The organism is Silanimonas sp. (assembly GCF_027531545.1).
Lineage (GTDB): Bacteria > Pseudomonadota > Gammaproteobacteria > Xanthomonadales > Xanthomonadaceae > Silanimonas.
In genome coordinates this window covers 228,933-341,278 of the sequence record NZ_JAPZSC010000001.1, presented here as the reverse complement: position 1 = coordinate 341,278, position 112,346 = coordinate 228,933, and the positions used below count along the sequence as shown (strand labels likewise).

Annotated in this window: 109 protein-coding genes, 1 tRNA gene and 2 other RNA genes (2 of these 112 cut by a window edge); 83 read left to right on the top strand and 29 right to left on the bottom strand. The window is 70.0% G+C overall.

The features are described from left to right. The 5 genes from O9280_RS01525 to O9280_RS01505 form a co-directional block, all read left to right on the top strand. Positions 1–446 carry the 3' end of a DUF1302 domain-containing protein gene (locus tag O9280_RS01525; protein WP_298337945.1) on the top strand. It extends 1,582 nt beyond the left edge of the window, so 446 of the gene's 2,028 nt are visible here — the last part of the coding sequence; its start codon lies beyond the left edge, outside the window; the stop codon is at positions 444–446. Positions 447–466: 20 nt separating this feature from the next. Continuing rightward, positions 467–1,834 (top strand): DUF1329 domain-containing protein, encoded by a 1,368-nt coding sequence (locus O9280_RS01520; protein ID WP_298337943.1) that lies wholly within the window; start codon positions 467–469, stop codon positions 1,832–1,834. Between the two features lie 80 nt (positions 1,835–1,914). Further along, positions 1,915–3,036 carry a YCF48-related protein gene (locus O9280_RS01515; protein WP_298337941.1) on the top strand — a complete coding sequence of 374 codons (1,122 nt, stop codon included), beginning with the start codon at positions 1,915–1,917 and terminating at the stop codon, positions 3,034–3,036. After that, positions 3,023–5,587 (top strand): MMPL family transporter, encoded by a 2,565-nt coding sequence (locus tag O9280_RS01510; RefSeq protein ID WP_298337939.1) that lies wholly within the window; start codon positions 3,023–3,025, stop codon positions 5,585–5,587. Before O9280_RS01515 ends, O9280_RS01510 begins: the two co-directional genes overlap by 14 nt. 127 nt (positions 5,588–5,714) lie before the next feature. Further along, a complete protein-coding gene (locus O9280_RS01505) occupies positions 5,715–6,011 on the top strand; it encodes a calcium-binding protein (RefSeq protein WP_298337936.1) in 297 nt (98 codons plus the stop codon). Here the strand turns inward: O9280_RS01505 and O9280_RS01500 are convergent. From O9280_RS01500 to O9280_RS01480, 5 genes are all read right to left on the bottom strand, one after another. Continuing rightward, a complete protein-coding gene (locus O9280_RS01500) occupies positions 5,993–7,783 on the bottom strand; it encodes an AbgT family transporter (protein WP_298337934.1) in 1,791 nt (596 codons plus the stop codon). The genes O9280_RS01505 and O9280_RS01500 overlap by 19 nt on opposite strands. Before the next feature lie 64 nt (positions 7,784–7,847). Next, positions 7,848–8,897 carry a TerC family protein gene (locus O9280_RS01495; protein WP_298337932.1) on the bottom strand — a complete coding sequence of 350 codons (1,050 nt, stop codon included), beginning with the start codon at positions 8,895–8,897 and terminating at the stop codon, positions 7,848–7,850. A gap of 210 nt (positions 8,898–9,107) precedes the next feature. Next, positions 9,108–9,998 carry a DMT family transporter gene (locus O9280_RS01490; RefSeq protein ID WP_298337930.1) on the bottom strand — a complete coding sequence of 297 codons (891 nt, stop codon included), beginning with the start codon at positions 9,996–9,998 and terminating at the stop codon, positions 9,108–9,110. After that, complete coding sequence (locus O9280_RS01485) at positions 9,995–10,459, bottom strand: Mpo1-like protein (RefSeq protein ID WP_298337928.1); 465 nt, start codon at positions 10,457–10,459, stop codon at positions 9,995–9,997. Before O9280_RS01485 ends, O9280_RS01490 begins: the two co-directional genes overlap by 4 nt. Positions 10,460–10,482: 23 nt before the next feature. Further along, positions 10,483–11,391 (bottom strand): phosphoribosylaminoimidazolesuccinocarboxamide synthase, encoded by a 909-nt coding sequence (locus O9280_RS01480; RefSeq protein WP_298337926.1) that lies wholly within the window; start codon positions 11,389–11,391, stop codon positions 10,483–10,485. Positions 11,392–11,472: 81 nt separating this feature from the next. Here O9280_RS01480 and O9280_RS01475 point away from each other — a divergent pair, with 81 nt between their 5' ends. The 3 genes from O9280_RS01475 to rpe are packed head-to-tail and all read left to right on the top strand — an operon-like array spanning position 11,473 to position 12,899. Next, a complete protein-coding gene (locus tag O9280_RS01475; RefSeq protein ID WP_298337924.1) occupies positions 11,473–11,847 on the top strand; it encodes a c-type cytochrome in 375 nt (124 codons plus the stop codon). A 1-nt stretch (position 11,848) separates the two neighbouring features. Further along, positions 11,849–12,175, top strand: a complete 327-nt coding sequence (locus tag O9280_RS01470; RefSeq protein ID WP_297865144.1) for a J domain-containing protein — start codon at positions 11,849–11,851, stop codon at positions 12,173–12,175. Positions 12,176–12,224: 49 nt separating this feature from the next. Then, complete coding sequence (rpe, locus tag O9280_RS01465; protein ID WP_298337922.1) at positions 12,225–12,899, top strand: ribulose-phosphate 3-epimerase; 675 nt, start codon at positions 12,225–12,227, stop codon at positions 12,897–12,899. 165 nt (positions 12,900–13,064) lie between these two features. On the opposite strand, the gene O9280_RS01460 is transcribed toward rpe, so the two are convergent. After that, positions 13,065–13,217 (bottom strand): hypothetical protein, encoded by a 153-nt coding sequence (locus tag O9280_RS01460; protein WP_298337919.1) that lies wholly within the window; start codon positions 13,215–13,217, stop codon positions 13,065–13,067. 138 nt (positions 13,218–13,355) lie between these two features. Between O9280_RS01460 and pdsR the strand changes: the two genes are divergently transcribed. From pdsR to trpE, 3 genes are all read left to right on the top strand, one after another. Then, complete coding sequence (gene pdsR / locus O9280_RS01455) at positions 13,356–14,045, top strand: proteobacterial dedicated sortase system response regulator (protein WP_298337917.1); 690 nt, start codon at positions 13,356–13,358, stop codon at positions 14,043–14,045. 43 nt (positions 14,046–14,088) lie between these two features. Next, complete coding sequence (locus tag O9280_RS01450) at positions 14,089–16,101, top strand: ATP-binding protein (protein ID WP_298337915.1); 2,013 nt, start codon at positions 14,089–14,091, stop codon at positions 16,099–16,101. A gap of 148 nt (positions 16,102–16,249) precedes the next feature. After that, complete coding sequence (gene trpE / locus O9280_RS01445; protein ID WP_298337913.1) at positions 16,250–17,722, top strand: anthranilate synthase component I; 1,473 nt, start codon at positions 16,250–16,252, stop codon at positions 17,720–17,722. Between the two features lie 16 nt (positions 17,723–17,738). Here trpE and O9280_RS01440 read toward each other — a convergent pair whose 3' ends face one another. After that, on the bottom strand, positions 17,739–19,307 hold the full coding sequence (locus O9280_RS01440) for an alpha-amylase family protein (protein ID WP_298337911.1): 1,569 nt from the start codon (positions 19,305–19,307) through the stop codon (positions 17,739–17,741). Positions 19,308–19,453: 146 nt separating this feature from the next. On the opposite strand from O9280_RS01440, the gene O9280_RS01435 reads away from it, so the two are divergent. The 4 genes from O9280_RS01435 to trpC are packed head-to-tail and all read left to right on the top strand — an operon-like array spanning position 19,454 to position 22,243. Beyond that, positions 19,454–20,035, top strand: a complete 582-nt coding sequence (locus O9280_RS01435) for an aminodeoxychorismate/anthranilate synthase component II (protein WP_298337909.1) — start codon at positions 19,454–19,456, stop codon at positions 20,033–20,035. After that, the gene (locus O9280_RS01430) at positions 20,035–20,415 is read left to right on the top strand and encodes a hypothetical protein (RefSeq protein WP_298337907.1); all 381 of its coding nucleotides are present in this window, start codon (positions 20,035–20,037) and stop codon (positions 20,413–20,415) included. Before O9280_RS01435 ends, O9280_RS01430 begins: the two co-directional genes overlap by 1 nt. Positions 20,416–20,417: 2 nt before the next feature. Then, positions 20,418–21,458 carry an anthranilate phosphoribosyltransferase gene (trpD, locus tag O9280_RS01425; protein ID WP_298337905.1) on the top strand — a complete coding sequence of 347 codons (1,041 nt, stop codon included), beginning with the start codon at positions 20,418–20,420 and terminating at the stop codon, positions 21,456–21,458. Further along, positions 21,455–22,243 (top strand): indole-3-glycerol phosphate synthase TrpC, encoded by a 789-nt coding sequence (gene trpC, locus O9280_RS01420; protein ID WP_298337903.1) that lies wholly within the window; start codon positions 21,455–21,457, stop codon positions 22,241–22,243. Before trpD ends, trpC begins: the two co-directional genes overlap by 4 nt. A 19-nt stretch (positions 22,244–22,262) precedes the next feature. Here the strand turns inward: trpC and O9280_RS01415 are convergent, their stop codons facing one another. Continuing rightward, positions 22,263–23,012, bottom strand: a complete 750-nt coding sequence (locus O9280_RS01415) for a sulfite exporter TauE/SafE family protein (protein WP_298337901.1) — start codon at positions 23,010–23,012, stop codon at positions 22,263–22,265. Positions 23,013–23,055: 43 nt separating this feature from the next. After that, positions 23,056–23,757: a cAMP-activated global transcriptional regulator CRP gene (gene crp, locus O9280_RS01410; RefSeq protein ID WP_298337899.1), complete on the bottom strand. Its 702-nt coding sequence runs from the start codon at positions 23,755–23,757 to the stop codon at positions 23,056–23,058. Positions 23,758–23,912: 155 nt separating this feature from the next. Here crp and speD point away from each other — a divergent pair, with 155 nt between their 5' ends. Both speD and sugE read left to right on the top strand, forming a co-directional pair. Beyond that, the gene (speD, locus tag O9280_RS01405) at positions 23,913–24,737 is read left to right on the top strand and encodes an adenosylmethionine decarboxylase (protein WP_298337897.1); all 825 of its coding nucleotides are present in this window, start codon (positions 23,913–23,915) and stop codon (positions 24,735–24,737) included. 7 nt (positions 24,738–24,744) lie between these two features. After that, a complete protein-coding gene (gene sugE, locus O9280_RS01400) occupies positions 24,745–25,068 on the top strand; it encodes a quaternary ammonium compound efflux SMR transporter SugE (protein WP_298337895.1) in 324 nt (107 codons plus the stop codon). On the opposite strand, the gene coq7 is transcribed toward sugE, so the two are convergent. Beyond that, a complete protein-coding gene (coq7, locus tag O9280_RS01395) occupies positions 25,065–25,718 on the bottom strand; it encodes a 2-polyprenyl-3-methyl-6-methoxy-1,4-benzoquinone monooxygenase (RefSeq protein WP_298337894.1) in 654 nt (217 codons plus the stop codon). The genes sugE and coq7 overlap by 4 nt on opposite strands. A 191-nt stretch (positions 25,719–25,909) precedes the next feature. On the opposite strand from coq7, the gene rplM reads away from it, so the two are divergent. The 4 genes from rplM (at position 25,910) to O9280_RS01375 (ending at position 28,054) form a co-directional block, all read left to right on the top strand. Next, the gene (gene rplM / locus O9280_RS01390) at positions 25,910–26,344 is read left to right on the top strand and encodes a 50S ribosomal protein L13 (RefSeq protein ID WP_298337892.1); all 435 of its coding nucleotides are present in this window, start codon (positions 25,910–25,912) and stop codon (positions 26,342–26,344) included. Between the two features lie 12 nt (positions 26,345–26,356). Next, a complete protein-coding gene (gene rpsI, locus O9280_RS01385) occupies positions 26,357–26,749 on the top strand; it encodes a 30S ribosomal protein S9 (protein ID WP_297865680.1) in 393 nt (130 codons plus the stop codon). Between the two features lie 47 nt (positions 26,750–26,796). Next, positions 26,797–26,871, top strand: a tRNA-Gln gene (locus tag O9280_RS01380). A gap of 103 nt (positions 26,872–26,974) precedes the next feature. Continuing rightward, on the top strand, positions 26,975–28,054 hold the full coding sequence (locus O9280_RS01375; protein ID WP_298337890.1) for a cyclic nucleotide-binding domain-containing protein: 1,080 nt from the start codon (positions 26,975–26,977) through the stop codon (positions 28,052–28,054). A 3-nt stretch (positions 28,055–28,057) separates the two neighbouring features. Here O9280_RS01375 and rpiA read toward each other — a convergent pair whose 3' ends face one another. From rpiA to O9280_RS01340, 7 genes are all read right to left on the bottom strand, one after another. Continuing rightward, a complete protein-coding gene (rpiA, locus tag O9280_RS01370; protein ID WP_298337888.1) occupies positions 28,058–28,711 on the bottom strand; it encodes a ribose-5-phosphate isomerase RpiA in 654 nt (217 codons plus the stop codon). Then, positions 28,708–29,190 (bottom strand): EVE domain-containing protein, encoded by a 483-nt coding sequence (locus tag O9280_RS01365; protein ID WP_298337886.1) that lies wholly within the window; start codon positions 29,188–29,190, stop codon positions 28,708–28,710. The genes rpiA and O9280_RS01365 overlap by 4 nt, the downstream gene beginning before the upstream one ends. A gap of 1 nt (position 29,191) precedes the next feature. Continuing rightward, positions 29,192–29,779, bottom strand: a complete 588-nt coding sequence (locus O9280_RS01360) for a 5-formyltetrahydrofolate cyclo-ligase (RefSeq protein ID WP_298337884.1) — start codon at positions 29,777–29,779, stop codon at positions 29,192–29,194. A 4-nt stretch (positions 29,780–29,783) separates the two neighbouring features. Beyond that, a non-coding RNA gene (ssrS, locus tag O9280_RS01355) (6S RNA) lies at positions 29,784–29,971 on the bottom strand. Between the two features lie 67 nt (positions 29,972–30,038). Next, positions 30,039–30,338: a cell division protein ZapA gene (gene zapA / locus O9280_RS01350; protein WP_298337882.1), complete on the bottom strand. Its 300-nt coding sequence runs from the start codon at positions 30,336–30,338 to the stop codon at positions 30,039–30,041. Beyond that, positions 30,335–30,559, bottom strand: coding sequence for a TIGR02449 family protein (locus O9280_RS01345; protein WP_298337880.1), 225 nt, complete (start codon positions 30,557–30,559; stop codon positions 30,335–30,337). The genes zapA and O9280_RS01345 overlap by 4 nt, the downstream gene beginning before the upstream one ends. Positions 30,560–30,591: 32 nt before the next feature. Next, positions 30,592–32,808, bottom strand: a complete 2,217-nt coding sequence (locus tag O9280_RS01340; protein ID WP_298337878.1) for an EAL domain-containing protein — start codon at positions 32,806–32,808, stop codon at positions 30,592–30,594. A 115-nt stretch (positions 32,809–32,923) separates the two neighbouring features. On the opposite strand from O9280_RS01340, the gene O9280_RS01335 reads away from it, so the two are divergent. Both O9280_RS01335 and O9280_RS01330 read left to right on the top strand, forming a co-directional pair. Then, a complete protein-coding gene (locus O9280_RS01335) occupies positions 32,924–33,463 on the top strand; it encodes a UPF0149 family protein (protein ID WP_298337876.1) in 540 nt (179 codons plus the stop codon). Further along, positions 33,463–34,791 carry an aminopeptidase P N-terminal domain-containing protein gene (locus O9280_RS01330; protein WP_298337874.1) on the top strand — a complete coding sequence of 443 codons (1,329 nt, stop codon included), beginning with the start codon at positions 33,463–33,465 and terminating at the stop codon, positions 34,789–34,791. Before O9280_RS01335 ends, O9280_RS01330 begins: the two co-directional genes overlap by 1 nt. Positions 34,792–34,801: 10 nt before the next feature. Here O9280_RS01330 and O9280_RS01325 read toward each other — a convergent pair whose 3' ends face one another. After that, positions 34,802–35,227: a DNA polymerase III subunit chi gene (locus O9280_RS01325; protein ID WP_298337872.1), complete on the bottom strand. Its 426-nt coding sequence runs from the start codon at positions 35,225–35,227 to the stop codon at positions 34,802–34,804. Further along, on the bottom strand, positions 35,224–36,690 hold the full coding sequence (locus tag O9280_RS01320; RefSeq protein ID WP_298337869.1) for a leucyl aminopeptidase: 1,467 nt from the start codon (positions 36,688–36,690) through the stop codon (positions 35,224–35,226). The genes O9280_RS01325 and O9280_RS01320 overlap by 4 nt, the downstream gene beginning before the upstream one ends. Before the next feature lie 132 nt (positions 36,691–36,822). On the opposite strand from O9280_RS01320, the gene lptF reads away from it, so the two are divergent. Both lptF and lptG read left to right on the top strand, forming a co-directional pair. Continuing rightward, positions 36,823–37,911, top strand: a complete 1,089-nt coding sequence (gene lptF, locus O9280_RS01315) for an LPS export ABC transporter permease LptF (protein WP_298337867.1) — start codon at positions 36,823–36,825, stop codon at positions 37,909–37,911. Beyond that, positions 37,908–39,002, top strand: a complete 1,095-nt coding sequence (gene lptG, locus O9280_RS01310) for an LPS export ABC transporter permease LptG (RefSeq protein WP_298337865.1) — start codon at positions 37,908–37,910, stop codon at positions 39,000–39,002. Before lptF ends, lptG begins: the two co-directional genes overlap by 4 nt. Here the strand turns inward: lptG and O9280_RS01305 are convergent, their stop codons facing one another. Continuing rightward, positions 39,003–39,524, bottom strand: coding sequence for an RDD family protein (locus O9280_RS01305; protein ID WP_298337863.1), 522 nt, complete (start codon positions 39,522–39,524; stop codon positions 39,003–39,005). Positions 39,525–39,604: 80 nt separating this feature from the next. Between O9280_RS01305 and xerD the strand changes: the two genes are divergently transcribed. From xerD to O9280_RS01205, 20 genes are all read left to right on the top strand, one after another. Beyond that, positions 39,605–40,567: a site-specific tyrosine recombinase XerD gene (gene xerD / locus O9280_RS01300; RefSeq protein WP_298338360.1), complete on the top strand. Its 963-nt coding sequence runs from the start codon at positions 39,605–39,607 to the stop codon at positions 40,565–40,567. Positions 40,568–40,682: 115 nt separating this feature from the next. Continuing rightward, positions 40,683–41,483 carry a DsbC family protein gene (locus tag O9280_RS01295; protein ID WP_298337861.1) on the top strand — a complete coding sequence of 267 codons (801 nt, stop codon included), beginning with the start codon at positions 40,683–40,685 and terminating at the stop codon, positions 41,481–41,483. Between the two features lie 114 nt (positions 41,484–41,597). Beyond that, positions 41,598–45,449 (top strand): phosphoribosylformylglycinamidine synthase, encoded by a 3,852-nt coding sequence (purL, locus tag O9280_RS01290; protein ID WP_298337859.1) that lies wholly within the window; start codon positions 41,598–41,600, stop codon positions 45,447–45,449. 94 nt (positions 45,450–45,543) lie between these two features. After that, the gene (locus tag O9280_RS01285; RefSeq protein ID WP_298337857.1) at positions 45,544–46,221 is read left to right on the top strand and encodes a tetratricopeptide repeat protein; all 678 of its coding nucleotides are present in this window, start codon (positions 45,544–45,546) and stop codon (positions 46,219–46,221) included. A gap of 12 nt (positions 46,222–46,233) precedes the next feature. Then, positions 46,234–47,961 carry a type II secretion system ATPase GspE gene (gene gspE, locus O9280_RS01280; RefSeq protein WP_298337855.1) on the top strand — a complete coding sequence of 576 codons (1,728 nt, stop codon included), beginning with the start codon at positions 46,234–46,236 and terminating at the stop codon, positions 47,959–47,961. Between the two features lie 4 nt (positions 47,962–47,965). Next, a complete protein-coding gene (locus tag O9280_RS01275) occupies positions 47,966–49,189 on the top strand; it encodes a type II secretion system F family protein (protein ID WP_298337853.1) in 1,224 nt (407 codons plus the stop codon). Beyond that, positions 49,189–49,614 (top strand): type II secretion system major pseudopilin GspG, encoded by a 426-nt coding sequence (gene gspG / locus O9280_RS01270; RefSeq protein WP_298337851.1) that lies wholly within the window; start codon positions 49,189–49,191, stop codon positions 49,612–49,614. Before O9280_RS01275 ends, gspG begins: the two co-directional genes overlap by 1 nt. Positions 49,615–49,652: 38 nt before the next feature. Beyond that, positions 49,653–50,186: a GspH/FimT family pseudopilin gene (locus O9280_RS01265; RefSeq protein WP_298337849.1), complete on the top strand. Its 534-nt coding sequence runs from the start codon at positions 49,653–49,655 to the stop codon at positions 50,184–50,186. Then, positions 50,183–50,671: a prepilin-type N-terminal cleavage/methylation domain-containing protein gene (locus O9280_RS01260; RefSeq protein WP_298337847.1), complete on the top strand. Its 489-nt coding sequence runs from the start codon at positions 50,183–50,185 to the stop codon at positions 50,669–50,671. Before O9280_RS01265 ends, O9280_RS01260 begins: the two co-directional genes overlap by 4 nt. Continuing rightward, positions 50,668–51,336 carry a prepilin-type N-terminal cleavage/methylation domain-containing protein gene (locus tag O9280_RS01255; protein WP_298337845.1) on the top strand — a complete coding sequence of 223 codons (669 nt, stop codon included), beginning with the start codon at positions 50,668–50,670 and terminating at the stop codon, positions 51,334–51,336. Before O9280_RS01260 ends, O9280_RS01255 begins: the two co-directional genes overlap by 4 nt. Beyond that, positions 51,333–52,244 carry a type II secretion system protein GspK gene (locus O9280_RS01250; RefSeq protein ID WP_298337843.1) on the top strand — a complete coding sequence of 304 codons (912 nt, stop codon included), beginning with the start codon at positions 51,333–51,335 and terminating at the stop codon, positions 52,242–52,244. Before O9280_RS01255 ends, O9280_RS01250 begins: the two co-directional genes overlap by 4 nt. Continuing rightward, positions 52,244–53,377 carry a PilN domain-containing protein gene (locus tag O9280_RS01245; protein WP_298337841.1) on the top strand — a complete coding sequence of 378 codons (1,134 nt, stop codon included), beginning with the start codon at positions 52,244–52,246 and terminating at the stop codon, positions 53,375–53,377. Before O9280_RS01250 ends, O9280_RS01245 begins: the two co-directional genes overlap by 1 nt. Continuing rightward, positions 53,361–53,972, top strand: coding sequence for a type II secretion system protein GspM (gene gspM, locus O9280_RS01240; RefSeq protein ID WP_298337839.1), 612 nt, complete (start codon positions 53,361–53,363; stop codon positions 53,970–53,972). The genes O9280_RS01245 and gspM overlap by 17 nt, the downstream gene beginning before the upstream one ends. Further along, the gene (locus O9280_RS01235) at positions 53,965–54,714 is read left to right on the top strand and encodes a hypothetical protein (RefSeq protein ID WP_298337837.1); all 750 of its coding nucleotides are present in this window, start codon (positions 53,965–53,967) and stop codon (positions 54,712–54,714) included. Before gspM ends, O9280_RS01235 begins: the two co-directional genes overlap by 8 nt. After that, the gene (gene gspD, locus O9280_RS01230; protein WP_298337834.1) at positions 54,711–56,870 is read left to right on the top strand and encodes a type II secretion system secretin GspD; all 2,160 of its coding nucleotides are present in this window, start codon (positions 54,711–54,713) and stop codon (positions 56,868–56,870) included. The genes O9280_RS01235 and gspD overlap by 4 nt, the downstream gene beginning before the upstream one ends. Positions 56,871–56,876: 6 nt before the next feature. Beyond that, complete coding sequence (locus O9280_RS01225; RefSeq protein WP_298337831.1) at positions 56,877–57,650, top strand: ABC transporter permease; 774 nt, start codon at positions 56,877–56,879, stop codon at positions 57,648–57,650. Further along, a complete protein-coding gene (locus O9280_RS01220) occupies positions 57,647–58,846 on the top strand; it encodes an ABC transporter ATP-binding protein (protein WP_298337829.1) in 1,200 nt (399 codons plus the stop codon). Before O9280_RS01225 ends, O9280_RS01220 begins: the two co-directional genes overlap by 4 nt. Then, positions 58,843–59,709 carry a glycosyltransferase gene (locus O9280_RS01215; RefSeq protein ID WP_298337826.1) on the top strand — a complete coding sequence of 289 codons (867 nt, stop codon included), beginning with the start codon at positions 58,843–58,845 and terminating at the stop codon, positions 59,707–59,709. Before O9280_RS01220 ends, O9280_RS01215 begins: the two co-directional genes overlap by 4 nt. Next, the gene (locus O9280_RS01210) at positions 59,706–60,554 is read left to right on the top strand and encodes a class I SAM-dependent methyltransferase (RefSeq protein ID WP_298337823.1); all 849 of its coding nucleotides are present in this window, start codon (positions 59,706–59,708) and stop codon (positions 60,552–60,554) included. Before O9280_RS01215 ends, O9280_RS01210 begins: the two co-directional genes overlap by 4 nt. After that, positions 60,551–61,417, top strand: coding sequence for a glycosyltransferase family 2 protein (locus O9280_RS01205; RefSeq protein ID WP_298337820.1), 867 nt, complete (start codon positions 60,551–60,553; stop codon positions 61,415–61,417). The genes O9280_RS01210 and O9280_RS01205 overlap by 4 nt, the downstream gene beginning before the upstream one ends. Here the strand turns inward: O9280_RS01205 and pyrF are convergent. Both pyrF and ettA read right to left on the bottom strand, forming a co-directional pair. Then, positions 61,408–62,253 carry an orotidine-5'-phosphate decarboxylase gene (gene pyrF / locus O9280_RS01200; RefSeq protein WP_298337817.1) on the bottom strand — a complete coding sequence of 282 codons (846 nt, stop codon included), beginning with the start codon at positions 62,251–62,253 and terminating at the stop codon, positions 61,408–61,410. The genes O9280_RS01205 and pyrF overlap by 10 nt on opposite strands. 4 nt (positions 62,254–62,257) lie before the next feature. After that, positions 62,258–63,919, bottom strand: coding sequence for an energy-dependent translational throttle protein EttA (gene ettA, locus O9280_RS01195; RefSeq protein ID WP_298337814.1), 1,662 nt, complete (start codon positions 63,917–63,919; stop codon positions 62,258–62,260). Between the two features lie 207 nt (positions 63,920–64,126). Between ettA and O9280_RS01190 the strand changes: the two genes are divergently transcribed. The 12 genes from O9280_RS01190 to O9280_RS01135 all read left to right on the top strand — a co-directional run bounded on the left by O9280_RS01190 (position 64,127) and on the right by O9280_RS01135 (position 76,801). Then, a complete protein-coding gene (locus O9280_RS01190; protein ID WP_298337811.1) occupies positions 64,127–64,654 on the top strand; it encodes an RcnB family protein in 528 nt (175 codons plus the stop codon). Between the two features lie 172 nt (positions 64,655–64,826). After that, a complete protein-coding gene (locus O9280_RS01185) occupies positions 64,827–68,417 on the top strand; it encodes a condensation domain-containing protein (RefSeq protein WP_298337808.1) in 3,591 nt (1,196 codons plus the stop codon). 123 nt (positions 68,418–68,540) lie between these two features. Then, positions 68,541–69,878, top strand: coding sequence for a cell envelope integrity protein CreD (gene creD / locus O9280_RS01180; protein WP_298337805.1), 1,338 nt, complete (start codon positions 68,541–68,543; stop codon positions 69,876–69,878). Positions 69,879–69,999: 121 nt separating this feature from the next. Continuing rightward, complete coding sequence (gene glyA / locus O9280_RS01175; protein WP_298337801.1) at positions 70,000–71,268, top strand: serine hydroxymethyltransferase; 1,269 nt, start codon at positions 70,000–70,002, stop codon at positions 71,266–71,268. Positions 71,269–71,279: 11 nt separating this feature from the next. Beyond that, positions 71,280–71,804, top strand: coding sequence for a transcriptional regulator NrdR (gene nrdR / locus O9280_RS01170; protein WP_298337798.1), 525 nt, complete (start codon positions 71,280–71,282; stop codon positions 71,802–71,804). After that, complete coding sequence (locus O9280_RS01165; RefSeq protein WP_298337793.1) at positions 71,801–72,286, top strand: GNAT family N-acetyltransferase; 486 nt, start codon at positions 71,801–71,803, stop codon at positions 72,284–72,286. The genes nrdR and O9280_RS01165 overlap by 4 nt, the downstream gene beginning before the upstream one ends. Positions 72,287–72,295: 9 nt before the next feature. Further along, the gene (gene ribD / locus O9280_RS01160; RefSeq protein ID WP_298337790.1) at positions 72,296–73,387 is read left to right on the top strand and encodes a bifunctional diaminohydroxyphosphoribosylaminopyrimidine deaminase/5-amino-6-(5-phosphoribosylamino)uracil reductase RibD; all 1,092 of its coding nucleotides are present in this window, start codon (positions 72,296–72,298) and stop codon (positions 73,385–73,387) included. A 2-nt stretch (positions 73,388–73,389) separates the two neighbouring features. Further along, positions 73,390–74,133, top strand: coding sequence for a helix-turn-helix transcriptional regulator (locus tag O9280_RS01155; RefSeq protein ID WP_298337787.1), 744 nt, complete (start codon positions 73,390–73,392; stop codon positions 74,131–74,133). 107 nt (positions 74,134–74,240) lie between these two features. Then, on the top strand, positions 74,241–74,702 hold the full coding sequence (locus O9280_RS01150) for an Mpo1-like protein (RefSeq protein WP_298337784.1): 462 nt from the start codon (positions 74,241–74,243) through the stop codon (positions 74,700–74,702). Between the two features lie 112 nt (positions 74,703–74,814). Then, positions 74,815–75,417, top strand: coding sequence for a riboflavin synthase (locus O9280_RS01145; RefSeq protein ID WP_298337781.1), 603 nt, complete (start codon positions 74,815–74,817; stop codon positions 75,415–75,417). Positions 75,418–75,581: 164 nt separating this feature from the next. Then, on the top strand, positions 75,582–76,118 hold the full coding sequence (locus O9280_RS01140; RefSeq protein WP_298337778.1) for a cytochrome c: 537 nt from the start codon (positions 75,582–75,584) through the stop codon (positions 76,116–76,118). A 5-nt stretch (positions 76,119–76,123) separates the two neighbouring features. After that, entirely contained in the window at positions 76,124–76,801 is a 678-nt protein-coding gene (locus O9280_RS01135; protein ID WP_298337770.1) for a cytochrome b/b6 domain-containing protein, read from the top strand. A gap of 60 nt (positions 76,802–76,861) precedes the next feature. On the opposite strand, the gene O9280_RS01130 is transcribed toward O9280_RS01135, so the two are convergent. The 4 genes from O9280_RS01130 to O9280_RS01115 form a co-directional block, all read right to left on the bottom strand. Further along, positions 76,862–79,135, bottom strand: a complete 2,274-nt coding sequence (locus O9280_RS01130; RefSeq protein WP_298337767.1) for a hypothetical protein — start codon at positions 79,133–79,135, stop codon at positions 76,862–76,864. Further along, positions 79,092–80,219, bottom strand: coding sequence for a HAMP domain-containing sensor histidine kinase (locus O9280_RS01125; protein ID WP_298338359.1), 1,128 nt, complete (start codon positions 80,217–80,219; stop codon positions 79,092–79,094). Before O9280_RS01125 ends, O9280_RS01130 begins: the two co-directional genes overlap by 44 nt. A gap of 14 nt (positions 80,220–80,233) precedes the next feature. After that, positions 80,234–80,929: a response regulator transcription factor gene (locus O9280_RS01120; RefSeq protein WP_298337764.1), complete on the bottom strand. Its 696-nt coding sequence runs from the start codon at positions 80,927–80,929 to the stop codon at positions 80,234–80,236. 184 nt (positions 80,930–81,113) lie between these two features. Then, a complete protein-coding gene (locus tag O9280_RS01115) occupies positions 81,114–81,680 on the bottom strand; it encodes a hypothetical protein (protein ID WP_298337760.1) in 567 nt (188 codons plus the stop codon). Positions 81,681–81,969: 289 nt separating this feature from the next. Between O9280_RS01115 and ribB the strand changes: the two genes are divergently transcribed. The 5 genes from ribB to O9280_RS01090 are packed head-to-tail and all read left to right on the top strand — an operon-like array spanning position 81,970 to position 85,576. Further along, complete coding sequence (gene ribB / locus O9280_RS01110; protein ID WP_298337757.1) at positions 81,970–83,091, top strand: 3,4-dihydroxy-2-butanone-4-phosphate synthase; 1,122 nt, start codon at positions 81,970–81,972, stop codon at positions 83,089–83,091. Between the two features lie 52 nt (positions 83,092–83,143). Then, positions 83,144–83,623: a 6,7-dimethyl-8-ribityllumazine synthase gene (gene ribH, locus O9280_RS01105; protein ID WP_298337755.1), complete on the top strand. Its 480-nt coding sequence runs from the start codon at positions 83,144–83,146 to the stop codon at positions 83,621–83,623. Next, on the top strand, positions 83,620–84,078 hold the full coding sequence (nusB, locus tag O9280_RS01100) for a transcription antitermination factor NusB (RefSeq protein ID WP_297865734.1): 459 nt from the start codon (positions 83,620–83,622) through the stop codon (positions 84,076–84,078). Before ribH ends, nusB begins: the two co-directional genes overlap by 4 nt. 26 nt (positions 84,079–84,104) lie before the next feature. Continuing rightward, positions 84,105–85,076, top strand: a complete 972-nt coding sequence (gene thiL / locus O9280_RS01095; RefSeq protein WP_298337754.1) for a thiamine-phosphate kinase — start codon at positions 84,105–84,107, stop codon at positions 85,074–85,076. Beyond that, positions 85,073–85,576, top strand: a complete 504-nt coding sequence (locus O9280_RS01090) for a phosphatidylglycerophosphatase A (protein ID WP_298337752.1) — start codon at positions 85,073–85,075, stop codon at positions 85,574–85,576. Before thiL ends, O9280_RS01090 begins: the two co-directional genes overlap by 4 nt. On the opposite strand, the gene O9280_RS01085 is transcribed toward O9280_RS01090, so the two are convergent. Both O9280_RS01085 and O9280_RS01080 read right to left on the bottom strand, forming a co-directional pair. Further along, the gene (locus O9280_RS01085; protein WP_298337750.1) at positions 85,573–85,983 is read right to left on the bottom strand and encodes a YraN family protein; all 411 of its coding nucleotides are present in this window, start codon (positions 85,981–85,983) and stop codon (positions 85,573–85,575) included. The two genes, O9280_RS01090 and O9280_RS01085, sit on opposite strands and share 4 nt — an antisense overlap. Before the next feature lie 26 nt (positions 85,984–86,009). Next, the gene (locus O9280_RS01080; RefSeq protein ID WP_298337748.1) at positions 86,010–87,743 is read right to left on the bottom strand and encodes a penicillin-binding protein activator; all 1,734 of its coding nucleotides are present in this window, start codon (positions 87,741–87,743) and stop codon (positions 86,010–86,012) included. Positions 87,744–87,799: 56 nt separating this feature from the next. On the opposite strand from O9280_RS01080, the gene rsmI reads away from it, so the two are divergent. The 19 genes from rsmI to lpxC all read left to right on the top strand — a co-directional run bounded on the left by rsmI (position 87,800) and on the right by lpxC (position 108,802). After that, positions 87,800–88,639, top strand: a complete 840-nt coding sequence (gene rsmI / locus O9280_RS01075) for a 16S rRNA (cytidine(1402)-2'-O)-methyltransferase (protein WP_298337746.1) — start codon at positions 87,800–87,802, stop codon at positions 88,637–88,639. A 67-nt stretch (positions 88,640–88,706) separates the two neighbouring features. Then, positions 88,707–89,076: RNase P RNA component class A (rnpB, locus tag O9280_RS01070), an RNA gene on the top strand. 24 nt (positions 89,077–89,100) lie between these two features. Next, positions 89,101–89,820, top strand: a complete 720-nt coding sequence (locus O9280_RS01065; protein WP_298337744.1) for a 2OG-Fe(II) oxygenase — start codon at positions 89,101–89,103, stop codon at positions 89,818–89,820. Between the two features lie 101 nt (positions 89,821–89,921). Beyond that, positions 89,922–92,039, top strand: coding sequence for a S9 family peptidase (locus O9280_RS01060; RefSeq protein WP_298337742.1), 2,118 nt, complete (start codon positions 89,922–89,924; stop codon positions 92,037–92,039). A gap of 186 nt (positions 92,040–92,225) precedes the next feature. Beyond that, complete coding sequence (mraZ, locus tag O9280_RS01055) at positions 92,226–92,672, top strand: division/cell wall cluster transcriptional repressor MraZ (RefSeq protein ID WP_298337741.1); 447 nt, start codon at positions 92,226–92,228, stop codon at positions 92,670–92,672. Between the two features lie 5 nt (positions 92,673–92,677). Beyond that, positions 92,678–93,634 carry a 16S rRNA (cytosine(1402)-N(4))-methyltransferase RsmH gene (gene rsmH, locus O9280_RS01050; RefSeq protein WP_298337739.1) on the top strand — a complete coding sequence of 319 codons (957 nt, stop codon included), beginning with the start codon at positions 92,678–92,680 and terminating at the stop codon, positions 93,632–93,634. Positions 93,635–93,636: 2 nt separating this feature from the next. Next, positions 93,637–93,900 (top strand): cell division protein FtsL, encoded by a 264-nt coding sequence (gene ftsL / locus O9280_RS01045; protein WP_298338357.1) that lies wholly within the window; start codon positions 93,637–93,639, stop codon positions 93,898–93,900. Further along, positions 93,897–95,684 (top strand): penicillin-binding protein 2, encoded by a 1,788-nt coding sequence (locus O9280_RS01040; RefSeq protein WP_298337736.1) that lies wholly within the window; start codon positions 93,897–93,899, stop codon positions 95,682–95,684. Before ftsL ends, O9280_RS01040 begins: the two co-directional genes overlap by 4 nt. Continuing rightward, a complete protein-coding gene (locus O9280_RS01035; RefSeq protein WP_298337733.1) occupies positions 95,681–97,162 on the top strand; it encodes a UDP-N-acetylmuramoyl-L-alanyl-D-glutamate--2,6-diaminopimelate ligase in 1,482 nt (493 codons plus the stop codon). Before O9280_RS01040 ends, O9280_RS01035 begins: the two co-directional genes overlap by 4 nt. Then, entirely contained in the window at positions 97,153–98,523 is a 1,371-nt protein-coding gene (murF, locus tag O9280_RS01030) for a UDP-N-acetylmuramoyl-tripeptide--D-alanyl-D-alanine ligase (RefSeq protein WP_298338355.1), read from the top strand. Before O9280_RS01035 ends, murF begins: the two co-directional genes overlap by 10 nt. Then, the gene (gene mraY / locus O9280_RS01025; RefSeq protein WP_298337731.1) at positions 98,513–99,589 is read left to right on the top strand and encodes a phospho-N-acetylmuramoyl-pentapeptide-transferase; all 1,077 of its coding nucleotides are present in this window, start codon (positions 98,513–98,515) and stop codon (positions 99,587–99,589) included. Before murF ends, mraY begins: the two co-directional genes overlap by 11 nt. Further along, positions 99,589–100,920, top strand: a complete 1,332-nt coding sequence (gene ftsW, locus O9280_RS01020; protein ID WP_298337728.1) for a putative lipid II flippase FtsW — start codon at positions 99,589–99,591, stop codon at positions 100,918–100,920. The genes mraY and ftsW overlap by 1 nt, the downstream gene beginning before the upstream one ends. Continuing rightward, entirely contained in the window at positions 100,917–101,984 is a 1,068-nt protein-coding gene (gene murG, locus O9280_RS01015) for an undecaprenyldiphospho-muramoylpentapeptide beta-N-acetylglucosaminyltransferase (RefSeq protein WP_298337725.1), read from the top strand. The genes ftsW and murG overlap by 4 nt, the downstream gene beginning before the upstream one ends. Further along, a complete protein-coding gene (gene murC / locus O9280_RS01010; protein ID WP_298338353.1) occupies positions 101,984–103,417 on the top strand; it encodes a UDP-N-acetylmuramate--L-alanine ligase in 1,434 nt (477 codons plus the stop codon). The genes murG and murC overlap by 1 nt, the downstream gene beginning before the upstream one ends. After that, the gene (locus O9280_RS01005; protein ID WP_298337721.1) at positions 103,414–104,400 is read left to right on the top strand and encodes a D-alanine--D-alanine ligase; all 987 of its coding nucleotides are present in this window, start codon (positions 103,414–103,416) and stop codon (positions 104,398–104,400) included. Before murC ends, O9280_RS01005 begins: the two co-directional genes overlap by 4 nt. Further along, the gene (locus O9280_RS01000; RefSeq protein WP_298337718.1) at positions 104,397–105,134 is read left to right on the top strand and encodes a cell division protein FtsQ/DivIB; all 738 of its coding nucleotides are present in this window, start codon (positions 104,397–104,399) and stop codon (positions 105,132–105,134) included. Before O9280_RS01005 ends, O9280_RS01000 begins: the two co-directional genes overlap by 4 nt. Then, complete coding sequence (gene ftsA / locus O9280_RS00995; RefSeq protein WP_297865751.1) at positions 105,131–106,366, top strand: cell division protein FtsA; 1,236 nt, start codon at positions 105,131–105,133, stop codon at positions 106,364–106,366. The genes O9280_RS01000 and ftsA overlap by 4 nt, the downstream gene beginning before the upstream one ends. A gap of 62 nt (positions 106,367–106,428) precedes the next feature. Beyond that, the gene (ftsZ, locus tag O9280_RS00990) at positions 106,429–107,679 is read left to right on the top strand and encodes a cell division protein FtsZ (RefSeq protein ID WP_298337713.1); all 1,251 of its coding nucleotides are present in this window, start codon (positions 106,429–106,431) and stop codon (positions 107,677–107,679) included. A 211-nt stretch (positions 107,680–107,890) separates the two neighbouring features. Further along, positions 107,891–108,802 carry a UDP-3-O-acyl-N-acetylglucosamine deacetylase gene (gene lpxC / locus O9280_RS00985; protein ID WP_298337710.1) on the top strand — a complete coding sequence of 304 codons (912 nt, stop codon included), beginning with the start codon at positions 107,891–107,893 and terminating at the stop codon, positions 108,800–108,802. A 116-nt stretch (positions 108,803–108,918) separates the two neighbouring features. Here the strand turns inward: lpxC and O9280_RS00980 are convergent, their stop codons facing one another. Continuing rightward, positions 108,919–109,446: a DciA family protein gene (locus tag O9280_RS00980; protein WP_298337706.1), complete on the bottom strand. Its 528-nt coding sequence runs from the start codon at positions 109,444–109,446 to the stop codon at positions 108,919–108,921. On the opposite strand from O9280_RS00980, the gene O9280_RS00975 reads away from it, so the two are divergent. Together O9280_RS00975 and secA are read left to right on the top strand one after the other, a co-directional pair. Next, positions 109,445–110,353 (top strand): M23 family metallopeptidase, encoded by a 909-nt coding sequence (locus O9280_RS00975; RefSeq protein WP_298337702.1) that lies wholly within the window; start codon positions 109,445–109,447, stop codon positions 110,351–110,353. The two genes, O9280_RS00980 and O9280_RS00975, sit on opposite strands and share 2 nt — an antisense overlap. Positions 110,354–110,491: 138 nt before the next feature. After that, on the top strand, positions 110,492–112,346 hold the 5' portion of the coding sequence (gene secA, locus O9280_RS00970) for a preprotein translocase subunit SecA (RefSeq protein ID WP_298337700.1). Its footprint extends 893 nt past the window's final position; the window shows 1,855 of its 2,748 coding nt (coding positions 1–1,855); the start codon lies at positions 110,492–110,494; its stop codon lies off the right edge, out of view.

Genomic DNA, 112,346 nt, shown 5'->3' with positions numbered 1-112,346 from the left:
ATGTCCGCTACGAAGGCGAAGGCACCGACACCGGTGGCGGCTGCGATGTCGCGGCCGTCCGTGCGGCGCTTGCCGGTGGCCTGCCGGCGGTGTTCAATCCGGCGCTTGCCGGTTGCGCCCGCAATCCGCAGACGCTCACCGGCGGCTTCCCGACGAAGTTCTCTTGGGGCTACCGCCTCGCGGCGCGCGCCGACTACAACAGCTTCCTCGGCACCGCGTTCACCTTCTCGCCGCGCCTCGCGTACAACCATGACGTCGATGGCATCTCGCCGGGTCCGGGCGGCAACTTCCTCGAAGGCCGCAAGTCGCTCACGTTGGGTGCCGAGTTCAACTACTTGAACTCGTGGATCTTCGACCTGTCCTACACGTCGTTCTCGGGCGGCGGTATCTACAACCAGATCGCCGACCGCGATTTCGCGTCCGCCAGCGTCCGTTACTCGTTCTGATGCTCCTGGGAGGGAACAGCATGAAATTGACCACCAAGGCTGCACTCGCAGCCACCCTCGGCGCGCTGGCCCTGTCGGCCAGCGTCGCCAACGCCGCGGTGGATGCGGCGAAAGCCGCCCAGCTCGGCCAGACGCTGACCCCGGTCGGTGCCGAGAAGGCGGCCAATGCCGCCGGCACCATCCCGGCCTGGGAAGGCGGCATCACCCGTCCGCCGGCGGGTTACCGCAACGGCATGTTCCACCCGGATCCGTTCGCGGCGGACCGTCCGAAGTTCCAGATCACGCGCGCCAACGTCGGCCAGTACGGCAACAACCTGACGGCCGGCCAGAAGGCCATGTTCACGCGCTACCCGACCTTCCGCATGGACGTCTACCCGACGCGCCGTTCGGCCGCGTTCCCGCAGCGCACCTATGACTTCACCAAGACCAACGCGACCCGCTGCCGTCTGGTCGCCAACGGCGAAGGCATCCAGAACTGCGCCGAGGGCTTCCCGTTCCCGGTGCCGCAGAACGCCTACGAGCTGATCTGGAACCACAAGCTGAAGTACAAGGGCGTCTCCGGCCGTCGCTGGGCCAACCGCGTCGCGCCGACGCCGGGCGGCCAGTACACGATGATCCGTCTGCAGGAACGCCTGCTGGGCCTGTACTACAAGCCCGGCAACACCTCGGAGAACATCAACAACATCCTGCTGTACTTCCTGCAGGACGTGCTCGGCCCGGCGCGTCTCGCCGGTCAGGTGCTGCTGGTCCATGAAACCCTGAACAACTCGGTGGCACCGCGTCAGGCGTGGATCTACAACCCCGGCCAGCGCCGCGTGCGCCGCGCCCCGAACGTCGCCTACGACAACCCGGCCACCGCCTCCGACGGCCTGTCGACGAACGACATGACCGACATGTTCAACGGCGCGATGGACCGCTTCGACTGGACGATGGTCGGCAAGAGGGAGATGTACGTCCCGTACAACTCCTACAAGGCGCACAGCAACAACACGAAGGTCGCCGATCTGGTCCGCCCGGGCCATCTGAACCCCGACTTCATGCGCTACGAGCTGCATCGCGTGTGGGTGGTCGAGGCCAAGCTGAAGGCCGGTGCGCGTCACATCAACAGCCGCCGCACCTTCTACCTCGACGAGGACAGCTACCAGATCCTCGCGATCGACCACTACGACGGCCAGGGTGCGATCTGGCGCGTGTCGGAGGCCCCGTCGATCAACTACTACGAAGTGCCGACGTTCTGGTCGACCATCGAAGCGCACTACGACCTGAAGTCGGGTCGCTACCTCGCGGGCCTGCTGGACAACGAAGAGGACAAGCCCTACGACTTCGGCTATCAGGCCACGCCGGCGGACTTCTCGCCGCAGAACCTGCGCGCCGCGGGCGTCCGCTGATCCGTCGCGCCACGGTCGACGTGGCGCGTATTCTCCGCGGGCGGCGCTTCACGGCGCCGCCCGTTTTTCTTGAGGGTTCCATGTCTTTGAATCTCGCGCGATCCCGGACGCCGCTCGTCCTCGCCCTGGGCGCCACCCTGGCGTGGGCGAGCGCAGCGACGGCCCAAGACCCGCCGCCCACCGATCCCTCGGTGCAGCCTTCCGAACTCCTGCCCTTGGCGACGAAGGCCCTGCTGCTCGACCTGGCCCGGACTAGCGCGGGCCTGTTCGCCGTTGGTGAACACGGCATCGTGCTGCGCGGCGACGACGCCGGGCACTGGACCCAGCTCAGCACGCCGACGCGCGTGGCCCTCACCAGCGTGGCCAGTGCCGACGGCGAGCTGTGGGTGGCCGGCCACTCCGGCGTGATCCTGCGCTCGAGCGACAACGGCGACACCTGGGCGCGGCAGCGGATCGACATCTGGAATCCCGAAAGCTTCGAGCCTTCGCAGGGCGCGCCGATCCTCGACCTGCTCTTCGTCGACGCCAGCACCGGCTTCGCGGTCGGCGCCTTCAGCACCCTGCTGCGCACCACCGATGGCGGCCAGACATGGGTGGCGCTCTCGTTGAAAGGCGAGGTCCCGGCCGCCGAGACCGCCCCGGCGGAGGACACAGCGCCGGCCGACGAGGGCATGGGCATGGACGACAGCGGCGTGCTGCTCGCCGGCGACCTCGTCCTCGAGGATGAAGTGGACCCGCACCTCAACGCCATCGGCCGCGATGCCGCCGGCACCCTCTACCTCGCCGGCGAGCGTGGCGCGATGTTTCGCTCGCGCGACAACGGCGACACCTGGCAGCGGCTCGGATTCCCCTACGAGGGCTCCATGTTCGGCGTCGTCGCCTGGGACGCGGGCCACGTGCTGGCCTTCGGCCTGCGCGGCAACGTCTACGAATCCACCGACGGCGGCGACAGCTGGAGCCGCCTCGACACCGGCACCGAAGTCGCCCTGATGGGCGGCACGGCGCTGCCCGGTGGCGGCGCGGTGCTGGTTGGCAACGAAGGCACCATCCTGCAGCGTGCGGACGGCGCTTCGCCGTTCGAACGCACCACCTTCCAGAACGCGGACGGCGAAACGCCGGTCCTCTCGGGTGCCATCCCCGATGCCGCGGGCGGTCTCATCCTGATCGGCGACAAGGGAGCGGACCGCCATGGCGCTCGGTAATTCCTCGGGCGACAGCGCCTTCCACCGCGCGCTGGAGCGCGTGATCTTCAACAACCGCGGGATCGTGATGGTGTTCTTCGCCATCGTGACGGTGGCGATGGCGTTCTTCGCCAGCCAGCTGCGCGTCGATGCGGGCTTCATGAAGCAGATCCCGCGCGAACACCCGTACATGTCGACCTTCGTCGAGTACATGGCGGAGTTCGGCGGCGCCAACCGCGTGCTGGTGGCGGTGGTCGCGAAGGACGGCGACATCTTCGACCAGCAGTACATGGCGACCTTGGAGAACGTGACCAAGGACGTGATGGCGATGGAGGCGACGGACGACGCGCGCGTGCGCTCGCTGTTCACGCCGAACACCCGATTCGTCGAAGTGGTCGAGGACGGCTTCGCCGGCGGCAACGTCATCCCCGACACCTTCTCGCCGAACGTCGAGGGCTACACCGCCGCGCCGGAAGACTTCGACCGCATCCGCGGCAACATCGTGAAGGCCAACATCCTAGGCCGCCTCGTCGCCCGCGACTGGTCGGCGACGATGGTGTGGGCCGAGCTGATCCCCGAAGACCAGGCGCCGGGCGGCAAGCTCGACTACCAAGTCATCGGCGACCAGCTGGAGGGCATCCGCGCCAAGTACGAGAACGACCAGTACTCGGTGCACATCATCGGCTTCGCCAAGATGGTGGACGACATCGCCGACGGCGCCGCCTCGGTGGTGATCTTCTTCGCGATCACCATCGCCTTCACCTGGCTGCTGCTGTTCATCTACTCGACCTCGGCGAAGCTCGCGACGCTGACGGTGTTCGCCTCGTTCGTGGCGGTGATCTGGATGCTCGGCGCGCTGCGCCTGCTGGGCTACGGCATCGACCCGATGAACATGCTCACGCCGTTCCTGATCTTCGCGATCGCGGTCAGCCACGGCGAACAGATGATCAACCGCTTCCGCGGCGAGATCTTCTTCGGCGGCATGGAGGACGGCAGCCCCGAGGAGCTGCGCCAGCGCCATGGCATTTCGCCGCTCGAGGCCGCGAAGGCCAGCTTCCGCATGCTGCTGATCCCGGGCACCGTCGCGCTGGCGGCGGGCTGCATCGGCTTCGCCACGATCATGCTGATCGAGATCCAGATGGTGCGCGAGCTCGCCATCACGGCGACCGTCGGCGTCGGCCTGACGGTGCTCACCAACCTCGTGCTGCTGCCGGTGCTGCTGAGCTACACCACGCTCCGCAACATGGAGAAGAAGCGCGAGTTCCGCCTCCGCCAGCTCACCCAGTTCGACAAGGTCTGGGCGGTGCTCTCGCGGCTTTCGAAGCCCGGGCCGGCGGCGATTGTCGTCGTGGCCGGCGTGGCGATCTGGTTCTTCGCCGAAGCCCACGGTGACAACGTGATGATTGGCGACGCCGAATCCGGCGTGGCCGAACTGCGCCCGGAATCGCGCTTCAACCAGGACGCCGCGCAGATCACCCAGCGCTTCGCGCTCGGCATCGACACCATCAACGTGATCGTCGAGACCAGCCCGGATGCCTGCACCAACTACCGCGTGATGGAGGTCATCGACCGCCTCTCGTGGCACCTCGCCAATGTCGAGGGCGTGCAGCAGGTGATCAGCCTGCCCATGGCCGCGAAGATCGCCAATGCAGGCTGGAACGAAGGCAACGTGCGCTGGCGCGAGCTGCCGCGCGTGCCGGACAACCTCCGCACGGCCACGCAGAGCTTCGAGACCGACACCGGCCTGCTCAATGCCGACTGCTCGGTGATGCCGGTGTCGGTGTTCCTCACCGACCACAAGGCCACGACCATCGACCGCGTGGTGAAGGCCATCAAGGACTTCCGCGAGGCCGAGGCGGAGAACGTGGCCGGCATCCGCACCGTGCTCGGCCTCGCCGAGGACGCCGCGATCCCGGACCTCGACCGCACCGGCATCCGCGAGAAGCTCGCCGAGGCGCACATGGCCGCGATGAGCGACCCGTCGGCGCCGGCGCTCAACGTCGTCAACCCGCGCATCGGCACCGGCAACGTCGGCGTGATGGCGGCGATCAACGACGAAGTGCGCGAGCAGGAGCACATCATGCTGTGGCTGCTGTACGCCGCGGTGTTCGTGATGTGCCTGCTGAGCTTCAAGAACCCGCTCGCCGCCGCCTGCATCGTGCTGCCGCTGATCCTGGTGACCGAACTCGGCCACTCGCTGATGGTGGAGCTGGACATCGGCATGAAGGTCAACACGCTCACCGTGGTGGCCCTCGGCGTCGGCATCGGCGTGGACTACGCGATCTACATCTTCGCTCGCATGCGCGAGGCCATGCTGTCGGGCAAGACGCTGTCGGAGAGCTACTTCATCGCGCTGAAGACCACCGGCATCGCGATCTTCTACACCGCGCTGACGCTGGCGGTGGGCGTGGCCACGTGGATCCTCTCCGACCTGAAGTTCCAGGCCGACATGGGCCTGATGCTGACCTTCCTGTTCGTGGTGAACATGGTGGCCGCCATCGTCTTCCTGCCGGCGCTGTGCCGTTTCCTGCTGCGCCCGACCGAGAAGGACACCTGGAAGCCGCCGGCGTAAGCCGCGGCGCTACCCGGGGCCAAAGCCCGCCGCGAGGCGGGTCGATGCAAAGACGAAGGGGCCGCGAGGCCCCTTTGTCACTTCGCGAAAGACCGCCGTGCGGAACGAAAGGAGTGTTGCGAGCGCCATGGCTTACCAGGACCAGGATCGCGATGACGCGTTGCGTGGATGGTGGCAACGCCTGACGGCGGACATGCGCTTCCCCTTCCATGCCCGCCGCGCCGACGAGGTCGGTGCGGCGGTCGTGGTGGTGTCAGGACTGGAGGCCCAGTATGGAGCGATCAAGCTTCGCTGCCTCAGCGGCGATGCAAAACGCGTGATTCTTTCGTTCGAGCAAGTCGAAGCGATTGATGCCGATCCGTCGACCATTCAGGCGATGCGGGACTGGGGTGCGGCGTTCGGCCGTTACCCCCCCGGCACGTAGTAGAGCGGCGACTCCGGCCCCAGCGGCGCACCGGTGAGCACCCACGCCACCAGCATCGCCGTCCATACCAGGCCGATGACGATCGAGTACGGCACCATGAGCGCGATCAGCGTGCCGAGGCCGGCTTTCGGACGGTACTTCTGGAACACCGCGAGGATGATCAGCAGGTAGCTGTTGAGCGGCGTCACGATGTTCACCACCGAATCGCCGATGCGGTAGGCCGCCGTCGTGAGCTCCGGGCTCATGCCGACGATCATGAACATCGGGATGAAGATCGGTGCGAGCACGCCGAACTTGCTCAGCATGCCGCTCATCGCGAAATCGCCGAACACCACCACCAGCACGAAGGCGACGACCAGCAGCGGGATCGGCAGGTCGGCGTTGAACAGCAGGCTGCCACCGGCGTAGGCGAGCATGCGGTCGAGGCCGCTGTAGCCCATGTAGGCTACGAACTGGGCGAGGAAGAACAGCATCACCAGCACCGGGACGATGCTTCGGATGCCGTGGTTCAAGGCGTCGGCGAGGTCCTGCTGGCCGCGCAGCGTGCCGGTGGCGACGCCGTAGGCGAGGCCGGGCAGCAGGAACAGGATGACGATCACCGGCACGATCACGTGCGACCAGCGCGGGCCCGGCGACTCGACGAGACGCGGCGCGCCTTCCGCGATGACGGTGAGCGGCTCGGTGGCGAGCACCACTGCATCGGCGGGGGCGTCGACGCCGGCCGGCAGCACTTGCACCGAGGTCTGCGTGAGGGCGCGCCCATTCGGCAGCGTGGGCTTGCCGTCGCCGTGCAGGGGCATGCCCGGCACCAGCACCGCCGTCGCCAGCAGGCCGAGGCCGACCACCACCGCCGCCAGCGCCATCTTCAGGCCGCGACGCTCGGTGGGCGAGAGCGCCATCGAGGCCGCCGTGTCGTCGGCGGCGCCGACCTTGTCGCCGGGATGCTGGCGTTCGAGCCGCGGCTCGACGATCACGTCGGTGACGAACCAGCCGGCGGCCATCACCGTGAACACCGAGCCGACCTTGAAGAAGTAGTTGTGCAGGATCGACACGGAGTAGTCCGGGTCGATCACCCGCGCTGCATCCTGCGCGAAGCCGGTCAGCACACCGTCGCTGCCGTTGGGGAAGAAGCCAGCGCCAAAGCCTCCGGCCACGCCGGCGAAGGCCGCGGCCATGCCGGCGATGGGGTGCCGGCCGACCGCGAGGTAGAGCGCCGCCGCCAGCGGCGGCAGGATGATGTAGCCCGCGTCGGAAGCCACCGAGGCCGTGGCGCCCAGCATCACGACCGCCGGCGTGAGCAGCCGCTTCGGCGTCAGCAGGGCGAGGCTGCGCATCAGCGCCGAGAAGAAGCCGAACTTCTCCGCGAGGCCGATGCCCAGCATGGCCACAAAGATCAGCGGCAGCGCGGGCATCTGCGCGAAGTTGCGCAGCGCCGAGGACAGCATCCAGTAGATGCCGTCGGCGGTGAGCAGCGAGCGCGGCTGGATCGGCGCGCCGCTGGCGACGAGGTCCAGAACGGGGCGGCCGCTCGCGTCGAGCACCGGCTGCTGCAGCGTGCTGCCGTCGGCCTGCAGCACGGCCTGCGTCTCCAGCACCGGCTTCACCGGCTGCACCTGCCACTCCAGCGCCGAACCGAGCGCCGAGAGCAGCACCACGACGAAGGCGAGCAGGGCGAACAGCAGGGCCGGCTCGGGCAGCTTGTTGCCGAGCCATTCGATCCAGTCGAGCACGCCGCGGCGTCGGACCGGGATCGTGGGGTCGAGGGTGTTCATGGGGAACTCCGTGTCAAAAAGAAGCCCGCACGGATGCGGGCTTCTCGAGGGCGCTGGGCCGGGCTCAGGCTTGCGGGGTGGGCGCCTGGTCGCGCGACTTCCACAGCGAGTAGACGACGCCGCCGAACAGCAGGCCGAAGGTGACGCCGAGGCTGATCTCGGCCGGCACCTTGCCGTCGAACAGCCAGTCGCCGAGGAAGATCTTGCCGCCGATGAAGATCAGCACGAAGGCCAGCGCGTACTTCAGGTAGTGGAAGCGATGGACCATCGCCGCCAGCGCGAAGTACAGGGCGCGCAGGCCGAGGATCGCGAAGATGTTCGAGGTGTAGACGATGAACGGGTCCGGGGTGATCGCGAAGATCGCCGGCACCGAGTCGATCGCGAACACCACGTCGGCGATCTCGACCAGCACGAGGCAGAGGAACAGCGGGGTGGCGAACCACATCAGCTTGCCGGTCGTCGTGTCGGGCTGCTTCACGAAGAACTTCTCGCCGTGCAGCTCCTGCGTCAGGCGCATGCGCTTCTTCAGGAAGTTCAGGGCGAAGTTGTTCGCGATGTCCGGCTCGTCGTCGATCGCGTAGAGCATCTTCACGCCGGTGGCGATCAGGATCACTGCGAAGACGTAGAGGATCCACGAGAAGTTCATCACCAGCGCGGCGCCGAGGCCGATCATGATCGCGCGCAGCACGATCACGCCGAGGATGCCCCAGAACAGCACGCGATGCTGGTAGATGCGCGGCACGGCGAAGTACGTGAAGATCATCGAGATGACGAACACGTTGTCCATCGCCAGCGCCTTCTCGACGAGGTAGCCGGTCATGTACAGCTTGACGGCTTCCCAGGCTTTTGCGTCGGGCGTGGGTAGGTTCGCGATCTGCGGGTCGATGGCCTTGTCGCCACCGTAGTTGTAGTAGATGAACCACACGGCGACGGCCCACAGCAGGCCCAGGCCGATGTAGAGCGCCGACATCCACAGGCTTTCCTTGACGCCGATCTCGTGGGCTTCCTTGTGCAGGACGCCGAGATCGAAGACGAGGATGGCGAGGACGGCGCCGAGGAAGGCGAGCCACACCCAAATAGGCATACCCAGCCAGAGGCCGGTCAACAGTTCCATGAGTTACTCCGAAGGCAGGTCGATGGGTCATCGATGCCCGGCCTCGGTGCGAGGCGTGGAGCGTCCGTGCGGCGGGCCGGTGGATCGATGAACGACTCCGACATCGCCATGCATCACGCATGACCAGAGGGGCCCGCAGTCGTGGCGATAGTGTTGTCAGCGTGGCGTGAAACGACGGTGAATCGCCGGCGGCCTGCGGCTACCGGTCGATCAGGCGCGGGCGACGGTCTGCCGCGACTTCTGCCAACTGCGCAGGGCGATGGCCAGGACGCCGCCCAGCACCATCGCGCCGCCGATCCAGAGCTTCGGGCCGGGCCGGTCGCCCCAGAAGGCCACGCCGAGCCCGATGGCCAGCACCGGAGCCAGCAACAACCACGGCGTGACCTGGGCCACCGGGTGGCGCTGCACCAGCACGTAGTAGAGCCCGTGCCCCAGCAGGGACGAGACCAAGGCCGAGTAGGCCACGCCGCTCCAGCCGATCCAGGTGCCGCCGGCCAGGCTTTGCGTCAGCGGCCCTTCGACGAGGAACGACAGGCCGAGCAGGGGGCCGACGCTGATCAGGGCGAGCCAGCCCTGCTGGCTCCAGGGTGTCTGCCCCTGCAGGCCGCGCATCATCACGGTGGCCAGGGCGAGGAAGCCCGCCGAGCACAGCATCAGCAGCAGGGACGCCGGACGGTCGAGCACCAGTGGGTCGAAGCCGAGCACCAGCACGCCGGCGAAGCTCACGGCGATGGCCAACCCCGTCCGCCACGCGAACCGTTCACCGAGCAGCCACCACGCCAGCAGCGCCGACATCGGCACATAGCTCTGCATCACGATGGCTACCGACGACAGGTCGCCGGCCAGCTTCAGCGCCCAGAAGCTCAGGCCAAAGTGCACCACGCCCAGGCCTACGCTGATGCCGAGAAGGCGCGGCCACTGCCCGGGCGCGGGAGGCTTCAGGAAAGGCCACAGCACCGCGGCCAGCAGCGCCATGCGCAGGCCGGTGAACAGCAGCGGCGGGAACTCCTGCAGCGCGTAGGCCGAGGTGAGGAAGTTGATCGCCCAGACGACGCAGACGATCGCGACCAGGCCGATGTCGCGCGGAGGAAGGGCGTTCAATAGGGAATGCCGACGCGGCGGTAGAGCTTCGAGAGCGTCCACGCCGGGCCGACCAGCAGGTAGACGAGGTCGGTGAAGAAACTCGGGCGCTTGCCCTCGATGCGATGGCCGATGAATTGCCCGATCCACGCCGCGACGAACACGACGATAGCGGTGATCAACAGCCCGCGCATGCCGATGGCGTTGGCGAGGAACCAGCACAGCGCGCCGGCACCGACGAAGGTGACCGCCGCGCCGAGGCCCAGCGTGCGCGAGCCGCGGAAGTACCACGCGGCGAGGATCGCCATCAGGAAGCCGGCGAACGCGCCGGGCTGGAACCAGGTGCCGGGCACCGGGATCGTCCACACCATCGCGATGATCGACCACAGGATCAGCGGGACGCAGACAAGGTGGATCGTCTGGTTCGTCGCGTTCTCGTGGTCGCGGCCGTAGTGCTCGAGCAGGGTGTGCAGGCGGCTCATGGGCGTGTCCTCGAGGCGCTGGTTCAGTCGATGGAGATTCCGGCGAGGCGCTGCAGCGCTTCGGCGTACTTGGCGCGCGTGACAGAAATCACTTCGGCCGGCAGCGACGGACCGGGCGCGGTCTTGTTCCAGTCCAGCGTTTCGAGGTGGTCGCGCACGTACTGCTTGTCGTAGCTCGGCGGGCTGGTGCCGACGGAGTACGTGTCCGCCGGCCAGAAGCGCGACGAATCGGGCGTGAGCATCTCGTCCATCACCACCAGCGTGCCGTCGGCGTCGAGGCCGAACTCCAGCTTGGTGTCGGCGATGATGATGCCGCGCTCTGCCGCATACGCCGCGGCGAAGCGGTAGATCGCCAGCGTGGCATCACGGACGCGCTCGGCGAGTTCGCCGCCGATGGCGGCGACCACCGCATCGAAGCTCACGTTCTCGTCGTGGTCGCCCACGGCGGCCTTGGTGCTTGGCGTGAAGATCGGCTCCGGCAGTCGTTCTGCTTGCCTGAGGCCTGTTGGCAAGGCGATGCCGCAGACCTGGCCGGTCTTCTGGTAGTCCTTCCAGCCGCTGCCGATCAGGTAGCCGCGGGCGATGGCTTCCACGGGGAGTGGCTTCAGTGCCTTCGTCACCACCGCGCGCTTGGCGTACAGCGCGGCATCGGTGCCGGGCGGCAGTACGCTGGCCACGTCGGTGCCGGTGAGGTGGTTCGGCATCAGGTGGGCGGTCTTGCCGAACCAGAAGTTCGAGATCTGGCAGAGCATCTCGCCTTTGCCGGGGATCGGGTCGGGCAGCACCACGTCGAAGGCCGAGAGCCGGTCGCTGGCCACCATCAGCAGGCGGCCACGGCCGTCCGGGCCCGGCGGCAGGTCGTAGACGTCTCGCACCTTGCCGCGGTGGCGCAGGGGCAGGGCGAGGTTCGAGGTGTGCAGGGTCGTCGACACGGCGGGCAGGGCGGCACGGGGAAGCCGCCATTGTAGCGGCGCGCTCCGGCGCTCACGGCCCGCAGGCTAGAATCCGCCGCCATGAAGCCGCTCCTCGTCGCCGCCATCGCCCTCGGCCTTCCGGCCGCGGCCCTCGCCCAGACCAGCCCGCCGGCCGGTTCGCCGCGCCTGCCGCCGGCCACGGCGCCGTCGCCTGTGGCCGCGGCGAAGCCCCCCCAGCTCGGCCTCTGCGTGGCCTGCCACGGCGAGAACGGCACGGCGCGCCAGCCCGGCACGCCGCATCTTGGTGGCCAAGACGAGGCCTACCTTGCGCTGGCCTTGAACGCCTACCGCGATGGCAGCCGCAAAGCAGCGGCGATGAACGCCATCAGCAATGCGCTGCAGCCCGACGACATCGAGGCCCTCGCACGCTGGTATGCGTCGCAGCCGGGCTTCCGCCCGCCGGCGGAGCGCTGAGATGCGCTGGTACGGCACGATCCTCGGTTTCCTCGCCGGCTGGCTGCTCCTGCGGCACCCCGCCGGTGGCGTGCTCGGCGCGCTGATCGGCATGGGCTTCGACCGCGGCTGGTTCCGCCGCGGCGGGCCGGACCCCTACATGGTGCTCGACGTCGACCCGAGTGCCGACGACGAGACCATCCGCCGCGCGTGGCAGCGGCTGGTGTCGCAGTACCACCCGGACAAGCTCGAAGGCGTGGCGCCTGAACTCCGATCGCAGGCCGACGAGAAACTGCGCGAGATCAATCGCGCCTACGACCTCATCCAGCAGCGGCGACGCGAGCGCTGAGCGCCGCCCACGCCGTTCCTATCTTCTCCGCGTCGTCCCCGGGACTCCCATGTCGAACTGCGTCATCGCCCCGTCCATCCTCTCCGCCGACTTCGCCCGCCTCGGCGATGAGGTGAACGCCGTGCTGAAGGCCGGCGCCGACTGGGTGCACTTCGACGTGATGGACAACCACTACGTGCCGAACCTGACCATCGGCCCGCTGGTCTGCGAAGCGCTGCGCAAGCACGGCATCACCGCGCCGATCGACGTGCACCTGATGGTCGAGCCGGTCGACCGCATCGTCCCGGACTTCGCCAAGGCCGGCGCGTCGGTGATCAGCTTCCATCCCGAAGCCAGCCGCCACGTCGACCGCACCATCCAGCTCATCAAGTCCCACGGCTGCCAGGCTGGCCTCGTGCTGAACCCGGCCACGCCGCTCGAGGTCCTCGACTACACGCTGGACAACCTCGACCTCGTGCTGGTGATGAGCGTGAACCCCGGTTTCGGCGGCCAGAGCTTCATCGATTCGGCGCTGCGCAAGATCGAGGCGATCCGCAAGCGCATCGATTCAAGCGGCAAGCCCATCCGCCTCGAAGTGGACGGTGGCGTCAAGGCCGACAACATCGGCCGCATCGCCGCCGCGGGCGCCGATACCTTCGTCGCCGGCTCGGCCATCTTCAATGCGCCGGACTATGCCGGCGTCATCGCGAAGATGCGTGCCGAAGTGGCCGCCGCCCGCGGCTGAGCCGCAACGGCGGGCGACCTCGGCATCGCTGGGCGGTGTCGGCACGCGGCCGAGGAATCGCGCCAAGGCCAGCGCGGCATCGCGGGGCGGTTCACCGAAGTGCGCGCCGCGGGGCAGCGCGGCGCCGGGGGGCAGTTCGATCTCGAGGCTCATCAGGGTGGTCCTTCAGCGGGGGTCGGTGGCGCGCAGCACGAACAGGGTGGCGAAACACAGGCCGAGTCCGAGCCAGAGGGCGCCGCGTTCGGCGCGGAATCGGGGTGAGGCGGTGACGCGATGCTCGCGCCCCAGCGGGGCGCTTCGGAAAGTCAGTCTGGGCATGGGTAGCATCCTCCGTGAATCGCATTTCATCCGTGCGATATGCCGTGTATCGGCCGCCTCGCGGCGGGCTTGGGACGTGTCATGGCAAATCGCGGGCAGCGCCCTCCGGCCCGGGAAAGCGCCGCTAGACTGGCCGCCATGACCCACGCCATCGCCATCGTCGAAGACGAACCCGCCATCCGCGACAACTACGCCGAAGCCCTGCGAAAGCACGGTTTCGCGGTGTCGGCCTACGCCTCGCGGCCGGAAGCCCGTGCCGCATTCGCCGCCAAGCTGCCTGACCTCGTGATGATCGACGTCGGCCTCGGCGACGAGCTGGAAGGCGGTTATGACCTCTGCCGCGAGCTGCGCGCGCGTTCGGCCAGCCTGCCGATCCTCTTCCTCACCGCGCGCGATTCCGAGCTCGACGTGATCTCCGGCCTGCGCCTCGGGGCCGACGACTACCTGAGCAAGGGCGTCTCGCTGCCGCACATCACCGCGCGCATCCATGCGCTGCTGCGTCGTGTCGAAGCGCTGCGCGCGCCGGCGACGCGCGATTCGGTGATCGTCCTGCGTGACTTGAAGCTGGAGTTCGAACGCATGCAGGTGAGCTGGAACGGCGAAGCGGTGCCGCTCACCGTCACCGAGTTCTGGATCGTGCACGCGCTGGTGCGCCATCCAGGGCACGTGAAGAACCGCGAGCAGCTGATGCGCGAGGCGCAGGTCGTCGTCGACGACGCCACGGTGACCTCGCACATCAAGCGCATCCGCCGGAAGTTCCAGGCCCTCGACGTCGCGTTCGACGAGGTCGACACCGTGCACGGCGCCGGCTACCGCTGGCGGCCATGAGCGGCGCCCGCCGCGCCCCGCAGATGACGCCCCGCGCGTGCGATTGAGCCTGCGCCGCCAGCTCCTGCTGCTCGCGCTGATCGTGCTGGTGCTGCCGTGGGCGGCATGGCAAGCGCTGGTGCAGATGGAGAACCTGCTTCGGCAGGGCCAGCAGCAGGCGCTGGAGGCCTCGGGCGAAGCGGTGGCGCGCAGCCTGGCGTTGCGGCCGGCCCTTCTGCCGCCCGCGGCACCCTCCCTGCCGGTGCACGCGTTGGCGGCCTCCCCGCGTCTCGATGGCGATGTCAGCGATTGGGGTGACATCGCGTCGCCGCTGGAAACGGAGGCCGCGCTGCCGGGCGTGCGCTTCGCGGTGGGGCATTACAACGAACGCCGGCTGGTCTTCATCGCCGTCGACGACGTGACGCCGCAGCGCGGCGAAGCGCATTGGCCCGGCGATCTCGCGATCGATGCAGTCCTGCTCGAACTCGACACCAGCCTTGGCCCGATGCGCCTGAAGCTGGCCGCGCGGGCCGATGGCAGCACGCGTGCTGCGTCAGCGGACGGCAGTGCCGCACCGGTGCTCGCGGAAGGCGGCTGGCGCGAAACCGCGGGCGGCTACGCCGTCGAACTCGCCTTGCCGCAGGGGCTGTCGCTAGACGCGTTGCGGATCATCCGCCGCGATGCCGACGGGGGCGGTGGCGACACCGAATCCGCCTCGCCGCGCTTCGCCTTGTACCGTCCGTCGCCGCGCCTGCAGCGCGAGCTCGGTGCACTGCTGCCCGACGACGTGCGTGCCGTGGTGCTCGATGGCCGCGGCTGGGCGCTGGCCGCGGACGGCGCCTTGCGCGCGGACGCCGCGGGTGACGACGTGCTGTCGTGGCGGCGATTGCTTTACCGGGCGATGCTCGACGCCGCGGAGCTCGAGGCCTTCGCCGCCGAAGCCTCGCCGCTGCGCGACGACCGGCCGGAGCGGCTCGCCGCGGTGCAGGGCCGGGTGGAATCGCGCTGGCGCCGCGATCCGCAGGGCACGCGGCTGATCCTCAGCAGCGCGGTGCCCGTGCGCGTCGACGGCGAGGTCCGCGCGGTGCTGCGGCTCGACCGCAGCAATGCCGAAGCCCTGCTGCTGGCCGATCGGGCCGCGGCGCATCTGCTGGGCCTGACCCTGCTCGCCTTCCTCGCTTCCGGCGGCGTCGCCTTCCTGTTCGCCACGCGGCTCTCGCAGCGCATCCGCCGCCTCCGCGATGCCGCCGAGCAGGCGCTCGACCGTAGCGGCGAGGTGCGCCGGTTCGAGGTGTCCACGGCGCGCGACGAGATCGGCGACCTGTCGCGAAGCTTCTCGCAGCTGCTCGACGAGATCGCGGCCTACACCAGCTACCTTCGCTCGCTGTCGTCGAAGCTTTCGCATGAGCTGCAGACGCCGTTGGCCATCGTCCGCAGCTCCCTCGACAACCTCGATCTCGCCGCATTGCCGGCCGACGCGCGGCCCTATGTCGCCCGCGCCCGCGACGGCGTCGAGCGCATGGGGCAGCTGGTACGCACGATGAGCGAGGCCACGCGCATCGAACACGCCATCTCCGCGGCGGAGCACGAGGCCTTCGACCTCGCGCGTCTCCTCGCGGACGTCGGTGAGGGCTACCGCGACATGCTGGCACCGCGACGCCTGCGTTTGGACGGCCTCGAAGCACCGTGTCTGTTCCACGGTTCGCCCGAGCTTCTGGTGCAGGCGCTCGACAAACTGATCGACAACGCCCGCGGCTTCACCCCCGACGACGGCGAGATCGGCATCGCCCTGAAGCGCCAGGCGCGCGAGCTGCTGGTCGAAGTCCGGAACACGGGGCCGAAGTTGCCGGAAGCGATGCGCCACCGCCTGTTCGATTCGCTGGTCTCGCTGCGCGACCGCTCGCGCGGCGCCGACGGCGCCGTCCACCTCGGTTTCGGCCTGCACGTGGTGAAGCTGGTGGCCGCGGCCCATGGCGGCGGGGCCGAGGCGGACAACCTCGAGGACGGCAGCGGCGTGGTGTTCCGCCTGCGCCTGCCGTGGCGGCGCGCGCCGGGGGGCGAGGGCGCTCGGTCCTGATCGGGGTGGTTGGGGCCGTCCGTGGCCCCCGTTTCGTCCCTGGCTATGCGCGGCGAAGTCTGGCGCCACACCATGACAGTTCGTCGGGGCCGCGCTGGCATACTGCGGGGCCCTCCGATCCGCGGCCCTTGCCGCTCGCGACGCATCAATGAATCCCGCTGAATTCGCCCGCCTCGCCGCCCAAGGCCACAACCGCATCCCGGTCGTGCGCGAGGTGCTCTCCGACCTCGACACGCCGCTGTCGGTGTACCTGAAACTCGTCGACGGCCCGAACGCCTACCTGTTCGAATCGGTCGAGGGCGGCGAGAACTGGGGCCGCTACAGCATCATCGGGCTGCCGGCGCGCCGCACCTGGACGGTGCATGGGCACACGCTCAGCACGCGCGAGTTCGGCGAAGTCGTCGAGACCCGCGAGCTGGCCGATCCGCTGGGTGAAGTCGAGCGCCTGCGCGCGTCGTACTCGGTGCCGCGCATCGACGGCCTGCCGGGCTTCACCGGCGGCCTCGTCGGCTGGTTCGGCTTCGAGTGCATCGGCTACATCGAGCCGAAGCTCGCCAAGCCCGTCGCGCCCGACCACCTCGGCACCCCCGAGATCTTCCTGATGCTCAGCGAAGAGCTCGCGGTGTTCGACAACCTCAAGGGCAAGCTCTACCTCGTCGTGCATGCCGATCCGGCCGAGCCGCAGGCGCTGGCCCGCGCGCAGGCGCGGCTCGATTCGCTGGTGCACCGGCTGCGGCACGCCGGCGCCAGCTATCCCGACGTGCTCGACGCGGGCGTCGTCGATGAATCGGATTTCGTCAGCGGCTTCAGCAAGGAAGGCTTCAAGGCCGCGGTGCTGAAGGCCAAGGACTACATTGCCGCCGGTGATGCCTTCCAGGTGGTGCTGAGCCAGCGTCTGTCGATCCCCTTCAAGGCGCGGCCGGTCGACGTCTACCGCGCGCTGCGGGCGCTGAACCCCTCGCCCTACATGTATTTCCTCGACACCGGCGCGCTGCAGGTGGTCGGCTCGTCGCCGGAGATCCTCGTGCGCCAGCAGCAGGGCACGGTCACGGTGCGCCCGATCGCCGGCACGCGGCCGCGTGGCGCGACGGTGGACGCGGACAAGGCGCTGGAGGCCGAACTGCTCGCCGACCCGAAGGAGCGCGCCGAGCACCTGATGCTGATCGACCTCGGCCGCAACGATGCCGGCCGCGTCAGCGAGGCGGGCAGCGTTCGCGTGCCCGAGCAGTTCGTCATCGAGCGCTACAGCCACGTCATGCACATCGTATCGGAAGTGCAGGGTCGCTTGAAGGACGGCCTGTCGTATGCCGACGTGCTGAAGGCGACGTTCCCAGCCGGCACGGTGAGTGGCGCGCCGAAGATCCGCGCGCTCGAGATCATCCGCGAGCTCGAACCGCACCAGCGCAACATCTACGCCGGTGCCGTGGGCTACGTGAACTGGTGGGGCGACGCCGACACCGCCATTGCCATCCGCACCGCGGTGATCACCAACGGCCAGCTTCACGTGCAGGCGGGTGCCGGCATCGTCTTCGACTCCGACCCCGAGAAGGAGTGGGAGGAGACGATGAACAAGAGCCGCGCGCTGTTCCGCGCCGTGGCGCAGGCGGCGAAGGGGCTGTAAGGCCGCGCGCGGAGCCTCAGTCGAGCCTTGTCCTCGGGCGATCGTGCGGCGTGCGCCCGTCCCGCGGCGCACGACTTTCGCGCGGTTCGCGGCCGTCGATGTCGCCCTGCGTGCAGCGCTGCGGAATCTTGTCACGGAGGCGCCGCGGCCCGCAGCCGCTCGCGTCGGGATCGAAGCGCCACAGCCGCGCCGAGCGCGGCGGCAGTTCGACCGTCAGCGTCCCGCCGCTCAACGCGAGCACGTGGTCCGACAGCGCGTCGCGGAAACGCCCCGGTGCACGCAGCGGATGGGCCTCGACATCCACGGCCAGCGTGCGCGTTTCGCCGCACTTGTTGATGCCCACCAGGGCGCGGTCGCCGCGGCGATACAGCAGGTGGCAGTTGCTCTGCGAGACCATGCGCATCGGCTCGCCGGCCAGGGCGTTGTGGAAGCCGAGCATGGCCGCGATGTCGCTGCGGCGGTACAGCCCGTTCCAGCGGTTGTCGCCGCTCTCGTTGTTGTCGGAGTAAATGAGCGGCGTGCCTTCGCCGCGCGACAGCAGCCACGCCCAGGCCAGCGTTTCATCGGTGGCGTCCATGATCAGGCCGCGGAAGATGCCGTTCAGCGGGATGTCGTGGTTCACCGCGAAGGTCCAGGCGCGCTGCGGATCGATGGCCTGCTCGTCGGCCTGCGCGGTGACGAGGATGGACAGGTCGCCGCCGAAGCCGAAGGCCTGGCGCATGCGGTGGAACAGCGGGAAGTCGTAAGCCTGGAGCGGCGTCTGCGCCATCCAGGGCTTCAGGAAGATCTCGTACTCGGTGTTGCCGCGGCCACCGCCGGTGATGATCTCGCCGAACACCGGCCGGCCGCCCAGCAGGGCGGGATCGAAGACCGCGTTCACGTGGGCGAGCGTCATGTGCTTCGCGGCATCGAGGCGGAATCCGTCCGTGCCGAGCGCGATCAGCGCCGCGATGTACTGGCGCTGCGCGTTGATGACCTTGGCGCTGCCCTGCAGGTCGGGCAGCCCGGTGTCGCCGCCGCCCGAGCACAGACGCCCGCTCTGCACCTGCGTCACGTTGTTGTAGTCGGTGATGCAGAACGCCGGATGGAAGTCGCCGCCGTCGAACAGGTCGGTGGCGAGGTCGCCGAACAAGCGCTGGCGCTCCCAGCGCGCCGGGTCCGATGCGTACACCGAGCGCACGCGGGCGCCGGGGAAATTCAGGTCGGCGCGTTGGCCGGCCTCGTTCGCCATGTGGTTCAGCACGAGGTCGGCGTAGAGCTTCACGCCGCGCAGTTCGAGGGCGGCGCTCATGCGCACGAAGGCCTCGGTGTCGCCGAGCGGGTGGTCGATGACGCGGTAGTCCTGCGGCTGGTAGCGCGCCCACCACTGGCCGCCCTCGCTCTTCAGCGGCGGTGCCACCAGCACGCCGGCATAGCCGAGTTGGCGGATTTCCGAGGCGCGCGCCTCGATGTCGGCATAGCGCCAGTTGAAGGCATGGAGGATGGCTTCGGCGGCGGCTTCACCGGGCAGCAGGGCGAGGCAAGCCAAGGCGAGCGCGCTGGCGAAGCGGCGCAGGCGAGCCATGGGGCAGGGCAGGGTGGGCATGGCGGCGTCCAGCGCGAAGGCGATGCCGAATGGTTCTGCGCGGATGCCTTGGCCACAACGCCCTGCATACGTATTCACACCTAGGCTCCGGCATACTCTGCGGCCCCGCCGTTTCCGCCACCGCCGACCCCGCGCCGGAGCCTTTCGTGCTGCTGATGATCGACAACTACGACAGCTTCACCTTCAACCTCGTGCAGTACCTGCAGGAGTTGGGTGAAGAAGTGCGCGTGGTCCGCAACGACGAACTCACCGTGGCCCAGATCGACGCGCTCAAGCCCGATCGAATCGTCATCTCGCCGGGCCCGTGCACGCCCAATGAAGCGGGCGTATCCGTCGAGGTGATGAAGACGCTGGGTCCGCGCATCCCGGTGTTCGGCGTGTGCCTCGGCCACCAGTCGCTGGGGCAGGCCTTCGGCGGCGACGTGGTGCGGGCGAAGGTGATCATGCACGGCAAGACCTCGCCGATCCGACACGCCGGCTTGGGCGTGTTCGCCGGTATTCCCGACCCGTTCGAGGCCACGCGCTACCACTCGCTGGTCGTGAAGCAAGAGACCCTGCCCGCCGCGCTCGAAGTGACCGCGTGGACGGAAGGCGAGGGCGGCGGCATCGACGAGATCATGGGCCTGCGCCATCGCGAGTTCCCCGTCGAGGGCGTGCAGTTCCACCCCGAGTCCATCCTCACGCAGCACGGCCACGCGCTGCTGAAGAACTTCATCGAGCGTCGCTGATGCGCGCGGTTCTTCTCGCCTCCGCATTCGCCGCGATGTGCCTCGTGGCGCTTCCGGTCCTGGCCGCCCCATCGACGGATGCCGCACCTGCGGCGTCGACGCGCGCCGAGGGCGCCGGCCGGCTCGATGGCAGCACTGCCGAAGCCTTCGCCGACAGCCTCGCCGCCCTCGAGGCGGGGATGGGCGATGCGGCGAAGCTTGGCCTGCACATGAAGCTCGCGCAGGTGCGCGCGAAGCTGGCCGAACAGCGCGGTCGCCCGCTCACCGACGCGGAGTTCGCGACGGCGCTGGACGGCAAGACGCTGGCCGACCTCGACACCCTCGCCGACGCCGCGCCGACGCACATCACCATCGACATCGAAACCAGCGACGACACCTGACCATGCCTTTGTCCCCCCAGCAGGCGCTCCAGCGCATCATCGAGCACCGCGAGATCTTCCACGACGAGATGATCGACCTGATGCGCCAGGTCATGCGCGGCGACGTCTCGCCGGTGATGACCGCGGCCATCTTCATCGCGCTGCGCGTGCGCAAGGAAACCGTCGGCGAGATCGCCGGTGCCGCGGAAGTGATGCGCGAGTTCTCCGCGAAGGTGGAGGTTGCCGACCCGGCGCACTTCGTCGACATCGTCGGCACCGGTGGCGACGGCGCGCACACCTTCAATATCTCGACGGCCAGCATGTTCGTCGCGGCGGCGGCCGGCGCCACGGTGGCCAAGCACGGCAACCGCAGCGTCAGTTCGAAGTCGGGCAGCGCCGACGTGCTCGAAGCGCTCGGCTGCGCCATCGAGCTGCAGCCGGCACAGGTGGCGGCCTGCCTCGCCGAGAGCGGCATGGGATTCATGTTCGCGCCCATCCACCATCCGGCGATGAAGAACGTCGCGCCGGTGCGTCGCGAAATGGCCGTGCGCACGCTGTTCAACATCCTCGGGCCGCTGACGAATCCGGCCGGCGCGCCGAACATCCTGATGGGCGTCTTCCATCCCGACCTCGTGGGCATCCAGGCCCGCGTGCTGAAGAAGCTCGGCAGCAGGCGCGCTCTGGTGGTCTGGGGCCGCGACGGCGTCGACGAGATCTCGCTCGGCGAGCGCACGCTGGTCGGTGAGCTGCGCAACGGCGAGATCAGCGAGTACGAGATCGCCCCGGAGGATTTCGGTCTGGCCCGCGCCCCGCTGTCGGCGCTGCGCGTCGACGACCCGCAAGCCTCGAAGGCGATGCTGCTCGAAGCCATCGATGGTCGTGGCGGCCCCGCCGCCGACGTCGTGGCCTTGAACGCCGGCGCCGCGCTCTATGCCGCCGGCGTGGCGGTGAGCATCCAGGACGGCCTCGCCCGTGCCCGCGCCGAGATGGCCAAGGGCACGCCGCGCGCGAAGCTCGACCGGTTCGTCGCCCTGACGAACGCCAAGGCCGGAGCCGGCGCATGAGCGACATCCTGCAGAAGATCCTCGCCCGTAAGGCCGAGGAGGTTGCCGCCCGTCGGGCCCACGCCCCGCTGGCCGAGGTCGTTGCCCGCGCCCGCGACGCCGCGCCGGTCCGCGGTTTCGCCGCCGCGCTCGAATCGAAGATCACCGCCGGCCACGCCGCGGTGATCGCCGAGGTGAAGAAGGCCAGCCCGTCGAAGGGCGTGCTGCGCGCCGACTTCCGTCCTGCCGACATCGCCGCCAGCTACGAACGCGGCGGCGCGGCCTGCCTGTCGGTGCTGACCGACGTCGATTTCTTCCAGGGCCACGACGACTACCTCGTGCAGGCCCGCGCGGCCTGCGCACTGCCGGTGCTGCGGAAGGACTTCACCGTCGACGAGTACCAGATCCACGAGGCCCGCGCGCTCGGCGCCGACGCCGTGCTGCTAATCGTCGCGGCACTGGATGATGCGCAGCTCGGCGGCTTCAGCAACCTGGCGATGGGGCTGGGCCTCGACGTGCTGGTGGAAGTGCACGACGCCGATGAGCTCGAGCGTGCGCTGCAGACGGCCTCGCCGCTGATCGGCATCAACAACCGCAACCTGCGCACGTTCGAGGTCTCGCTCGACGGCACGCTCGGCATGAAGGCTTCGGTGCCGACGGACCGTCGCCTCGTCACCGAGAGCGGCATCCTCGCCCGCACGGACGTGGAAACCATGCGCGCTGCCGGCGTGCATGCCTTCCTCGTCGGCGAGGCGTTCATGCGCGCCGAGGATCCCGGCACGGCCCTGCGCGCGCTGTTCGACTGATTCCCGTCGGCCGGGCCGCTCAGCCCGCCAGAAGCTTCGCGGCCTGCACGAGCGCGAGGATCATCACCAACCCGCCGACCATCCAGAGCAGCGCGCGCTCGGGCAGTCGGCTGACCGCGAAGGCGGCGAACGGCGCCGCCAGCGCGCCGCCGATCAGCAGGCCCAACACGATCTCCGCATGCTGCAGGCCGATCGTGCTGGCGAACGTCGCGGCGATGGCGAGCGTGACGACGAATTCCGCCGCCGCGACGGTGCCGATGGTCTTGCGCGGGGGGTGGCCACCGGCGAGCAGGCTGGAGGTCGTCACCGAGCCCCAGCCGCCGCCGCCGATGGCATCGAGCGTTCCGGCCACCAGCCCGAGCGGCGGCACGTGCCGCGGCGTGGCGCGGTAGTGCCATCGTTGCGCAGCGCGCAGCAGGATGAGCACCGATAGCGCCAGCAGGTAAAGCACGATCAGCGGCTTGATCCAGACGCTGGCCACGTGGACCAGGAAAAGTGCTCCCGCCACGCCGCCCAGCGCGCCGGGTAGCGCCAGACGCAGGAAGAGGCCACGGTCGACGTTTCCGAACACCGCGTGGGCGCCGCCGGAGATGCCCGTGGTCACGACTTCCGCCGTGTGCACGGCGGCACTGACCGTGGCGGGCGGGAAACCCAGGCTCAACAGCACGGTCGAACAGACGAGTCCGTAGGCCATGCCCAGCGCGCCGTCGACGAGTTGGGCGATGGCGCCGAGCGCCACGAACCACAGGAAGGTCTCGCCGAACGGCATGCCCGCGCGCTCGGTGGCGTTGCGCAGCGGGCCTCGAGGCGCCTCAGCGGGTGCCGTACACCACGATGGTCTTGCCGCGGGCGTGCAGCAGGCCCTGCTCCTGCAGCTGCTTCAGCACGCGGCCGGCCATTTCGCGCGAGCAGCCCACGATCCGCGCCAGCTCCTGGCGTGACACGCGGATCTGCGTGCCCTGCGGGTGGCTCATGGCATCCGGTTCCTGGCAGAGGTCGTGCAGCGCGCGGACGATGCGGCTGCCGACGTCGAGGAAGGCGAGGCGGCTAGCCTTGCGGCTGGTTTCGAGCAGGCGCTTCGAGAGCTGGGCGCCGATCACGTAGAGCAGCTTCGGCGCATCGGCCGAGAGCGGGCCGGTGAGCAACTGGTGCAGGCGCTCGTAGCTGATCTCGGCGAGTTCGACCGGCGATCGGGTGCGCAGCGTCACCACGCGCTTGTCCGCCTTCACGAAGAGACCCATCTCGCCGACGAAGTCACCGGGGTTGGCGTAGCTCAACACCAGTTCGCGATCCTCGGATTCCTCGCTGATCACGCTGACCGAGCCGGTGACCACGTAGTACAGCGTCGTGGCCGCATCGCCCGGACGGAACACGTCGGTGCGGTTCGGGTACTTGCGTCGATGGCACTGGTCGAGGAAGCGCGCCAGCGTGGCTTTGTCGAGGTCCAGTGGCGAGCTGGCCACCTGCGAGCGGACCGTCGGGGTCAGCAGGGTGGCGGAGGCGGTCAGGATCATGGGGTGTCCCTTCGAAGCGTTTCCTTAGCTTATGGCCCCCGGGACTGTGGATTCAATCGCATTTTCACCTTGCTGGCCCGAAAGGGTGGCCCCGGGGGGCGCGTTGCCCGATAATCGCGGCCCCTTAGCGCCACCCCTCCTCAAGGACCCCCGCCGTGGTCAAGCCGCTGCCGCGCCTCCGCCTGCAAGGTTTCAACAACCTCACGAAGGCGCTGAGCTTCAACATCTACGACGTCTGCTACGCGGTCACGGAGGAGCAGCGCCAGCGCTACATCGAGTACATCGACGAGGCGTACAACGCCGAGCGCCTGACCCAGATCCTGACCGACGTGGCCGAGATCATCGGCGCGAACATCCTGAACGTGGCCCGCCAGGACTACGACCCGCAGGGCGCCTCGGTGACGATCCTCATCAGCGAGAATCCGGTCATCGACAAGAAGGCCGCGGGCAAGGAAATCATCTCGGAGGCCGTGGTCGAGCACGACGAGGCGCCCGAAGCCTCGGTGGTCGCGCACCTCGACAAGTCGCACATCACGGTGCACACCTACCCGGAAACGCACCCGCACAACGGCATCGCGACCTTCCGCGCCGACATCGACGTGGCGACCTGCGGCGTCATTTCGCCGCTGAAGGCCTTGAACTACCTGATCGAGAGCTTCGAGTCCGACATCGTGATCATGGACTACCGCGTCCGTGGCTTCACCCGCGACGTGAAGGGCACGAAGCACTACATCGACCATCGCATCAACTCGATCCAGGACTTCCTCGCGAAGCCCATCAAGTCGAAGTACGAGATGATCGACGTGAACGTCTACCAGGAGAACATCTTCCACACGAAGATGCACCTGAAGGAGTTCGACCTCGACACGTACCTGTTCGAGGAAAAGGCCAAGAACCTCAGCTTCAAGGACCGCATGCGCATCGAGGCGCAGCTGAAGCGCGAGATCGAAGAGCTGTTCCACGGCCGCAACCTGACCTGACCCGCGCATGGGCGCCGCTTGGCTCTGGTTGCTGGCGGCCGGCCTGTTCGAGATCGTCTGGGCGGTCGGCCTGAAGTACAGCGAGGGCTTCAGCCGCCTGGGCCCCAGCGTGATCACCGTCGCCGCGATGGGCGCCAGTTTCTGGTGCCTAGCCCGCGCCCTGCGCGAGATCCCGCTCGGCACCGGCTATGCGGTGTGGGTGGGCATCGGCGCCGTCGGCACCGCCATCGCCGGGGTGCTGCTGTTCTCCGAGCCGGCCACTTGGCCGCGCGCGTTCTGCGTCGGCCTGATCCTCGCCGGCATCATCGGCCTGAAACTCACCTCGGCCTAGAGCCGGTAGGCCGTCGCCTTCATCAGCTTCGACACGGCGGCCATCGCTTGCGGGATGGGCGGCGGCAGCGTGCGCGCGCCGGCTTCGAGCGCGTGGTCGGCGTGCCGCGCTTCGTCGGCCTTCATCACCTCCAGCACCGCGCGCGAGCGGGCGTCGCCCTCGGGCAGCGTCTCGAGGTGTTCGGCCAGATGCGCTTCGACTTGGCGTTCGGTTTCGACCACGAAGCCGAGGTTCCAGCCGTCGCCACGAAGGCCCGCGGCGACGCCGATGGCGTAGCTGCCGGCGTACCAGAGCGGATTCAGCAGGCTGGGGCGGCTGTGGAGCTCGTCGAGGCGGTCGGCGCACCAAGCGAGGTGGTCGGTTTCCTCCTGCGCGGCCTCGCGCAGCTGGGCGCGTACCGCGGGATCGCGCGCCACCGCGGCTTGCCCCGAGTACAGCGCCTGCGCACAGACTTCGCCCGTGTGGTTGATGCGCATCAGGCCGGCCGCATGGCGGCGGGCGGCCTCGTCGAGGTCGGCCTCCGCGTGGGCTGCGCCCGGGTTGGCGCGCTGCGCCTCGGGCCGGGCGAACACGGTGTTCAGGGCGCCCTGCAGCTCGCCGAGCCAGTGGTCGAGCGGACGGTTGTCGCGGATGAGCGTGGGGAGGGGCACAGTGCTCTGGAGTGGTGGGCGGCGATGCCGTATGCTCGCGCACCCTCGCGCCGTCGCGCCAGCCACGCCCTGTGAACTCCGGTTCCGGGCGGGAACCTGAACGCCGGACACGCCCCTGCCCCTTGCAAAGGGTCGGGCGGCCAGCTATCCTTTTTCGTCTACCCTTTCACTATTCGCTTTCTGGAGCTGTCATGAAGAGCATGACCGTCAGCGCCAAGGCCGAGACCGTCCAGCGCGACTGGTTCGTCGTCGATGCGGCCGGCAAGACCTTGGGCCGCCTGTGCTCGGAACTGGCGTTCCGTTTGCGCGGCAAACACAAGCCGACCTGGAGCCCGCACGTCGACACCGGTGACTACTTCGTGGTCATCAATGCCGACAAGATCGCGGTCACCGGCAACAAGCTGAAGGACAAGATGTATTACCGGTTCACCGGTTACATCGGCAACCTGAAGTCCGAGTCCCTCGAGCAGGCCCTCGACCGTCACGCCGAGCGCGTGATCGAGATCGGCGTCAAGGGCATGCTGCCGAAGAACCCGCTGGGCCGCGCGATGTTCCGCAAGCTCAAGGTCTACACCGGCGCCGAGCACCCGCACACCGCCCAGCAGCCGAAGCCGCTGGACCTGTAAAAGAGACCGCACATGGCACTCCAGCAGAATTACGGCACCGGCCGCCGCAAGTCCTCGACCGCCCGCGTGTTCCTGCGCAAGGGCACGGGCAACATCACCGTCAACGGTCGTCCGCTCGACGAGTTCTTCGGCCGCGAGACCTCGCGCATGATCGTGCGCCAGCCGCTCGAGCTGACGAAGACCACCGAGCAGTTCGACATCCTCGTGACGGTCGAAGGCGGCGGCACCACCGGCCAGGCCGGTGCGATCCGCCTCGGCGTCTCGCGCGCCCTGGTCGAGTACAACGACCAGCTGAAGCCGGAACTGCGCAAGGCCGGTTACATGACCCGCGACGCCCGCGAAGTCGAGCGTAAGAAGGTCGGCCTCCACAAGGCCCGCCGCGCCACGCAGTTCTCGAAGCGCTAAGCTTCGGCCCGGCGCCGGCTCTGCTGGCGCTGGTGCTCTGGATCTACAGCCCGTTAGCCAAGCGGTAAGGCACCTGACTCTGACTCAGGCATTCGGTGGTTCGAATCCATCACGGGCTGCCACTCCAGCAGCAAACAACGGCCCTTCGGGGCCGTTTTGTTTTGGTGCGTTTGTCGATCCGGGCCCGGTGGCGCATCCTGAGGGCCTCCCCCAAGGACGCCCACCATGACCGTCGCCAGCCAGGAACTCGCCCCGCTCTTTCCGCTGGGTGGCCTTCGCCCCGAGACGCGGCAGTACCTCGCGCGCGAGGCGCTGGAGCACACCGTGGGTCGCGGCGAGCTGGTGTTCCAGGCCGGCGACATCGACGACGACACCGTCTACGTGATCCGCGGTGATGTGCGCTGCGATTACCCGGACGGGCGCCGCACGCTGCACCAGGCCGACTCGCCGGTGCACGGCCGCTACCCGCTCAACGACGCGGTACCTCGGCGTTTCCGGGCCACGGTCGAAAGCCGCGATGCCCGCCTGCTGCGCCTGAACCGCCGGCAGGTCGAGAAGCTGATCGCCTGGGACCAGATCAGCCGTCAGCCCAGCTTCCGCTTCTTCGACGAGCGCGCGAACGGGAACGACTGGGCCTACCGGCTGCTGCAGGCGCCGGCATTCAGCCGCTTGCCGACCGGCAACCTCGAAAGACTCTTCCAGGCCTTCGTCGAGCAGACCGTTGCGCCCGGCGAAGTGGTGGTCACCGAAGGGGACCTGCCCGGCGACTTCTACGTGATCCGCGAGGGCACGGCCTCGGTGACCAAGACCTTGGACGGTGCACCGAAGGTGGTTGCGTACCTGGCGGAGGGCGATGCCTTCGGCGAGGACGGCCTGCTCTCGAACCAGCCGCGCAACGCAACGGTGCGGATGCTGCAGGGCGGCCGCCTGCTCCGGCTGTCGCGCGCGGATTTCGACTCGGTGCTGAAGCCGCCCGTCATCAAGTGGCTGTTGCCTGCCGAAGCGGCGAAGCGGGCGCAGGACGGCGCGATCGTGCTCGACGTGCGCCTGCCGGAAGAGGTCGCCCAACGCTCGATCACCGGTGCGCTGAACGTCCCGTTGGCCCGGCTGCGAGAGGACGCGCCGGGCCGCCTGCCGCCGGGCCGGCCTGTGATCGTCTACTGCAACACCGGGGAACGCTCGGCCGCCGCTGCTTTCGTGCTCTCTCGCCTCGAGTACGACGTGAGTGCGATCCACGGCGGGCTGGCGGCGATGCTGCGCCTGCAGGCGCAGCAACAGGCCATGGCCGAAGCCGCGAAGGGCTGAGGCTCAGCGGTTCTTGCGGACGTTGCCGGCGCTGATCACCACGTCGGCGGCGCGGCGCGCGAACAGCCCGCAGGTGACCACGCCCGGGATCTGGTTCAGCTCGCGCTCGAGCGTGAGGGGATCGACGATGTGCAGGTTGTGCACGTCAAGGATCCAGTTGCCGTTGTCCGTGGTGACGCCTTCGCGCCACACCGGCTGGCCGCCCATCGCGACGATCTTGCGGCCCACCAGCGAGCGCGCCATCGGGATCACCTCGACCGGCAGCGGGAAGCGGCCGAGCACGTCGACTTCCTTGGCGGCATCGATGATGCAGATGAACTTCGCCGAGGCCTCGGCGATGATCTTTTCGCGCGTCAGCGCGGCCCCGCCGCCCTTGATCAGACGGTTGAACGGGTCGCACTCGTCGGCGCCGTCGACGTAGAGCGACAGCGGGCCGGCGGCGTTCAAGTCCATGACGCGGATGCCAAGCGACTTCAGTTGGGCGGTGCTCTGCTCCGAGCTGGAGACGGCGGCTTCGATGCGGTCCTTCATCGCGCCAAGGCCGTCGATGAAGTGCTTCACCGTCGAGCCGGTGCCGACGCCGATGATCATGCCGTCCTCGACGTATTCGAGGGCCTTGAGCGCGGAGGCGCGTTTCTGTTCGTCGGCGGTGCTCATGGGCGTTGCTTCTCCAGCGTGAGGATGTGTTTCCACTGCGCGGCGGTGACCGGCAGCACGGACAGGCGGGTGCCGCGACGCAGCAGCACGAAGTCGTCGAGCGCGTCGGCGTGGCTGCGGAGTTCGTCGAGGGAAATCGCGCGCGACAGCTTGCGCTCGAAGCCGACGTCGACCAGCCACCAGCGCGGGTCTTCGCGCGTGCTCTTGGCGTCGAAATAGTCGGATTTCGCGTCGAACTGCGTCGGGTCGGGGTAGGGCGTCGAAGCGACGGTGGCGAGGCCGTAGATGCCCGGGACGTCGGCGTTCGAGTGGTAGAAGAACACGCCGTCGCCGACGCGCATCTGCTTCCACATGAAGTTGCGCGCCTGGTAGCTGCGCACGCCGCTCCAGGGCTCGGCGCCGACGCGTTCGAGGTCGTCGATGGAGAATTCGTCCGGCTCGGACTTCATCAGCCAGTATTGGCGGGCGGGCTTGGGCATGTCAGCGGTCGAAGCGGTGGAAGGCGGAGGGCGTGGCGACGGCATCGAGCGGGACATCCCAGTCGGCGGCCTCGAGCGCGTCGGCCTGCTGCCAGCCATAGGCGATGCCGACCAGTCGCGGCGAGCGCTGTGCTGCGGCCGGGGCGCCGTCGCCGGTGCGCCGGAACGCGAAGCTGCGGTCGTACCAGCCGCCGCCTTGGCCGAGGCGATCGCCCTTCGCGTCGAACGCGAGCAGGGGCACCAGCACGACGGCGAGATCGTCGGCGGCGCGAAGCGGGCCCTCGGCGGGCTCGGGGATGCCATGGCGGTTGGGTTCCAGCGCCTGGCCGGCCGACCACTCGCGGAAGCGCAGGCGGCCGTCCTCGTGGAGCACCGGCAGGCACCAGCGCAGCGTGGCGGGAAGATTGGCCTGCACGGCATGCAAGGGCAACTCGCCGCCGACGGCCCAGTAGCCGGCGATGCGGCCTTCGAAGGCCGCGAGCTCGGGCAACAGGTGCGAGGCGACGGCGGCGGCCGCGTCGAGCCGCTCGCGGACGGGCAGCGCACGGCGGCGCTCGCGCATCGAGGCTCGAAGCTCGCTGGGGTTCAAGAAGACGTCCTCCGCCGTGCCGATGCGTGCGAAACGACCTTGATCCCGAGGATCAAGTGGGAGTGCAGTCACCGCGTTCAGGCTTTCCGCAACAGGGCGGACATGCACACCGGCGATGAAGCTGAATTCCCGGGCCGTATTTATGGGTCAAGGCGAAATGTTAGCGCACGCTGTCGAGCACAGCAGAGGACGCACGCAGAGTATAGCCGCCCGATGGCGTCGCCATGCCGTGACGGGCGTCGCGTCGCGACGTCGTCGTTCAGCGCGCTGAGTGGACGGCGAGCAGCGATTCGAGCTTGCGGTTGAGATCGGCGATGCCGCGCGAGAGCTCGCCGTCGCGGCCGTCGAGCTCGCGGCGGAAGGCGTTCGCTTCGGCGGCAAGGTTCAGCGCGGCGATCACGGCGATGCGGTCGAATGCCGCCATCTTGTTGTCGCCGCGGATGCCTCGCATCCGCGCATCCAGCAACTGTGCGGCGGACTGCAGGGACTCGCGCTCTTCCGGCGGGCAGCCGATGGTGAACTCGCGGTCGAGGATGCGGATGTTGACGCCCTCGCTCACGGGTTGGCCTCCATCGACTTCAGGCGCTGGATCATCGCCTCGACCCGGCTGCGCGCCTGTTCGTTCTTCGAGAGCAGCTGGGCCCGCTCGCCGGCGAGCTGCTCCTGCGCCTGCACCAGCCGCCGGTTCTCGTCGGAGAGGCGCTGCACGACCGCGACGAGGGCGTCGATGCGGGCGGCGAGCGTCGCGAGGTCGTCGCGCGGGTCGGGATGTCGGCTCATGGCGACATCTTGTTCGGCGGCGGGGAAAAGGGTCAAGCGGCGCTGGCGCCGCTCCGCGGGCCCTCGTTGCGGTCGCGCATGAAGCTGAACGCCTGCGGCGTCTCGAGCGGGCGTGCCAGCCAGTAGCCCTGGACCTCGTCGCAGCCCTGGCCGCGGAGGTAGCCCAGCTGGGCCTCGGTCTCCACGCCTTCGGCAACGACATGCAGGCCGAGCGAATGAGCCATCGTGATGATCGTGGCCGTGATGGCCTTGTCGTCCGGGTCGTCGGTGAGGTCGCCGATGAATTCCTTGTCGATCTTCAGGGTGTCGATCGGCAGGCGCTTCAGGTAGATCAGCGAGGAATAGCCGGTGCCGAAATCGTCGATGGCGAGGCGGACGCCGACCTCGCGAAGCTGGTGCAGGACCGCCAGCGTCTGCTCGGCGTTCTGCATGACCATGCTCTCGGTGACCTCCAGCTCGATGCGTCCCGGCGGCACGCCGGTTTCGGCGAGGATCTTGCGCAGCTGCTCCGCGAGCGGCGCGCGCAGCAGCTGCAGCACCGAGACGTTGATGCTGCAGGACACATCGACGAGGCCGTCGTCGCGCCAGTGGCGCAGCGTCCGGCAGGCTTCCCGCATCACCCATTCGCCGATGCCGAGGATCAGGCCGCTTTCCTCGGCCAGCGGGATGAACTCGACGGGGCTGACGTCGCCGAGCTCGGCGGACCGCCAGCGCAGCAGGGCTTCGACGCCGACGATGCGGTCGCTGCGCAGGCTGAGGCGCGGCTGGAAGACGAGGCGGAACTCGTCCTGCGCGAGCGCGCGGCGCAGGGCGGCGAGCAGGGTGGCGCGCCGGCGCGCCTCCGCGTCCATGGCCTCGTCGTACACCTCGAAGGTATTCCGTCCCACGGATTTCGCTTGGTACATCGCCGTGTCGGCGTACTTCAGCAGGTCGGTCGGCACCATCGCGTGGTCGGGGTACAGGCTGATGCCGATGGAGGGCGTGATGCTGACGTTGTGCCTTTCGTCGACCTCCAGCGGCAGGCTGAAGGCGGCGAGCAGTTCGCGGGCGAGGCGCCCGGCCGAATCGATGCTGTCCAGGTCCTCGACGATGATCGTGAACTCGTCGCCGCCGAGCCTGGCCACCGTGTCGGTGGGCCCGACGGCGGACTGCAGGCGCGCGGCAGCCGCTTTCAAGAGCCGGTCGCCGGCGGCATGGCCCAGCGAATCGTTGATGTCCTTGAAGTGGTCGAGGTCGATGAACAGCACGGCCACGCGGCTTTCCTGCCGGCGTGCGCGGATGATGGCGCGCGACAGCCGCTCGGAAAGCAGCGTCCGGTTCGGCAGGCCGGTGAGCGTGTCGTAGTTGGCGAGGTAGCGCAGTTCCTGCTCGGCGCGCTTCTTCTGCGTGATGTCGTTGACGACGGCGACGAAGTGGGTGCGCTGCTGGTTGGCGTCGGTGACTTCGGAGAGCTCGATCCAGCTCAGGAACTCGCCGCCGTCCTTGCGGCGCTGCCACATCTCGCCGCTCCAGTGGCCGCTGCGGACGGCGATGCTGCGGACGCGCTGGTAGAACTCCGTGCTGTGCTGGGATGAGTCGAGCAGGTTGGAGGCGAGGCCGAGAACGTCGCCCTCGCTGTAGCCCGTGATCCGCGAGAAGGCGGAGTTCACGGCCACGAAGGTGAAGTCGAGGTCGATCACCGAGACCGCCTCGCTCATGCTGCGGAATACCTCGTAGGCCACGCGAGTCTCGCGTTCGGCCCTGCGCAGCTCCTGGATGTCGCGCGTGGTGCCGCCCAGCTTCACGACCTTGCCGCTGGCGTCGCGCTCGGTGACCTTGCCGCGGGCGCGCACCCAGCGCCAGCCGCCGTCCTCGTGGCGGATGCGGTGCTCGGACTCGAAGGTCTCCGTCTCGCCGTTGACGTGGCGCTCGACGAGGCGACGCAGGCGTTCCACGTCGTCGGGATGGACCGCTTCCTCGCGCCACTTCGCCAGCGGCACGTGGTCCGGCGCGGACGCGCCGGCCAGGCGCTGGATGCCCTGCCGGGCGAGCACGCCGGTGCGCACGTCGAGTTCCCAGAACACGTCGCCCGAGGTGGAGAGGACGAGGTCGAGCTGCTGTTTCAGGCGGCGGACCTGCCCGAGGTGCTGGTCGTCCTCCGCATCGCGCCGACGCATCGACCGGGCCCACGCGACCACCAGTCCCAGCAGGGCCACGCCCAGCACGACCACCAGGAACCAGGCTTCGGCTGCGAGAGGGGCAGCAGGCATTGCGGGGGGGCGCCTCGGAGTCGCCGGCAGGAACGGCAGTGTACGCAGGGTGCGCATGGGCACCAAGGGCGACGGGCCGCTGCTAGACTGCCGCCATCGAATTCGACGGCGTGAAATGTCCGATTCCCTGCCCCCTTATGCCGCGGTCGCCGAGCAGATCGCCGCCCTGGCCCTCTCGGTCGATGCGTCCGAATTGCACGGTTCGCTCTGCGCCCTCCGCTGCGGGCACCCCCGCCGGGCCAACTGGCTCGCCGAGGCGATGGGTGACGACACCGTGCCGTTGCCGCCGGCCGCTTCGGCGCTCGGGCAACTCGATGCCGCCACCATCGAACAGCTCGGCGAGACCGACTTCGGCCTCGAGTTGCTGCTGCCGGACGACGATGCGCCAGTGGCCGAACGTGGCGAAGCGCTGGTGGCCTGGTGCCGCGGCTTCCTCGGTGGTGTGGGCTTGGCCGGCATCGAGCCCAAGTTGGGCGAGGAGGCGCGTGAAGCCTTGGGCGACGTTGCCCGCATCGCGGAATCCGACGTCAGCTACGACGATCCGGAAGCCGACGAGGAGGCGCTCGTGGAACTCGAGGAGTTCGTCCGCGTGGCGGCCCTGCTGATCCACGGCGACTGCCTCGCCGCCTCCGGCGATCGCAAGCGCCTGCACTGATGCCCCCGCCGAAGGCCCCGGCCGAGGTCGCGAAGGGCGAGTACCAGCGTCGTCGCCGCGCCCTGCTGCAGATGGCGCAGGACGACGCCATCCTGATTCTTCCGGCGGCGCCGGAGCGCATCCGCAGCCACGACACGCACCATCCCTACCGGCAGGACTCCGATTTCGCCTACCTCACCGGTTTTCCGGAGCCGGAGGCCGTGCTGGTGCTGGTGCCGGGCCGCGCCCATGGCGAGACCCTGCTGTTCTGTCGCGAGCGTCATCCGGAGCGCGAGCTGTGGGATGGCCCGCGCGCCGGCCCGGAAGGCGCCGTCTCGGCCTACGGCATCGACGACGCCTACCCGATCGACGACATCGACGAGATCCTGCCGGGGCTGCTCGAAGGGCGCTCGCGCGTCTACTACCACTTCGGCCGCGACACCGATTTCGACCTCAAGCTGATCGGCTGGGTGAACCGCGTCCGCGCGCAGGCACGGCAGGGCGCGCAGTCGCCGCACGAATTCCTCGAGCTGGGCCACTTGCTGCACGAACTGCGGCTGTTCAAGTCGCCGGCCGAACTGAAGCAGATGCGCTTTGCCGCCACCGTGGCGGCGGAAGCGCAGAAGGCTGCGATGCGCGCAACCCGCTCGGGCGGCCGCGAATTCGAGGTGGAGGCGGCGCTGTGGGCGGTGTGGCGCGCGAACGATTGCGTACCGGCCTACAACCCCATCGTCGGTGCCGGCCCGAACGGCTGTGTGCTGCACTACCGCGACAACAACGGCCCGCTGCGCGACGGCGACCTGCTGCTCTGCGACGCCGGCGCGGAGTTCCGCGGCTACGCCAGCGACATCACCCGCACTTGGCCGGTGAACGGCCGCTACTCGAAGGAGCAGCGGGCGTTGTACGACCTGGTGCTCGCGGCGCAGGCCGCCGCCCTCGCGCAGGCGGTGCCCGGCCGGCCCTATGCCGCGGTGCACGACGCGGCGGTCGAAGTGCTCACGGAAGGCCTGCTCTCGCTCGGCCTGCTCAAGGGCACGTTGAAGAAAGCGCTGGAAAGCGAGGCCTACAAGGCCTTCTACATGCACAAGACCGGGCACTGGATCGGTCTGGACGTGCACGACGTCGGCGACTACAAGGTGGCGGGCGAATCGCGTCTGCTCGAGCCCGGCATGGTGTTCACGGTGGAGCCCGGCCTCTACATCGCGCCCGACGCGAAGGTGCCGGCGAAATGGCGCGGCATCGGCATCCGCATCGAGGACGAGGTGCGCATCACCGACGACGACGGCGAAGTGCTGACCGGCGTCGTGCCGAAGGATGCCGACGCGGTCGAGGCCTGGATGGCGGGCTGAAGCCCGCGCCTCACATGTCGTGTTTGTTCAGCGCTAGGCCACGGGCCTGGTACTGCTTCCAGCGTTCGCGCAGCGGTTCGCGCGCCGCCGGGTCGGCGGGCACCACTTCCAGCACCCGTTCGAAGCCCTCGGGCACCGTTTCCGCCCGGAGGTTGATCACCATCGCCCGCATCGGCGCGTCGATGCCGGGCGGCACGATCAGCACGGGCACGTCGGCGTCGTCCTCGTCGAGCCCGGCGATCTGGTGCTCGATGAAGCTGTCCTCCTCAAACGACCACAGCAGGTCGTCGAGTTCTTCCGCCTGCTGCGCGGTGGCGCACAGCACCAGCGTGGGCTTGCCGGTGCCGTGGCAGCGCTTCGCGAGTTCGCAGGCGAGCAGCAGGGGCTGCTCGCGGAAGCGAGGCTTGTCGATCAGGTAGAAGTCGGCCCGGCTCACTTCGCCTGGTCGATCAGCCAGCGCGTCAGCAGGCCGACCGGGCGGCCGGTGGCCATGCCCTTGCGGCCTTCGTCCGAGGACGAGCCGGCGATGTCGAGGTGCGCCCAGCGCTGGCCTTCGGCGAAACGCGCGAGGAAGCAGGCCGCGGTGATCGAGCCGGCTGCCTTGCCCCCGATGTTGTAGACGTCGGCGTAGATCGAATCGAGCTGCGACTGGTAGTCGTCCCAGATCGGCAGGCGCCAGGCGCGGTCGTGCGCGTACTCGCCGGCGGCGAGCAGTTCCGCCGCGAGGTCGTCGTGGTGCGACATCAGGCCGGTGGCGTGCTTGCCGAGCGCGATGATCACGGCGCCCGTCAGCGTGGCGACGTCGACGAGGGCCTTCGGTTCGAAGCGCTGCGCGTAGGTCAGGGCGTCGCAGAGGATCAGGCGGCCTTCGGCGTCGGTGTTGCCGACCTCGATGGTCTTGCCGCTCATCGAGGTGAGCACGTCGGACGGGCGATAGGCGTTGCCGTCCGGCATGTTCTCGACCGCGGCGGCGATTGCGATCACGTTGATCGGCAGCTTGAGCTTCGCCGCGGTGAGGAAGCTGCCGAGCACGCTGGCCGCGCCGAGCATGTCGAACTTCATCTCCTCGATGCCGCCCTGCACCTTGAGGTTGATGCCGCCGGTGTCGAAGGTGATGCCCTTGCCGACCAGCACGTGCGGCTTGGCGTCGCCGCCGCCGTTCCACTTCAGCACGATGACCTTCGGGCGGTTGTGCGAGCCGCGGCCGACGGCCAGCAGCGAGCCCATGCCGAGTGCTTCGAGTTCGGCTTCCTCCAGCACCTCGACCTGCACGCCCTCGTTCTCGGCGGCGATCTTCCGCGCGGTGTCGGCGAGGTAGGCGGGGTTGCAGATGTTCGGCGGCAGGTGGCCGAGCTCGCGGGCCAGTTCGGTGCCGGCGGCGATGGCCTTGCCGCGATCCAGCGCCGCGGCGTCGTCGCCGGTGATCGACAGGGCCACGAGGTCCGGCGCGGGGCCGGCCTTGCGCGTGGCCGTGTAGCGGTAGGCCGCGTGGTCGGCGCAGGCCACGGCCTGCTCGATGGCGAAGCCGGCGTCGCGGCTTTCGATGGCCAGCTCGCTCAGGGTCAGCAGCGCACGCTTGGCCGGGGTGGCCTTCACGGCGCGCAGCGCGTCGCCGATGAGCTTCTGGTAGCCGGCGGCGTTGAGCTTGCCGGCCTCACCGGCGCCCACCACCAGCACGCGCGGCGCGGCCACGCCCGGCAGGTCGGTGAGCAGGGTGGTGCGGCCGGCCTTGCCGGGCAGGTCGCCGCGGGCATGAAGCGCCGTGAGGCGGCCGCCGCTGGCGTCGTCGATGGCCGCGGCGCTGGCGCTCAGGCGCCCATCGGCGTGGATGCCGACGATGACGGCGTCGGTGGCCACCGACGGGGCGGCGGAGAGGTTCAGGTCGAATTCGAGTGCCATCGGGGAGTTTCCGTAGAATGCAGCGCCTTGCCGGCATCGCCGGAAGGACAGGTCGGTGCCGAGGCACTGGCCGCCAGTGCGGCGGTGCCCCGTGGGGGCCGCGAGTGTAATCGATCCCGTGCGAGGACCGCCTTGACGACCCTGCAGCGTTACCTCGTGCGACAGCTGGCCGCGCCCACCGCGGCCACGGTGGTCGTGCTGCTGCTGGTCGGGCTCGGCGGCGTGTTCGCCGACCTTGTTTCCGAGATCGCGCGCGGCCGCGTGCCAGCGCCCCTGCTGTTCTCCCAGCTCGGACTGCGCCTCGTGTCCTACCTGCCGCTGGTGCTGCCGCTCGGCCTGTTCATCGGGCTGCTGATGGGCATCAGCCGCCTCTACCGCGACAGCGAGATGGCGGTGCTGTTCTCGCTCGGTCAGGGCCCCCGCCAGCTGGTCGGCCCCGTGATGGTCGTTGCAATGCCGGTGGCGGCCGTGATCGCAGCGTGCAGCCTGTGGTTGGGGCCGCTCGCCGAGCGCCTCGCTACCGAGGCGGTCGCGAACGCGAACCGCAGCTTCCTCGTCGCAGGCCTCGATGCCGGTCGCTTTGTTGAATTGCCGGGCGGGCGGGGCGTGGTCTTCGTCGGTTCGCTTTCGCCCGACGGCCGCGAGTTCAAGCGGCTCTTCGTGCAGATGCAGCGTGGTGATCGCGTCGACGTGATCACCGCGGTGGAGGGCGAGATGTTCGTCGATCGCGGCGGCCGTTTCCTCCGCCTGCGCGACGGCTTCCGCGCCGAAGGCCAGCCGGGGGAGCGCGACTTCCGCCTGCAGCGCTTCCAGGTGAACGAAGTGCGCTTGCCCGACGTGGAGAACGAGAACCGCAATCCGCTGGCGGGCCGCCCGACGCTGGCGCTGATCAGCCCCACGGCGACGCCGCGGGCCCGGGCGGAGTTCCACTACCGCATCGGCGTGCCGCTGTTCGCCGTCGTGCTGGCCCTCCTCGCCCTGCCGCTGTCGCGCAGCCCACCGCGGCAGGCGCGTTATGGCCGGATGATCGTGGCCACGCTGGCCTACGTCTTCGGCAGCAACCTGCTCATCCTGGGGCGCACGTGGCTCGGCAGCGGCCAGATCCCCATCCAGCTCGGGCTGTGGTGGCTGCTCGTACCGGCATTGGCACTCGCGATCTGGCTGGTGTGGCGTGACGGCGAGCCTCCGTTGTGGCGTCGCGGACCGGCGGTGCGCGCATGAGCGTCCTCCCGGTCCACCGCTGGTTCGTCGGCCGCTCGGTCCTGTTGACGGTGCTGGCCACGTGGGGGGTGCTCACCGGTTTCGCCATGCTCGGCGCCCTGATCGGCCAGATGGACGACCTCGGCAAGGGCGACTACGGGCTCGGCCATGCCGCGCTGTATCTCGCGCTGCAGACGCCGCGCCGGGCCTACGAGAGTTTCCCGATGGCGGCGGTGATCGGCACCGTGCTGGCGTTGGGGGCGCACGCCGCGAAGTCCGAGCTGGTGGCGCTTCGCGCGGCCGGCCTCTCGCCAATGCGCATCGGCGCGACGGCCCTGATGGCCGTGGCGATCGTGGTGGTGCCGCTGATGGCGGCGATGGAGATCGTGATCCCCGGTGCCGAGCAGCGGGCCCAGTCGCTGAAGCTGGCGGCGATGAAGCACGAGGTCACGCTGGCCGGTGGGGCCAACGTCTGGGCCCGCGAGGGCAGCGAGGTCTTCAACGCGCAGGGCGGCGAACGCCGGGTGGTCGAGGGTCGAACCGTGCTGGTGTTCAACCAGGTGCGCGTGTTTGCTTTCGATCCGCAAGGCCGCCTGGCCTGGATCCAGGAGGCCGACGAGGCCGACTACGACGAGACCCGTGGCTGGCAGCTCCGCGACGTCAAGCGCACCACGTTCAGCGCACGCAGCGTGGCGGTGGAGCAGTTCGACGTCCAATCGTGGGCGACGGCCCTGCGTCCCGGTGCCATCGAGGCCAGCCTGCAGCATCCCGACCTGCTATCGACGATGGCGCTGGGTGGCCGGATCGAGCAGCTGAAGCGCAACGGCCTCGATGCCGGCGTGCTGCTCGAGGCCTACTGGGCCCGCTGGTTCTTCCCGCTGACGACGCTGGCCCTGGTGTTCGCGGCGCTGCCGGTCGCCTTCGGGCAGCAGCGCAGTGGCGGCTTCGGGCAGCGGCTGTTCATCGGCATCGTCTTCGCGCTGGTGGCGCGGCTCGTCCAACCGATGCTGGTCAATCTCGCCAAGGCCTACCAGTGGCCCATCGTCCTCGCCTACGCGCTGCCAGTGCTGCTGCTGGTCGCGCTTGGCGCGTGGTGGATCCGCCGGCGCTGATCAGGGCACCGCAAGGCGGACGAAACGCGTGCCTGCGAGGCGGTCGTAAAGCGCCTGGCCTTCGCGGTCGAGCAGGGACCACAGCGGCCCGGCCGCCGCGATGGCCGCACCGATCCAGAACGGCAGCAAGCGCTCGATGCCGGGCAGGAGCGCGAACAGCTCGATGCCGACGATGGCCGGTACCGTCGCGAAGGCGTACCGACGCAGCAGCACCAAGCGCGAGGCCGGTGCCCCGTCGAAGGCGACCACTTTCAGCCGCCACGGGCGCATGCCCAGCGTCTGCCCACCGCGCGACCAGCTCAGCACGAAGTACGCACCGGCGGCGCTCCATGCGCCGGCCACGAGCAGTGGCGCCATCCAGGGCAGGTCACTGAGGTCCGGGTGGCCGAGGGCGGCGGCAATGCCGGTCACCACGGCGCCGAAGGCCAGCACCAGCGCGAACACCGGGAAGAGGTCGTAGACGAGGGCGAGCAGGCGCCAGCCGAGGTGGGCAGGCAGCGCCTGCGGGATCGAAACGGTCATGCCGCAAGGATACCGGCGCCCTCGGCTAGAGTGCCGCCATGAGCGACGCCCCCGTGGCCCCGCGCGCGCCGCGCCGGCCGATGACCATCGCCGAACGCCGGGTGCTCGGCGCGGACTGGCCCGAACTCCCGGCCGAGGACGCCGCCGACATCGAGGCCTTCCTGCGCCGCCACTGGGCGGAAACCGGCAGTGCGCGCGCCACCCAGGCGGCCTACCGCGGGGACCTGGTGCTGGCCGCGCGCTGGCTGGCCTCGCGGGGGCGCGGCGGACTTCGCACCGCAGCGCGCGCCGATCTGTTCGCCCTGCTGGAAATGCGCGCCGGCGCGGGCTATGCCGCCCGTAGCACGGCGCGACTGATGGCCGCGCTCCGCGCGTTCTTTGCCGACGCCCTGCGCCATCAGCGCGTCCCGGCCGATCCGACGGCCTTGCTCGAACTGCCGACCCTGCCGCGATCGCTGCCCAAGGCGCTCGCGGAATCGCAGGTCGAGGCCCTGCTGCAGGCCCCGGACCTCGGCACGCCGGCCGGGCTGGCCGAGCGCACCCTCCTCGAGCTGCTGTATGCCACCGGCTTGCGCGTCTCCGAGCTGGTGGACCTGCCGACCTTGGCCGTGAACCTCCGCCAGGGCGTGTTGCGCGTGCGCGGCAAGGGCGGCAAGGAGCGGCTGGTGCCGATCGGGGCCGAAGCGCAGCACTGGCTGGAGCGCTACCTCGCCGAGGCCCGGCCCGCGCTGGCGCGTGGCGCGACCGAGCGCCGCGCCAACCCGACGGCGCTCTTCCTCGGCGCGAACGGCGAGCCGTGGACGCGCCAGCAGTTCTGGGCGCGACTGAAGGCCTTGGCCGCGCTGGCCGGCATCGACCCGGCAAAGGTCACGCCGCACGGCCTCCGGCACAGCTTCGCGACCCACCTGCTGAACCACGGCGCCGACCTGCGCGTGGTGCAGATGCTGCTTGGCCACAGCAGCCTCTCGACCACGCAGATCTACACGCATGTCGCCCGCGAGGGCCTGAAGCGCCTGCACGCCGCCCACCATCCGCGCGGTTGAGCGGGCGGGAACTCGGCAGCGCGCTCACGGTCGGAGCCCGGGTGCTGTGATTCAATACGGCATCCGAGTCGCACCGCGGCGTCTGCCGCCCCCCCTCCTTCTCCCTGGAACGCCCATGCGCCGTCGCCTTGCCCCGCTGTCCGCTCTTGCCCTCTCGCTTGGCCTCGGCCTCTCGGCCTGCGCCCAGCCGGCGCCGCCGGCCCAGGCTGCGACGAGCACGCCGGCAGCGAGCGAGGCCGCGGTGCGCGCGACGTTGGCCGGCGCGCTGCCCGGTGCGGAGATCCGCCGCCTGCGCCCCGCGCCGATCGCCGGCTTCACCGAAGCCGTGGTCGCCGGTCGCGTGTTCTACGTGAGCAATGACGGCCGCTACATCATCGACGGCGCGGTCATCGACATACAGGAGCGCCGCAACATCGCCGAATCGGCGATGGACGACATCCGCGTCGAAGGCCTCAAGGCCATCCCGGCCTCGCAGCGCATCGTCTTCGCGCCGCGCGACCCGAAGTACACGGTGACCGTGTTCACCGACATCGACTGCGGCTATTGCCGGATGCTTCATCAGCACGTGGCCGAGTACAACGCGCTCGGGATCGCGGTGGAGTACCTGTTCTTCCCGCGCGCCGGCGAAGGCTCGGAGGGCTGGGCCAAGGCCGAGTCGGTGTGGTGCGCCACGGACCCGCGCCAGGCCATGACCGACGCCAAGGCCGGCAAGACCTTGCCGGCGGGCAACTGCGAGAACCCGGTCGCGGCGGAATACGCCCTCGGCCAGGACGTGGGTGTCAACGCCACGCCGGCAGTCTTTGCGGCCAATGGGGCCCAGCTGGGCGGCTATCTCGAGCCGCAGCGCCTGCTGGCCGCCCTCGAGGCGAACGCGGCCGCCGAGGCCGCCGCGAAGACCGCCACCGCCGCGCGCTGAAGCCCGTCCCGCCGGCGCCTCGTCCCTTCGGGCGGGGTGGTGCGGCCGGGAACGGAGGGGCAGGGCGGGGGCTTTGCTAGAATTCGCACCCCGCCTCGTCGGAACCGCTGGTCCATGATCGTGCTCGAGGGCCTTCCGGCCCTGTCCGCCTTCCGCCTGCAACGCCTCCGGGCCGAGTGCCAGGCGATCCATCCCGCGGTCGAGGTGCTGGGCACCCACCACGTTTACCTGATCCAAGCCCGCGACGGCGCCGCCGTCGACACCGGGGCGGTCGGGGCCATCCTGGAAGGCTGCATCGCCACCACGCCGACGCCGGCCGGGGCGGTGAGCCGCTTCGTGGTGCCGCGTCTCGGCACCCTGTCGCCGTGGGCCAGCAAGGCTGGTGAGATCCTGCGCGGCGCTGGCCACGCCGTCGCCCGCGTCGAGCGCGGCCTGCGCATCGACGTCGCGAACTGGCCCGCCGACGCGGAGACGGCGAAGCGGCTTGCCCGCGTGCTGCATGACCCGATGACGCAGTCGATTGTCGTTTCCATCGACGAGGCCGCCGCGCTGTTCCGCGTGCCGCCGAAGGGCGCCGTCGAGCACATCGCGCCGGCCGATCTTCCCGCCGCCAACGGTCGCCTCGGCCTCGCGCTCTCCGAAGACGAGATCGCCTACCTGCAGGAGGCCTACACCCAGTTGGGCCGTTCGGCGACGGACGCCGAACTGATGATGTTCGCGCAGGCGAACTCCGAGCACTGCCGGCACAAGATCTTCAACGCCAGCTGGACGATCGACGGCGAGGAGCAGACCCATTCGCTGTTCAAGATGATCAAGGCGACGCACGCCGCGACGCCGCAGTTCACGCTCACGGCCTATGCCGACAACGCCGCAGTGGTCGAAGGCCATCCGGGCCGTCGCTTCCGTCCCGACCTCGCCAGCGGCGAATACGTGGCCGAACCGATCGCCGACAGCGCGTATTGCATCAAGGTCGAGACCCACAACCACCCGACGGCGATCTCGCCCTTCCCGGGCGCCTCCACCGGCGCCGGCGGTGAGATCCGCGACGAGGGCGCCACCGGCCGCGGTGGCAAGCCCAAGGCCGGCCTGACCGGCTTCACCGTCTCGCACCTGCGCATTCCCGGCGTGCCGCAGCCCTGGGAGCAGCCGCGCGCGCTCAACCCGCGCATGGCCCCGGCCTTCGAGATCATGCGCGACGGCCCGCTGGGCGCGGCCGCGTTCAACAACGAGTTCGGCCGCCCTGCGCTGTCGGGCTACTTCCGCAGCTTCGAGCTGCCGACGGAAACGCCCGGCCTCGTCCGCGCCTATGACAAGCCGATCATGCTGGCCGGCGGCCTCGGCGCCATCGACCGCGGGCAGGTGAAGAAGCTCGGCCTGCGCGACGGCGACCTCGTCATCGTGATCGGCGGCCCCGCGATGCTGATCGGCCTCGGCGGCGGTGCGGCCAGCTCGCTGGCCTCCGGCCAGAGCAGCGAAGACCTCGACTTCGCGTCCGTGCAGCGCGACAACCCCGAGATGGAGCGCCGCGTGCAGGAGGTCATCGACCGCTGCGTGGCGCTCGGTGCCGGCAATCCGATCCGCGCTTTCCACGACGTGGGCGCCGGTGGCCTGTCGAATGCGATTCCCGAGCTGCTGCACGACGCGGGCTTGGGCGGCCGCATCCAGATGGCGAAGATCCCCAGCGACGATCCGTCGCTGTCGCCGATGCAGCTGTGGTGCAACGAGTCGCAGGAGCGCTACGTGCTCGGCATCGCGCCGGAGCACTTGGCCGACTTCGACGCGATCTGCGCGCGCGAGCGCTGCCTGTATGCCGCGGTCGGCGTGGCCACGAACGACGAGGTGCTGGTGCTGGAAGCGTCGGACGGCTCGCGCCCCATCGATCTTCCGATGAGCGTGCTGTTCGGCAAGGCGCCGAAGATGCACCGCGACACCGCGCACGTGGCGACGACGCGCTGGCCGAAGCTCGACACCGCCGCGCTCGATCTGCGCGAGGCGGGCCTGCGCGTGCTGTCGCATCCGACGGTCGCGAGCAAGAGCTTCCTCATCACCATCGGTGATCGCAGCGTTGGCGGCCTCACCGCACGCGACCAGATGGTCGGCCCGTGGCAGCTGCCGGTGGCCGACGTCGCCATCACCCTCACCGATTTCCACGGCCACGCCGGCGAAGCCATGGCGATGGGCGAGCGCACGCCGCTGGCCCTGATCGATGCCAAGGCCTCCGCGCGCATGGCGGTCGGCGAAGCCATCACGAATCTTGTTGCGGCGCCCATTGCCTCGATGGAGGAAGTGAAGCTCTCGGCCAACTGGATGGCGGCTTGCTCGCACCCCGGTGAGGACGCGGCGCTGTTCGATGCGGTGAAGGCCGTCGGCCTCGAGCTTTGCCCCGATCTGGATCTTTCGATCCCGGTCGGCAAGGACTCGCTGTCGATGCAGGCGCAGTACGCGGTCGATGGCAGCCCGCAGAAGTCGGTCTCGCCGGTCTCGCTGATCATCACCGCCTTCGCCCGCGTGGCGGACGTGTGCGCGCAGCTCACGCCCGATTTGAAGCGCGGCGTCGACTCCGAGCTGTGGCTGATCGGGCTCGGTGCCGGCAAGAAGCGCCTCGGCGGCTCGATCCTCGCGCAGTGCTACAACGCCTTCGGCGGCGCCGCACCCGACCTCGATGACCCGCAGCGCCTCAAGGATTTCGTCGCGCTGGTCAACGAAGCCCGCGAGGACAAGCTGCTGCTCGCGTATCACGACCGCAGCGACGGCGGTGCTTTCGCCACGCTGTGCGAGATGGCGTTCGCCGGCCACGTCGGCCTCGACCTCGCGCTCGACGGTTGGGGCGACGACCCGTTCCGCACGCTGTTCGCCGAAGAGCTTGGCGCCGTGGTGCAGGTGGCCGTCGAAGACCGCGCGGCCTTCGCCGACCTCGTCGAGCGCCATGGCCTCACCGAGTGCGCGCAGCGCGTCGGCAAGCCGGTGACCGCGCCGCGCCTGCGCGTCAGCGACGAGGGCCAAGTGCTGGCCGAATGGTCGTGGACGGAACTGTTCGACGCCTGGTGGGCCACCAGCCACGCCATGCAGCAGCGCCGCGACGATCCCGCCTGCGCCGACGACGAGAAAGAGGCCCGCCGCCGCTTCGACGACGCCGGCCTGAACCCGAAGCTCACGTTCGAGCCGCAGGACGACATCGCCGCGCCGTTCATCAACACGGGCGTTCGTCCGCGCGTGGCGATCGTGCGCGAGCAGGGCGTCAACGGCCAGATCGAAATGGCCGCCGCCTTCGACTGCGCCGGCTTCACCGCCGTCGACGTGCACATGAGCGACCTCATCGAAGGCCGCGTGCGCCTTGACGGCTTCAAGGGCCTCGCGGCCTGCGGCGGCTTCAGCTACGGCGACGTGCTGGGCGCGGGCCGCGGTTGGGCCACCTCGATCCTCACCCGCGACGCCTTGCGCGAGCAGTTCGCCGCGTTCTTCGCGCGGCCGGACAGCTTCAGCCTCGGCGTCTGCAACGGCTGCCAGATGCTGGCCCAGCTCAAGGACCTCGTGCCCGGCGCCGAGCACTGGCCGCGCTTCGTCCGCAACCTCAGTGAGCAGTACGAGGCGCGCGTGGCGCAGGTGATCGTCGAGGACTCACCCTCGGTGCTGCTGAAGGGCATGGCCGGCTCGCGCATCCCGATCGTCGTCTCGCACGGCGAAGGCCGCGCGCGCTTCAGCGACGACGCCCATCGCACGGCCGCTGCTGTGGCGATGCGCTACGTCGATGGCGAAGGCCGCGTCACCCAGGCCTTCCCGGCCAACCCGAACGGCTCGCCCGACGGCATCGCTGGCCTCACTTCGCGCGATGGCCGCGCCACGTTGATGATGCCGCACCCGGAGCGCGTGTTCCGCACCGTGCAGCTGAGCTGGGCGCCGGCCGGCTGGGGTGAGGATTCGCCGTGGCTTCGGCTGTTCCGCAACGCCCGGGCCTTCGTGGGCTGAACCCGTGAACCCGCGTCGCCACCGCAACCCGCGGTGGCGGCGCCATGGCGGTCGTGGCAGCCTGTGCGCCCCCCGATGCATGGATGCCGTTGCGATGAACCTGTCGCTGCCCCTTTCGCTGGCCACCGCCGCGCTCGTCGCTGCGTTCATGGTCGCCCCGCCCCCGGCCTCGGCGAACGAGGCGGCACCGGTCGCCCTTGCGGGCGAGGTGACGGGTCGCCTCGATCCGGATCCCGCCGCTCGCTATCACCCGCTGCCGGCGACGATGTCGGAGCGCGCCGGGCAGAGGCTTCGCCTGCGCGATGTCGAGCGTCTGCTGAAGCGACATCCCGACCATCCGATGTTGCTTCGTGAACGGGCATACATCCGTTCGAAGCGTGGTGAGATCGATGCGGCCGAAGCGGACTTCGCCCGTGCGCTGCAGGTGGCCGGCGACAACGCCTTCCTGCGGCGCCATGTCCTGTGGTCGCAGGGTTGGGCGCGTTTCGATGCAGGTCGGGACGAGGCGGCGCTGCAAGCCTGGAAGGAAGCCGTGGACCTCCATGGCGGCAACCCGTTCTGGTGGCCCTACACCGCCGCTCTGGCCGAGTGGCGCCTGGGTCGGCACGCCGAGGCGATCGAGCTCTACGATCGTGCCGTCGCGGGCATGCCCCAGTACGGCACGGAGCGGGGACTGGCCGAACGCACGGCCCACTGGCCCGAGTCCCAGTTCGCCGTCGCCAGTGCGGTCTTCTCCGCCTGGCAGGCATCGAAGCGCGCCACGCAGCCCTGATACGCTTGGGCGATGCCTGATACCGACGCCCTCGCTCCCCCCGACAGCGGCCTCGACACCGACCTCGACGCCCGCATCGCCGCGGCCCTCGTGGCCCGCGGCCGCCTGAAGGACGCCGACCTCGTCCGCGCCGAGCGCCTGCGCGCCGAGACCGGTGGCGCACTGCCGGGCCTGCTGGTGAAGCTCGGCATGGTCTCCGAGCGCGACATGGCCGACACGCTCGGCGACGTGCTCGGCCTGCCGCTGATGGCGGCCAAGGATTGTCCTGACGCGCCGCCGGCCGGCGTGGCGCTGGCGATCAAGTTCCTGAAGCACCACGCGATCTGCCCGGTGGGCGAAGACGAACACAGCGTCACCGTCCTCTGCGCCGACCCGCAGGACGTGTACCTCGCTGATGCCGTGCGGCTGGCCACCGGCCGCGAGGTGAAGCTCGCCGTCGGCTTGCGCTCGGAGATCAGCGATCTCGTCGAGCGCTACTACGGCCAGGGCCGCAGCGCGCTCGGCAGCATCGTCGAGGACGTCGGCGAGGAATCCCGCGAGGAGGACGACGTCGAGCACCTGCGCGACCTCGCTTCCGAGGCGCCGGTGATCCGCCTCGTGAACCTGCTGATCCAGCGCGCGGTCGAGACGCGCGCTTCCGACATCCACATCGAGCCCTTCGAAACGCGCTTGAAGGTGCGCTACCGCATCGACGGCGTGCTGATCGACGCCGAGAGCCCGCCGGCTGCCCTTACTGCAGCAGTCATTTCGCGCATCAAGATCATGGCGAAGCTCAACATCGCCGAGCGCCGCCTGCCGCAGGACGGCCGCATCATGGTGCGCGTGCAGGGCAAGGAGCTCGACCTCCGCGTGAGCACCGTGCCGACGCAGCACGGCGAGAGCGTGGTGATGCGACTGCTCGACCGCGAGTCGGTGGTGTTCGACTTCCACCAGCTCGGCTTCACCGACGAGTTCCTGCCGCAGTTCATGAGGGTGCTCGACCAGCCGCACGGCATCCTGCTGGTCACCGGCCCCACCGGCTCGGGCAAGACCACGACGCTCTACACCGCGCTGTCGAAGCTCAACACCGACGACGTCAAGATCATCACCGTCGAGGATCCGGTCGAGTACCAGATCGAGGGCATCAACCAGATCCAAGCCAAGGCGCAGATCGGCCTCGACTTCGCGACGGCGCTGCGCAGCATCGTCCGCCAGGACCCGGACATCATCATGATCGGCGAAATGCGTGATCTGGAAACCGCGAAGATCGCGATCCAGTCCGCGCTCACCGGCCACCTCGTGCTCAGCACCCTGCACACCAACAGTGCGGCCGGCGGCGTCACCCGCCTGCTCGACATGGGCGTCGAGGATTACCTGTTGACCTCGACGATCAACGGGATCCTCGGCCAGCGCCTGGTGCGTCGCCTCGAGCCGACCCACGCCGAGCGCTACGAAGCGAGTGCCGAGGAAATCGAGAAGTTCGGCCTGCGCCGCCTGCAGCCCGAGGGGACGATCCACCTGTATCGACCGAAGCCTTCCGCGTTGACGCCGACCGGCTACCTGGGCCGCACGACGATCATGGAATTCCTCGTCGTCGACGACGCGATCCGCAAGCTGGTGATGCAGCACGCCACGAGTGTGGAGATCGAGCGCGAGGCCCGCGCTCGCGGCATGCGCACGATGTACGAGGATGGCCTCGCCAAGGCCCTCGCCGGCCAGACGACCATCGAGGAAGTGTTGCGCGTGACGGAAGAGGCGTGATCGCGTGGCGCTGTTCCGCTACAAGGCCCTGAGCGCCGCCGGCGAAGCCCTCGCCGGCACGATGGAGGCCGCGCGCGCCGAGGACGTGGTCGCGCGCCTGCAGGAGCAGGGCCACCTGCCGCTGGACGTCGGCACCTCGCTCGAGGAGGGCGCGGGCGCCGGGCTCGCGGCGCTGTTCCGCAAGAAGGCGCTCGACGAGGCGGCGGTGCTGCAGTTCACCCAGCAGCTGGCGACGCTGCTCGGTGCCGGCCAGGCGCTGGATCGCGCGCTGGGCACCTTGCTGGATCTTCCGGACAACCCGCAGAGCCGGCGCGTGATCGAACGCATCCGCGACGCGGTGCGCGGCGGCCTGCCGCTTTCGGCCGCCCTCGAACAGCAGCACGGGCTGTTCTCGCGGCTTTACGTGAACCTCGTGCGCGCCGGCGAAGCCGGCGGCGGCCTGCAGGTCGCGCTGCTGCGCCTCGGCGAATACCTCGAGCGTGCGGCGGCCTTGAAGGCGCAGGTGATCTCGGCCCTGATCTACCCGATCCTGCTGCTGGTGATGGTGCTGGCCGTCTGCGCGCTGCTGCTCGGCGTGGTGGTGCCGCAGTTCAACGACCTGCTGGCCAGCACCGACGTCACGCTGCCTTGGTACACCCAGCTGGTCCTCGGTAGCGGCATGTTCGTCCGCACCTACGGCCTCTACCTGTTCATCGCCGGCGTCGTGGTGATGCTGTTGGCGGTGCGCCACTTCCGCCAGCCCGAGCCGCGCGCCCGGCTCGACGCCTGGCTGCTCGGCCGCCCGCGGATCGGCGAGCTGCTGGCCCGCTACGAGACGGCGCGCTTCGCCCGCACGCTGGGCACGCTGCTCGGCAACGGCGTGCCTTTGCTGAATGGCTTGGCCATCGCCCGGCAGGTGATGGACAACCGCGCCCTCGGCGCCGCGCTGGAGCGCGCGACCGACGAAGTGAAGACCGGGCAGGGCCTGGCCTTCGCACTCTCGCGGACGAAACTCTTTCCCCGTCTTGCGGTCCAAATGGTGCAGGTGGGCGAGGAATCCGGCGAACTGGGCGCGATGCTGCTGAAGGTGGCCGACACCTTCGACGCGGAAACCCAGCGCGCCATCCAGCGAACTCTCGCCGCGCTGGTGCCTTTCATCACCGTGCTGATGGCGCTGCTGGTCGGCGTCGTGATCATGGCCGTGCTGGTTCCGATCTACCAACTCACGAGTTCCGCAGGAGTGTTGTGATGCGCTTGACGTCCCCCGGCTTCGCCGCCCGCACGCAGTCGGGCTTCAGCCTGATGGAGATCCTCATCGTCGTCGGCATCATCGCCGCGATCATGGCGTTCGCCGCCAGCCAGATCTTCGGCGGCAAGGACCAGGCCAACGTGCGCCTGACCGAGACGCAGCTCGAATCGTTGGCGGCGAAAGTGGAGCAGTACCGGATGGACACCGGGCAGATCCCGTCCTCGCTGGAGGCGCTGGTGACCAACCCGGGTGCCAGCGGCTGGCTGGGCCCCTACGTTCGCAAGGCCGAAGACCTGCAGGACGCGTGGCGCCGCCCGGTGCAGATCCGCACGCCGGGCGCGAACGGCGAGTTCGAGCTGGTGAGCCTCGGGAGCGACGGCAAGCCCGGCGGTGACAGCACCGCCGCCGACATCGTCAAGCCCTGAGGCGGGCGGACGTCGCGTGATCCGATGAAGGCCCACGGATGAAGCACGCGACGCGAGCGGCTGGCTTCACGCTGATCGAAGCGCTGGTCGTGATGGCGCTGATGGCCACGGCCTTCGCGCTGTTCGCCGGCGCGCTGGTTGGCGCGCTGCCGGGCCAGCAGCTGCGCGATGCCACGAACCGCCTCGCCGCGGAAATGCGCGCCACCCGTGCGCGCGCCGTGGCGACCGGCATCGACCAGAGCTTCGTCATCGACACGCAGGCGCGCACCTGGCGTAGCGGGGCCAGCGATGAGCTCGTGGAGGCGTTCGCTCCGATGCCGGGCACGAAGCCGGGCGCGACTTCGGGCGGCGGCGTTCGCCGCCAGGGCGAGCTCGATGACGCCTTGGCCCTGGGCGCCACCGTCGCGCGCGAGGAGCAGCCGGGCCCGGGCATCGCCGCGATCCGCTTCTTCGCCGATGGCAGCAGTACGGGCGGGCGCGTGGTCGTCCGTCGCGGCGACGCCGCGTGGCGCGTCGATGTGAATTGGCTGACCGGCGCGGTGCGCGTCGAGCGCGGCGAGGGCGGGCGATGAACGCCGTTCCGCGCGCATCGCGTCGCGTCGCGGTCGCGCGCCAGCGCGGCTTCACCCTGCTCGAAGTGCTGCTGGCTTTCGCGCTGCTGGCGGGTGCCTCGGTGCTGCTGCTCTCGATCCTCTCGAACGGCCTGCGCGATGTTGCCGATGCCGAGCGCCATGGCGAGGCGGCCCTGCATGCGCGCAGCCTGATGGACAACTTCGGACGCATGGAACGCCTGCGCCCCGGCGGCCGCAACGGCAGCCTCGACGACGGCCGCTACCGCTGGGCGCTGGAGGTGCAGCGCGTGCAGGACCCGCTGCCGGCACCGCTGCCCACGCCGGGGCAGGCGACGTCCGGGCCCGGGGCGGACGGCATCGTCGATGCCGGCGAACCCGTGCTGTACCGCCTCGACCTGACCCTCCAATGGGGCGAGGGCGGCCCGAAGCAGACCTTCCGCACCTCGACGCTGCGCGCGCTGTATCCGCTGCCGGAGGACCTGTGAGGGCGCGCGGCTTCTCGCTGCTGGAGATGCTGGTGGCCGTGGCGCTGTTGGCCACCGGCCTCGCGCTGGCCTTCGGCATCGTGCAGGGCAGCGTGCGCGCGTCCGCCTCGGCCGAGCGCGTCGCCGCGCACAGCGACCGCGTGCGCACCGTGCACGGCTTCGTGCGGCGGCAGGTGGCCGCGGCGCTGCCGCAGCCGATCGATCCTGCGGCCGGGTTCGAGGACATCCGCCTGCTTCGCCTGTCCTCCGATCGCATCGAGTTCATCGGCGAGATGCCGGGCTACCTCGGTCGCGGCGGTCCCTACCTGCAGGTGCTGCGCCTGCAGCGCGGCGCGCGCGGCACGGCCCTGATGTTCGAACATCGGTTGATGACGGCCGAGGGCCCGCTCAAGGCCGAGCGCCCGCCGGAAGTGCTGATCGACGGCCTCGCGGACGCGCGCTTCAGCGCCCGCGCCTTCGGCCCGGACGGCCGGCCCGAGGACTGGGCGTCGGAGTGGACGCGCCTCGGCCAGCTGCCCAGCCAGGTGCGGCTGACGGCGCGCTTCAGCGAACCGCGCCTGCGCTTCCCCGACCTCGTGGTGCCGCTGCGCTACAGCCTCTCCGGCGCCACCGGGGCCGTGCCCGAGGCGGCGCGTCGCGACACCGGCGGGGAGAGCCAACAATGAGCCGGCGTCCCTTGGTCCGCGGCGCCGTCCGGCGCCAGCGCGGCGTCGCGCTGATCGTGGTGATGTGGCTGCTGGTGCTGCTGGCGGCGATCGTCGGGCTGTTCGCGCTGAACTCGCACGCCGAAGCCGTGCAAGCCTCGGCCGTGCGCCAGCGCACCGAGCTCGATCACGCCGCGGAAGCCGGCATCGAGGCCGTTGCCGCCCGGTTGCTGGCCGTCGATGCGCGGCGTCGCCCCGTGCCCGATGGCCGTGAATCCAGCTTCGACTTCGGCAACGGCATCACGGTGACGGTGGCGGTCACGGACGAGAGCGGCAAGGTCGACCTCAACGTCGCTGACGTGCTGCTGTTGCAGCGCCTGTTCGAAGCCACCGGCGTGGCCAGCGAAGAGGCCACCCGGCTTGCCGGCGCCATCGTCGACTGGCGCGATGCCGATGGGCTCGTGAGCGCAGCGGGCGGCGCGGAGGAGCGGGACTACCGCGGTGCGGGCCTGCCCTACGGGCCGGCCAACCGGCCCTTCGCCCAAGTGTCGGACGTGCAGCGCGTACTGGGCATGCGCCATGCGCTGTACCGCCGTGTACGGCCTTACCTGACGGTGTACACCGGCCTCGCACAGCCGAATCTCGCTTTCGCCGACCGCCCCGTGCTGGTGGCGCTGGGCCTCGCCCCGCCGGTGATCGAGCAGATCCTTGCGGCACGGGCGCAAGTGCAGCCCGGGCTCCCGCCGCCGGCCCTGCCGGGGGGCATCGTGCTCGCTGCCGGCGGCACCGGCACGTATAGTGTTTCGAGCCGCGCCGCGCGTGCTGACGGGCCCAAGGCCGAACTCGAAGCCACCGTCCGGGTCGGAGCCGGGGGCTTTCTCGGTCAGGTCTACACGCCGCTGGTCTGGCGCTACGGACAACAGGACTGATGGCCACACCCCCCGCTGCCAATCTCCCGTGGGACACCCTGCGCCTGCGCTGGGCCGCAAGCCCCGTTCCCGCCGTCTTGTCGCGCTGGTGGGACGACCTGCTCGATCTGCTGCCGCCCTCGCTGGCCCGCCTGTGGTTCCCGCCGGTGCGGCGGCTGTGGCTGCGCTGGGACGGCGATGCCCTGCAGGCCACGGAGGAAGCAGGCCGCGAACGCGTGGTGCTGCCGCCGGTGCCGCTGGCCGACGGGGAAGGCGCGGTGCTGCTCGCGGCGAGCCTTGATCGCCGCGGCGTGGATGGCGAACTCTGGCTGTCCTTGCCGGCCTCGCAGGCGCTGGTGCGCACGCTGTCGCTGCCCCTGGCCGCCGAGCCGCAGCTCGAGGGCGTGCTTCGCCACGAGATCGATCGCCAGACGCCCTTCAGCGCCGACCAGGTGGTACATGCCGCGCAGGTGGTGTCGCGCCATCCTGCCGAAGGGCAGCTGCGCGCCGAGTTGGTGGTCGTGCCCAAGGGCACGCTGGAAGCCGCGCTGGCGGCCCTCGGCCCGCTGGCCACGCGCCTCTCCGGCGTCGACATCGACGACGCCGCGCACCGCGCCGGTCGCCGTCGCAATGTGCTTCCGCTCGCGCAGCGCGTGCAGCGCACCGACCGCGATGCCCGGGTACGCATCGCGGTGATCGCGGTCGCGGCCGTCGCCTTGCTGGCCACCGGGTTCATCACGCTGGGCAATCGCGAGCGCGCGCTGGCCGCGCTCGAAGCGCAACGCGACGCCGCGTTCGAGACCGCGCGCGAGGCCCGTGCCCTGCGCCTGCAGCTGGACGGGGCGGCGAGCGCCGCGAACTTCCTCGCCGAGCAGCGGCAGTCCAAGCCGACCGTGCTGGAGGTGCTCGACGACCTCACGCGCCGCCTGCCGGACGATGTCTACCTGCAGCGCTTCTCCGTCGAGCAGGGCCGGGTGACGCTCAGCGGCGCTGCCCGCTCGGCGGGCAGCATCGTCGCCACGCTGCAGGGTTCGCCCTACCTGAAGGGCCCGGCCTTGGCCGGCGCCGTGCAGCAGGACCGCAGCACCGGCCGCGACGGGTTCACCGTCGTCGCCGAACTCGTGCCGGGAGGCAGCGATGCGCCGCAGCCTTGAGCGCCTGCGCCCGCTGCTGTGGCTCGGCATCGCGATGGTGCTGGGCTACGGCCTGCTCGTGCACTGGTGGTGGACGGCCCCGATGCTGGCGCTGGGCGACCAGATCGCCGAGGTGCGTGACGAGGAGCTGGGCTTGCGCATGGAAGGCGAGCAGATCCCGCAGCTGCAGGCGCGGCTGGCCGAAGTGCGCGCCGCCGAGGCGACGAACCCCGGCTTCCTCGCCGAACCCAACAAGGACCTCGCCACCGCGGCGCTGGTGCAGCGGCTGGAATCGGAAGTGCGGCGCATCGCGCCGAACCCGCTGGCCTGCGAGGTAGTGTCGCGCACGCCGATCGAAGCGCAGAGCAGCGACCCGTATCCGCGCGTGACGGTGCAGATCCGCCTTCGCTGCGATGCGGCGATGCTCGGCGCGCTGCTGCACGGGTTGGAGAGCGGCAGCCCGCAGCTGTTCATCGACAACCTCGCCTTCAACAGCATGGCCGCGTACTTCGGCGCGGGGCAGGGCGCCACCGACAGCCGCGTCGACGCGGTGTTCGATCTCTACGGCTACCTGCGTCCCACCGCGCCGGTGCAGGAGGGCGACCCGAATGCTTGAGGCGCTGCGTCCCGCCACGTGGCTGTTCGGCGCCATCTCGGCCTGGTGCCTCGGCCTGCTGCTGCTCGCCTTCGCCGGCCTCGGCGGGCGCGTTGGCCCGCACCCCGGCGACCCGGCGCTCGGCCCGCCCATCCCCGAGCTGCGCTTCAGCGAGAGCGCCCAGCGCCTGGGCGCCGTCACGGACTACCTCGCGGTGGGCGACCGGCCGCTGTTCAATCCGGACCGCCGCCCCGCGCCGGTGGCCATCGCCAACACCGAGCAGCAGGCGCCGTTCAACGGCGTGCTCACCTCGGTGCTGATCACCGACACCTTGCGCATGGCCATCTTCAGCGAGGAGAACGGCCAGGTGAGCAAGCGCGTGCGCCTCGGCGACACCGTGCCGGGCACGAGCTGGCGGTTGGCGTCGCTGGAGCCGCGCCGCGCCGTGCTCGAAGGCCCGGAAGGCCAGCGTGTGCTCGACCTGCGCGTTTTCGACGGGCAGGGCGGGGCCGCGCCGACGCCGGTGGCCACCATCGTCGAGGACAAGCCGGACACCCCCGGCGTCCCGGCAGGCGCGGGCCAGCCCGCATCGTCCAACCCGCCCAGCCTCGTCCAGCAGGCCTCGCAGGCCGAGGCCGAATCGCAGCGCAGTGCCGCCGACCAGGCGCAGATCGACGCCATCCGCGCCCGCATCGAAGCGCGCCGCGCCCAATTGGCCGAACAGCAGGCCAAGAACAACAACGCCCCCGTTGCCGAGCAATGAACACCATGACCACCCCGCGCCTCCTGCTCGCCGCCGCCGTGATGACGGCCCTGGCCGGCTGCGCCACCACGCCGGTGCCCGACATCGCGCGCAACCCCGACCCGGCCACGCTGCCGACCATCGCGCGCAATGCCGACGGTGAAGCGATCGGCGGCCCGTCCTCCGCGGGCGAGCCCGACATGACGCCGGGCAGCGGCATCGTCATCAACGAGTCGCTCGCCGCGCAGGCGCCACCGCAGCTGCCGGAAGGCGGCGAAGCCACCTTCAACTTCGAAGGCGAATCGCTGCACGCCGTGGTGAAGGCGGTGCTGGGCGACCTGCTGCAGCAGAACTACGTGATCGCGCCGACGGTGCAGGGCACGGTGACGCTGGCCACGCCGCGTCCGGTGAGCCCGGCACAGGCCCTCTCGCTGCTCGAGATGGTGCTGGGCTGGAACAATGCTCGCCTCGTGTGGAGCAATGGCCGCTACGCGATCCTGCCGGCCGACCAGGCCGTGGCCGGCAACCTCTCGCCGCGCACCGGCACCGCCGCGAACGCGCGCGGCTTCGAGCTGCGCGCCGTGCCGCTGCAGTACGTCTCGGCCACCGAGATGGAGAAGCTGCTGAAGCCCTACGTGCGCCAGGGCGCCGTGGTGCAGGCCGACGCCGCGCGCAACCTGATCGTGCTCTCCGGCAGCCGCAACGAACTGGAGAACTACCTGCGCACCGTGCGCATCTTCGACGTCGATTGGCTGAAGGGCATGTCGGTCGGCGTGTTCCCGATCCAGAGCGCCGAGCCGGAGAAGATCGTCACTGCGCTGGAGCGGGTGTTCGGCGCGGAAAGCGGCACGCCGCTGGCCGGCATGTTCCGCTTCCTGCCCGTGGAAGGCAGCAATTCGATCATCGTCATCACGCCGCAGCGCCAGTACCTTCAGAACGCGCGCGAGTGGATCGAGAAGCTCGACATGGCGGGCGAGGGCGCGCGCCTGTTCGTCTATGAAGTGAAGTACATGAAGGCGGGCGACCTCGCCTCGCAGCTGGGCACGGTGTTCGACGCCAGCGTCAGCAGCAGCGGTGGCTCGGGTTCGGCGTCGATCTCGCCGGGCCTCACGCCGGTGGAACTGGGTGCCGTGTCGCGCGAGGCTGGGCAGATCTCGCAGCCGCAGCCCGCCGGCGGCGGCGGTGCCAGCCTCGGTTCCGGCAGCGGCGAGTCGGGCATCGGCATCAGCGCCATCGAGGAAAGCAACGCGCTGATGGTGCGTGCCAGCCCCGCGCAGTGGGAATCGATCCGCCGCGCGATCGAGCGCCTCGACGTGATGCCCGCGCAGGTGCACATCGAAGCGCAGGTGCTGGAGGTGACGTTGCAGGGCAACCTCAGCTACGGCGTCAACTGGTATTTCGAGAACGCCATTCCCACCAGCCTCGCCGGTGCGCTGAGGCCCGGCCGCAGCAGCCTCGGCTTCGTCGGCGGCTCGCTCGCGCAAGGCACGGATGGCATCGCCTCGGCGGGAGCCACGTTCACCTCGCGGAACGCCGTGGCGGTGGTGAACCTGCTGGAGCGCGAATCCGACGTGCGCGTGCTTTCGACGCCCTCGCTGTTCGTGCGCAACAACGCGGAGGCCGCGCTCAACGTCGGCCAGAATCTCGCCGTCGCCAGCACCAGCTTCAATCCGGGCACGGGCACCACGCCGGGCAACAACACCATCAGCAGCGTGCAGTACCTGAGTACGGGCACCAAACTGAAGGTGAAGCCGCGCATCGGCGGCGACGGCATGGTCTTCCTCGAGATCGAGCAGGAGATCAGCTCGCCGTCGGAGGATCCCGGGGCGGGCGGCAACCCCAACGTCAACACCAGCACGGTGACCACCGAGGCCCTGGTGCGCGATGGCGAGACGGTGATGCTGGCCGGCCTGATCCGGCAGTCGGACAACGGGGGCAGCTCGGGCGTACCGGGCCTCACCAAGCTGCCGGTGGTCGGCGGCCTGTTCGGCACGCAGGGGCGCTCCCAGTTGCGCAGCGAAGTGGTGCTGCTGATCACTCCGCGCGTCGTGCGCACGCCCCAGCAGACGCGCACGCTCACCGACGATTACCTCCAGCGCTTCCAGGGCCTAGCGCCGCTGCGAGCGCCGGGTGCGGCCACCGCTACGCCGGCTGCCGACCCGCCGCCGGGCGGCTGATCCGCGATGCGGCTCGCTTCGGGCCCGGTGCTGCGCGAACTGCTCGCCCGCGAGTGGCGCGAGCGCTACCAGGGCAGCGTCCTCGGCGTCGCGTGGCTCGGCCTGTTGCCACTCGCGCAGCTCGCCGTGCTGGCCTTCGTGTTCGGCACCCTGCTGCCGGCCCGCGCCTCGTCCGGCGCGCTGCCGTACCCGATGTTCCTCGCGCTCGGCCTGTTCCCTTGGCTGCTGTTCGCGAACGCGGTGAACCGCGGCGTCACCGCCTATCTCGACAACGCGGGGCTCATCGCCCGCGTACCGCTGCCGCCGTCGCTGTACGTGCATGCGCGCGTGCTCGGCAGCGTGATCGTCGACGGCGCCGGGCTGGTGCTGGTGCTCGGCGTGCTGGTGGCTTTCGGCCTGCGCTTCGATGCAGTCGGCGCACTGGCCGCGCTTTGCGGCGTGGCGGTGCTGGCCGTGACGGCGCTGGCGCTGGCCCGCATCGCCGCGCTGCTGCAGGTGTTCGTCCGCGACCTCGCGGCCTTGGTCGGTCAGCTCACGGGCCTCGGGTTCTTCCTCGCGCCCGTGCTCTACGAGCGCAGCCAGCTGCCGGCGGCCACCGCCGAGGCGCTCGGCTGGAACCCGCTGGTCGCGCCGCTCGAAGCGATCCGCCACGGGCTCTCTGGCGAAGGCGCGCTGCCCTGGGCGGCCTTGGGCGTGTCGGCGCTGGTGGCCGTCGTGCTGCTCGGGCTCTCGCTCGGCCTGCAGCGTCGCGCCGGCCGCCACATCGAGGATTTCCTGTGAGTGCCGCGGCATCGACGCCGCCAGTGCCACGCGAAGCGCCGCTCGTTCGCGTCGAAGGCCTGTCGAAGCGCTATCCCGTCGTCGGCGCCAGTGGTGATCGTCTCAGCGCGCTCGGGCGCCTGCTGCTCGGTCGCGCGCCCCTGCGCGAGGTCGAGGTGCTGTCGGGCATCGACCTCACCATCCACCGCGGCGAATCGCTCGGCATCGTCGGCGAGAACGGCGCGGGCAAGTCGACCTTGCTGAAGCTGATCACCGGCACGCTGACGCCGAGCACGGGCCGCGTGGTCAGCGACGCGCGCATTGGTGCGCTGCTGGAGCTCGGCGCGGGTTTCCACCCGGAGTACAGCGGCCGCGACAACGTGCGCATGGCCGCGGCCATCCATGGGCTGGCCGGCGAGGCGCTGGCGGCCAAGCTGCCCGAGATCGAAGCCTTCGCCGAGATCGGGCGCTACTTCGACGAGCCGGTGAAGCACTACAGCAGCGGCATGGTGGTGCGTCTCGGCTTCGCGGTGATCGCCGCAACGCGCCCCGACCTGCTGATCACCGACGAGGTGCTGGCCGTCGGCGACGAGCGCTTCCAGAAGAAGTGCATCCGCTGGATCGACCAGTACCTCGCCGAGGGCGGCACCCTGCTGCTCGTCTCCCACAGCACCTACCACGTGCAGAAGCTCTGCCGCCACGCGATCTGGCTGAAGGACGGCCGCATCGAGGCCCAAGGCGACGCCTTCGACGTGACGCAGCGCTATCAGGCGTGGCTGGAGCAGCGCGAGGCCGTGGATCGCGCGGCCAGCGTGGCCGGCGGCGATTTCCGTATCGACGCCATGGAGGTCGCGATGCACGGCATGGAATCATCCCAAGGCGGCACGATCCGCATCGCGCTGCGCGCCAGCAGCCGGCACGGAGAACGGCCGCACCTGCTGGTCGGGCTGTCGCGCATCGACGGCACGGCGATCTTCGGTACCGGCACCGAGATCGATGGCATCGAGGCCTGGCCGATCGGCTCGTCAGGGCAGGTGGGCGCCCAGCTGGTGCTCGAGGACGTGCGCCTGCAGCCCGGCGACTACCGCCTGCGGGCGCACGCGATGGACCCTGAGGCCCTGCGCGTGTTCGACACCGTGGAACGCACCTTCCGCGTGGGCGGCGCGAGCCGCGAGTTCGGCCTGCTGCGCCTGCCGCACCGCTGGGAGTCGCCATGAGCGCGAAGGTCGCCGCGCTGCCGGTCGTCGTGGTGCCGGTGTTCAACGCGCTCGAGGTGCTGGACGCCTGCCTCGCCGCGCTCGACCGCAGCTTGCCGGCCGGCGCGCGCGTCCACGTGGCCGACGACGCCTCCACCGACCCGCGCGTGCCGGCGCTGATCGCCGATTGGGCCCGATGCACGCGGCTGGCGGCCACGACGGTGCGCCGTGAACAGAACCTCGGATTCCCCGGCAACTGCAACGCCGCCTTCGCCGAAACCGGCGAGGCCGACGTGGTGCTGCTGAACTCCGACACCGAGCCGGCGGGCGACTGGCTTCTGCGCCTGGCCGCAGGCGCCGCCGCGGACCCCCGCCTCGCCAGCCTGACGCCGTGGAGCAACAACGGCGAAATCGTCTCGTACCCGAATTTCGTTTCCCCGAACCCGCTGCCGGACGACCCCGAGGCCCTTGCCCGCGCGGCGGCGCGGCTCACGCCGCGTTACCCCACGCTGCCCACGGCCGTCGGCTTCTGCATGTACCTGCGCCGTGCGGCCCTGAGGGCGGTGGGGGGCTTCGACGCCGAAACCTTCGGCAAGGGCTATGGCGAGGAGAACGACTGGTGCCTGCGCGCCGAGGGCCACGGCTGGCGCCACGCCCTCTGCGACGACGCCTATGTCGTGCATCGCGGGCACGCCTCGTTCGCGGCGACCGGCCTTGCCCCCGGCGGCGAGAACCTGCGCCGGCTCAACGTCCGGTGGCCGGGCTACAACGAGCGCATCGCCCGCTTCATCCTCGACGACCCGCTGCGCGGGGACCGCGAGCGGCTTTCCGACGCCCTCGCTATGCTGGCGGCCGAGAGCCCGCAGGGGGACCTGTTCCGATGAGCGACGCACCGCCGCCGCTGGCCTTTACCGGGGAGCGCTACCACCCCGAGGTGCCGCGCGAGATGGCTTACGAGCACTGGCACCGCTACGCCTTCGCGATGGAGCTGGCGCGCGGTCGCCACGTGCTCGATGCCGCCAGCGGCGAGGGCTACGGTGCCGCGCTGCTGGCGCGCACGGCCGCGTCCGTGGTCGGTATCGACCTTGCGCCCGAGGTGGTCGCGCACGCGCAGTCGCGCTATGGCGGGCCGCGCCTGCGCTTCCAGCAGGGCGACGTATTGCGCCTGGAGGGCATCGCCGATGCCAGCCTCGACCTCGTCGTCAGCTTCGAGACCTTGGAACACCTGGACGGGCACGACGCCTTGCTCGCGGCCTTCAAGCGCGTGCTGAAGCCCGAAGGCCTGCTGGTGATTTCCACGCCGGACAAGCACACCTACACCGACCTCGCCGGCCAGCAGAATCCGCACCACGTCCGCGAGCTGTACCGCGAGGAGTTCGAGGCCCTGCTGTCGCGGCACTTCGCCCGCCACCGTCTGTATGGCCAGCGCGTGGTCACGCACTCGATGCTGTGGCGCCTCGACGGCGGCACCGGGGCTACAACGGCATACACGCAGGACGGCGAGGACGTGTTTGGCGGCATGCGTGCGCTGCCGATGTACCACGTGGCGGTTTGCGCGAAGCGCGGCGAGGCCCTGGCCGGCCTGCCGGCGCTGTCCTGCTTCGCGGATGCGCAGCAGAGCGTGTTCGCCCACTACCAGCAGGTCATCCGCGAGTTGATGCTCACCGATCGCTACGCCCACACGCTGCGCGAACGGCTACGCGCCGCCGGACTGCCGGACGGCCCTTGAACCCGAATGCCGTCGACGCCGTCGTCGTCAGCTACGACAGCGCCTCCACCATCGACGCCTGCCTGCGTGCGCTGCTCGTGCAGCCGGAACTGGCGAGCGTGCGCGTGGTCGACAACGGCTCGCGCGACGATACCGTGCGTTGCGTCGAGGCGATGGCTGCCGGCGATCCACGCATCGTCCTGATCCGCCAGCCCGGCAACCCCGGCTTCGCCGCCGGCTGCAATGCGGGCGCCCTCGCCGTGGCGCTCGGCGAGCCGTCGCCGTGGCTGCTGTTCGTGAACCCCGACGTCGAGTTGCCGGCCGGTGCGCTGGCGCGCCTTCTCGCGCACGCGGCGGCGTTGTCGCGGTGTGGTGCTTTCGGGGCCGACCTGCGCGATGCGGACGGCCGACGCGACACGGCGGCTCGCCGTCGCGACCTCTCGCTATGGCAGATGGTGCTCGCCGCGGGCCGGCGCGGTGCGCTCGACGTCGAGCCGGACGACATGCTCGCCTTGCAGCCGGTTGACGCCTGTTCGGGCGCGCTGATGCTGGTTCCACGCGCGGCCTTCGATGCCATCGGCGGCTGGGACACCGGCTACCGCTTGCATGTCGAGGACCTCGATTTCTGCCGGCGCCTGCGCGCCGCCGGCTTCGTCGTGGCGGTGGCCAACGATGTGCCGGTGCTGCACCACCGTGGCGTATCGAGCCGTGCCCGGCCGTTCTTCGTCGAATGGCACAAGCATCGCGGGCTGTGGCGCTACTGGTGGCGCTTCGAAGCCCGGGGTGCGGCGATTGGGCTGGCGCCGCTTGTGCTGGCCGCGCTTGCCGCCCGGCTCGTGTTGCTGGCGTGGCCGCTGGCCGCGCTACGTCTCGCTCAGCGGTAGCGGTTGATCTGGTCCCGCGTCTCCCGCGCGACCCGCGCGGCGGCGTCGGCGAAATCCGCGCCGCCGCTGGCGTAGAGGATGGCGCGCGAGCTGCTGATGATCAGTCCGGTGCGATTGGCGTTGAGGCCGTGCTTCAGCACCGCTTCCACATCACCGCCCTGCGCGCCGATGCCTGGCACGAGAAGCGGAATGGACGGGCCAACGATCGCGCGCACTTCACCCAGCTGTTCCGGCCAGGTCGCGCCGACGACGAGCGAGAGGTTGCCGTGGGTGTTCCAGTCGCGCGCGGCCTTCTCGGCGACGCGCTGGTACAGCGGCCGCGTCGCGCCGTCGGCGCCGGCCACCGGCAGGTCCTGCAGGTCGGCCGCACCCGGGTTCGAGGTGCGGCACAGCACCACCACGCCCTTGTCGGCGCGATCCAGGTAGGGCGCCAGCGAATCGCTGCCGAGGTAGGGGTTGGCGGTGACGGCATCGGCGCGGAAGCGGTCGAAGGCCTCGCGCGCGTAGTTCAGCGCGGTGCTGCCGATGTCGCCGCGCTTGGCGTCGAGGATCACCGGGATGCCGGGGTGCGCGGCATGCACGTAGGCGATGAGCCGCTCCAGCGCGTCCTCGGCGCCCTGCGCCGCGAAGTGCGCGATCTGCGGCTTGAAGGCGCAGGCGTACTCGGCCGTGGCGTCGATGATCGCCTTGCCGAAGGTGAACACGCGGTCCGGATCGTCGACCAGCGTCGACGGGTAGCGCCCCGGCTCCGGGTCGATGCCGACGCAGAGCAGGGAACCCGAGGCGGCCCAGCGGGCCGCCAGCGTCGCGTTGAAACCGGTCGCCGCGGCGGCCATGGGCTTACTTCAGCGCCTTGAAGCGGATGCGCTTCGGCGCGGCGCCGTCGGCACCGAGGCGACGCTTCTTGTCTTCCTCGTACTCGCGGTAGTTGCCCATGAAGAACTCGACGTGCGAGTCGCCTTCGAAGGCGATGATGTGCGTGGCGATGCGGTCGAGGAACCAGCGGTCGTGCGAGATGACCATCGCGCAGCCCGGGAACTCCAGCACCGCGTCTTCGAGCGCACGCAGCGTTTCGATGTCGAGGTCGTTGGACGGTTCGTCGAGCAGCAGCACGTTGCCGCCCTGCAGCAGGGTCTTGGCGAGGTGCAGTCGGCCGCGTTCACCGCCCGAAAGCGAGCCGACCATCTTCTGCTGGTCCTGGCCCTTGAAGTTGAAGCGGCCGATGTAGGCGCGCGACTGGATCTCGACGCCGTTGATGTTGAGGATGTCGGCGCCGCCCGAGATCTCCTGGAAGACGTTGTGGTTGCCCTCGAGCTTGTCTCGGGACTGATCCACGTACGCCAGTTTCACCGTCGAGCCCATCGTGATCGTGCCGCTGTCCGGCTTTTCCTGCCCGGTGATCATGCGGAACAGCGTCGACTTGCCGGCGCCGTTCGGGCCGATGATCCCGACGATCGCGCCGTTCGGGATGATGAAGCTGAGGTCGTCGATCAGCACGCGGTCACCGTAGGCCTTGGTGACGTTCTTGAACTCGATGACGTTCTGGCCGAGACGCTCGCCCGGCGGGATGAAGATCTCGTTGGTCTCGTTGCGGCGCTGGTAGTCGACCGACTGCAGCTCCTCGAGGCGGGCGAGGCGCGCCTTGCCCTTGGTGCGGCCGCCCTTGGCGTTCTGCCGCGACCACTCGAGTTCCTTCTGGATCGCCTTCTGGCGCGCCTTCTCGGAGTTCTCTTCCTGCTTCAGCCGCTCGTCCTTCTGCTCGAGCCACTGCGTGTAGTTGCCCTTCCACGGGATGCCGCGGCCGCGGTCGAGTTCGAGGATCCACTCGGCGGCGTTGTCGAGGAAGTAGCGGTCGTGGGTGACGGCCACCACGGTGCCCGCATAGCGGGCGAGGAACTGCTCCAGCCACTCCACCGATTCGGCGTCGAGGTGGTTGGTGGGTTCGTCGAGCAGCAGCATGTCGGGCTTCTGCAGCAGCAGGCGGCAGAGCGCGACGCGGCGCTTCTCACCACCGGAGAGCTTGCCGACGATGGCATCCCACGGCGGCAGGCGCAGGGCGTCGGCGGCCACTTCCAGCTGCTGCTCGACCTGGTGCGCGTCGCCGGCGGCGAGGATGGCTTCGAGCCGCGCCTGTTCGGCGGCGAGCTTGTCGAAGTCGGCGTTCTCTTCGGCGTAGGCCGCGTAGACGGCGTCGAGCTGCGCCTGCGCGCTGAAGATCTCGCCGAGGCCTTCCTCGACGGCTTCGCGCACGGTGTGCTCCGGATTGAGGCGCGGTTCCTGCTCGAGGTAACCCACCTTGATGCCGGGCTGCGGGCGCGCTTCGCCCACGAAGTCCTTGTCGACGCCGGCCATGATGCGCAGCACCGTCGACTTGCCGGCGCCGTTCAGGCCGAGCAGGCCGATCTTCGCGCCGGGGAAGAAGGACAGCGAGATGTCCTTGATGATCTGGCGCTTCGGCGGAACGGTCTTCGAAACACCGTTCATGGTGTAGATGTACTGCATGTCTCACTCCATTCAGACGCGCCCGGCCGCGGCGGCGCCGGCGGCGGGAGGGGGCATACGGGGACCGCGCGAGTATACCGGAGGCCCGTCGGGCCCCGGCCGCGCGCTGAACGCCGCTGGCCGTTCAGGCGGCTGGCAAGAATCGATTCAGCCGACGCCGCCGATGCTCGATGCGCACCCCCTCGATGCACCCCACGGAGGCTCCGCATGACTCTCGCCACCTTCCCCCGACTGGCCGCCGCGATCCTGCTTGGCGCCGCGATGCTCGCGTCCTCCCCGGCCGACGCCGGGCGCCGTGACCGCGGGTACGACCACCGCTACGAGCATCGCGACTGGGACGATCGCGACTACCGGCAGGGTTACCGGGACGGCCGCCGCGACGACCGTCGCTGGGATCGCCGCTCAGATCGCCGTTGGGACCGCCGCTGGGAGCGCCATGACGACCGTCGCGACTGGCGACGCGACCATCGGGGCCGGGTGGTCTACCGCGAGGTCTACCCGTTGCCGGCCTACGGCTACGGCCCGCCGCCGCGGCATTACGGCCCGCCGCGCTGGGCGCGCGGGCACCGCATCCACGATTACGGCTGGGCGCCGACCTACGTGGTCGTCGACTACGATCGCTTCGGCCTTCGCCACCCGCCCCGCGGCTACCACTGGCGCCGGGACGACCGCGGCGACTGGCTGCTGGTGGCGATCGCCAGCGGAATCATCGCGGACGTGGTCTTCGGCAATTGAGATTGCCGTCGCATGTCGGCGGTTGACAGGAAATTGCGAATTCCATCACGCATTTCTTGACCCCGGGCCGGGCCGGAGGGGACAGTGACCCACCTCCCGTCCGCTGTGTGCTTCCCCCGTGTTTCAAGGACGAAATGCCCCCTCGCTCACCGAGGCCCGTTCGCTCGCGGACGTGTTCATCGCGCGATGCGACGCGGCCCCTGATGCACCGATCTATATCGATCTGGACGACGACGGTCGCCCGGCCTCGGCATTGTCTGGCCGCGCCTTGGCGGGCCGTGCGGCCGCATTCGCCGCTCGACTGGCCGACGTCTCGGCTGCTGGTGATCGCGTCCTGCTGTTGCTTCCCCCCGGCCTCGATTTTGTCGTGGCGTTCTGGGGCTGCGTGCTCGCCGGGCGCGTGGCGGTGCCCGTGCCGTCCCTCGATGCCGCAAGGCTGAAGAACGCGGCACCCCGGCTGCGCGCCATCGCGCTCGATGCCCAGGCCGCCTGCGTGGTGCTCCCTCCCACGCTGGCCGAGCGTTGGGCGACGACGGACGGGCTTCCGGAAACGTTCCTTCTCGCGATGGCCTCCAACGCCGCCGATGAGGCCGAACGGAGCCTTCCGGCAACCGCAGCGGCCAGCGATCCGGATGCCACCGTGTACCTGCAGTACACCTCCGGCTCGACGCGAACGCCGCGCGGCGTCGTGATCGACTCGTACAACGTGCTGGCACAGTGCCGCGCCATCGGCACGGCGGCGGGAATCGACGCCGAGAGCCGCATCCTGAGCTGGCTGCCGCACCACCATGACTACGGGCTGGTGCAGGGCGTGCTGCTGCCGGTGTGTGTCGGGGCGACCGGGCACCTGATGTCGCCGATGGCCTTCCTGCGCCGGCCGCTGCGTTGGCTCGACGCGATCGCTCGTCTTGGTATCACCCACAGCGGGGCGCCGAACTTCGCGTATGCGGCCTGCGTGCGCGCGCTTTCGGCCCACCCTGGATGGCAGGGCGATCTTCGCCACCTGCGTTCGATGAGCTGCGGTGCGGAACCCATCCACGCGCCGACGATGGCCGCCTTCCTCGAGGCTTTCGCGCCGCTCGGACTGTCGGCCGGCGTCATGACGCCCGCCTACGGCATGGCCGAGGCCGTGTTGGCCATCACCGCGGTGGCGCCGGGCGTCGGTGTGAAGGTGGGCGCCGGCAGCGGTCGTGGTGCGCTGGTCTCCTGCGGGCGGCCCTTGCCCGGCATGCGCGTCCGCATCGTCGATCCCGAGTCGCGACGGGGTTGCGCGGAGGGCGTCGAAGGCGAGATCTGGGTGGCGGGCGACAGCGTGGGGCGTGGCTATTGGGGGAATCCGGCGCTCAGTGCTGAGACCTTCGAGGCCTTCGATGCCGTGGGCGAGGGCCCCTTCCTGCGCACCGGCGACCTCGGGCTCCTCGTGGCCGGCGAACTGGTCGTCACCGGGCGTCTCAAGGACCTGCTGATCGTTCGCGGCCGCAACCTGCATCCGCAGGACATCGAATGGTGCGCGCAGGCCGTCGATGCGGCGATGCGCACGGGCTACGGCGCGGCGTTCGCCGTCGCCGGCGAGGACGGTGACAGCGCGGTGCTGGTGCAGGAGCTCGAGCGGACGGTTCCGGAGCCGGGCCCCCTCGCGCAGGCGGTCCGGCGCGCGGTGGCCGACGCCTTCGACCTGCCGCTGGCCGCGGTTGTCTTCGTGCGCAGCGGCAGCCTGCCTCGCACGTCCAGCGGGAAGATCCGTCGGAGCGCCTGCCGCGAGGCCTATCTCGCCGGCGAGCTCACCGTCCTGCATGTCGATGCGGGTGCAGCCTCGACAGCGGTCGAGGACGCCCTGCCGACGCCCGGCGTGGAAGCGGCGCTGGTCGAGCTGTGGCGTGAGCTGCTGCGCGTGGAGGGGGTGGGGCGGGGCGATGCCTTCATCGCCCTCGGCGGCGACTCGCTGCGTGCCACCCAGCTCGCCTCGCGGATCGGTGAACGCTTCGGCGTGGCCTTGGGCGTCGACTGGGTGCTGGCGCAGGCGGATCTCGCCGGCATGGCCGCCGGCATCGAGGCCGCAAGTCGCGCGGAAGGCGCCGTGGTGCCCGAGGCGTGCATTCCACGCCTCGCGTCGCGGGAGCGGGCCCCGACCTCGTTCTCGCAGCGGCGCATGTGGCTGGTGCAACAGCTCACGCCGGGCACCACCGCGTACAACATGGCTTTCGCCTTCCGCATCCGCGGCCGGCTCGACGTGCCGCGCTTCGCCGCGGCGCTGGCGGCGGTGGCCGACCGCCACGACGTATTCCGCAGCCACCTTGCCGTCGACGGCGACGACGTGTGCCAGCGCCTCGGTGCCCCCTTCGCGACGCCGATGGCGCTCCACGATGTTTCGGCGCTCGCGCCCCCGGCGCGGGACGACGCCGCCCGCGCGTGGCTCGAAGCGCGCATCCGCCAACCCTTCGACCTCGCGCAGGCCCCGCTGCACCACGCGCATCTCGTCCGGCTCGCCGACGACGAGCACGCCTTCCTGTGGGCGATCCACCACGCCATTGGTGACCTGTGGTCGTTCGGCGTGCTGTTGCGCGAGCTTTCGTCGGCGTATGTCGACCTCGACGCCTATCGCGCGCGGCCCTTGCCGCGCCTCGACTACCTCGATTTCGCTGCCTGGCAGCGTTCCCCCGATCGGGAGGCGGCGATGGCGCCGCAGCTCGAACGCTGGTCGCGGCGGCTGCAGGGCGTCGCGCCGGTCGACCTGCCGGCCGATCGCCGTCGCACCGGTGCCCCCAGCGGCCACGGCGGCCGCGTGACCACAGCCTTGGACGCCGGGTTGCGAGGGGCGTTGAAGGCCTTGTGCGGGCGACGCGGGGTGACGCCCTTCATGGCCTTGCTGGCGGTGTACCAGGTGCTGCTGGCCCGCGTGAGCGGGCAGGGCGACGTGGCCGTGGCCACGCCCATCGCCAACCGCCATCGCCTCGACGTCGAAGGGCTGGTGGGCACGTTCGTGAACACGGTGGTGATGCGCACGGAGCTCGCCGGCAATCCGCGCTTCGACGTGCTGCTCCAGCGCGTCCGCGCCGTCGCCCTCGAGGCCTACGCCGACCAGGACGCCCCGTTCGAACAGCTGGTGGCGCGGCTGTCGGCGGACCGAACCGCCGGCGACATGCCGCTGGCGAACGTGATGTTCAACCTCGTCAGCGTGCCGTTCGACACCCTTGCCCTCGGCCCGCATGCCATCGAGGCCTTCGATTTCGACCGCGGCGGCGCCCAGTTCGACCTGTCGCTGAGCGTCGACCTCGACGTGTTCGCGCAGGTGCACCTGGAGTACGCCGAGGACCGTTTCGATCGCGCCCGCGCGGAGGCTTTCGTCGAGGCCTACCTGCACCTGCTTGCCCAGGCCGTGGCCTCGCCGGAGCTGCCGATCGAGGCCTATGCGATCGATGATCGTCTGCTCCGATCAGCGGTCGACGAGGAAACGGTGTCCGCCATGGCGGACCATGCGGCCGATCCGTCGCCGTGCATCGTGGGTGGCGCCGTGGACGAGGCGGCCATCGATGCCCTGACGCAGCGCCTGACCGCGCTGGCGCGGGAGCTGCTGCCCGATGCCGAGGCGGACTACAGCTTCTTCGATGCGGGTGGCCATTCCCTGCTCGCGCTGCGCTACGCACGGATGGTGGAAGACGAATTCGGCGTTCGCCTGTCGCTCGTGGCAATGGCGCGCAGCAGTCTGCGTGGGTTGGCGGCCGAACTCTGGCAGGCGGGTGCCGGGCGCGCAGGGCCGCCGTGAGCCTGGATCGGCACCGCCTGCCCGACCGCGCCTGAATTCGCCCGCCGGCCGCCCGGCGGCGGGCGACGGATCGCCGCGCCGCCCACCCACGCTGCGCCCTCCCGTGAATCCTGGAGGTGCCCCATGCGTCTTGGACGCAAGCTGCTGGCCATCGGCGGCCTGATCCTGCTGTTGCTGATCCCCCTCGCCCTGCTGGACGGGCTGGTCGACGAACGCCAGCAGCGCGCGGCCGAGGTCGTCGCAGACATCGCGCAGGCCAGTGCGAACGCGCAGCGCGTGACGGCGCCCTTGCTGCGGCTCGAGATCGAGCGCGTGGTGCGGCGGATGGAGCGCGTCGGCAGCCATGAGCGTGCGCCTTCGCAGCCGGTCGACTACACCGAGGTCGAAACCCTGCTGGTGGCGGCGGACGAGGTCGACGTCAACGCCACGCTTGGCACCGAGACCCGCCAGCGCGGCCTGTTCGACGCCCGCATCTTCCAGCAGAAGGCCGACATCGGCGCGCGGTTCCGCGTGCCGGCGCTGCGCGAAGTGCCCGGACAGCTCTCGATGCGCATCCGCGATGCGCGCTGGGTGCTGGGCCTTGGCGACAACCGCGGCATCACCGCGCTCACGGTGAAGGCCAATGGCCGTGCCCTGCAGCCGGAGCCGGGCACCGGCGTGGCTTGGCTCCCTGAGGGCGTGCAGGCCGCCGTGCCGGGCGTGGCGACCCCCGGCGCGGTCATCGAAACGGCGGCGAGCTTGGAACTCACCGGCACCAGCCAGTTGTCGTGGCTGCCCGTGGCCGAAGACTTCCGCTGGCGGTTGTCGGGCGACTGGCCGCACCCGCGCTTCGCCGGCTTCGCGCTGCCGGTGCAGCGTGAGGTCCGCGCCGACGGGTTCAGCGCCGAATGGCGGCTCTCCTCGCTGGCCAGCCAGGCGCCGCAGCGCCTCGCCGCCTGCGGGCCGGAGTCGCATTGCCCCGGGCTCGACGCCACGGCGGTGAGCCTCGAGCTGCTGGACCCGGTTGATCGCTATCTGATGACCGACCGCGCCATCAAATACGCGTTGCTCTTCCTCGGGCTGGTGTTCGGCGCCGTGTTCCTGCTGGAAGTGCTGCGTGGGGCGGCCGTGCACCCCCTGCATTACCTGCTGGTCGGGTTGGCGCTGGCCCTGTTCTTCCTGCTGCTGCTGGCCCTGGCCGAGCACGTCGGCTTCGGCCTGGCCTACGCGCTGGCCGCCGGGGCCTGCATCGCCCTCATCGGCTACTACCTGAGCGGGGTGCTGGGCGGGGCGAGGCGCGGCCTGGGCCTCGCAGCCCTGCTGGGCGCCCTGTACGGCGCGCTCTATGGCCTGCTGCAGTCCGAGGACCACGCCCTGCTGCTGGGGGCGGTGCTGCTCTTCGGCGTGCTGGCCGCCACGATGGTGCTGACCCGGCGCATCGACTGGGCCCAGCTCGGCAGCGCACCGCCGCCGGTGCCGTGAAGACCGCCCCGGCCTGCATTCGAATGCGGGCCGGGGACGTCGGCCGGGACGGGGACGTCGGCCGGGACGGGGGGAGGGGAGCGGCTACAATGGCGGCTTCCTTTCGCCCGAGGCCCGCCCGATGTTCCCGAGCAGCATGCGCATTGCCGATTACGACACCGAACTGGCCCAGGCCATGGCCGCCGAGCGGCAGCGCCAGGAAGACCACGTCGAGCTGATCGCCTCGGAGAACTACGCCAGCCCGCGCGTGATGGAAGCCCAGGGCTCGGTGCTGACCAACAAGTACGCCGAAGGCTACCCGGGCAAGCGCTACTACGGCGGCTGCGAGTACGTCGACGTCGCCGAGAAGCTGGCCATCGAGCGCTGCAAGGCGCTGTTCGGCGCCGACTACGCCAATGTGCAGCCGCACTCGGGCTCGCAGGCCAACCAGGGCGTGTTCATGGCCCTGCTGCAGCCGGGCGACACCATCCTCGGCATGTCGCTGGCCCACGGTGGCCACCTGACCCACGGCGCCAAGGTCAACGCCTCGGGCAAGCTCTACAACGCCGTGCAGTACGGCGTGAACGAGCAGGGCCTCATCGACATGGACGAGGTCGAGCGCCTCGCCGTCGAGCACCAGCCGAAGATGGTCATTGCGGGGTTCTCCGCCTATAGCCAAGTGCTCGATTGGGCGCGCTTCCGCGCGATCGCCGACAAGGTCGGTGCGATCCTTTTCGTCGACATGGCGCACATCGCCGGCCTCGTCGCCGCGGGCGTCTACCCGAACCCGCTGCCGCACGCGCACGTCGTCACCAGCACCACGCACAAGACCCTGCGCGGCCCGCGCGGCGGCATCATCGTGCTGAGCAAGGCCGGCGCCGGCGACAAGGCCGAGGAACTCGAGAAGAAGCTGCAGAGCATCGTCTTCCCGGGCATCCAGGGCGGCCCGCTGATGCACGTCATCGCCGCCAAGGCTGTGGCCTTCAAGGAAGCGCTGGAGCCGGAATTCAAGGCCTACCAGCAGCAGGTGCTGAAGAACGCGCAGGCCATGGCAAAGACCCTGATCGCCCGCGGCTACAAGATCGTCTCCGGCGGCACGCAGAACCACCTGATGCTGATCGACCTCATCGGTCGCGAGGTCTCGGGCAAGGACGCGGAGGCCGCGCTGGGCGCCGCGCACATCACCGTCAACAAGAACTCGGTGCCGAACGACCCGCGCTCGCCCTTCGTCACCTCGGGCCTGCGCATCGGCACCCCGGCCGTCACCACCCGCGGCTACGTCGAAGCCGACTGCGTCGAACTCGCGAACTGGATCGCCGACGTGCTCGACGCCCCGGCCGATGCGGCCGTGCTGGCCCGCGTGCGCGACGCGGTGACGGCGCAGTGCCGCAAGTACCCGGTCTACGGCTGAGCCACTGACGGATGCATTGCCCCTTCTGCCCGCACGAGGACACGCGCGTGATCGATTCGCGCGTGGCCGAGGACGGGAGCAGCATTCGTCGCCGCCGGGAATGCCCGGCCTGCGGCGAGCGCTTTTCCACGGTCGAACAGGTCGAGTGGCGCCTGCCGGCGGTCATCAAGAGTGATGGCCGCCGCGAGGCGTTCGACGAACGCAAGCTGCGCGTCAGCTTCGAAAAGGCGCTGCAGAAGCGCCCGGTGCCGGCCGAGCAGATCGATGCCGCGGTCTTCGCCGTGGTGAACGAGCTGCGCAAGAGTGGCGAGCGTGAATTGCCGTCGCGGCGCGTCGGCGAGTTCGTGATGGCACAGCTGAAGCTGCTCGACCAGGTCGCCTACGTGCGCTTCGCCTCGGTCTATCGAAGCTTCGAGGACGTGCAGGATTTCCGCGAGGAGATCGAGAAGCTGCAGCGCGACCTGCCGGCCGCGCAGACCCTCGACCTGCCGCTCGAAGACACGGTGCCGAAGCCGGCCAAGCCGAAGAAGGGATGAGCGCCGACGCGCGCTGGCGCCTTGTGCCGGCGGGTGAAGCCCTCGATTGGCTTCCTACCCTGGCCCGTTGGCACCACGCCGAGTGGGCCGGGCTCTATGCCGAATGGTCGGAAGACCAGGCGCTGGCCGAGCTGCTCGACGCCGCCCGCGCCGAGGCGGCCGTGCCCACGACGCTGGTGGCCCTCGCCGACGACGGCGCCTTGCTGGGCTCGGTGAGCCTTGTCGCGGAGGATTCGCCGGAACTCGCCGCTTTGCCCGGGCCGTGGCTGGCCAGCCTGTTCGTCACGCCGGAGGCGCGCGGTCGCGGCCTCGGCGAAGCCTTGGTGCATGCGCTGGTGGCGCGGGCCGCCGCCGCCGGCATTCCGCGGCTGCGGCTGTTCACGCCGCAGCATCGCGCGTTCTACGAGCGCCTCGGCTGGGCCCTCGAAACGCCCGCGCGCGTCGGCGGCCAGGCCGTCGATGTCCTCACCCGCGTGCCGTAGGCTTCGCGCATGCCGTTCTCCGAACTCGACCGCCGCCACATGGCCGAGGCCCTGCGCCTCGCCGCCGAGCACGCCTTCACCACCAAGCCGAACCCCATGGTGGGCTGCGTGATCGCGCACGGCAGCGACGTGGTCGGCCGCGGCGCGCACCAGCGGGCGGGAGGGCCGCACGCCGAAGTGCATGCGCTTCGCGAAGCCGGGACGCGCGCCGTCGGGGCAACGGCCTACGTCACGCTCGAGCCCTGCGCGCATTTCGGCCGCACGCCGCCCTGCGCCGATGCGCTGGTGGCCGCCGGCGTGATGCGCGTGGTGGCGGCCATCCGCGATCCCTTCCACGCCGTGGCCGGCCGCGGCTTCACCGCGCTGCAGGCGGCCGGCATCATCGTCGAGCACGGGCTGCTCGCCGAGGAGGCCGAATGGTTGAACCGCGGCTTCCTGATGCGTGCGCGCCAGGGCCGCCCGTGGGTTCGCGTGAAGCTGGCGATGAGCCTCGACGGCCGCACCGCGATGGCGAATGGCGAATCGAAATGGATCACCGGCGAGGCCGCACGGGCCGATGTGCAGGCGTACCGCGCGCGCGCCTCGGCGATCCTCACCGGACTTGGCACGGTACTCGCCGACGACCCGCGGCTCACCGCCCGCGTGCCCGAGGGCGTCGAGGTGGTGCCGCCGATGCGCGTGGTGCTCGACCACCATGGCGCGCTGCCACGGGCCTGCCGGCTGCTCGACGGCGAGGCGCCGACGCTGGTCGCCCATGCCGACGACATCGTTCCCGATTACGGCCCCATCGTGGAGGGCTTCGCCGTTCCGCGCCGCGACGACCACCTCGATCTGCTCGCCGTGCTCGCGCAGCTGGCCACGCGGCAGGTGAACGAAGTGCAGGTCGAAGCCGGCGCCACGCTGGCGGGGGCCTTCCTGCGCGACGGCCTGATCGATGAACTGCTGCTCTACGTGGCACCGGTGGTGCTGGGCGAGCGCGGCCGTCCGTTGTTCGGCGGCCTGGGCATCGAACGCATGGACGAGCGCTTCGGTCTGGAACGCCTCGAGGTGCACGCTTTCGAGGACGGCGACTTGCGGCTCACCTACCGGCCGAAGCACTGACGATGCCCGCGCGCCTGCACTTCTTCCGCGAGCGCGCGCTGGTGCTGACACGAACCGCGGATTCGGGCTGGCACGCCCATCGCGCGCTGCAGGCGATGGTGGCGTTGGACGAGGATTTCCGGGTCGAGCGCGACGATGTCGGGGCAAGCACGAGTCGTTTCGCGGCCTTCGCCCCGATGGAGCGGCATCGCATCCGCGGCGGTGACGCGCTGATCGCCTACCTCTTCTTCGACGTCGGGCCGCGCGCGTGGCAGGCCTGGCGCGAGGCCGGGGGCGAAGCCCGGGCGCCGGAGCCCGCCCTGCTGGACGCCCTGCGTGCGCTGGCGCGACCCGGCGCCAATGCGGAGGCCGGTGCGGAGGCTGGTGCGGTGGAGGCGCTGGCCGCGCGCTGGTGCGCCGAGTGCTGGCCGGGCTTGGCGGTGCAAGCGCCCGCGGATGCCCGGTTGAAGCGCGCCCTCGAGGCCCTCGAGGCCGAGCCGCTCGCGCCGTGGACGCACCGTTCGCTGGCCGAGCGTGCGCACCTGTCGCCGAGCCGGTTCCAGGTGCTGTTCCGCGAAGCGACGGGCCTGCCGGTGCGCAACTACTTACTGTGGCGGCGCCTGCTCGAAGCCACGGCGCGGCTGCAGGCCGGGGAGGGGGTGACGGCCACGGCGCATGCCACCGGCTTCGCCGATGCGGCGCACTTGTCGCGAAGCTTCCGGCGGATCATCGGCGCCGCGCCGTCCTCGCTGTCGCCGGGGCGCTGAGCCCGACCGCGGCCTTCGATCTCGTCCCCTGCGCAAACTCAGTGCGTTGGTTCATGCCGCCAAGGCCTTGGGACCGCAGGCTGCCAGCGTCCGACTGGAGCCTCGCCGTGAACACCACCGCCGCCGACCTTCCGCAGCCCCGCGAACGCCGCCGCATCGACGTGCTGGTCGGCCAGTACGCGGAATCGCACCGCCACCCGACCAATGTCGCCGTGCATTGGGTCTGCGTGCCGATCATCGTCTGGTGCACGCTGGCGTTGATGTTCGTCGTGCACCCGTGGCTCTGCTACGCGTTCGTCGCGGCCTCGCTCGTGTACTACCTGCGCCTGTCCGTGCCCATGGCGGTGGTGATGGCGGGCTTCACGGCCGCGTCGGTGGCGTCGTTCTTCGTCCTGCCCCACGCGGGCTGGGTCGCGCTGGCGGCCTTCGTGGTCACCTGGATCGCGCAGTTCGTCGGCCACAAGATCGAAGGCAAGAAGCCCAGTTTCCTCGAAGACCTGCAGTTCCTGCTGGTCGGGCCGCTGTTCCTGCTGGTGAAGGCCTTCCGCAAGGCCGGCCTGCCCTACTGAGCCGCCCGCGGCGCGGTTCGCCAGCCGCCGCGCAACGCCGCGTTGCCACCACGGCGACGCCCGGCCCGGGGGCGCTCCCTATAATCGCGGGCTCTCCGCTCGGGACCCCGCGATGTTCACCGGACTGATCCAGGCCGTCGGCCGCCTCGTCGACCGCACGCCCCTCGGGGGCGACGTGCGCCTGCGCTTCACCGTCGGCGCCATGCCCTTCGACGACGTGCAGCTGGGCGAGTCGATCGCCTGCAACGGCGTCTGCCTGACGGTCGTCGCCTTCGGCACCGCGCACTTCGATGCCGATGTCTCGACGGAAACCCTCGTCCTGACGACGCTCGGCGCGTTGCCCGTGGGCGCGGCCGTGAACCTGGAGCGCGCGCTGCGCGTCGGCGACCGCCTCGGTGGCCACCTCGTGAGCGGGCATGTGGATGGCGTTGGTGCGGTCGAAGCGGTGCACGACGACGCTCGCGGCCAGCGCTGGCGCTTCAGCGCGCCGAAAGCCCTGCTGCGCTTCATCGCCACCAAGGGCTCGATCGCCGTCGATGGCACCTCGCTCACCGTCAACGCGGTGGATGAGGCGGGCTTCGAGGTGATGCTGGTGCCGCACACGCTGGCCCACACTGGCTTCGGTGTGATGCCGGTGGGCAGCCCGGTGAATCTCGAGGTCGACACCGTGGCGCGCTATGTCGCCCGTCTCGCCGAGACCGAGGGCTGGGCCTGACGGGCCTTCCCTCTGGCCGATCGGACGCGCCGATGGTCCGTTCGGCCGCATGACGCTCCGCCCGCAATCGAATCGCAACAGCGCACCAATCGTCCTGCGTCTTTGGCGCCGCACGCTCGTCTCTGGGCTTCCGGCGAAGTCCGGCCATGAGGGCCGAACGTCGGATGACCACGGTGCCGGCCCGCCGTCCGGCAGCGAAAGCAACGGAGAAGTCGATGAAAGCAAATCGTTTGTTTGGCCCGTTGGTCTTGGCCGCCCTTTCCAGCACCTTTCTGGGCGTTGCTTCGGGCGCCTCGGCCCAAGCGGGCTCCACTCCGGCCGATCCGGTCGCCCAGGTCGAGGAGAGAAAGGCCAACTTCAAGACGCTTGGGCGGGCGATGAATACCCTCGATACCTTCGTCAAGGGCGAGGGCGGCACGGCCGAGGACGCCCGAGCGGCGGCGGCCACCCTTGCAGAGACCGGGCGCCGCATCGGTGACTGGTGGCCCGAAGGAACGGCCGTCGGCGTGGGCGATAGCGAAGCCAAACCCGAAATCTGGACCAACAAGGCGGAGTTCCTCGCCCTCCAGAAGCGCTTTGAGGCGACACTCCCCGGTCTGGTGCAGGCCGCCGCCACGGGCGATCGGGCCCGCATCGGCGCGGCCCTCAACGCCGTGGGCCGCGAGTGCGGAGCCTGCCACGACAGTTACAAGCTGGACTGATCCCCATGACCGCTCCGGCTGATTCCGAACGGTCCCTTCGCGTTTGGGACCTCCCGGTCCGGGTCGTCCACTGGGGGCTGGTCGTTTGTCTCGCCGGCTCCTGGTGGACGGCGGAGAACGAGGATTGGGAGCGCCACATGCTGTTCGGCTATGGCGCGTTGGGCCTGGTGCTCTTTCGGGTCGCGTGGGGCTTCGTCGGAAGCGAGACCGCGCGGTTTCGACACTTCGTCCGCGGTCCGGCCGCCGTGCTTGAACACCTTCGTGAGCTCGCCCGCCCGGGACCGCTTCCGGCCCATCCGGGGCACAACCCCGCCGGCGCACTGGCCGTGATCCTGCTCCTGCTCCTGGTGGGTGTGCAGACGTTGTCCGGGCTGTTTCTCTCCGGCGGCGATCTCTTCGTGGTCGAAGCCCCGCTGAGCGGCTGGGTCGGCGGGCGCATGACCCGCTGGCTGGGGGACGTGCACGAATGGGGGTTCACCGTGTTGCAGGCGGTGGTCGCCTTGCACATCGTGGCCGCGCTGGCCTATGCCGTGCTCAAACGCCGCAACCTCATCGTGCCGATGCTGACGGGGCGCGATGCCGATCTGCAGGGACCCGCGCCTTTCATGGCGCCTTTGTCGCGCGCCATCGTCCTCGGGGCCCTCGTCGCCGCGGGCGTCTGGGCGCTGGTCCGCTTCGCCTGATCCCTTCGAGCAAGGCCGGCGGTGTTTCGCGACACCGCTGGCCCATCCTCATCGGGCTGTTCAGAAACGGCCGTTGAACGAGAGCAGCACGCGCGTGTTGCGATTCAGCGTCCGCGATGCCGAGCCCGCGACCACGCCGTCCGCCCGGCTTCCGGCATAGAAGACGCGTTCCCGGCCGATGTCGTAACTGTTGGCGTTGTCGACTTCGAACCGGAACTTCCCGCGTGCCACCGCATACTCCGCGAACAGACCCAGCGAGGGGGTTTCCCCGAAGCGCAGGGTCTGGCCATAGAAGTAGCGCGTCTGGCTCGACGACCAGTCCAGGTTCGCCCCCCAGGCGAAGGGCGAGTCGAGGACGTCATGGCGCAGCGCGAGGGCGTGCTGCTGCTCCGGGGCCCAGGACGGTCCGAATTTCGGCTGCAAGCGCCGTTCCAGGCCGGTGACCGGGTCGGTGACGCGGCTGTGCCGGTACGTCCCGGCATACGTGAGCGTGACCTCCCCGGAATCGCCGAGCGGGAGCATTTTCTCCAGAGGCAGGCTCAAGTCCAGCGAAACCCCCCATTCGCGGCCGCGGCCGATGTTCCCCGGGCCGTCGACCACCGACACGATCGCGCCCGTGCCGTCGCGGATCGTGATCGGAACCAAATCCTGCGTATCGTCGATGTGGGTGATCCACCCGCGGACCTGGCCACTGCCCCTGCCCAGCCACGCGCGACGCAGCGTGGCCGTCAAGGTCGAGGTCCGTTCCGGCACCAGCTCGGCATTCCCGGCATCGACCAGGGCGCCCAGGCCGAGATCGACGGACGTCGCGTAGTCGTTGAAATCAAGCTGCGCCGCCCGTCGTTCGAAACGAAGATCGAGGGTCGTGACAGGGTCGAGTGTCCACGTCGACACGAGGCGGGGCTTCCAGAACAGGAACTGTCGGCTCGCCGTGGCATCGCCGCGGACGCGAAGCGTCGATCGCTCGGCGATCATCGCGGCCTCGATCTTCCATGTCGGACGGATCGACCACACGTCGGAGATGAAGGGCTCAATACGGAGTTCGCTGACATCGACGTTCGACGCGGGCAGCGGGGGAAGGCCCGCGATCGCGCTGGTGAAGCGGCCGCGAAGTTGGTTGCGGACCGCCTCGACGCCGAACTGGATCGAATGGCGGTCGCCGGCGGCGACGGTGTTGCCGATCCGCAGGATGGCTTCATCCTCGCGGTTGTCGTTGCGTGAGCTCTGCGACAGTGCGGAGAGGCCCGGTCCAGACCGCGAAAGATCGTTGCGGGACAGGATGTCGTACCTGCTGTACAGCCCCACCAGCTTGGTGGTGATCGATGGCATGGGGCTGAACTCAAGGTCCGCGCCCAGCTCGAAACCGTCGCGGTTCGTCGGCGATCCGCTTTCAAGCACTTCCCGACCCTGCAAGGCCCCCTGCGGGTTGAAGACGTCGCTGATCCGGACGGTCGTGTACGAATCACGATCGAGCCTTGCATTGACCCCCCAACGCGCCGATCCCACGGCGCCGCGGACGGTGCCGGTCACGGCGGTTTGCCGGCTGTCGCTGTCGATGCCGATGCCCAGGATGCGATCGGCCAAGCGTGCGGCGTCGTAGTTCGTTTCGGCCCCGGACAGCTGGTACAGGTCGTTCCGGTAATCCAGGCCGAGCTCGTACTGCGTTCCTCCCCGCTCGAAGGACAGCGCAGACTGGCCGAACGGCCGGGCGACGCCGTCCTCGTCGACGCCGAGGCCCAGCGTGTAGGTGCCGTTGGCCCCGGTGCTCGCACTTCGGACGACATTCACGATGCGGCTTTGGCCTTGCGCTTCCTGGTTGACGCCGGCGCGCTCGATCAGCTCGATCCTCGTGACGCGATCCGCGGGGATGCGGGCGAGGAGCGTGCGGATGTCGTCGGACTTGGTGGACGGCCTTTCGCCATCGATCAGGATGTTGCCGGCATTGGTGCCGAAGCCGCGTTCCATGCCGCCCTCGTCGATCGTGAACCCGGGCACGCGCTCGACCATCTGCAGGGCATTGACCGGCGCGGACGAAGCGAAGAACTCTGGCGCGTAGGTCCGCGTCCCTGTGTCTGCTTTTGCGGCGTCCTCGGCCTGCGCGCGCGCTGGCGAGCTGATGGCAAGGGCAATCGAAAGTGCGAGTAGGTTGAGTGCGCGGTGGCGATCCGGTGACGCGGGCATGTCGACGTTCTCGTGCAGGGTTGGTGCATGCACGATGGTTTCGAAGCCTTTCGGGAGAATGCGCTCTCGATTGCGGGACCGTTGCGCGCGGGCCGCGTTGCCTTCTCGTTCAGTTGATCGTCTTCGGTATGGTGAGCACTGCTCGTGCGCCACCGCCAGGAGAACTCTCCAGCACGAGCGAGCCTTGGTGCGCCCGTGCGATCGCCTGCACGATGGCAAGGCCAAGGCCCGTGCGTTTGCTGCGCTCTCGGGTCGCGGAGTCGCCGGTGACGAACGGCTCCTTGAGCGCCTCGGGATCGCTGACCGGCCAGCCGCGACCGTTATCGACGACGATGATCCGGCATTGATCGCCGACGTCTTCCACCGTGATGGTCACCCGGGTGGCGCCAGCGTGCTGGATCGCGTTCTCGACCAGGTTGGAGATCGCCCGTTCCAGGCGGGCGGGATCGGCGTCGGCGATCACCCGCCCGCTGCTCTGTCGCGTCAGGTCCACGCGGTGTTCCTCCGCCATCGGCTCGAGGCAGTGGATCACCGCATCGACGACGTCGTCGACCGAGGTCGGGGCGCGCTCAAGCGAGAACCCGATGCCCTGGCTGTCGCAGAGCATGCTCAGGTCGCTGGCGAGGCGCTCGATCTGCGAGACCTGGCCGAGCAGGCTGTCAAAAAACGCCCCGTCCGCGACGAACACCTTGTCCTTCGCGCCCATCAATCGGGCGCGGATCACCGCCAAGGGCGTGCGCAGTTCGTGCGCGATGCCGTTCGACCGCAAGCGGAGGTCGCGATCCGCGGCGGCCAGTGATTCGGTCATCAGCGCGAAGTCGCCGATCAGGTCGCCGACCTCGCGCGGGCCGGAACGCGGCGGCAGCAGCGCGGCGTCGCGCGATCCACCGGCGATCGCCCTGGCGGCCCGCGACAGTCCGATGATCGGCGCGGCGATGCCACCCGCCAACTTGAACGCCAAGGCTCCGCCGATCAACGCGGTGGCGACGATCACGGTGGTCAGGGCCACGTGGTAATTGAGGTTCCAGCGCTCGATGCCATGTTGGCTCTCGAAGGAACGGACGATGCCGGAGCAACTCCCGTAGGCCTCGGTGAGCTTGCGCAACGTCTCCTGCTCCTGCGCCGGCAGCGATGCCATGAAGAGGTAATCGCGCAGCCAGTACAGCACGTCGGGGACGAAGGCGGCGATCAGGGCCGCCGCCACGCTGATCGCGATCGCGAGGCAGGCGATTTGCATCCGCAAGGAATTCATCATTCGATGTCCAGCCTGTAGCCTTCGCCGCGGATGGCGACGATCCTCACCGATTCGACAATGGCGATCTTCGCGCGCAATCGACTGAGGTGGGCGTCGACGCCCCGGTCGGCCGCCACTTCGCTCAGCACGGCATCGCCCAATTCTGCCCGAGTGAACATCCGGCCCGGGCGACGTGCCATGGTCGTGAGGAGTCGGAACTCCGTCGGGGTCAGGTTGATCAGCTTGTCGTTGGCGAACGCACGCCGGCTTTCGACTTCGATGCGCAGCCCCCCGTGGACGATAGGCGGGGTCGATGCAAGTTGCTTGGCGCCCTCCTGCCGACGCAGCACGGCGGCGGCGCGTGCGACGACCTCGAGGGGATTGAAGGGCTTGACGATGTAATCGTCCGCGCCGAGTCGAAATCCGGAAAGACGGTCGACGTCGTCGCCCAACGCGCTGATCAGGATGACGGGAATGTTGGCATCGTCCTCCCGCACCGACACCAGTACCGAAAGGCCGTCCTTGTTGGGCATCCGGATGTCGAGGAGGATCACGTCCGGCCGCCACCGATGGACCTCTTCGCTGGCGATCCGGCCGTCCGGCGCGATCCTGACGAGGGCGCCCTCCCTCGCCAAGTAGGCGCGAAGAACGTCCGCCAAGGCGGGTTCGTCCTCGGCGATGAGAATCTTGCGGCCTTCCAGCAGGTTCTTCACGGACTTTCCGGACGACGTTGGGTGCAAGCTTTGCTCAGGGGGCCCCAGCGGTAAACGCCATGGGCGTGGTGATGCTATCGCTAGAGCCGACCAGCGTCTGCCAGAGTGGCAGAGCCGGGAGGGAAAACGGTGATGCTCGGCGCATCCACGCCAGAGGACGCCGCGTTGAACGAGAGCATGGCTTTCACTGAGTATCGCTGTCGCGCTTGATGCTGGCGTCCACGCCGCCGAACCACGCCATGCCGGAGTCTCCATAGATCGACGCACCGACGAGCAAGGTGTTCGTTTCGGGCGGCACCTTCAGCTCGATGCTGTGGCGACGAAAGCGCTTGTCGGCCGGCAGGTCAAGCTCGTATGAGTTCGCATACCCAATGCTCCCGCCTTCCTTGTCAAACGCGCGGGCCCACACGCCGACAGCGGCGGTGGCCGTGTCGCGTGCTAGCCAACCTTCAATGACCACCGTCGCGTCCTTGGCCCTATCGCCATCCAATCTCTGGACGATGCCGGCATAGGGTGCGCCCTTTTCGAACGTGACACGGAGTGAGTTCAAGCCATCCCGTGTCACGGTGGGGTCGGATGCGACCTCGACGGCCGTTCCGTCCAGACGCCATCCACGCGGTGCGCCTGAATCATCGATCGCTTGCAGCGTTGGATTCGCGACGAGGGATGTCGAGGCCGTTTGCGCCGCCACGAGAATGGAGGGGTGCGCGCCGAGCGTTGCGACCATCATGAGAACGAGCATGCGCAGCAAGGTGGATCTCCTGGTGAGGTCCGGCGTGAAGAGCGAGTGCAGGCCGCGACGTCTGGGCCGGAGTCGGGGCGAGCGGCCGCGGTGGCCATCCGGGGTGGAGCTTGCTTGCGAAGCGTCCCGTGAGGATTGAGGCGGTGTTGCGATTCGATTGCGGGGCGTGGATCGCGGGTGCGGTGATGGCTCGGCGTGAGGGTAGAATTCCCGCCCCGACCCGCGGCGCCTTCCCGGGTATCCCCAGAGAACGGCGTTGGTTCGCCTGACTCGCCCGACGTAAGCGGAGAGGTCCACGATGGCTGGTGTTGGTTCTTCCACGGAGCCGAATTGCTTCGCGACGATCCCGGAGATCCTCGAGGACATCCGCGCCGGGAAGATGGTGGTCATCGTCGACGACGAGGACCGCGAGAACGAAGGCGACATCATCATGGCCGCCGAACTGGTGCGGCCCTCCGACATCAACTTCATGGTCACGCACGCGCGTGGCCTGGTGTGCCTGTCGCTGACGCGCGAACGCTGCCGCCAGCTTGGCCTTGGGCCGATGGTCGTCAGCAACACCTCGCCGCACCACACCAACTTCACCGTCAGCATCGAGGCGGCCGAGGGTGTGACCACCGGCATCAGCGCCTACGATCGCGCGCACACCATCCGCACCGCGGTGCGCCCCGACGCCGCGCCCGAAGACCTCTCGCAGCCGGGGCACATCTTCCCGCTGATGGCCCAGCCCGGCGGCGTGCTCACGCGCACCGGCCATACCGAGGCGGCCAGCGATCTTGCGATGCTGGCGGGGCTGGAGCCCGCCGGCGTGCTGGTCGAGATCCTCAATCCCGACGGTTCGATGGCGCGTCGCCCCGAGCTCGAGGTGTTCGCGCGCGAGCACGGCTTGAAGATCGGTTCGATCGAAGACCTGATCCGCCATCGCCTCGCCACCGAGCACACCGTGGAGCGCGTCGACGACCGCGCCATCGAGACGGTGCACGGCCCGTTTCGCCTGATCACCTATCGCGACCGACTCAGCCGCGAACTGCATTTCGCCCTCGTGCGCGGCACCCCGTCGGGCGAGCGCCCGGCGCTCGTGCGCGTGCATGTGAAGAACCCGCTGGCCGACGTGCTGCAGTGGCGTCGCCCGGATTTCGGCGGCTCGGCGGCCGAGGCCATGGCCCGGATCGCGGCTGAGGGGGAGGGCGTGCTGGTGGTACTGGCCGACGCCGTCACCCCCGACGCCCTGCTGGCGCGCATCACCGAGCAGCCCGAGGCCGGCACCGGCAAGGTGCAGGAATGGCGGCGCAACGGCGCGGGCTCGCAGATCCTCGCGGACCTCGGCCTGAAGCACCTGCGCGTGCTCGGCACGCCGCGACGGCAGATCGGCCTCGGCGGCTACGGCCTCGACGTGGTCGAGTACCTGCCCCTGCGCTGATCCGGGGCCGAGAGGGCGTAAACTGCGCGACCGCCCGCTTTCCTTCCCGCCCATGCCCCGTTTCGAAGGCGACCTCCGGCCGCACCCGTCCGGCCGCTACGCCATCGTCGCCAGCCGCTGGAACCCGAAGATCACCGACGTGCTGGTCGATGGCGCCCGCAAGGCGCTGGTCGACAACGGCGTCGAGGCGGAACGCATCGACGTCGTCCGTGTGCCTGGTGCCTGGGAGATCCCGCTGGCCGCCGCGGCGATCGCGCAGGCCGGCGGCTGCGCCGCCATCGTCGCGTTGGGCTGCGTGGTCCGCGGCGACACCCGCCACTACGAGCAGGTGGCCGACGGCTGCTCCGATGCGCTGATGCGCGTCCAGCTCGATTTCCAGCTGCCGGTGGCCAATGGCGTGCTGGCGGTCGAGGCTTATGCTGATGCCGAAGCGCGCGCCGGCGGCGCGATGGGCAACAAGGGCGAGGAGGCCGCGCTGGCCGCCCTCGAGATGAGTGACCTCCTGAAACACTGGCAGAAGACCACCGCATGAAGCCGATCCGCACCGATGGCATCGATCCCGCCGCGCGTTCGCGCGCGCGCCGCCGCGCCCTGCAGGCCCTGTACGCCTGGCAGGTCTCCGGCACGTCGATCCCGCAGGTCATCAACCAGTTCCAGCACGAGCAGGACATGGAAGTGGCCGACCAGGAGTACTTCGAAGCGCTGGTGAAGGGCGTGGCCGATCACCGCGCAGGCCTCGACGAGCGCCTCGCCGTCTACCTCGATCGCGGCATCGAGCAGGTCGATCCGATCGAGCGCGCCGTGCTGCGCATCGCCGCCTTCGAGCTCCTGCACCGCGTCGACGTGCCGTACCGCGTGGTCCTCAATGAAGCCATCGAGACCGCCAAGCGCTTCGGTGCCGACCACGGGCACACCTACGTGAACGGCGTGCTCGACCGCGCCGCGGCCGAGTGGCGTCCCGGCGAGGCGGCCCAGGGCCGCCGCTGAGGCACGCGGGTTGCACGCTCCCGGGCATGGCTGAATTCGCCCTCATCGATCGCCTCCGCCAGCGCGCCGGGTCCCGCCCGGACGTGGCGCTGGGCATTGGCGACGATGCCGCCCTGATCGAACCGCCGAAGGGCCAGCAGGTGGTGCTGGCCGTCGACACCCTCGTCGAGGGCGTGCATTTCGCGAAAGGCGTGCCGGCCTCGGCCATCGGCTGGAAGGCGCTGGCGGTCAACCTCTCCGACCTCGCGGCGATGGGCGCCGAGCCCGCCGTCGCGCTCCTCGCGCTGACCTTGCCGACCGAGGATGGCGCCTTCGTCGACGAGTTCGCCACCGGCTTCAGCGCGCTGGCCGACACCCACCGCATCGCCCTCGTGGGCGGTGACACCACGCGCGGCCCCTTGGCGGCCAGCGTCACGGTCGTGGGCTACGTGCCGAAGGGCAAGGCGCTCACCCGCGCTGGGGCCGAAGCCGGCGACGACCTCTGGGTGACCGGCACGCTGGGCGATGCCGCCGGCGCCTTGGCCCTGTGGAAATCCGGCATACCGATGCTGCGCACCGGCAGCTTGCGCGAGCGGCTCGACCGCCCGGCGCCGCGGCTCGGTGCGGGCCTCGCCCTGCGCGGTCTCGCCACCGCCTGCATCGACGTGAGCGATGGCTTCCTCGCCGACCTCGGGCACATCCTCGCCATGAGCGGCGTCGGGGCCGATGTCGAGGCCGACGTGCTGCCGGTGTCGCCGGCTTTGCTCGATGCCTTCCCCCACGCGCCCGCGCGCCGCGCCCTCCAGCTCAGCGGCGGCGACGATTACGAACTCTGCTTCACGGCACCGGCGAAGAAGCGCGAGGCCGTGCAGGCCGCGCTCAACGCCGTCGCCACGCCGGCCACGCGGGTGGGGCGCATCACCGAAGGCGCCTCGCTGCGCCTGTTCGACGCCGATGGCCTGCCGCTGGCCCTGCCGCCGCGCCGTGGCTACGTGCATTTCATCGAGGGCGGCGCATGACGGTGCTGCCGGTCGGCACCCGCCGGCGGATGATGCGAAACCCCCGCGGATGGATCGCCGCCGGCTTCGGCGCCGGGTTTTCGCCGATCGCCCCGGGCACCGTGGGCTCGATCGTCGCGATCGTGCCGTGGTGGCTGTGGTTGCACGACCTCGCGCCCCGCGACTACGCGGCCGTGCTGATCCTCGCGTTCGTCGTCGGCGTGTGGGCCGCGAGCTGGGCGATCCGCGAAAGCCGTATCGAAGACCCCTCGCTCGTCGTTTGGGATGAATTCGTCGGGATGTGGCTGGCGCTGTGGCTGCTGCCGCGCGAATGGCCCTGGGTGCTCGCCGCCTTCGTGCTGTTCCGACTGTTCGACGTCTGGAAGCCGTGGCCGGTGCGCTGGGCCGACCGTTCGCTGAAAGGCGGCTTCGGCACGATGGTCGACGACGCCCTGGCCGGCCTGATGACCTTCGGCGTGCTGCAGCTGGCCTTGGCCCTCTGGCCGATGCTGCGCGGCTAGAGATCGTCGAGCGAAAACGCGCCGCGCACCCAGCGCGGTTCGGCTCCGCCATCGAAGCCCACCACGTCGAACCGGCAATCGCGCCGTGCGTGCCGCGATTCACGCTGCAGGTAGAGCCGCGCGGCGAGAACCAGTTTTCGTGCCTTGCGCGTGTCGACGCTGTCGAGCGCGTCGCCGAAGTCGCTGCGCCCGCGGCGGCGCACCTCGACGAAAACCAGCGTCTCGCCGTCGAGCATCACGAGATCCAGCTCGCCGCCCTTGAAGCGGACATTCCGCGCCAGCGGACGCAATCCGCGCGCCACGAGGAAGGCGAGGGCGGCCTGCTCACCGGCGTCGCCGAGCTGCTGCGCCCGGGTGCGCGTCGCTGCCGCGGGTGGGTCGGGTGTCCTTTGGTGCGGCGCATCCATGCGCGTTGTCCTTGTGGGTTCGAGGCTCAGGGCGTCGGTGGGGGCGTGGCGTCCACCGGCATCAGTGCGCCGTCCGAGGCGCGGCGCGTCACGCCACCGCTGTACTCGGCCCAGGCCGGCACGCGTTCGACGATGCCGGCGGCATCGATGCCCAGCTCGCCGGTGGCGCCACGCAGCTGCGCGCCGCCGCGCAGGGCGTCGAGGTAGGTCGCCACCTTCCAGGCGTCGAAGCCGAAGGCGAACAGGCGCGCGGCGCTACCGCGGGCGTTGGGCAGGCGACGGCCGAGGCTTTCCGCATCACCGGGGCCGACGAGGTCGCCGAGCAACCACGGCAGTTCCGGGTACTGCAGGCCGTCGAGCTCGCGATCCAGTCGCGGGTCGCCGCCGGATTGCACCAGCGACGTGGCCAGCACCGGCAGCGCGGCGAGCCCGGCCTCCTCGCGCTGCGGCATCAGGATGCGCAGGGCAGGCGCGCGGGCCGCGACGAACAGCGCCTGTGCGCGCGTCGCGTGGGTGGCCAGCGTGGCCAGCCCCTCGGCGGCGTTGCCACCGAAGGCATCGATCGGTGCGACCGCCAGCAGCTCGCCGCCCTCGGCGACGAAGCGCTCGCGGAAGCCGGCCAGCGCGCGCTGCGCGCTGTCGTCGCCCTCGGCGATCGCCACGGTGCGGGTGAGGCCGCGTTCGATCAGGCGCTGCGCGACCGCGGCGCCTTCATCCTCGGGGGTGAGGGCGAAGCTGCCGCCGCCGGCCGTCGCTACTGGCGTGCGGTTCAGTGCCAGCCACGCGGCGGAGTTGATCGGTGCGGCGGCCAGCGCCGCCACTTCGTCGCGGCCGAGCGGGCCCACGAGCAGGTCGGCGCCTTCGGCCACGGCGCGGTCGCGCGCGGCCTTCGCGCCGTCCACGGTGCCTTGGGTGTCATGGAAGGCGATGGCCGGGCGCGTGCGCGATTCGGCGTAGTAGGCCGCGAGCAGGCCGTCGCGCACCGCGAGGCCGGCTGGCGCGAGTTCGCCGCTCAGCGGCAGCAGCACGGCCATGCGGCGCGGCGGGTGGTAGCCGTCCGAGGCCGGCGGCGGGCGATCCGCCGGGGCGGGTGCGGCGGCGGCGCGGGTGATGGCCAGGCCGCGACGACGCGCCTCGCGAAGGGCCAGTGGCAGCACCGCGGCCTCGTCGCCGAGGAAACCGGCCTGCTGCACGAGGGCCGCATCCGGCACCGACTTCAGCTGGCGCTCGGCGTTGCGCAATTCGGCGGCGCGCTCGGCGCCCTGCAGCAGCCCGGCGCGTTCGGCGAGCGCGGCGGCCATGCCGAAGCGGTCGCCGGTGGCATCGAGCGCGCGGGCCCGGAGGGCCAGCCAGTCGGCCATCCGCCCGGCGGGAACGAGGGCGCGGTCCTGCTGTAGCAGTGCGAGGGCCTCGGCGCCGCGGCCGTCGTCCAATGCGAAGCCGGCAGTGAGCAGGTCATGGCGGAACTGGTCCTCGGGCGTGAGGCGCCGGCGCGGGGCCTCCGCAAGCTCGGCGCGGGCCCCCGCCGCATCGCCGGCCCGGCGCAGGGCCTCCGACGCGTTCAGGCGGGCCATGGCGATGTCGGCGCCCCGCGCGGTGGCGGCGATCGAGCGCCAGGCCTGCGCGGCCTCGGCGTGGCGACCCTGTGCGTCGAGCGCGCGCGCCTGCGATTCCGCGGGCGTGGCCGGTCGCGAACTGGGCGCCGAAGCGCATCCGGCGAGCGAAACGACGAGGAGGGCAAGGAGCAGCCAGCGGGCCATGCGGGGGAATCTCGGTGAACCGGGCCTAGAATGATACGGGTCGAAAGGAGGACACGATGTCGGAGATCGTCGCGGGAACGCTGTATGTCGTGGCGACGCCCATCGGGAACCTCGGCGACCTCACGCCCCGGGCCCGCGACGTGCTGGGCGGGGTCACCGCCATCGGCGCGGAAGACACCCGCAACACCTCGATCCTGCTGGGCCAGTTCGGCATCGGCACCCCGCTCATCGCCGTGCACGACCACAACGAGGGCGACATCGCCGCGAAGCTGGTGGCCCGGCTGCAGGCGGGCGACAGCCTCGCCCTCGTCTCCGACGCGGGCACGCCGCTGGTCAGCGATCCCGGCTACCGGCTGGTGCGCGCGGTGCGCGAGGCGGGCCTGCCGGTGGTTCCCGTTCCGGGCGCCTGCGCGGCCATCGCCGCACTGAGCGTGGCCGGCATTCCGAGCGACCGTTTCTGTTTCGAAGGCTTCCTCCCGGTGAAGGGCGGCGCGCGCCGCGAGCGCTTGGGCGAACTGCTGTCGGAAACGCGGACCATGGTGTTCTACGAGAGCTCGCACCGCATCGAGGAGTCGCTCGCCGATCTTGTCGCGGTGTTCGGCGCGGAGCGCGAAGCCACGCTCGGCCGCGAGCTCACCAAGCGCTTCGAAACCCTGCTCGGGCCCACGCTGGGCGCGATCCAGCAGGCCGTCGCCGGCGATGCGAACCAGCGCAAGGGCGAATTCGTACTGGTGGTGCGCGGCAGCGTCGATCGCGAGGCTGCGCAGCTCGCTGAAGGCAAGCGCTTGTACGCGAAGCTCGCCGCCCACCTGAAGCCCTCGCAGGCCGCGAAACTGGCGGCGGAACTGAGCGGCGCACCGCGCAAGGCGCTGTACGTCGGTGGCGATTCCGACTGATCGGTGCGTTGCGCGACAGCGCCCGTTCCGTTTCGACCCGCGTTCGACGCGTACACTGCGCCCTGACGGAGTCGGCCAGGCAGTCGCGTCGGGAGCAATCCCGCCGAGGAAAGTCCGGGCTCCACAGGGCAGAGTGCCAGGTAACGCCTGGGCGGCGCGAGCCGACGGAAAGTGCAACAGAGAATAGACCGCCGAACGGCCCGCAAGGGTGCGTGGTCAGGGTGAAACGGTGGGGTAAGAGCCCACCGCCTGCGGGGCCAACGCCGCAGGGCACGGCAAACCCCACTCGGAGCAAGACCAAATAGGGGTGCATTGGGTTGGCCCGGCCCGCACCCGGGTAGGTTGCTGGAGCCCCATCGCGAGGTGGGGCCGAGAGGAATGGCTGCCGGCACCGGCAACGGTGCTTACAGAACCCGGCTTATCGGCCGGCTCCGTCACCCTCTTCATCGATGGATGCAGGCGTGGATTACGTGTTCGACCCGGCCGCCCTCGCGGCCTTGGCCAAGGCGCGATCGGCGGAGTACGCCGCGGCCGATCCCTATCCGCATGCGGTGTTCGACGGGTTCCTGCGCCCGGAAGCCGCCGATGCGCTGGCGCACGAGTTCCCGCGGCCTGAAGACCCGGTGGGTTGGGACCACTACGGCTACGAGGGCTTCGAGAAGAAGATCGCGACCTCCAGGGAGCAGCTGTTGCCACCGCTGGTGCGCCGCACGCTGCAGGAGCTCAACACCGCGCCCTTCCTCGAATTCCTTGAAGCCTTGACCGGCATCGAAGGCCTCATCCCCGATCCGAAGATGCTGGGTGGCGGAATCCACCTCAGCCGCCCCGGCGACCTGCTCGGCATCCATGCCGATTTCAACTGGCATCCGGCGCTCAAGCTGCACCGTCGCATCAACCTGCTGGTCTACCTCAATCCCGTCTGGGATACGGCCTGGGGCAGCGACCTCGAGCTGTGGGACACGACGGCCAGCCGCTGCGTCCGCAGCATCGCGCCGCTGATGAACCGCGCGGTCGTGTTCAACACCCGCAGCGACACCTTCCACGGCCATCCGCGGCCCTTGGCCTGCCCCGATGGTGTGTATCGGCGGTCGATCGCGGCCTACTACTACACCGCCGAACGCCCTGCGGAAGAGATCCGCGATCCGCACAACACGCGCTACAAGGGCCTGCACCTCGACTGAGGCCCCCGCGACGCCCTGGAGCGTCGCGCTGCACTGCGGTTTGCCAAGCGCGGCCGCGGCAGCCACCCTTGCCGGCGCACTCGCCGCTAGGACGCTCGCCCATGTCGCTTCGCCCGTTGTCGCCGCTCCCGCGCGTCCTCGCGCTCGCCCTCACGCTGGTGCTCGCCGCGCCACTGCACGCGGCCCCGCCATCGCCGGCCTCCGCCATCGGGGACGCGACGACCGCGACGATCTCGAACAGCGCGCGTTTCGAAAGCACCGATCTCTTCGCGCTGGAAACCGCTGGCGATGCGCAGATCTCGCCGGACGGTCGCCGCATCGTCTACGTGCGCACTCGCTACGACGTGATGAAGGATCGCCCGGTCGCCAACCTGTGGATCGTTGATGCCGAGGGCGGACGTTCCGCGCATCGCCCGCTGCGCTCCGACGGCGACAGCCACCGCTCGCCGCGCTGGTCGCCGGACGGCACGCGCCTCGCCTTCATCTCGAACACCGACGGCAAGCCGCAGGTCTTCGTGCGCTGGATGGACAGCGGGCAGACCGCGCGCATCACCGATCTCGTGGAAGCGCCAGGCGATCTCACGTGGTCGCCGGATGGCACGCAGCTCGCGTTCACCGCCTTCGTGCCGGCCCCGCCAGCGACGATGGCGGCTCCGCCGGCCAAGCCCGAAGGGGCGGAATGGGCCGATCCGGTGACGGTCGTGGACCGCGCGGTGTTCCGCATGGACGGCGAGGGCACGCTGCGCAGCGGCAGCACCCACGTCTTCATCGTGCCGGCCGAGGGCGGCACGCCGCGCGCCCTGACTTCCGGGGACGCCGACCACGGCGGCCCGCTCGCCTTCTCGCCCGATGGCCGCACGCTGTACATCTCGGCGAACCGGCGCGATGACCGCGAGCAGGCGCCGCTCGATTCGGAGATCCATGCCGTCGACATCGCGACCGGCGCGTTGCGCACCTTGACGCGCCGCGACGGCCCGGATGCCAACCCCGCCGTGTCGCCGGACGGAACGCGCGTCGCCTACCTCGGCTTCGATGATCGCCGCGTCAGTCACCAGCACCACCGGCTGTACGTGATGGATGCCGACGGCGGCAACGTGCGCGATCTCACCGGCGAGCACGACCTCGATTTCGAACAGCCGACCTGGTCGGCGGACGGGCGGCACCTTTACGTGGCCTTCGACCAGCGCGGCGTGCGCAAGCTCGGTCGTGTGTCGATGGACGGCAGGCTCGACGTCATCGCCTCGCCGCTCGGCGCCAGCGACGTCGGCCGTCCGTACACCGGCGGTGGATTCTCGGTGTCGCGCGATGGCCGCTTCGCCTTCGTGCAGGCCTCGACCTCGCGGCCCGGCGACGTGGCCGTCAGCGACGCGCGTGGCCGCGTGCGCACGCTGACCGCGATCAACGAGGATCTCTTCGCACACAAGACGCTCGGCCAGGTCGAGACGATCACCTGGGCCTCCTCGCATGATGGAAAAGAGATCGAGGGCTGGCTGGTCACGCCGCCCGGTTTCGATCCGTCGAAGCGCTACCCGCTGCTGCTCGAGATCCACGGCGGCCCGCACACGGCCTACGGCCCCGTCTTCAGCGTGGAAGTGCAGCGCTTCGCGGCGGCCGGCTACGTGGTGCTTTACACCAACCCGCGCGGCAGCACGAGCTACGGCGAGGAATTCGCCAACAGCATCCACCTCGCGTATCCGGGCTTCGACTACGACGACCTGATGTCGGGCGTGGATGCGGTAATCGCGCGCGGCTTCATCGACACCAAGAATCTGTTCGTCACCGGCGGCTCGGGCGGCGGCGTGCTCACCGCGTGGATCGTCGGCAAGACCGACCGCTTCCGCGCGGCAGTCGTGGCGAAGCCGGTCATCAACTGGACCAGCTTCGTGCTGACGGCCGACATGACGCCGTACTTCCACCGCCACTGGTTCAAGGGCTTCCCGTGGGAGTCACAGGCCGACTACTGGGCGCGTTCGCCGCTGTCGCTGGTGGGCAAGGTAACGACCCCGACGATGCTCCTCACCGGCGAAGCCGACTACCGCACCCCGATGGGCGAGACCGAGCAGTACTTCCAGGCCCTGCGCCTGCGGGGGGTGCCCACCGCCATGGTCCGGGTGCCGGAGGCGTCTCATGGGCTGACGGGACGCCCCAGCCAGTTCATCGCCAAGATCGACAACATCCTGGCGTGGTTCGAGCGCTACCGGCAGCCTGCCGAGGAGTGAATCCAAGTAAAACAAGGGCTGTGGATAAATACTTCAAGTAACACTTGAAGTGTGGCGTAAGCGATTGATCCGCCAAGCGAATTTGCCTCCAAAAAGTCATTGACACTCCCCTGACGCGGGCCTACCGTGGGCGCCTGAGGGAATTTCTGGTTTTTTGTGGGAGAAGGTGGGGATCCACCGACGGGCATGTTCCAGGGCGAGACGGCCATCACGATTGACGACAAGGGGCGGCTGGCGATTCCGGTCGCCTTCCGCGACGTCGTCGCGCGTGAATGCGGCAACCGCCTCGTGCTCACCTACAACCCCTTCGACCAGGGCTCGCTCTACCTCTACCCCGAAGCCGGCTGGCAGGCCGTGCGCGACCAGATCGTCGCGCTCTCGCCCTTCGTGCCGGAGCACCGCGTGCTGCAGCGCATGCTGGTCGGTGCCGCGACGCCGCTCGAGCCGGACTCCGCGGGCCGCGTGCTGCTGCCGCCGTCGATGCGGATGACCGCCGGCCTCGAGAAGAAGGCCGTGCTGATGGGCATGGGTGGGCGGTTGGAGCTGTGGAGCGAGCAGGCGCATCTCGCGCTGATGCGGCAGACCATCGGGTCGGCCGGCGTCAGTGCGGCGATGCAGGACTTGCGGCTCTAGTGCCGATGGCCAGCGCGTCCGCCGCACCGCCTTCGCAACATGTGCCGGTGCTCTGGGCGCCGGTGCTGGACGGCCTCGCCGTCAAGCCGGCGGGCACCTACCTCGATGGCACCTTCGGCCGCGGTGGCCACGCGCGCGGCGTGCTGGCCCAACTCGGGCCGGAAGGGCGCCTGCTGGTGATGGACAAGGATCCCGAGGCGATCCGTGTCGCCAACGCCCTGGCCGCCGATGACGCGCGCGTCCGCGTGCGGCAGGCGAGTTTCGCCAGCTTGGGCGAGTGGGCCGAAACCGCCGGCGGCCTCGATGGCGTGCTGTTCGACCTCGGTGTCTCGTCGCCGCAGCTCGACGAAGCCGCGCGCGGCTTCAGCTTCCGCAACGACGGCCCGCTCGACATGCGCATGGACCCGACGCAGGGCATGAGCGCGGCCGAGTTCGTCAACACGGCCGACGAGGCCGAGATCGCCCGCGTGCTCTGGGTTCACGGCGAGGAACGCCAGAGCCGCCGCATCGCCAAGGCCATCGTCGCGCGCCGCGCGGAGCGCGCGTTCGAGCGCACCGGGGACCTCGCCGACGTCATCGCCAAGCTGCTCGGCCGCGGCGACGGCAAGACGCACCCGGCCACGCGCAGCTTCCAGGCCATCCGCATCCACGTGAACGCCGAGCTCGACGACCTCGTCGCCGGGCTCGAAGCCGCGGAGCGGGCGCTGAAGGTGGGTGGCCGCCTCGCGGTCATCAGCTTCCACTCGCTGGAAGACCGCATCACGAAGCAGTTCATCAACGAGCGTGCGAAGGCGCCGCCGTCGAACCGTCGTGCTGTGGTCGAAGTGGCGTTCACGCCGCGCTTGCGCGATCTATCGGGCGCGATCAAGGCCGACGAGGCCGAGCTGGCCGCGAATCCGCGCGCGCGCAGCGCGGTGCTGCGGGTGGCCGAGAAGCTCGCGGCGCCGGGGGTGGCGGCATGAGCCTGCGCGCGTTCGTGCTGCTCCTGCTGCTCGGCTTGGTCGCCACCAGCGCGATCGCCGTCGTGCTCACGCGCCACCAGCACCGCGAGGCCTTCATCGCGCTGTCGAAGGCCGAGAACGAGCGCGATGAGCTGAACATCGAGTTCGGCCGGCTGCAGATCGAGCAGGCCACCTGGTCCGAGACGAACCGCGTCGAGCAGATCGCGACGTCCAAGCTCGGCATGAAGTTCCCGGAAGGCGCGGACGTGGTGGTGGTGCTGCCATGAGCCCGCGCGTGAAGCCCAACACCTTCGACCCGCGCGGGCGCCTGCTGTTCCTTGCCGCGGTGCTGGGCGCCTGCGGCTTCGCCATCGCGGCCCGCGCCGCTTGGCTGCAGCTGCTGAGCCCGGAGTTCTACCAGCAGCAGGGCGATGCCCGCTTCGTGCGCGACGTGCCGATCATGGCCTCGCGCGGCAGCATCCTCGACCGCAGCGGCGAAACGCTGGCTGCGTCGTCGCCCGTCGCCTCGGTGTGGGCGAACCCGAAGGAGACGCTGCAACACACGGAACGGCTGGGCGACCTCGCGAAGGCGCTTGGCCTGCCGCGCCGCGAGCTGGCCCGTCGCCTCGGCGAGCGCGCCGACCGCGAATTCGTCTACCTGCGCCGTCACATGAATCCGGATGCCGCAGCGGCCGTCGTGGCGCTGGGGATTCCCGGCGTGCACGAGCAGCGCGAGTTCCGCCGCTTCTACCCGCATGGCGAAGTGCTGGCGCACGTGCTGGGCACCACCAATATCGACGACCGCGGGCAGGAAGGCCTCGAGCTCGCCTTCGACCCGTGGCTCACCGGCAGGCCGGGCAGCAAGCGGGTGATCCGCAACCGGCAGGGGCAGGTCATCGACGACGTCGATCTGCTGCGCCCCGCCGAGCCGGGCCGCGACCTCGTGCTGTCGATCGACCGCCGCGTGCAGTACCTCGCCTACCGCGAACTGAAGGCCGCGCTTGCCTTGCACGGCGCGCAGAGCGGCTCGGTGGTGGTGCTCGACATCCCGACCGGCGAGGTGATCGCCATGGTCAACCAGCCGAGCTACAACCCGAACGCGCGCGCGCCGGGGCAGGAATCGGCGCGCCGCAACCGTGCGGTGACCGACCTCGTCGAGCCCGGTTCGGTCATCAAGGCCTTCACCGTCGCCGCGGCGATGGAGAACGGCGCCGATCCGACGCGCCAGATCGACACCAATCCCGGCCTCTTCCCGCTGCACAACCACACCATTCGCGACGTGCGCAATTTCGGCATGGTCGACATGGCCCGGCTCCTGCAGAAGAGTTCGAACATCGCCTCCACCAAGCTGGCGCTGGAGATGAGCAACGAGCACTTCTACGACGTGCTCAACCGCTTCGGTTTCGCCCAGACGACCAACAGCGGCTTCCCCGGCGAGGCAGGCGGCCGGCTGGAGGCGCCCTCCGGCTGGGGCGAGGTGGAGAAGGCCACCATTTCCTACGGTTACGGCATCTCGGTGACGCCGCTCCAGGTGGCGCAGGGCTATGCCGCGCTCGGCAACGGCGGCCGCCTGCTGGCGCCAACCTTCGTGCGTGGCGGCAACGTCGCGCAGGGCAACGGCCGGCAGGTGATCGACCCGCAGATCGCGCGCAGCGTCGTCGGAATGCTCGAAACCGTGGTGGCGCCCGGCGGCACCGCGACGACCGCCGCTGTCGCCGGCTACCGCGTGGCCGGCAAGTCCGGCACCACGCGCCGCTCGGTGGCCGGTGGTTACGAGAAGCGCTACGTGTCGATGTTCGCCGGCATCGTGCCGGTGCGGCAGCCGCGCTTCGCCATGGTGGTCGCCATCCACGACCCGAGCGCTGGCGCCTACTACGGCGGTGCCGTGGCGGCCCCGGTGTTCCACAGCGTGATGGATGGCGCGCTGCGACTGATGGACGTGCCGCCGGACAACGTGCGCGGCTGGTTCGCGACCGCCCCTGAAGCCGCCGCCACGGAAATCGGCACCGACGGTCTCGTGCCGCTCGACGCACCGGCCACCGCCGAACCGGCCGCGGGGGTGCAGCCGTGAGCGCGCTTCGCCTCGCCGACCTGCTGGCCGGGCTCGTCGACGTCCCGGCCGCCCTGGACGTGGTCGTGCCGAGGCTGGTCGCGGACAGCCGTCGTGTCGTCGAAGGTGATGTTTTCGTCGCCCTCTCCGGTGCGAGCACGCACGGATTGCGCCATGCGGCCGACGTGCTGGCGAAGGGTGCCGTCGCGATCCTCCACGACGGTGAGGCGCCGGCCGACGTGGTGCTGGATGACGCCGTCGCGGCCCGCGCCATTGCGGTTCCCGGCCTCCGCGCTGCGCTGGGCGGGCTGGCCGACCGCGTCGCCGGTTCGCCTTCGGCCGAACTTCGCGTGGTCGGCGTGACCGGCACGAACGGCAAGACGTCGACCGTGCAGCTGATCGCGCAGGCCTTGGAACGCCTCGGCACGCCCGCTGGCACCATCGGCACGCTGGGTGCCGGGCGCGTTGGCCGCATCGTCGAAGGCGAGCGCACCACGCCCGACGTGCTCAGCGTCCATGGCCTGCTGGCCCAGCTCCGCGACGACGGTGCGCGCGCCGTGGCCCTGGAAGTGAGTTCGCACGCGCTGGACCAGGGGCGCGTCGATGGCGTGCGCTTCGAGGTGGCGGTTTTCTCGAACCTCACCCGCGACCACCTCGACTACCACGGCACGATGGACGCCTACGGCGCGGCCAAGGCCAAGCTGTTCGCGTGGCCGACGCTTGAAGGTGCAGTGGTCAACATCGACGACGCCTTTGGCCGCTCGCTGGCCGCATTCGTGCCCGAGACGATCCGCTGGTCGGTCTCGGCGAGCGGCGATGCCGACGCGCGCCTGCGCGCCGAGCGCCTCGCCCTGACCGCCGACGGCTTGCGTTTCGACCTCGTCGAGGGCATCGCCCGCGCCACGATCGCCTCGCCGCTGCTCGGGCGCTTCAACGCCGACAATCTCCTCGCCGTCGCCGGTGCGCTGCGCGCCCTCGGCGTCACCTTCGAAGCGGTCGCGACGGTGCTGCCGACGCTCGAACCCGTGCACGGGCGCATGACCCGTCTCGGCGGTGGCGCGAAGCCGTTGGTGGTGGTCGATTACGCGCACACGCCGGATGCGCTGCAGCAGGCCCTCGTGTCGCTTCGCGGCCACGTGCACGGCGCGCTGGCCTGTGTGTTCGGCTGCGGTGGCGAACGCGACCGCGGCAAGCGCCCGCAGATGGCCGCCATCGCGGAGGCCCACGCCGACCGCGTGACCGTCACCGACGACAACCCGCGGGGCGAGGATGGCGATGCCATCGTCGCCGACATCCTCGCCGGCTTCCGTGAACCGGCCCGCCACGCCGTGGTGCGCGACCGCCGCGCCGCGATCCGCGCCGCGGTCACCACGGCGCGCCCGGGCGACGTGGTACTGCTGGCCGGCAAGGGCCACGAGCCCTACCAGGAGATCGCCGGCGTGAAGCACGCCTTCGACGACGTGGCCGAAGCCCGTGCCGCGCTGGAGGCCTGCGCATGAGGCCGATCGCGCTCTCCGACGTCGCCCGCTGGACCGAGGGCCGGCTCATCGGCGCCGACACGACCGTCGCGGCCATCTCGACCGACACCCGCGCCATCGCGCCGGGCGCGCTGTTCGTCGCGCTGCGCGGCGAGCGCTTCGATGCGCATGATTTCGTCGCCCAGGCCGAAGCCGCAGGCGCCGCTGCCGTGATGGTGAGCCGCCCGGTCGAGACGGCGCTGCCGCAGGTGCACGTCGCCGATACCGAAGAGGCGCTGGGTGAACTCGCCGCCGGCCTGCAGCAGGGCCGCCCGGCCGTCGTGCTGGCGCTCACGGGCAGCAATGGCAAGACCTCGGTGAAGACGCTGCTGCACGGCATCCTCGCCCGCGCCGGCCGCGCCCACGTGAACCCGGGCAACCTCAACAACGAGATCGGCCTGCCGCTCGCCGTGATCGGTGCACCGGAAGACGCGCAGTTCGCGGTCTATGAAATGGGTGCGGGCAAGCCGGGCGATATCGCCTACCTGTGCAGCATCGCGGCGCCGAACGTGGCGCTGGTGAACAACATCGCCGCCGCGCACATCGAGCGCCTCGGCAGCCTGCACGGCATCGCCGAGACCAAAGGCGCGATCTACGAAGCCCTGCCGGACGACGGCATCGCCGTGGTCAACGCCGACGACGCCTTCGCGCCCTACTTCATGCAGCGCATCGGCCGCCGCCGCGTGCTGCGTTACGGCATGGAGAACGACGCCGACGTGCGCGCTCGCGATGTCCGCCTCGAATCCACGGGCAGCCGTTTCGTCCTCGCCACGCCGGCGGGCCGGGCGGACATCCAACTGCCCCTGCCGGGCCGCCACGCGGTGGCGAATGCGCTCGCCGCGACGGCCATGGCGCTGGCCGCCGGGGCCGGCTTCGACGCGATCGTCGCCGGGCTTCAGGGTGCCGAGCCGGTGAAGGGCCGCCAGGTCGCGCACGCGCTGGCGAACGGCAACGTGCTCGTCGATGACAGCTACAACGCGAACCCGGGCTCGCTCGCCGCGGCCATCGCCACGTTGGCCGGCGCCGGCGAGGCCTGGCTGGTGCTGGGCGACATGCGCGAGCTGGGGCCCGAGGGTCCCGCGCTGCATGCCGAAGCCGGTCGACAGGCCCGCGCCGCGGGCCTGAAGCGCGTGTGGACGATCGGCGCGCTCGCCGCCGAGACCAGCCGCGCCTTCGGCGACGGCGGTCGGCATTTCGATTCGCGCGATTCGCTGGTGCAGGCGCTCCGCGAGGCCTTGGCTGGCGCGGCCGGCGTGCGCTGCCTGGTGAAGGGTTCGCGCGGTAGCGCGATGGACGTGGTGGTGGCCGGGGTCCTGGCCAGGGAGGGCGCCGATGCTGCTTGAGTTGCTCCGTTGGCTGTTCCCCGGGTTCGGCCTGTTCGAATTCATCACCATGCGCGCGATCGTTGGCGCCGGCACCGCGCTGGCCCTGTCGCTGTGGATGGGGCCGTTCGTCATCGAGCGCCTGCGCGCCCTGAAGAGCGGCGGCCAGCCCATCCGCACCGATGGCCCGCAGAGCCACTTCAGCAAGGCGGGCACGCCGACGATGGGTGGCGCACTCATCCTGCTGGCCGTGACCCTGTCCACGCTGCTGTGGTCCGACCTGTCGAACCGCTACGTCTGGATCGCGCTGGCCGTGATGCTGTCGTTCGCGCTGATCGGCTGGCTCGATGACTGGATCAAGATCGTCCGCCGCGACCCGAACGGCCTGAAGTCGCGCCACAAGTACGCGCTGCAGTCGGTGTTCGGACTGATCGCCGCCGTCGTGCTCTACGCGACGGCCGACCATCCCTCGAACACCACGCTCTACCTGCCGCTGCTGAAGAACTTCGCGCTGCCGCTGGGCGCGATGTTCATCGTCGTCGCCTATTTCTGGATCGTCGGCTTCTCGAACGCGGTGAACCTCACCGACGGCCTCGACGGCCTGGCGATCATGCCGGTCGTGCTGACGGCCGGCGTGCTCGCCGTGTTCGCCTACGCCTCGGGCAATGCGGTGTTCGCCGAGTACCTCGGCATGCCGCGCATCCCCGGCGCCGGCGAGCTGGCCATCCTGTGCGCGGCCATCGGCGGCGCGGGCCTCGGCTTCCTGTGGTTCAACACCTATCCCGCCATGGTGTTCATGGGCGACGTCGGTGCGCTCGCCCTCGGTGCCACGCTGGGCTGCATCGCCATCATCGTCCGGCAGGAAATCGTCCTGGTGATCGTCGGCGGCATCTTCGTCATCGAGACGCTTTCGGTGATGGCGCAGGTCGCCTCGTTCAAGCTCACCGGGCGGCGCATCTTCCGCATGGCGCCGATCCACCACCACTTCGAGCTCAAGGGCTGGCCGGAACCGCGCGTGATCGTGCGCTTCTGGATCATCTCCGTGATGCTCGCCCTCGTCGCGCTGGCGACGTTGAAGGTGCGCTGATGACGCTGGCCAAGCCCATCGACGTCCCGGCCCAGGCCACGCGCCTCGACGCCATCGAGGGCCGTTACGACCGCTGGCTGCTCGGCGCCATCCTGTCGCTGGTGGTGGTCGGCATCGTCATGGTGACTTCGGCCTCGCTCGGCCTCGCCGACGTCATGGGGGTCGGCGAGTTCTACTTCGTGCAGCGCCATCTGTTCGCCCTGGCCCTCGGCGGAACGCTGGCTTGGGTGGCGATGAACCTCGAGCTGAAGACGGTCGAGCGCTACCAGGGCCTGGCCTTGCTGGCCTGTTTCGCCGCGCTGCTGCTGGTGTTCATCCCTGGCTTCGGCGTGCGCGTGAACGGCGCGCGCCGCTGGCTGAATTTCGTCGTGTTGAATTTCCAGGCCGTCGAGGCGGTGAAGCTGCTCCTGATCATCTGGACGGCCAGCTACCTCGCGCGACGCAAGGACGAGATCGCCGCGCACTGGCCCAGCCTGATCAAGCCGCTCGGCATCGTCGGCCTGCTGGTGCTGCTGCTGCTGGCGCAGCCGGACTTCGGCTCTTCGGCACTGCTCCTCGCCATCGTCGGCGGCATGATCTTCCTCGGCGGCGCCCCGATCGGGAAGCTGATGCTGCTGGGCGCTCCGGTGGTCGTGCTGTTCGTCGGCATCGCCGTGCTCGAACCCTACCGCCTGGCGCGCATCACCAGCTTCCGCGAGCCGTTCGAGGATCCGTTCGGTGGCGGCTACCAACTGGTGCAAGCGTTGATCGCCATCGGTCGTGGCGGCTTCGATGGCGTCGGCCTCGGCGCGTCGGTGCAGAAGCTGCAAGCCTTCCCCGAGGTGCATACCGACTTCATCTTCTCGGTGCTGGCCGAAGAGCTCGGCTTCCTCGGCGTCTGCGCGGTGCTGGCGCTTTACGCCGTTCTGCTGTGGCGCGCGTTCTCGGTGGGCCTTCGCTGCATGGCGCTGCGACGCCAGTTCGCTGGCCTCGTCGCCTTTGGCATCGGCTTGTCGATCGGCATCCAGGCGACCGTGTCGATCGGCGTGAACCTCGGCCTGCTGCCGACCAAGGGCCTGACGCTGCCGCTGATCAGCTCCGGCGGCTCGAGCGTGATGATGACCTGCGCGATGCTCGGCGTGCTGCTGCGCGTCAGCTACGAGCTCGACCGCTCCGAGCGCCAGGTGCAGCGTGCGCGTGGCGAGTTGCGCGGCATCGACGAGCCTGGCGACACCGTCCTGCCGGCCGCTCTCGTCGCGGCGCAGGCCGTGGCGGCGAGTGCGAAGCCCGCGCCAATGGCTGCCGCTCGCGGCACCACGCGCATCGAGCCCGTGATCGGGGGGCCGCGATGAGCGCACCGCGCTTCACGGTCATGGCTGGCGGCACCGGCGGCCACATCTTCCCGGCGCTCGCTGTCGCGCGAGTGCTGCGCGAGCGCGGCGCCGACGTGCGCTGGATGGGTTCGGCCGGCGGCATGGAGGAGCGCCTCGTGCCGCAGGGCGGTTTCGCGATCGATGCCATCCGGATTGGCGCGCTGCGCGGCAAGGGCCCGCTCGCCGCGCTCGCCGCGCCGCTCAACGTGACGCGCGCGGTGCTGCAGGCGCGGGCACTGCTGAAAGCCCAACAGCCGCAGGCGGTGCTGGCCTTCGGCGGTTTCGCCAGCGGCCCCGGCGGCTTGGCAGCGCGCACGCTCGGCCTGCCCTTGATCGTGCACGAACAGAACCGAGCGCCGGGCCTCACCAATCGCGTTCTCGCGCGTTTCGCCCGCAAGGTGCTCACGGGCTTCCCGGGCGCTTTCCCGCCCCCGGCCGAAGCTGTTGGCAACCCGGTGCGCGAGGCGATCGCCGCGCTGCCCGATCCGGTGCGCCGCCTGCAGGGCCGCAGTGGTCCCATCCGCATCCTCGTCCTCGGCGGCAGCCAGGGCGCGCGTGGCTTGAACCTCGCGGTGCCGAAGGCCTTGGCGGGCTGGATGAACCTCGAGATCCGCCACCAGTGCGGCGAGAAGCTGGTCGACGAAGCGCGCGCGGCCTACGCCGTGTCGAAGCTGCAGGCGCGCATCGAGCCCTTCATCACCGACATGGCCGATGCCTACGGCTGGGCGGATCTCGTGATCAGCCGCGCGGGCGCCTCGACGCTGGCCGAACTCTGCGCCGCTGGCGTCGCCAGCGTGCTGGTGCCGTTCCCCGGTGCCGTCGACGACCACCAGGCGCGCAACGCCGAGTACCTCGCCGAAGGCGGCGCGGCACGGTGGTTGCGCCAGACCGACACGCTGGCGGCGGACCTCGCCGACCTCCTGAAACCCCTGCTTGGCGACCGTCGCCGCCTGCTCGACATGGCCCGCGCCGCGCGCGATCTGGCCTTGCCGGGCGCGGCCGAGCGCGTCGCCGACATCGCCTACGAGGAAGCCCACGCATGATGCGCGGACGCCTGAAACACCCCGGTGACCTTTCGCGCGTGTTCAATCGCGTGCACTTCGTCGGTATCGGCGGCGTGGGCATGAGCGGCATCGCCGAAGTGATGCTCACGCTCGGCTACGCCGTCTCCGGCTCCGATGCCGCCGACAACGCCACCACGCAGCGTCTGGCGAAGCTCGGCGCCGCCATCCACCGTGGCCACCGCGCCGAGCATGTCGGCGACGTCGACGCGCTCGTCGTATCGAGCGCCATCAAGGCCGACAACCCGGAGCTGATCGAAGCCCGCGCCCGCCGCATCCCGGTGGTGCCGCGCGCCGAGATGCTGGCCGAGCTGATGCGCTTCAAGCGCGGCATCGCGATCGCCGGCACGCACGGCAAGACCACGACCACCTCGCTGGTGGCCAGCGTGCTCAGCGAGGGTGGGCTCGACCCGACCTTCGTCATCGGCGGCAAGCTGCTCTCCGCCGGCGCCAACGCGCGCCTCGGTGGCAGCGAATGGCTGGTGGCCGAGGCCGACGAGAGCGACGGCAGCTTCCTGCGCCTGAATCCGCTGGTGGCCGTCGTCACCAACATCGATGCCGACCACCTCGAGAACTACGGTGGCGATTTCGAGCGCGTGAAGCAGGCCTTCGATGAATTCCTGCACCGCCTGCCGTTCTACGGGCTCGCCGTGCTGTGCATCGATGATCCCGAAGTGGCGATGCTCGCCACCCGCACCCCGCGCCACGTGCTGCGCTACGGCTTCGCCCAGAGCGCCGACGTGCGCGCCAGCGAGGTCTCGCAGCAGGGCCAGCAGATGCACTTCCTGCTGCACCTCCCGGGCGAGGCGCCGGTGCCGATGGCGCTGAACCTGCCGGGCCGCCACAACGTGCAGAACGCGCTGGCCGCCGCCGCCATCGGCTGGCAGCTCGGCGTTCCCGCCGAAGCCATCGCCCGTGCGCTCTCCGCGTTCGAAGGCGTGGGCCGTCGCTTCAATCTCAAGGGCGAGATGGCCCTGCCGAACGGCGGCAGTGCGCTGCTTGTCGATGATTACGGCCACCATCCGGCCGAGCTTGCGGCGGTGTTCGCTGCCGCGCGCGGCGGCTGGCCGAATCGCCGCCTCGTGGCCTGCTTCCAGCCGCACCGTTACAGCCGCACGCGCGATCTGTTCGACGATTTCGCCAAGGTGCTCAGTGACGTCGACGGCCTCGTGCTCTGCGACGTCTATCCAGCCGGTGAAGCGCCGATCGCCAACGCCGACGCCAAGTCGCTGGCCCGCGCCATCCGCACCCGCGGCCGCGTCGACCCGGTGCTCGCGGGCACCGCGAAGGAACTGCCGGCGATGCTCGGCGACGTGCTGCAGCCGAACGACCTGGTGATCCTGCTCGGCGCCGGCGACATCGGCGCCGTGGCCCAGCAGCTGGCCGACCGCGGCTTGCCGGAGCGGAGCGCATGAGCCTCGACGACGCCAGCCGCGCCGCCGTCGACGCCCTGAAGGCGAGCGTTGCTGCGCTCGCCCCGCAGGCGTTCGGTCGCGTCGCGGTGCTGATGGGCGGCGAGTCCGCGGAGCGCGAGGTCTCGCTGAACTCCGGCGCCAACGTGCTGGCCGCCCTGCAGGCGCGCGGTGTCGATGCCCATGGCGTCGACGGTCTTGGCGCGTTGCTGGCCGCCCTCGGCCGCGGCGAGCGCTTCGATCGCGTGTTCAACATCCTCCACGGCGGCGCCGGCGAGAACGGCGTGCTTCAGGGCGCCCTCGACGCCCTCGGCCTGCCGTACACCGGTCCCGGCGTGCTGGGCAGCGCGCTCACCATGGACAAGATCCGCACCAAGCAGGTGTGGATGGCCGAAGGCCTTCCCACCGCGGGCTTCGTCCGCATCGCGCCGGGCGCCGACCTCGCCGCCGCGGTGCGTTCGCTGGGCCTGCCGGTGTTCGTGAAGCCCTCGACGGAAGGCTCGAGCGTCGGCGTCTTCCGCATCGCCAGCGAGTCCGACCTCGCCCCGGCCATTGCCTTCGCCGCCACCTATCCCGGCGAGCTGCTGGCCGAGCAGATGATCACCGGCGGCGAGTTCACCGTGGGCATCCTCGGTGGCGTCGCGCTGCCGTCGGTGCGGATCGTCCCGCCGGGCGAGTGGTACGACTACCACGCCAAGTACATCAGCGACGACACGCAGTACCACTGCCCCGGCCTCGAAGGCGACGACGAGGCGGCAATCCGTACGCTGGCCCTCGCCGGCTTCCGCGCCGCAGGCTGCACGGGTTGGGGCCGCGTCGACGTGATGCGCCATGCCGATGGCCGCTTCCTGCTGATGGAAGTGAACACTGCGCCGGGCATGACCAGCCATTCGCTGGTGCCGAAGGCCGCGCGCGAAGTCGGCATCGGCTTCGAGGACCTCTGCCTCGCCATCCTCGCCCAGACCCTGGAGGCCGGCCGCGCATGACCCGCGTTTGGCGACTGCTGGGCTGGACCTTCGCGCTGCTGCTGCTGGCGATGCCAGTGGTGGCCGTCGTGAACGGTTGGATCGGCGCCGAGCGTTGGCCGATCCGCACGCTCGCCCTGCAGGCCCCGCTGAAGCTGGTCGACGAGGCCACGCTGCGCTCGACCATCGCGCCGATGGCGCAGGGCGGCTTCTTCGCCGTCGATCCGGTGGCCATCCGCCAGTCGGTCGCCGCGCTCCCGTGGGTCGATGCCGTCGATGTCCGCAAGCGCTGGCCGGACCGCCTCGAAGTGCGGCTCACCGAGCTTCGCCCCTACGCGCATTGGGGCGAGGATCGCCTGCTGTCCGACGACGGCCGACTGTTCGTCCTTCCGCCCGGCCTCGCCACGCCGCTGCCGCGCTTCGACGCCGCCGACGGTCGCGTCGCCGAGGTCATCGCCTTCCACCGCGAGGCGCGGCCCGTGCTGGTGCGCGTGGGCAGCGACATCCGCGAACTGCGGCTGTCCGCGCGCGGCGGCTGGTCGCTCACCACCGTGGACGGCCTGGAGGTCGAACTCGGACGCAACGACGCCCTGCCGCGCCTCTCGCGCTTCGCCCGCCTGCTGCCGACGCTGGGCCGCGATCCCGCCGGCCGCGTGCTGGAGCGCGCCGACCTCCGCTACACCAATGGCTTCGCCCTGACCTGGGGTGAACCCGCCGCGGCCCCCACCGCGCCTTCTGCATCGAGCAACGCATGAACCGCAAGAGCGACAAGTCCCTCATCGTCGGCCTCGACATCGGCACCTCCAAGGTGACGGCGTTGGTTGGTGAATACGCCCCGGACCAGCCGATCGAAGTGATCGGCATCGGCTCGCACGAATCGCGCGGCATGCGCCGCGGCGTCGTCGTGGACATCGAATCCACGGTGCAGTCGATCCAGCGCGCCATCGAGGAAGCCGACGTGATGGCCGGCTGCGAGATCCGCTCGGTCTACGCCTCGATCGCCGGCAGCCACATCCAGTGCCGCAATTCCAACGGCGTGGTGCCGATCGCCTCGGGCGAGGTCAGCTACGCCGACCTCGATCGCGTGCTGGAAGCGGCCCGCGCCGTCGCCGTGCCGGCGGACCAGCGCATCCTCCACGCCATCCCGCAGGAATACATCGTCGACGGTTCGCAGGAAGGCATCCGCAACCCGGTGGGCATGTCGGGCGTCCGCCTTGAAGTGCGTGCGCACCTGATCACCGGCGCCACCGCCGCGGCCGCCAACATCAGCAAGTGCATCCAGCGCTGCGGCCTCTCGGTCGACGACCTCATCCTGTCCTCGCTGGCCTCCAGCACCGCCGTGCTCACCGCCGACGAGAAAGAGCTCGGTGTGGTGCTGGTGGACATCGGCGCCGGCACCACCGACATCAATGTGTTCGTGCAGGGCGCCATCCGCCATTCGGCCTGCCTGCCGATCGCCGGCGACCAGATCACCAACGACATCGCCCACCTGCTGCGCACCCCGACGCCCGAAGCCGAGCAGATCAAGGTCCGCTACGCCTGCGCGCTGGCCCAGCTCGCCGGCCGCGAGGAGACCATCCAGGTGCCGAGCGTCGGCGACCGCGCCCCGCGTCGCCTCGCCCGCCAGGCGCTCGCCGAGGCCGTGCAGAACCGCTACGAGGAGATCTTCGAGATGGTGCAGGCGGAACTCCGCCGCGCCGGCTACGAGGAGCTGGTGCGCGCCGGCATGGTGCTCACCGGCGGCAGCGCCCGCATGGAGGGCGTGGTCGAGCTGGCCGAGGAGATGCTGCACATGCCCGTGCGCGTCGGCATCCCCCAGCACGTCACCGGCCTCGGCGAAGTCATCAACAACCCGGTCCACGCCACCGGCGTGGGCCTGCTGCTCTGGGGGCGTTCGCTCGAAGCGGGCCCCCGCCCCAGCCTCAACGCCGGCAAGGCCGGCGTCGCTTTCACGCGTTTCCGGAACTGGTTCCGGGGCGCGTTTTGACCGTCGGCCCCCCGACGTTTTCCCACCGAAGAAGAAACACCCCGAGACGAGAGGACGAGACCATGGCGCAGTTTGAACTCATCGAGAAGTTGGCTCCGAACGCAGTGATCAAGGTCATCGGCGTGGGCGGCGGCGGCGGCAACGCCGTGGCGCACATGGTCAATGCCAACGTGGACGGCGTGGAATTCGTCGTCGCCAACACCGATTCGCAGGCGATCAAGAACGTCGGCGCGAAGCTGCACCTGCAGCTCGGCGCCAACGTGACCAAGGGCCTCGGCGCCGGCGCGAACCCGGAAGTCGGCCGCCAGGCCGCGCTGGAAGACCGCGAGCGCATCATGAATGCCCTCGAGGGCGCGGACATGGTGTTCATCACCGCCGGCATGGGTGGTGGCACCGGTACGGGCGCCGCGCCGGTCGTGGCTCAGCTCGCCAAGGAGATGGGCATCCTCACCGTTGCCGTCATCACCAAGCCCTTCCCGTTCGAAGGCCGTCGCCGCATGCAGGTGGCGCTGAAGGGCATCGAGGAACTGGCCAGCCACTGCGACTCGCTGATCACCATCCCGAACGAGAAGCTGATCACCGTGCTAGGCCGCGACGCCACCATGGTGCAGGCCTTCCGCGCCGCCAACGACGTGCTGCTCGGCGCCGTGCAGGGCATCGCCGACCTGATCGTCCGTCCGGGCCTGATCAACGTCGACTTCGCCGACGTCCGCACCGTGATGAGCGAAATGGGCCTCGCCATGATGGGCACCGGCACCGCCCGTGGCGACGACCGCGCGCAGGCTGCCGCCGAGGCCGCCATCAGCAACCCGCTGCTCGACGAGGTCAACCTCGCCGGCGCCTGCGGCGTGCTGGTCAACATCACCGCCGGCCCGAACTTCACCATGCGCGAGTTCGACGAAGTCGGCCGCACCATCGAGGAGTTCGCTTCGGAAGACGCCACCGTCGTGCTCGGCACGGTGCTCGACCCCGACATGCAGGACGACGTCCGCGTCACCGTGGTGGCCACCGGCCTCAACCGCGGCGTCCAAGCCGGCCGCCTGCCGAACCGCGACACCCACCGCGAGATGGCCCGCGCCGTCGAGCGCGAAGTGGCCCGCCCGAAGGTGCAGCTGATCCGCAACGGCAGCACCGGCCTGGCCGAGTACGCCGACGCCGTGGCCCCGGCCGCGAGCGGCCGTGACAGCGGCAGCTTCGCGGGTGGCCTGCGCGGCCGCTCGGCGGACGTGGCCGGCCCGACGGCCCTCTCCGACCTGCCGGCCGACCAGGCCTACCTGGACATCCCGGCCTTCCTGCGCCGCCAGGCCGACTGAAACCCGGTCCCGGCCGCAGTAGACGGAGCCGGAGGGCTCCGGGCCGGGGACTGCTCGTCTCAGTCGCCGGCTGGACAACAGGCGGGCAGGGGGCTGCCCGCTCTGTTGCAGATTTGACATGGAGAAGTTCAGTTTTTTGAGGTTTCGTTAAAGCAGGGGCGTGCTAATGTGCGCGCCCTACCGTGTCAACCCCCTCGGGGATCCTGACGATATGTTCAAGCAGCGCACCCTCAAGAACGTCATCCGCGCCACCGGCGTCGGCCTGCACAGCGGCGAGAAGGTCTACATGACCCTGCGCCCGGCGGCCGTCGACACCGGCATCGTGTTCCGCCGCGTTGATTTCGACCAGCCGGTCGAGATCCAGGCGACGGCGCTGGCCGTGGGCGACACGTCGCTGTGCACCGCGCTGGTCAAGGACCAGGTCCGCGTCATGACGATCGAGCATCTGCTCTCGGCCATGGCCGGCCTCGGCATCGACAACGCCTACGTCGACCTCTCCACGGCCGAAGTGCCGATCATGGACGGCTCGGCCGGTCCCTTCGTGTTCCTGCTGCAGTCGGCGGGCATCGAAGAGCAGAACGCCGCCAAGCGCTTCATCCGCATCAAGAAGCCGATCCTCGTCGAGGACGGCGACAAGTGGGCCCGCTTCGAGCCGTTCGAGGGCTTCAAGGTCGGCTTCACCATCGATTTCCAGCACCCGGCCTTCCGTCGCTCGACCTCGAGCGCCGAGATCGATTTCTCGACGACCTCCTTCGTCAAGGAAGTCAGCCGCGCCCGCACCTTCGGCTTCATGCGCGACATCGAGTACCTGCGCGAGCGCAACCTGGCGCTGGGCGGCTCGATGGACAACGCCATCGTGCTCGACGACTACCGCGTGCTCAACGACGACGGCCTCCGCTACGAGGACGAGTTCGTGAAGCACAAGATCCTCGACGCGATCGGCGACCTGTACCTGCTGGGCCACAGCCTGATCGGCGCGTTCTACGGCCACAAGTCGGGCCACGCCCTCAACAACCGCCTGCTGCGCACCCTGCTGGCCGACAAGGCGGCCTGGGAAGAGGTGACCTTCAGCGATCCGGCGAAGTCGCCGATCTCCTACGCGAGCCCGGCCGCGGCGGTCTGATCGCCTCGTCCATCGACGGCGGTGGTGCGCAAAGCGTGCTGCCCGTCACAAAGTGCCATGAGGCCCGTCGGTGACCCCGGCGGGCTTCGTCGTTCCGGGGCCCGCTTCACCGTTTGTTAGCGGCTTTTTAACGACCCGTCCGTAGACTCCGGGTTCCCGACCGCGAGGCCGGGGCCCCGGCCGCTCGCGGCCAGGCGCAGGAGCTGGGCCTTGAGATCGGGGTCCGCAACGGATTGGGCGGCAGCTTCGAGCGTGGCTCGGGCTTTCGCCGAGAGCGGTGCTCCCGGGCGTTCCGGCAACGGCGCGTCAGGTGGCACCACCTTGAGGGTCACCGACCGGGCTTCGATGCCGGCCGCGTCGGCCGCCGCCAGCAACAGGGCGGTGTCCATGCGCAGCCGGGCCTTCCAGGCCGGGGAGGGGACCACCACCACCATGGTTCCGCGGTCGACGTTCGCCAGGCGCACCTGCCCGGCCAGCGCCGGCGGCAGATGGCGGCGGAAGCGCTGGTCGGCGGCGTCCAACCACTGGGCGCGGGCGATCACCGAGGCGAGGTCGCCTTCCGCGATCCACTGGCCAGCAGGCCGGGGGGCGCTGGGGGCACCGGAAGCCCGTTCCGCCGTGTTGCGAGATTTGGATCGAAGCATGCTCAACATCATCGTCGTTTCCCGCAGCCTGCGCGCGCCCTGGTCCTTCAGCCTGGAGTCCCGGCGGAACCGTTGGGTGCTCGCGGGTGGCGCCACGGCCCTCGTCGCGTCCATCGCGCTGGTGGGTGCGGGCATCGGCCACTGGTTGGCGGGCACCGATGCGGCCCTCGAGCCGCTGCGTGCCGAGGTGCAGGCGAGCCGCGCCGCCGTCGACGACGCGCGCGAAGCCGCGCAGCGCGACGTCAATGCGATGGCCGCCAAGCTCGGCGAGCTGCAAGCGCAGGCCAACCGCCTCAATGCCCTCGGCCACCGCCTCACGGCCATGGGCCAGCTCAAGGACGGCGAATTCGACTTCAGTGAGCGCCCGGCGATGGGCGGCCCAGAGAACCCGGGCCAGCCGCAGGACGTGGCCGTGGTGCTCGGTTCGGTGGAATCCCAGTTCGCCCAGGCCGAGAAGCAGCTCGACGTGCTCGGCGCCCTGCTCGAAGGCCAGGAACTGGCCGAGGCCTCGCGCCCGAGCCGCGCCCCGGCGCCTGGCTACATCTCCTCGGGCTTCGGCACCCGCGCCGACCCGTTCACCGGCGGCCGCGACCACCACCTCGGCGTCGATTTCGACGCCAACTTCGGCGATCCGGTGAAGGCGGCAGGCAACGGAATCGTCAGCTTCGCCGGCTGGAAGACCGGCTACGGCAACACCGTCATCGTCGACCATGGCGACGGCTACCAGACGCTTTACGGCCACAACCAGCGCAACCTCGTGCGGGTCGGTGATGTGGTCCGCGCGGGCCAGGAAGTGGCGAAGGTCGGTTCGACCGGTCGCTCCACCGGCGCCCACCTGCACTTCGAAGTGCACGTCAACGGCCGCCCGGTGAATCCGATGGCCTACCTGGAGCGTATCCGCGGCTGATGCCGCGCCGCGGCGGGCCCCCGGCTCCCGCTTGATATCGGCCTCCCCCGCCACCAGCTAGAATACGCGGCTGCCCTCCGGCGGCCGTTTCCGTTTAGCGCGGCCTCCGGCGCGCCCCCATTCCGCAAAGACCCGTCCATGCTCAATCGTCTCCTCACCGCCCTTTTCGGCAGCCGCAACGAGCGTCTGGTCCGCCAGCTCTCGAAATCCGTCGCCAAGGTCAACGCGCTCGAAGCCGGGCTCAAGGACCTCGATGACGCCGCGCTGCAGGCCAAGACGGCCGAGCTCAAGGCCCGCGTGGCGAATGGCGAGACGCTCGACGCGCTGCTGCCCGAAGCCTTCGCCGTCTGCCGCGAAGGCGCCAAGCGCTCGCTCGGCATGCGCCACTACGACGTGCAGCTGATCGGCGGCATGGTGCTGCACAGCGGCAAGATCGCCGAGATGCGCACCGGCGAAGGCAAGACGCTGATGGCGACGCTGCCGGTCTACCTCAACGCGCTGTCCGGCAAGGGCGTGCACGTCGTCACGGTCAACGACTACCTCGCGCGCCGCGACGCCGCGTGGATGGGCAAGCTCTACAACTTCCTCGGCCTCTCGGTGGGCGTCGTCTACCCGGGCATGCCGATGGGCGACAAGAAGGCCGCCTACGCCGCCGACATCACCTACGGCACCAACAACGAGTTCGGCTTCGACTACCTGCGCGACAACATGGCGTTGCGCAAGGAAGACCGCCACCAGCGCGGCCTGAACTTCGCCATCGTCGACGAAGTGGACTCGATCCTCATCGACGAGGCGCGCACGCCGCTGATCATCTCCGGCCCCGGCGATGAATCGCCGGAGCTGTACGTGAAGGTCAACAAGCTGGTGCCGCAGCTGCGCCGCCAGGCCGACGAGAACGCCGACGGTGACTACTGGGTCGACGAGAAGGGCAAGCAGGTGCACCTGTCGGAAGGCGGCATGGAGCACGCCGAGGCGCTGCTGCGCGCCGCCGGCATCCTGCAGGGCGAGGACAGCCTGTACGCCGGCCACAACATCGCCGTCGTGCACCACATGAACCAGGCGCTGCGCGCCCACGCGATCTACCAGCGCGACGTGGACTACATCGTCCGCAATGGCGAAGTGGTCATCGTCGACGAGTTCACCGGCCGCACGCTGTCCGGCCGTCGCTGGTCGGATGGCCTGCACCAGGCGATCGAAGCCAAGGAGAACGTGCCGATCCAGCGCGAGAACCAGACGCTGGCCTCGATCACCTTCCAGAACTACTTCCGCATGTACGGCAAGCTGGCCGGCATGACCGGCACCGCCGACACCGAGGCCTTCGAGTTCAACTCGATCTACAACCTCGAGGTGGCGGTGATCCCCACGCACCGCCCGATGATCCGCAAGGACATGCCGGACCTTGTGTTCCTCAACCGCAACGGCAAGTACCTCGCGGTGATCGAAGACATCAAGGAGCGCAATGCCAAGGGCCAGCCGGTGCTGGTGGGCACCACGTCGATCGAGACCTCGGAGCTCATCAGCGAGCAGTTGAGGGCCGCGGGCATCGTGCACGAAGTGCTGAACGCCAAGCAGCACGAGCGCGAAGCGCACATCGTCGCGCAGGCAGGCAAGCCGGGCGCCGTCACCATCGCCACCAACATGGCCGGCCGCGGTACCGACATCGTGCTCGGCGGCAGCCTCGAGTCGGAACTGCACGCCGCGGGAGAGATCGACGAGGTCGCCAAGGCGCGCATCAAGGCCGAGTGGCAGGTCCGCCACGACGAGGTCAAGGCCGCCGGCGGCCTGCACATCATCGGCACCGAGCGTCACGAGAGCCGCCGCATCGACAACCAGCTCCGCGGCCGTTCCGGCCGCCAGGGCGATCCGGGCTCCTCGCGCTTCTACCTGTCGCTCGAAGACAACCTGATGCGCATCTTCGCCAGCGACTGGGTGCAGAAGGCCATGCAGCGCATGGGCATGCAGGAGAACGAAGCCATCGAGAGCGGCCTCGTCA

Excerpts from the sequence above, each read along its gene's own strand:
- O9280_RS01520 (WP_298337943.1), top strand. The coding sequence starts at position 467 with ATGAAATTGACCACCAAGGCTGCACTCGCAGCCACCCTCGGCGCGCTG.
- O9280_RS01515 (WP_298337941.1), top strand. The coding sequence starts at position 1,915 with ATGTCTTTGAATCTCGCGCGATCCCGGACGCCGCTCGTCCTCGCCCTG.
- O9280_RS01510 (WP_298337939.1), top strand. The coding sequence starts at position 3,023 with ATGGCGCTCGGTAATTCCTCGGGCGACAGCGCCTTCCACCGCGCGCTG.
- O9280_RS01505 (WP_298337936.1), top strand. The coding sequence starts at position 5,715 with ATGGCTTACCAGGACCAGGATCGCGATGACGCGTTGCGTGGATGGTGG.
- O9280_RS01500 (WP_298337934.1), bottom strand. The coding sequence starts at position 7,783 with ATGAACACCCTCGACCCCACGATCCCGGTCCGACGCCGCGGCGTGCTC.
- O9280_RS01495 (WP_298337932.1), bottom strand. The coding sequence starts at position 8,897 with ATGGAACTGTTGACCGGCCTCTGGCTGGGTATGCCTATTTGGGTGTGG.
- O9280_RS01485 (WP_298337928.1), bottom strand. The coding sequence starts at position 10,459 with ATGAGCCGCCTGCACACCCTGCTCGAGCACTACGGCCGCGACCACGAG.
- O9280_RS01475 (WP_298337924.1), top strand. The coding sequence starts at position 11,473 with ATGAAGCCGCTCCTCGTCGCCGCCATCGCCCTCGGCCTTCCGGCCGCG.
- O9280_RS01470 (WP_297865144.1), top strand. The coding sequence starts at position 11,849 with ATGCGCTGGTACGGCACGATCCTCGGTTTCCTCGCCGGCTGGCTGCTC.
- rpe (WP_298337922.1), top strand. The coding sequence starts at position 12,225 with ATGTCGAACTGCGTCATCGCCCCGTCCATCCTCTCCGCCGACTTCGCC.
- O9280_RS01460 (WP_298337919.1), bottom strand. The coding sequence starts at position 13,217 with ATGCCCAGACTGACTTTCCGAAGCGCCCCGCTGGGGCGCGAGCATCGC.
- pdsR (WP_298337917.1), top strand. The coding sequence starts at position 13,356 with ATGACCCACGCCATCGCCATCGTCGAAGACGAACCCGCCATCCGCGAC.
- trpE (WP_298337913.1), top strand. The coding sequence starts at position 16,250 with ATGAATCCCGCTGAATTCGCCCGCCTCGCCGCCCAAGGCCACAACCGC.
- O9280_RS01440 (WP_298337911.1), bottom strand. The coding sequence starts at position 19,307 with ATGCCCACCCTGCCCTGCCCCATGGCTCGCCTGCGCCGCTTCGCCAGC.
- O9280_RS01430 (WP_298337907.1), top strand. The coding sequence starts at position 20,035 with ATGCGCGCGGTTCTTCTCGCCTCCGCATTCGCCGCGATGTGCCTCGTG.
- trpD (WP_298337905.1), top strand. The coding sequence starts at position 20,418 with ATGCCTTTGTCCCCCCAGCAGGCGCTCCAGCGCATCATCGAGCACCGC.
- trpC (WP_298337903.1), top strand. The coding sequence starts at position 21,455 with ATGAGCGACATCCTGCAGAAGATCCTCGCCCGTAAGGCCGAGGAGGTT.
- O9280_RS01415 (WP_298337901.1), bottom strand. The coding sequence starts at position 23,012 with ATGCCGTTCGGCGAGACCTTCCTGTGGTTCGTGGCGCTCGGCGCCATC.
- crp (WP_298337899.1), bottom strand. The coding sequence starts at position 23,757 with ATGATCCTGACCGCCTCCGCCACCCTGCTGACCCCGACGGTCCGCTCG.
- sugE (WP_298337895.1), top strand. The coding sequence starts at position 24,745 with ATGGGCGCCGCTTGGCTCTGGTTGCTGGCGGCCGGCCTGTTCGAGATC.
- rplM (WP_298337892.1), top strand. The coding sequence starts at position 25,910 with ATGAAGAGCATGACCGTCAGCGCCAAGGCCGAGACCGTCCAGCGCGAC.
- rpsI (WP_297865680.1), top strand. The coding sequence starts at position 26,357 with ATGGCACTCCAGCAGAATTACGGCACCGGCCGCCGCAAGTCCTCGACC.
- O9280_RS01375 (WP_298337890.1), top strand. The coding sequence starts at position 26,975 with ATGACCGTCGCCAGCCAGGAACTCGCCCCGCTCTTTCCGCTGGGTGGC.
- rpiA (WP_298337888.1), bottom strand. The coding sequence starts at position 28,711 with ATGAGCACCGCCGACGAACAGAAACGCGCCTCCGCGCTCAAGGCCCTC.
- O9280_RS01365 (WP_298337886.1), bottom strand. The coding sequence starts at position 29,190 with ATGCCCAAGCCCGCCCGCCAATACTGGCTGATGAAGTCCGAGCCGGAC.
- O9280_RS01345 (WP_298337880.1), bottom strand. The coding sequence starts at position 30,559 with ATGAGCCGACATCCCGACCCGCGCGACGACCTCGCGACGCTCGCCGCC.
- O9280_RS01340 (WP_298337878.1), bottom strand. The coding sequence starts at position 32,808 with ATGCCTGCTGCCCCTCTCGCAGCCGAAGCCTGGTTCCTGGTGGTCGTG.
- O9280_RS01335 (WP_298337876.1), top strand. The coding sequence starts at position 32,924 with ATGTCCGATTCCCTGCCCCCTTATGCCGCGGTCGCCGAGCAGATCGCC.
- O9280_RS01330 (WP_298337874.1), top strand. The coding sequence starts at position 33,463 with ATGCCCCCGCCGAAGGCCCCGGCCGAGGTCGCGAAGGGCGAGTACCAG.
- O9280_RS01320 (WP_298337869.1), bottom strand. The coding sequence starts at position 36,690 with ATGGCACTCGAATTCGACCTGAACCTCTCCGCCGCCCCGTCGGTGGCC.
- lptG (WP_298337865.1), top strand. The coding sequence starts at position 37,908 with ATGAGCGTCCTCCCGGTCCACCGCTGGTTCGTCGGCCGCTCGGTCCTG.
- O9280_RS01305 (WP_298337863.1), bottom strand. The coding sequence starts at position 39,524 with ATGACCGTTTCGATCCCGCAGGCGCTGCCTGCCCACCTCGGCTGGCGC.
- xerD (WP_298338360.1), top strand. The coding sequence starts at position 39,605 with ATGACCATCGCCGAACGCCGGGTGCTCGGCGCGGACTGGCCCGAACTC.
- O9280_RS01295 (WP_298337861.1), top strand. The coding sequence starts at position 40,683 with ATGCGCCGTCGCCTTGCCCCGCTGTCCGCTCTTGCCCTCTCGCTTGGC.
- purL (WP_298337859.1), top strand. The coding sequence starts at position 41,598 with ATGATCGTGCTCGAGGGCCTTCCGGCCCTGTCCGCCTTCCGCCTGCAA.
- O9280_RS01285 (WP_298337857.1), top strand. The coding sequence starts at position 45,544 with ATGAACCTGTCGCTGCCCCTTTCGCTGGCCACCGCCGCGCTCGTCGCT.
- gspE (WP_298337855.1), top strand. The coding sequence starts at position 46,234 with ATGCCTGATACCGACGCCCTCGCTCCCCCCGACAGCGGCCTCGACACC.
- gspG (WP_298337851.1), top strand. The coding sequence starts at position 49,189 with ATGCGCTTGACGTCCCCCGGCTTCGCCGCCCGCACGCAGTCGGGCTTC.
- O9280_RS01265 (WP_298337849.1), top strand. The coding sequence starts at position 49,653 with ATGAAGCACGCGACGCGAGCGGCTGGCTTCACGCTGATCGAAGCGCTG.
- O9280_RS01260 (WP_298337847.1), top strand. The coding sequence starts at position 50,183 with ATGAACGCCGTTCCGCGCGCATCGCGTCGCGTCGCGGTCGCGCGCCAG.
- O9280_RS01250 (WP_298337843.1), top strand. The coding sequence starts at position 51,333 with ATGAGCCGGCGTCCCTTGGTCCGCGGCGCCGTCCGGCGCCAGCGCGGC.
- O9280_RS01245 (WP_298337841.1), top strand. The coding sequence starts at position 52,244 with ATGGCCACACCCCCCGCTGCCAATCTCCCGTGGGACACCCTGCGCCTG.
- gspM (WP_298337839.1), top strand. The coding sequence starts at position 53,361 with ATGCGCCGCAGCCTTGAGCGCCTGCGCCCGCTGCTGTGGCTCGGCATC.
- O9280_RS01235 (WP_298337837.1), top strand. The coding sequence starts at position 53,965 with ATGCTTGAGGCGCTGCGTCCCGCCACGTGGCTGTTCGGCGCCATCTCG.
- gspD (WP_298337834.1), top strand. The coding sequence starts at position 54,711 with ATGAACACCATGACCACCCCGCGCCTCCTGCTCGCCGCCGCCGTGATG.
- O9280_RS01225 (WP_298337831.1), top strand. The coding sequence starts at position 56,877 with ATGCGGCTCGCTTCGGGCCCGGTGCTGCGCGAACTGCTCGCCCGCGAG.
- O9280_RS01215 (WP_298337826.1), top strand. The coding sequence starts at position 58,843 with ATGAGCGCGAAGGTCGCCGCGCTGCCGGTCGTCGTGGTGCCGGTGTTC.
- O9280_RS01210 (WP_298337823.1), top strand. The coding sequence starts at position 59,706 with ATGAGCGACGCACCGCCGCCGCTGGCCTTTACCGGGGAGCGCTACCAC.
- pyrF (WP_298337817.1), bottom strand. The coding sequence starts at position 62,253 with ATGGCCGCCGCGGCGACCGGTTTCAACGCGACGCTGGCGGCCCGCTGG.
- ettA (WP_298337814.1), bottom strand. The coding sequence starts at position 63,919 with ATGCAGTACATCTACACCATGAACGGTGTTTCGAAGACCGTTCCGCCG.
- O9280_RS01190 (WP_298337811.1), top strand. The coding sequence starts at position 64,127 with ATGACTCTCGCCACCTTCCCCCGACTGGCCGCCGCGATCCTGCTTGGC.
- creD (WP_298337805.1), top strand. The coding sequence starts at position 68,541 with ATGCGTCTTGGACGCAAGCTGCTGGCCATCGGCGGCCTGATCCTGCTG.
- glyA (WP_298337801.1), top strand. The coding sequence starts at position 70,000 with ATGTTCCCGAGCAGCATGCGCATTGCCGATTACGACACCGAACTGGCC.
- nrdR (WP_298337798.1), top strand. The coding sequence starts at position 71,280 with ATGCATTGCCCCTTCTGCCCGCACGAGGACACGCGCGTGATCGATTCG.
- O9280_RS01165 (WP_298337793.1), top strand. The coding sequence starts at position 71,801 with ATGAGCGCCGACGCGCGCTGGCGCCTTGTGCCGGCGGGTGAAGCCCTC.
- ribD (WP_298337790.1), top strand. The coding sequence starts at position 72,296 with ATGCCGTTCTCCGAACTCGACCGCCGCCACATGGCCGAGGCCCTGCGC.
- O9280_RS01155 (WP_298337787.1), top strand. The coding sequence starts at position 73,390 with ATGCCCGCGCGCCTGCACTTCTTCCGCGAGCGCGCGCTGGTGCTGACA.
- O9280_RS01145 (WP_298337781.1), top strand. The coding sequence starts at position 74,815 with ATGTTCACCGGACTGATCCAGGCCGTCGGCCGCCTCGTCGACCGCACG.
- O9280_RS01140 (WP_298337778.1), top strand. The coding sequence starts at position 75,582 with ATGACCACGGTGCCGGCCCGCCGTCCGGCAGCGAAAGCAACGGAGAAG.
- O9280_RS01135 (WP_298337770.1), top strand. The coding sequence starts at position 76,124 with ATGACCGCTCCGGCTGATTCCGAACGGTCCCTTCGCGTTTGGGACCTC.
- O9280_RS01125 (WP_298338359.1), bottom strand. The coding sequence starts at position 80,219 with ATGCAAATCGCCTGCCTCGCGATCGCGATCAGCGTGGCGGCGGCCCTG.
- ribB (WP_298337757.1), top strand. The coding sequence starts at position 81,970 with ATGGCTGGTGTTGGTTCTTCCACGGAGCCGAATTGCTTCGCGACGATC.
- ribH (WP_298337755.1), top strand. The coding sequence starts at position 83,144 with ATGCCCCGTTTCGAAGGCGACCTCCGGCCGCACCCGTCCGGCCGCTAC.
- nusB (WP_297865734.1), top strand. The coding sequence starts at position 83,620 with ATGAAGCCGATCCGCACCGATGGCATCGATCCCGCCGCGCGTTCGCGC.
- thiL (WP_298337754.1), top strand. The coding sequence starts at position 84,105 with ATGGCTGAATTCGCCCTCATCGATCGCCTCCGCCAGCGCGCCGGGTCC.
- O9280_RS01090 (WP_298337752.1), top strand. The coding sequence starts at position 85,073 with ATGACGGTGCTGCCGGTCGGCACCCGCCGGCGGATGATGCGAAACCCC.
- O9280_RS01085 (WP_298337750.1), bottom strand. The coding sequence starts at position 85,983 with ATGGATGCGCCGCACCAAAGGACACCCGACCCACCCGCGGCAGCGACG.
- O9280_RS01080 (WP_298337748.1), bottom strand. The coding sequence starts at position 87,743 with ATGGCCCGCTGGCTGCTCCTTGCCCTCCTCGTCGTTTCGCTCGCCGGA.
- rsmI (WP_298337746.1), top strand. The coding sequence starts at position 87,800 with ATGTCGGAGATCGTCGCGGGAACGCTGTATGTCGTGGCGACGCCCATC.
- O9280_RS01060 (WP_298337742.1), top strand. The coding sequence starts at position 89,922 with ATGTCGCTTCGCCCGTTGTCGCCGCTCCCGCGCGTCCTCGCGCTCGCC.
- mraZ (WP_298337741.1), top strand. The coding sequence starts at position 92,226 with ATGTTCCAGGGCGAGACGGCCATCACGATTGACGACAAGGGGCGGCTG.
- rsmH (WP_298337739.1), top strand. The coding sequence starts at position 92,678 with ATGGCCAGCGCGTCCGCCGCACCGCCTTCGCAACATGTGCCGGTGCTC.
- O9280_RS01040 (WP_298337736.1), top strand. The coding sequence starts at position 93,897 with ATGAGCCCGCGCGTGAAGCCCAACACCTTCGACCCGCGCGGGCGCCTG.
- mraY (WP_298337731.1), top strand. The coding sequence starts at position 98,513 with ATGCTGCTTGAGTTGCTCCGTTGGCTGTTCCCCGGGTTCGGCCTGTTC.
- ftsW (WP_298337728.1), top strand. The coding sequence starts at position 99,589 with ATGACGCTGGCCAAGCCCATCGACGTCCCGGCCCAGGCCACGCGCCTC.
- murG (WP_298337725.1), top strand. The coding sequence starts at position 100,917 with ATGAGCGCACCGCGCTTCACGGTCATGGCTGGCGGCACCGGCGGCCAC.
- murC (WP_298338353.1), top strand. The coding sequence starts at position 101,984 with ATGCGCGGACGCCTGAAACACCCCGGTGACCTTTCGCGCGTGTTCAAT.
- O9280_RS01005 (WP_298337721.1), top strand. The coding sequence starts at position 103,414 with ATGAGCCTCGACGACGCCAGCCGCGCCGCCGTCGACGCCCTGAAGGCG.
- O9280_RS01000 (WP_298337718.1), top strand. The coding sequence starts at position 104,397 with ATGACCCGCGTTTGGCGACTGCTGGGCTGGACCTTCGCGCTGCTGCTG.
- ftsA (WP_297865751.1), top strand. The coding sequence starts at position 105,131 with ATGAACCGCAAGAGCGACAAGTCCCTCATCGTCGGCCTCGACATCGGC.
- ftsZ (WP_298337713.1), top strand. The coding sequence starts at position 106,429 with ATGGCGCAGTTTGAACTCATCGAGAAGTTGGCTCCGAACGCAGTGATC.
- lpxC (WP_298337710.1), top strand. The coding sequence starts at position 107,891 with ATGTTCAAGCAGCGCACCCTCAAGAACGTCATCCGCGCCACCGGCGTC.
- O9280_RS00975 (WP_298337702.1), top strand. The coding sequence starts at position 109,445 with ATGCTCAACATCATCGTCGTTTCCCGCAGCCTGCGCGCGCCCTGGTCC.
- O9280_RS00980 (WP_298337706.1), bottom strand. The coding sequence starts at position 109,446 with ATGCTTCGATCCAAATCTCGCAACACGGCGGAACGGGCTTCCGGTGCC.